The sequence below is a fragment of the Variovorax paradoxus EPS genome (assembly GCF_000184745.1).
GTDB lineage: Bacteria > Pseudomonadota > Gammaproteobacteria > Burkholderiales > Burkholderiaceae_C > Variovorax > Variovorax paradoxus_C.
The window spans coordinates 4,336,448-4,449,659 of sequence record NC_014931.1; the positions used below are offsets into that span (position 1 = coordinate 4,336,448).

At 67.0% G+C, this 113,212-nt stretch carries 103 protein-coding genes, 1 tRNA gene and 1 pseudogene (2 of these 105 cut by a window edge); 49 read left to right on the forward strand and 56 right to left on the reverse strand.

All coding sequences use genetic code 11. The features are described from left to right. The 16 genes from nuoG to VARPA_RS20125 form a co-directional block, all read right to left on the reverse strand. Nucleotides 1–1,763, reverse strand: the 5' portion of a protein-coding gene (gene nuoG, locus VARPA_RS20050) for an NADH-quinone oxidoreductase subunit NuoG (protein WP_013542407.1). It extends 418 nt beyond the left edge of the window; the window shows 1,763 of its 2,181 coding nt (coding positions 1–1,763); the start codon lies at nt 1,761–1,763; its stop codon lies off the left edge, out of view. Between the two features lie 18 nt (nt 1,764–1,781). After that, a complete protein-coding gene (nuoF, locus tag VARPA_RS20055) occupies nt 1,782–3,122 on the reverse strand; it encodes an NADH-quinone oxidoreductase subunit NuoF (protein ID WP_013542408.1) in 1,341 nt (446 codons plus the stop codon). Beyond that, on the reverse strand, nt 3,122–3,664 hold the full coding sequence (nuoE, locus tag VARPA_RS20060) for an NADH-quinone oxidoreductase subunit NuoE (RefSeq protein WP_013542409.1): 543 nt from the start codon (nt 3,662–3,664) through the stop codon (nt 3,122–3,124). Before nuoE ends, nuoF begins: the two co-directional genes overlap by 1 nt. A 10-nt stretch (nt 3,665–3,674) precedes the next feature. Beyond that, nucleotides 3,675–4,928 (reverse strand): NADH-quinone oxidoreductase subunit D, encoded by a 1,254-nt coding sequence (locus VARPA_RS20065; protein WP_013542410.1) that lies wholly within the window; start codon nt 4,926–4,928, stop codon nt 3,675–3,677. Nucleotide 4,929: 1 nt separating this feature from the next. Further along, nucleotides 4,930–5,541: an NADH-quinone oxidoreductase subunit C gene (locus tag VARPA_RS20070; protein ID WP_013542411.1), complete on the reverse strand. Its 612-nt coding sequence runs from the start codon at nt 5,539–5,541 to the stop codon at nt 4,930–4,932. 13 nt (nt 5,542–5,554) lie between these two features. Further along, a complete protein-coding gene (locus VARPA_RS20075) occupies nt 5,555–6,034 on the reverse strand; it encodes a NuoB/complex I 20 kDa subunit family protein (RefSeq protein WP_007837763.1) in 480 nt (159 codons plus the stop codon). 15 nt (nt 6,035–6,049) lie between these two features. After that, the gene (locus VARPA_RS20080; RefSeq protein ID WP_041943881.1) at nt 6,050–6,409 is read right to left on the reverse strand and encodes an NADH-quinone oxidoreductase subunit A; all 360 of its coding nucleotides are present in this window, start codon (nt 6,407–6,409) and stop codon (nt 6,050–6,052) included. A 67-nt stretch (nt 6,410–6,476) separates the two neighbouring features. Then, nucleotides 6,477–6,561 (reverse strand) — tRNA-Leu (locus VARPA_RS20085). Nucleotides 6,562–6,679: 118 nt separating this feature from the next. Continuing rightward, nucleotides 6,680–7,090 carry a preprotein translocase subunit SecG gene (gene secG / locus VARPA_RS20090; protein WP_013542413.1) on the reverse strand — a complete coding sequence of 137 codons (411 nt, stop codon included), beginning with the start codon at nt 7,088–7,090 and terminating at the stop codon, nt 6,680–6,682. 37 nt (nt 7,091–7,127) lie between these two features. Beyond that, nucleotides 7,128–7,892, reverse strand: a complete 765-nt coding sequence (gene tpiA / locus VARPA_RS20095; protein WP_200861438.1) for a triose-phosphate isomerase — start codon at nt 7,890–7,892, stop codon at nt 7,128–7,130. Nucleotides 7,893–7,909: 17 nt separating this feature from the next. Further along, nucleotides 7,910–8,908, reverse strand: coding sequence for an NAD(P)H-quinone oxidoreductase (locus VARPA_RS20100; RefSeq protein ID WP_013542415.1), 999 nt, complete (start codon nt 8,906–8,908; stop codon nt 7,910–7,912). 88 nt (nt 8,909–8,996) lie between these two features. Further along, nucleotides 8,997–11,324, reverse strand: coding sequence for a polyribonucleotide nucleotidyltransferase (pnp, locus tag VARPA_RS20105; protein WP_013542416.1), 2,328 nt, complete (start codon nt 11,322–11,324; stop codon nt 8,997–8,999). Between the two features lie 205 nt (nt 11,325–11,529). After that, entirely contained in the window at nt 11,530–11,796 is a 267-nt protein-coding gene (gene rpsO / locus VARPA_RS20110) for a 30S ribosomal protein S15 (protein ID WP_007837783.1), read from the reverse strand. Between the two features lie 89 nt (nt 11,797–11,885). Continuing rightward, nucleotides 11,886–12,815, reverse strand: coding sequence for a DMT family transporter (locus VARPA_RS20115; RefSeq protein ID WP_013542417.1), 930 nt, complete (start codon nt 12,813–12,815; stop codon nt 11,886–11,888). An 82-nt stretch (nt 12,816–12,897) separates the two neighbouring features. After that, nucleotides 12,898–14,070 (reverse strand): pyridoxal phosphate-dependent aminotransferase, encoded by a 1,173-nt coding sequence (locus VARPA_RS20120; protein WP_013542418.1) that lies wholly within the window; start codon nt 14,068–14,070, stop codon nt 12,898–12,900. 15 nt (nt 14,071–14,085) lie between these two features. Next, on the reverse strand, nt 14,086–15,378 hold the full coding sequence (locus VARPA_RS20125) for a branched-chain amino acid ABC transporter substrate-binding protein (RefSeq protein ID WP_013542419.1): 1,293 nt from the start codon (nt 15,376–15,378) through the stop codon (nt 14,086–14,088). 124 nt (nt 15,379–15,502) lie between these two features. On the opposite strand from VARPA_RS20125, the gene VARPA_RS20130 reads away from it, so the two are divergent. Next, a complete protein-coding gene (locus tag VARPA_RS20130) occupies nt 15,503–15,874 on the forward strand; it encodes an Hsp20/alpha crystallin family protein (protein WP_013542420.1) in 372 nt (123 codons plus the stop codon). An 84-nt stretch (nt 15,875–15,958) separates the two neighbouring features. Here the strand turns inward: VARPA_RS20130 and tsaD are convergent, their stop codons facing one another. Next, on the reverse strand, nt 15,959–17,020 hold the full coding sequence (gene tsaD, locus VARPA_RS20135; RefSeq protein ID WP_013542421.1) for a tRNA (adenosine(37)-N6)-threonylcarbamoyltransferase complex transferase subunit TsaD: 1,062 nt from the start codon (nt 17,018–17,020) through the stop codon (nt 15,959–15,961). Nucleotides 17,021–17,113: 93 nt separating this feature from the next. Between tsaD and VARPA_RS20140 the strand changes: the two genes are divergently transcribed. The 4 genes from VARPA_RS20140 (at nt 17,114) to VARPA_RS20155 (ending at nt 21,734) form a co-directional block, all read left to right on the forward strand. Next, nucleotides 17,114–18,391, forward strand: coding sequence for a nitrate regulatory protein (locus tag VARPA_RS20140; RefSeq protein ID WP_013542422.1), 1,278 nt, complete (start codon nt 17,114–17,116; stop codon nt 18,389–18,391). A gap of 340 nt (nt 18,392–18,731) precedes the next feature. After that, on the forward strand, nt 18,732–19,976 hold the full coding sequence (locus tag VARPA_RS20145) for a CmpA/NrtA family ABC transporter substrate-binding protein (RefSeq protein ID WP_013542423.1): 1,245 nt from the start codon (nt 18,732–18,734) through the stop codon (nt 19,974–19,976). Nucleotides 19,977–19,989: 13 nt separating this feature from the next. Next, nucleotides 19,990–20,928, forward strand: coding sequence for a nitrate ABC transporter permease (ntrB, locus tag VARPA_RS20150; RefSeq protein WP_013542424.1), 939 nt, complete (start codon nt 19,990–19,992; stop codon nt 20,926–20,928). Then, entirely contained in the window at nt 20,925–21,734 is an 810-nt protein-coding gene (locus VARPA_RS20155; protein ID WP_013542425.1) for an ABC transporter ATP-binding protein, read from the forward strand. Before ntrB ends, VARPA_RS20155 begins: the two co-directional genes overlap by 4 nt. A 25-nt stretch (nt 21,735–21,759) precedes the next feature. Here the strand turns inward: VARPA_RS20155 and VARPA_RS31850 are convergent, their stop codons facing one another. Next, entirely contained in the window at nt 21,760–23,040 is a 1,281-nt protein-coding gene (locus tag VARPA_RS31850; protein WP_013542426.1) for an ANTAR domain-containing protein, read from the reverse strand. Nucleotides 23,041–23,309: 269 nt separating this feature from the next. On the opposite strand from VARPA_RS31850, the gene VARPA_RS20165 reads away from it, so the two are divergent. Further along, nucleotides 23,310–24,563 (forward strand): MFS transporter, encoded by a 1,254-nt coding sequence (locus tag VARPA_RS20165; RefSeq protein WP_013542427.1) that lies wholly within the window; start codon nt 23,310–23,312, stop codon nt 24,561–24,563. A 200-nt stretch (nt 24,564–24,763) separates the two neighbouring features. On the opposite strand, the gene VARPA_RS20170 is transcribed toward VARPA_RS20165, so the two are convergent. Beyond that, nucleotides 24,764–26,470 carry a bifunctional protein-serine/threonine kinase/phosphatase gene (locus tag VARPA_RS20170; protein WP_013542428.1) on the reverse strand — a complete coding sequence of 569 codons (1,707 nt, stop codon included), beginning with the start codon at nt 26,468–26,470 and terminating at the stop codon, nt 24,764–24,766. Nucleotides 26,471–26,534: 64 nt separating this feature from the next. Here VARPA_RS20170 and nirB point away from each other — a divergent pair, with 64 nt between their 5' ends. The 3 genes from nirB to VARPA_RS20185 are packed head-to-tail and all read left to right on the forward strand — an operon-like array spanning nt 26,535 to nt 32,228. Further along, a complete protein-coding gene (gene nirB, locus VARPA_RS20175) occupies nt 26,535–28,994 on the forward strand; it encodes a nitrite reductase large subunit NirB (protein ID WP_013542429.1) in 2,460 nt (819 codons plus the stop codon). Between the two features lie 13 nt (nt 28,995–29,007). Further along, on the forward strand, nt 29,008–29,412 hold the full coding sequence (gene nirD / locus VARPA_RS20180; protein WP_013542430.1) for a nitrite reductase small subunit NirD: 405 nt from the start codon (nt 29,008–29,010) through the stop codon (nt 29,410–29,412). Nucleotides 29,413–29,423: 11 nt separating this feature from the next. Continuing rightward, nucleotides 29,424–32,228 (forward strand): nitrate reductase, encoded by a 2,805-nt coding sequence (locus VARPA_RS20185; protein ID WP_041943884.1) that lies wholly within the window; start codon nt 29,424–29,426, stop codon nt 32,226–32,228. Between the two features lie 47 nt (nt 32,229–32,275). On the opposite strand, the gene VARPA_RS20190 is transcribed toward VARPA_RS20185, so the two are convergent. Then, the gene (locus VARPA_RS20190; protein WP_013541048.1) at nt 32,276–33,241 is read right to left on the reverse strand and encodes an IS110 family transposase; all 966 of its coding nucleotides are present in this window, start codon (nt 33,239–33,241) and stop codon (nt 32,276–32,278) included. Nucleotides 33,242–33,563: 322 nt separating this feature from the next. Here VARPA_RS20190 and ybiB point away from each other — a divergent pair, with 322 nt between their 5' ends. The 13 genes from ybiB (at nt 33,564) to VARPA_RS20255 (ending at nt 44,667) form a co-directional block, all read left to right on the forward strand. Continuing rightward, on the forward strand, nt 33,564–34,469 hold the full coding sequence (gene ybiB / locus VARPA_RS20195) for a DNA-binding protein YbiB (RefSeq protein WP_013542432.1): 906 nt from the start codon (nt 33,564–33,566) through the stop codon (nt 34,467–34,469). Next, nucleotides 34,466–35,266: a uroporphyrinogen-III C-methyltransferase gene (gene cobA / locus VARPA_RS20200; RefSeq protein ID WP_013542433.1), complete on the forward strand. Its 801-nt coding sequence runs from the start codon at nt 34,466–34,468 to the stop codon at nt 35,264–35,266. Before ybiB ends, cobA begins: the two co-directional genes overlap by 4 nt. A 4-nt stretch (nt 35,267–35,270) precedes the next feature. Next, nucleotides 35,271–35,723, forward strand: coding sequence for a gamma-glutamylcyclotransferase family protein (locus tag VARPA_RS20205; RefSeq protein ID WP_013542434.1), 453 nt, complete (start codon nt 35,271–35,273; stop codon nt 35,721–35,723). A 177-nt stretch (nt 35,724–35,900) separates the two neighbouring features. After that, nucleotides 35,901–36,926: an ABC transporter ATP-binding protein gene (locus tag VARPA_RS20210; RefSeq protein WP_013542435.1), complete on the forward strand. Its 1,026-nt coding sequence runs from the start codon at nt 35,901–35,903 to the stop codon at nt 36,924–36,926. A gap of 64 nt (nt 36,927–36,990) precedes the next feature. Then, nucleotides 36,991–38,259, forward strand: a complete 1,269-nt coding sequence (locus tag VARPA_RS20215; protein ID WP_013542436.1) for an ABC transporter substrate-binding protein — start codon at nt 36,991–36,993, stop codon at nt 38,257–38,259. Nucleotides 38,260–38,275: 16 nt separating this feature from the next. Further along, complete coding sequence (locus tag VARPA_RS20220; RefSeq protein WP_013542437.1) at nt 38,276–39,193, forward strand: ABC transporter permease; 918 nt, start codon at nt 38,276–38,278, stop codon at nt 39,191–39,193. Nucleotide 39,194: 1 nt separating this feature from the next. Further along, nucleotides 39,195–40,085, forward strand: coding sequence for an ABC transporter permease (locus VARPA_RS20225; protein ID WP_013542438.1), 891 nt, complete (start codon nt 39,195–39,197; stop codon nt 40,083–40,085). Between the two features lie 67 nt (nt 40,086–40,152). After that, entirely contained in the window at nt 40,153–41,277 is a 1,125-nt protein-coding gene (locus tag VARPA_RS20230; RefSeq protein WP_013542439.1) for a sterol desaturase family protein, read from the forward strand. Next, on the forward strand, nt 41,277–42,068 hold the full coding sequence (locus VARPA_RS20235) for a YaeF family permuted papain-like enzyme (RefSeq protein ID WP_013542440.1): 792 nt from the start codon (nt 41,277–41,279) through the stop codon (nt 42,066–42,068). The genes VARPA_RS20230 and VARPA_RS20235 overlap by 1 nt, the downstream gene beginning before the upstream one ends. Nucleotides 42,069–42,073: 5 nt before the next feature. Then, nucleotides 42,074–43,309, forward strand: a complete 1,236-nt coding sequence (locus VARPA_RS20240; protein WP_041942970.1) for an NAD(P)/FAD-dependent oxidoreductase — start codon at nt 42,074–42,076, stop codon at nt 43,307–43,309. Between the two features lie 110 nt (nt 43,310–43,419). Further along, the gene (gene rpsU, locus VARPA_RS20245; protein WP_007833691.1) at nt 43,420–43,632 is read left to right on the forward strand and encodes a 30S ribosomal protein S21; all 213 of its coding nucleotides are present in this window, start codon (nt 43,420–43,422) and stop codon (nt 43,630–43,632) included. A gap of 109 nt (nt 43,633–43,741) precedes the next feature. After that, on the forward strand, nt 43,742–44,191 hold the full coding sequence (locus tag VARPA_RS20250; protein ID WP_013542442.1) for a GatB/YqeY domain-containing protein: 450 nt from the start codon (nt 43,742–43,744) through the stop codon (nt 44,189–44,191). Then, on the forward strand, nt 44,191–44,667 hold the full coding sequence (locus VARPA_RS20255) for an NUDIX domain-containing protein (protein ID WP_013542443.1): 477 nt from the start codon (nt 44,191–44,193) through the stop codon (nt 44,665–44,667). The genes VARPA_RS20250 and VARPA_RS20255 overlap by 1 nt, the downstream gene beginning before the upstream one ends. A 19-nt stretch (nt 44,668–44,686) precedes the next feature. Here the strand turns inward: VARPA_RS20255 and VARPA_RS20260 are convergent, their stop codons facing one another. Next, nucleotides 44,687–45,448 (reverse strand): sulfite exporter TauE/SafE family protein, encoded by a 762-nt coding sequence (locus VARPA_RS20260; protein WP_013542444.1) that lies wholly within the window; start codon nt 45,446–45,448, stop codon nt 44,687–44,689. A 101-nt stretch (nt 45,449–45,549) separates the two neighbouring features. On the opposite strand from VARPA_RS20260, the gene VARPA_RS20265 reads away from it, so the two are divergent. After that, nucleotides 45,550–46,455, forward strand: a complete 906-nt coding sequence (locus tag VARPA_RS20265) for a LysR family transcriptional regulator (protein WP_013542445.1) — start codon at nt 45,550–45,552, stop codon at nt 46,453–46,455. Here the strand turns inward: VARPA_RS20265 and VARPA_RS20270 are convergent. The 9 genes from VARPA_RS20270 to VARPA_RS20310 all read right to left on the reverse strand — a co-directional run bounded on the left by VARPA_RS20270 (nt 46,442) and on the right by VARPA_RS20310 (nt 55,833). Further along, nucleotides 46,442–47,419: an SDR family oxidoreductase gene (locus VARPA_RS20270; RefSeq protein ID WP_013542446.1), complete on the reverse strand. Its 978-nt coding sequence runs from the start codon at nt 47,417–47,419 to the stop codon at nt 46,442–46,444. The genes VARPA_RS20265 and VARPA_RS20270 overlap by 14 nt on opposite strands. Beyond that, complete coding sequence (locus VARPA_RS20275) at nt 47,416–48,318, reverse strand: bile acid:sodium symporter family protein (RefSeq protein WP_013542447.1); 903 nt, start codon at nt 48,316–48,318, stop codon at nt 47,416–47,418. Before VARPA_RS20275 ends, VARPA_RS20270 begins: the two co-directional genes overlap by 4 nt. A 17-nt stretch (nt 48,319–48,335) precedes the next feature. Beyond that, a complete protein-coding gene (locus VARPA_RS20280; protein ID WP_013542448.1) occupies nt 48,336–49,664 on the reverse strand; it encodes a flavin-containing monooxygenase in 1,329 nt (442 codons plus the stop codon). Beyond that, on the reverse strand, nt 49,664–50,485 hold the full coding sequence (locus tag VARPA_RS20285; protein WP_013542449.1) for an SDR family oxidoreductase: 822 nt from the start codon (nt 50,483–50,485) through the stop codon (nt 49,664–49,666). Before VARPA_RS20285 ends, VARPA_RS20280 begins: the two co-directional genes overlap by 1 nt. 127 nt (nt 50,486–50,612) lie before the next feature. After that, entirely contained in the window at nt 50,613–51,662 is a 1,050-nt protein-coding gene (locus VARPA_RS20290; RefSeq protein WP_041942972.1) for an NAD(P)-dependent alcohol dehydrogenase, read from the reverse strand. Between the two features lie 40 nt (nt 51,663–51,702). Continuing rightward, entirely contained in the window at nt 51,703–52,806 is a 1,104-nt protein-coding gene (locus VARPA_RS20295) for an ABC transporter ATP-binding protein (RefSeq protein WP_041942973.1), read from the reverse strand. A gap of 32 nt (nt 52,807–52,838) precedes the next feature. Next, a complete protein-coding gene (locus tag VARPA_RS20300; protein WP_416367511.1) occupies nt 52,839–53,651 on the reverse strand; it encodes a carbohydrate ABC transporter permease in 813 nt (270 codons plus the stop codon). Between the two features lie 20 nt (nt 53,652–53,671). Beyond that, nucleotides 53,672–54,556, reverse strand: coding sequence for a carbohydrate ABC transporter permease (locus VARPA_RS20305; RefSeq protein WP_013542453.1), 885 nt, complete (start codon nt 54,554–54,556; stop codon nt 53,672–53,674). After that, complete coding sequence (locus tag VARPA_RS20310) at nt 54,553–55,833, reverse strand: ABC transporter substrate-binding protein (RefSeq protein WP_013542454.1); 1,281 nt, start codon at nt 55,831–55,833, stop codon at nt 54,553–54,555. The genes VARPA_RS20305 and VARPA_RS20310 overlap by 4 nt, the downstream gene beginning before the upstream one ends. Nucleotides 55,834–56,164: 331 nt before the next feature. Here VARPA_RS20310 and VARPA_RS20315 point away from each other — a divergent pair, with 331 nt between their 5' ends. Next, nucleotides 56,165–57,421 (forward strand): MFS transporter, encoded by a 1,257-nt coding sequence (locus VARPA_RS20315; RefSeq protein WP_013542455.1) that lies wholly within the window; start codon nt 56,165–56,167, stop codon nt 57,419–57,421. Nucleotides 57,422–57,425: 4 nt separating this feature from the next. Here VARPA_RS20315 and VARPA_RS20320 read toward each other — a convergent pair whose 3' ends face one another. Continuing rightward, nucleotides 57,426–58,397 (reverse strand): helix-turn-helix domain-containing protein, encoded by a 972-nt coding sequence (locus tag VARPA_RS20320; RefSeq protein ID WP_013542456.1) that lies wholly within the window; start codon nt 58,395–58,397, stop codon nt 57,426–57,428. A gap of 72 nt (nt 58,398–58,469) precedes the next feature. Beyond that, nucleotides 58,470–59,840, reverse strand: coding sequence for a metalloprotease PmbA (pmbA, locus tag VARPA_RS20325; protein WP_013542457.1), 1,371 nt, complete (start codon nt 59,838–59,840; stop codon nt 58,470–58,472). 117 nt (nt 59,841–59,957) lie between these two features. On the opposite strand from pmbA, the gene yjgA reads away from it, so the two are divergent. Both yjgA and mog read left to right on the forward strand, forming a co-directional pair. Further along, nucleotides 59,958–60,614: a ribosome biogenesis factor YjgA gene (gene yjgA / locus VARPA_RS20330; protein ID WP_013542458.1), complete on the forward strand. Its 657-nt coding sequence runs from the start codon at nt 59,958–59,960 to the stop codon at nt 60,612–60,614. Beyond that, entirely contained in the window at nt 60,611–61,207 is a 597-nt protein-coding gene (gene mog, locus VARPA_RS20335; protein WP_013542459.1) for a molybdopterin adenylyltransferase, read from the forward strand. The genes yjgA and mog overlap by 4 nt, the downstream gene beginning before the upstream one ends. A 15-nt stretch (nt 61,208–61,222) precedes the next feature. On the opposite strand, the gene VARPA_RS20340 is transcribed toward mog, so the two are convergent. From VARPA_RS20340 to VARPA_RS20365, 6 genes are all read right to left on the reverse strand, one after another. Then, on the reverse strand, nt 61,223–61,630 hold the full coding sequence (locus VARPA_RS20340; protein ID WP_013542460.1) for a cupin domain-containing protein: 408 nt from the start codon (nt 61,628–61,630) through the stop codon (nt 61,223–61,225). Nucleotides 61,631–61,700: 70 nt separating this feature from the next. Further along, nucleotides 61,701–62,453, reverse strand: a complete 753-nt coding sequence (locus VARPA_RS20345; RefSeq protein WP_013542461.1) for an SDR family oxidoreductase — start codon at nt 62,451–62,453, stop codon at nt 61,701–61,703. Between the two features lie 123 nt (nt 62,454–62,576). After that, nucleotides 62,577–65,768 (reverse strand): CusA/CzcA family heavy metal efflux RND transporter, encoded by a 3,192-nt coding sequence (locus VARPA_RS20350; RefSeq protein WP_013542462.1) that lies wholly within the window; start codon nt 65,766–65,768, stop codon nt 62,577–62,579. Nucleotides 65,769–65,777: 9 nt separating this feature from the next. Then, nucleotides 65,778–67,142: an efflux RND transporter periplasmic adaptor subunit gene (locus VARPA_RS20355; protein ID WP_013542463.1), complete on the reverse strand. Its 1,365-nt coding sequence runs from the start codon at nt 67,140–67,142 to the stop codon at nt 65,778–65,780. Between the two features lie 17 nt (nt 67,143–67,159). Continuing rightward, the gene (locus tag VARPA_RS20360; RefSeq protein ID WP_013542464.1) at nt 67,160–68,503 is read right to left on the reverse strand and encodes a TolC family protein; all 1,344 of its coding nucleotides are present in this window, start codon (nt 68,501–68,503) and stop codon (nt 67,160–67,162) included. 95 nt (nt 68,504–68,598) lie between these two features. Next, entirely contained in the window at nt 68,599–68,976 is a 378-nt protein-coding gene (locus VARPA_RS20365) for a hypothetical protein (RefSeq protein WP_013542465.1), read from the reverse strand. A 160-nt stretch (nt 68,977–69,136) separates the two neighbouring features. Between VARPA_RS20365 and VARPA_RS20370 the strand changes: the two genes are divergently transcribed. Both VARPA_RS20370 and VARPA_RS20375 read left to right on the forward strand, forming a co-directional pair. Beyond that, nucleotides 69,137–69,814: a heavy metal response regulator transcription factor gene (locus VARPA_RS20370; protein ID WP_013542466.1), complete on the forward strand. Its 678-nt coding sequence runs from the start codon at nt 69,137–69,139 to the stop codon at nt 69,812–69,814. Next, nucleotides 69,811–71,133 (forward strand): heavy metal sensor histidine kinase, encoded by a 1,323-nt coding sequence (locus VARPA_RS20375; RefSeq protein ID WP_013542467.1) that lies wholly within the window; start codon nt 69,811–69,813, stop codon nt 71,131–71,133. The genes VARPA_RS20370 and VARPA_RS20375 overlap by 4 nt, the downstream gene beginning before the upstream one ends. 160 nt (nt 71,134–71,293) lie before the next feature. On the opposite strand, the gene VARPA_RS20380 is transcribed toward VARPA_RS20375, so the two are convergent. The 3 genes from VARPA_RS20380 to VARPA_RS31405 all read right to left on the reverse strand — a co-directional run bounded on the left by VARPA_RS20380 (nt 71,294) and on the right by VARPA_RS31405 (nt 75,502). Then, nucleotides 71,294–72,568, reverse strand: a complete 1,275-nt coding sequence (locus VARPA_RS20380; RefSeq protein WP_013542468.1) for a cation:proton antiporter — start codon at nt 72,566–72,568, stop codon at nt 71,294–71,296. A 70-nt stretch (nt 72,569–72,638) separates the two neighbouring features. Then, complete coding sequence (locus VARPA_RS30285; protein WP_013542469.1) at nt 72,639–75,167, reverse strand: ATP-binding protein; 2,529 nt, start codon at nt 75,165–75,167, stop codon at nt 72,639–72,641. Between the two features lie 8 nt (nt 75,168–75,175). Continuing rightward, the gene (locus VARPA_RS31405) at nt 75,176–75,502 is read right to left on the reverse strand and encodes a response regulator (protein WP_167330552.1); all 327 of its coding nucleotides are present in this window, start codon (nt 75,500–75,502) and stop codon (nt 75,176–75,178) included. Nucleotides 75,503–75,694: 192 nt separating this feature from the next. Here VARPA_RS31405 and VARPA_RS20395 point away from each other — a divergent pair, with 192 nt between their 5' ends. Beyond that, complete coding sequence (locus tag VARPA_RS20395) at nt 75,695–76,435, forward strand: response regulator (RefSeq protein ID WP_013542471.1); 741 nt, start codon at nt 75,695–75,697, stop codon at nt 76,433–76,435. A gap of 3 nt (nt 76,436–76,438) precedes the next feature. Here VARPA_RS20395 and VARPA_RS20400 read toward each other — a convergent pair whose 3' ends face one another. The 4 genes from VARPA_RS20400 to VARPA_RS20415 form a co-directional block, all read right to left on the reverse strand. Continuing rightward, nucleotides 76,439–77,896, reverse strand: coding sequence for a YncE family protein (locus tag VARPA_RS20400; protein ID WP_013542472.1), 1,458 nt, complete (start codon nt 77,894–77,896; stop codon nt 76,439–76,441). Then, on the reverse strand, nt 77,893–78,366 hold the full coding sequence (locus VARPA_RS20405) for a DUF305 domain-containing protein (RefSeq protein WP_013542473.1): 474 nt from the start codon (nt 78,364–78,366) through the stop codon (nt 77,893–77,895). Before VARPA_RS20405 ends, VARPA_RS20400 begins: the two co-directional genes overlap by 4 nt. Continuing rightward, nucleotides 78,363–78,845, reverse strand: coding sequence for a DUF4148 domain-containing protein (locus tag VARPA_RS20410; protein ID WP_013542474.1), 483 nt, complete (start codon nt 78,843–78,845; stop codon nt 78,363–78,365). The genes VARPA_RS20405 and VARPA_RS20410 overlap by 4 nt, the downstream gene beginning before the upstream one ends. 247 nt (nt 78,846–79,092) lie before the next feature. Beyond that, on the reverse strand, nt 79,093–79,428 hold the full coding sequence (locus VARPA_RS20415) for a winged helix-turn-helix transcriptional regulator (protein ID WP_013542475.1): 336 nt from the start codon (nt 79,426–79,428) through the stop codon (nt 79,093–79,095). A 118-nt stretch (nt 79,429–79,546) separates the two neighbouring features. Between VARPA_RS20415 and VARPA_RS20420 the strand changes: the two genes are divergently transcribed. Further along, a complete protein-coding gene (locus tag VARPA_RS20420) occupies nt 79,547–80,125 on the forward strand; it encodes a carboxymuconolactone decarboxylase family protein (protein ID WP_013542476.1) in 579 nt (192 codons plus the stop codon). Nucleotides 80,126–80,364: 239 nt separating this feature from the next. Next, nucleotides 80,365–81,742: pseudogene (cysS, locus tag VARPA_RS20425) on the forward strand (cysteine--tRNA ligase). A gap of 12 nt (nt 81,743–81,754) precedes the next feature. Here cysS and VARPA_RS20430 read toward each other — a convergent pair. Continuing rightward, nucleotides 81,755–84,049 (reverse strand): heavy metal translocating P-type ATPase, encoded by a 2,295-nt coding sequence (locus VARPA_RS20430; RefSeq protein WP_013542477.1) that lies wholly within the window; start codon nt 84,047–84,049, stop codon nt 81,755–81,757. Nucleotides 84,050–84,119: 70 nt separating this feature from the next. On the opposite strand from VARPA_RS20430, the gene cadR reads away from it, so the two are divergent. Continuing rightward, the gene (gene cadR / locus VARPA_RS20435) at nt 84,120–84,593 is read left to right on the forward strand and encodes a Cd(II)/Pb(II)-responsive transcriptional regulator (protein ID WP_013542478.1); all 474 of its coding nucleotides are present in this window, start codon (nt 84,120–84,122) and stop codon (nt 84,591–84,593) included. 75 nt (nt 84,594–84,668) lie between these two features. Here the strand turns inward: cadR and VARPA_RS20440 are convergent, their stop codons facing one another. Continuing rightward, a complete protein-coding gene (locus tag VARPA_RS20440; RefSeq protein WP_013542479.1) occupies nt 84,669–85,538 on the reverse strand; it encodes an NmrA/HSCARG family protein in 870 nt (289 codons plus the stop codon). Between the two features lie 70 nt (nt 85,539–85,608). Beyond that, nucleotides 85,609–86,559, reverse strand: a complete 951-nt coding sequence (locus tag VARPA_RS20445; RefSeq protein ID WP_013542480.1) for an NADP-dependent oxidoreductase — start codon at nt 86,557–86,559, stop codon at nt 85,609–85,611. A 102-nt stretch (nt 86,560–86,661) separates the two neighbouring features. On the opposite strand from VARPA_RS20445, the gene VARPA_RS20450 reads away from it, so the two are divergent. Continuing rightward, nucleotides 86,662–87,537: a LysR family transcriptional regulator gene (locus VARPA_RS20450; protein ID WP_013542481.1), complete on the forward strand. Its 876-nt coding sequence runs from the start codon at nt 86,662–86,664 to the stop codon at nt 87,535–87,537. Nucleotides 87,538–87,592: 55 nt separating this feature from the next. Here the strand turns inward: VARPA_RS20450 and VARPA_RS20455 are convergent, their stop codons facing one another. From VARPA_RS20455 to VARPA_RS20465, 3 genes are all read right to left on the reverse strand, one after another. Continuing rightward, entirely contained in the window at nt 87,593–88,843 is a 1,251-nt protein-coding gene (locus VARPA_RS20455; RefSeq protein ID WP_013542482.1) for an MFS transporter, read from the reverse strand. Nucleotides 88,844–88,965: 122 nt separating this feature from the next. After that, nucleotides 88,966–89,757, reverse strand: a complete 792-nt coding sequence (gene cysE, locus VARPA_RS20460) for a serine O-acetyltransferase (protein ID WP_268741654.1) — start codon at nt 89,755–89,757, stop codon at nt 88,966–88,968. 57 nt (nt 89,758–89,814) lie between these two features. Then, nucleotides 89,815–90,558, reverse strand: coding sequence for an RNA methyltransferase (locus VARPA_RS20465; RefSeq protein WP_013542484.1), 744 nt, complete (start codon nt 90,556–90,558; stop codon nt 89,815–89,817). Between the two features lie 132 nt (nt 90,559–90,690). Here VARPA_RS20465 and VARPA_RS20470 point away from each other — a divergent pair, with 132 nt between their 5' ends. From VARPA_RS20470 to VARPA_RS20495, 6 genes are all read left to right on the forward strand, one after another. Continuing rightward, nucleotides 90,691–91,740 (forward strand): inositol monophosphatase family protein, encoded by a 1,050-nt coding sequence (locus VARPA_RS20470; protein WP_013542485.1) that lies wholly within the window; start codon nt 90,691–90,693, stop codon nt 91,738–91,740. Beyond that, nucleotides 91,740–93,989 carry an FUSC family protein gene (locus VARPA_RS20475; RefSeq protein ID WP_013542486.1) on the forward strand — a complete coding sequence of 750 codons (2,250 nt, stop codon included), beginning with the start codon at nt 91,740–91,742 and terminating at the stop codon, nt 93,987–93,989. The genes VARPA_RS20470 and VARPA_RS20475 overlap by 1 nt, the downstream gene beginning before the upstream one ends. Further along, nucleotides 93,989–95,074 carry a mechanosensitive ion channel family protein gene (locus tag VARPA_RS20480; protein ID WP_013542487.1) on the forward strand — a complete coding sequence of 362 codons (1,086 nt, stop codon included), beginning with the start codon at nt 93,989–93,991 and terminating at the stop codon, nt 95,072–95,074. The genes VARPA_RS20475 and VARPA_RS20480 overlap by 1 nt, the downstream gene beginning before the upstream one ends. Nucleotides 95,075–95,150: 76 nt before the next feature. Continuing rightward, nucleotides 95,151–95,618, forward strand: coding sequence for a helix-turn-helix transcriptional regulator (locus VARPA_RS20485; protein ID WP_013542488.1), 468 nt, complete (start codon nt 95,151–95,153; stop codon nt 95,616–95,618). A gap of 10 nt (nt 95,619–95,628) precedes the next feature. Then, nucleotides 95,629–96,039: a VOC family protein gene (locus VARPA_RS20490; RefSeq protein ID WP_013542489.1), complete on the forward strand. Its 411-nt coding sequence runs from the start codon at nt 95,629–95,631 to the stop codon at nt 96,037–96,039. Nucleotides 96,040–96,072: 33 nt separating this feature from the next. Beyond that, nucleotides 96,073–98,478, forward strand: coding sequence for an ATP-binding cassette domain-containing protein (locus tag VARPA_RS20495; RefSeq protein WP_013542490.1), 2,406 nt, complete (start codon nt 96,073–96,075; stop codon nt 98,476–98,478). Nucleotides 98,479–98,511: 33 nt separating this feature from the next. Here the strand turns inward: VARPA_RS20495 and VARPA_RS20500 are convergent, their stop codons facing one another. Then, nucleotides 98,512–99,390 (reverse strand): AraC family transcriptional regulator, encoded by an 879-nt coding sequence (locus VARPA_RS20500; protein ID WP_013542491.1) that lies wholly within the window; start codon nt 99,388–99,390, stop codon nt 98,512–98,514. Nucleotides 99,391–99,485: 95 nt separating this feature from the next. Between VARPA_RS20500 and VARPA_RS20505 the strand changes: the two genes are divergently transcribed. From VARPA_RS20505 to VARPA_RS20515, 3 genes are all read left to right on the forward strand, one after another. Beyond that, entirely contained in the window at nt 99,486–100,031 is a 546-nt protein-coding gene (locus tag VARPA_RS20505) for a carboxymuconolactone decarboxylase family protein (protein WP_013542492.1), read from the forward strand. 64 nt (nt 100,032–100,095) lie between these two features. Further along, entirely contained in the window at nt 100,096–100,665 is a 570-nt protein-coding gene (locus VARPA_RS20510; protein ID WP_013542493.1) for a redoxin family protein, read from the forward strand. Nucleotides 100,666–100,679: 14 nt separating this feature from the next. Continuing rightward, complete coding sequence (locus VARPA_RS20515) at nt 100,680–101,387, forward strand: MOSC domain-containing protein (protein ID WP_013542494.1); 708 nt, start codon at nt 100,680–100,682, stop codon at nt 101,385–101,387. A 51-nt stretch (nt 101,388–101,438) separates the two neighbouring features. On the opposite strand, the gene VARPA_RS20520 is transcribed toward VARPA_RS20515, so the two are convergent. Then, the gene (locus tag VARPA_RS20520) at nt 101,439–102,101 is read right to left on the reverse strand and encodes a suppressor of fused domain protein (RefSeq protein ID WP_013542495.1); all 663 of its coding nucleotides are present in this window, start codon (nt 102,099–102,101) and stop codon (nt 101,439–101,441) included. A 121-nt stretch (nt 102,102–102,222) separates the two neighbouring features. Between VARPA_RS20520 and VARPA_RS20525 the strand changes: the two genes are divergently transcribed. Next, a complete protein-coding gene (locus VARPA_RS20525) occupies nt 102,223–102,999 on the forward strand; it encodes a YoaK family protein (protein ID WP_013542496.1) in 777 nt (258 codons plus the stop codon). A gap of 32 nt (nt 103,000–103,031) precedes the next feature. On the opposite strand, the gene VARPA_RS20530 is transcribed toward VARPA_RS20525, so the two are convergent. Then, nucleotides 103,032–103,580 carry a MarR family winged helix-turn-helix transcriptional regulator gene (locus VARPA_RS20530; protein ID WP_013542497.1) on the reverse strand — a complete coding sequence of 183 codons (549 nt, stop codon included), beginning with the start codon at nt 103,578–103,580 and terminating at the stop codon, nt 103,032–103,034. 92 nt (nt 103,581–103,672) lie between these two features. On the opposite strand from VARPA_RS20530, the gene VARPA_RS20535 reads away from it, so the two are divergent. Genes VARPA_RS20535 through VARPA_RS20545 form a run of 3 tightly spaced genes read left to right on the forward strand, consistent with a single transcriptional unit; the run spans nt 103,673 to nt 107,068 of the window. Then, nucleotides 103,673–104,674, forward strand: coding sequence for a Bug family tripartite tricarboxylate transporter substrate binding protein (locus VARPA_RS20535; RefSeq protein WP_013542498.1), 1,002 nt, complete (start codon nt 103,673–103,675; stop codon nt 104,672–104,674). A 47-nt stretch (nt 104,675–104,721) separates the two neighbouring features. After that, on the forward strand, nt 104,722–105,732 hold the full coding sequence (locus tag VARPA_RS20540; RefSeq protein WP_013542499.1) for a Bug family tripartite tricarboxylate transporter substrate binding protein: 1,011 nt from the start codon (nt 104,722–104,724) through the stop codon (nt 105,730–105,732). A gap of 16 nt (nt 105,733–105,748) precedes the next feature. Then, a complete protein-coding gene (locus VARPA_RS20545) occupies nt 105,749–107,068 on the forward strand; it encodes a sulfatase (protein ID WP_013542500.1) in 1,320 nt (439 codons plus the stop codon). 20 nt (nt 107,069–107,088) lie between these two features. Here the strand turns inward: VARPA_RS20545 and VARPA_RS20550 are convergent, their stop codons facing one another. Further along, a complete protein-coding gene (locus tag VARPA_RS20550; RefSeq protein ID WP_041942974.1) occupies nt 107,089–108,021 on the reverse strand; it encodes a nucleotidyl transferase AbiEii/AbiGii toxin family protein in 933 nt (310 codons plus the stop codon). Then, nucleotides 108,018–108,755, reverse strand: a complete 738-nt coding sequence (locus tag VARPA_RS20555; RefSeq protein WP_013542502.1) for a type IV toxin-antitoxin system AbiEi family antitoxin domain-containing protein — start codon at nt 108,753–108,755, stop codon at nt 108,018–108,020. The genes VARPA_RS20550 and VARPA_RS20555 overlap by 4 nt, the downstream gene beginning before the upstream one ends. A 204-nt stretch (nt 108,756–108,959) precedes the next feature. Here VARPA_RS20555 and VARPA_RS20560 point away from each other — a divergent pair, with 204 nt between their 5' ends. The 3 genes from VARPA_RS20560 to VARPA_RS20570 all read left to right on the forward strand — a co-directional run. Continuing rightward, nucleotides 108,960–109,349: a DUF2946 family protein gene (locus VARPA_RS20560; RefSeq protein WP_013542503.1), complete on the forward strand. Its 390-nt coding sequence runs from the start codon at nt 108,960–108,962 to the stop codon at nt 109,347–109,349. A 101-nt stretch (nt 109,350–109,450) separates the two neighbouring features. Further along, entirely contained in the window at nt 109,451–111,655 is a 2,205-nt protein-coding gene (locus VARPA_RS20565) for a TonB-dependent siderophore receptor (RefSeq protein WP_013542504.1), read from the forward strand. Nucleotides 111,656–111,819: 164 nt separating this feature from the next. After that, nucleotides 111,820–113,212, forward strand: the 5' portion of a protein-coding gene (locus VARPA_RS20570; protein ID WP_013542505.1) for an ABC transporter substrate-binding protein. It continues 170 nt past the right edge of the window; the window shows 1,393 of its 1,563 coding nt (coding positions 1–1,393); it begins with the start codon at nt 111,820–111,822; its stop codon lies beyond the right edge, outside the window.

A 113,212-nucleotide genomic window follows, 5' to 3' on the forward strand; every position in this document is an offset into this window, starting at 1 on the left:
AGCACATCGCTGAATTCGAGGTTGGCCTTGAAGGGGCTCAGCGTGACGACCATCTGCGCGTTGCCGATGACATCGGCGGCGGCAGCGCCGGCAGCCGAATCGAACACCGGCTCGGTGTTCAGCAGCAGCACGGCCTTGAGGCCGGAGCCGGCGGCGAGCATGCGGCCGGCATCGAGGCCGCCGTTCTTCGGGAAGGCGCCGACGAGCTGCGCGCCCACCGTGTTGGCGGCTTCGGTCAGGTAGCCGACGGTCGCGCCGGTCTGCGCGCCGATCCAGTTCGCGAGGGCCAGCAGGCTGCTGGCTTGCGCGTGGTGGGCGGCGGCGTTGCCGAGCAGGATGGCCTTGCGTTCGCCGCCCAGCAGCGAGGCTGCGATGGCTTGTGCGGCAGCATCAGGCTCGTTCTTCGGTGCGAGCGGTGCGGCAACGCCGTTGGTCTTGCCAATGGCGGCGGCAACCGCGGCCAGTGCTTCGATCCATTGGTCCGCTTCGACGATGGTTGACTGCGCCACATTGATGGCCCAGGCATCGCGATCGGCCATGAGGCCGGACGATGTGATCACCGACAGCGCAGCGCCCTTGCGCACGGCCTGGCGGATGCGCTGCGCGAACAGCGGGTGTTCCTTGCGCAAGTTCGAACCGACGACCAGCGCGCGCTGCACTTGCGTGAGCGAGGCAATCGAGGTGCCGAGCCAACGCACGCCTTCGAACGCCGTGAATTCGGCGTTGCGGAGGCGATAGTCGATGTTGTCGCTGCCCATTTCACGCGTGAGCATGGCGGCGAGCTGCAGTTCTTCGAGCGTGCTGTGCGGGCTGACCAGCGTGCCGATGCTTTGCGCACCGTGGTCGGTCTTGATCTGCTTCAGGCCATTGGCCACGTATTCGAGCGCGGTCTGCCAGTCGACCTGCTGCCATTGGCCGCCCTGCTTGAGCATGGGTTGCGTCAGGCGTTCCGGGCCGTTGAGGGCTTCGTACGAGAAGCGGTCGCGGTCGGCGATCCAGCATTCGTTGACGTCTTCGTTCTCGAGCGGCACCACGCGCATCACGCGGTTGTTCTTGACCTGGACGATCAGGTTCGAGCCGGTCGAATCGTGCGGGCTCACCGACTTGCGGCGCGACAGTTCCCAGGTACGGGCGCTGTAGCGGAACGGCTTGCTCGTGAGCGCGCCGACCGGGCAGATGTCGATCATGTTGCCCGACAGTTCCGAGTCGACCGAGTCGCCGAGGAAGGTCTCGATTTCGGAGTGTTCGCCGCGCTGGGTCATGCCGAGTTCCATCACGCCGGCCACTTCCTGGCCGAAGCGGACGCAGCGCGTGCAATGGATGCAGCGGCTCATCTCTTCCATGCTGATCAGCGGGCCGACGTCCTTGTGGAAGACGACGCGCTTTTCTTCTTCGTAGCGCGAGGAAGAACCGCCATAGCCGACGGCCAAGTCTTGCAGTTGGCACTCGCCGCCCTGGTCGCAGATCGGGCAATCCAGCGGGTGGTTGATCAGGAGGAACTCCATGACGGACTGCTGCGCCTTGATGGCCTTCTCGCTCTTGGTGCGAACGATCATGCCCTGCGTGACGGGCGTGGCGCAGGCCGGCATCGGCTTGGGCGCCTTTTCCACGTCGACCAGGCACATGCGGCAGTTGGCCGCGATGCTGAGTTTCTTGTGATAGCAGAAGTGCGGGATGTACGTGCCTGCCTTGTCGGCCGCATGCATGATCATGCTGCCTTCGGTCACGTCGACCTTCTTGCCGTCGAGTTCGATTTCAACCATATATGTATTTCTCGGGGCTCAGGCCTGAACGGGCGCTTTCGGGACGTAGCCCGGAATCAAGGCCTCGAACTCGTGACGGAAGTGCTTGATCATGGCGCGCACCGGCATTGCCGCTGCATCGCCGAGGGCGCAGATGGTGCGGCCCTGGATGTTGTCTGCGACGGAATTGAGCAGGTCCATGTCGGTCGCCCTGCCCTGCCCGTTATGGATGCGGTCCACCACGCGGTAGAGCCAGCCCGTGCCTTCGCGGCACGGCGTGCACTGGCCGCAGGATTCGTGCATGTAGAAGTACGAAAGGCGCTTGAGCGATTCGACCATCGAGCGGCTGTCGTCCATGACGATCACCGCGCCCGAGCCCAGCATGGAGCCGGCCTTGGCTATGGAGTCGTAGTCCATGGTGCAGGCCATCATGATGTCGGCCGGCAGCACCGGGGACGACGATCCACCGGGAATCACGGCCTTGAGCGTGCGGCCCTTGCGAACACCGCCGCACAGCTCCAGCAGCTTGGAGAACGGCGTACCCATCGGCACTTCGTAGTTGCCGGGCAGTTCGACGTCACCGCTCACCGAATAGATCTTGGTGCCGCCGTTGTTCGGCTTGCCGCATTCGAGATACGCCGGACCACCGTTGTTGATGATCCAGGGCACCGCCGCGAAGGTCTCGGTGTTGTTGATGGTGGTCGGCTTGCCGTAGAGGCCGAAGCTCGCCGGGAATGGCGGCTTGAAGCGCGGCTGGCCCTTCTTGCCTTCGAGCGATTCGAGCAGCGCGGTTTCTTCGCCGCAGATGTAGGCGCCAAAGCCGTGGGCGGCATGCAACTGGAAGTTGTACGTGCTGCCCATGATCTTGTCGCCGAGGTAGCCGGCGGCGCGCGCTTCTTCGAGGGCTTCCTCGAAGCGGTCGTAGCTCTGGAAGATCTCGCCGTGGATGTAGTTGTAGCCCACGCTGATGCCCATCGCGTACGCCGCGATGGCCATGCCTTCGATCACGATGTGCGGGTTGAACTGCAGGATGTCGCGGTCCTTGCACGTGCCCGGCTCGCCTTCGTCGGAGTTGCAGACGAGGTACTTCTGGCCCGGGAACTGGCGGGGCATGAAGCTCCACTTCAGGCCCGTCGGGAAACCGGCGCCGCCACGGCCGCGCAAGCCCGAGGCCTTCACTTCGGCGATCACCTGGTCAGGCGTGAGACCCTCGGTGAGGATCTTGCGCAGCGCCTTGTAGCCACCGCGCGCTTCGTAGTCGGCGAGGCGCCAGTTGGTGCCGTTCAGGCCGGCATAGATCTGCGGCTCGATGTGGCGGTCATGGAAACAGGTCTGGACGCCCGTTGCCTGGAACTGCTGGAGTACTTGTTCGGGCGACATCAGGCAGTCTCCCCTTTGGTCGAAGCGCGCAGGCCTTCGATGAGTTGGTCGAGCTTCTCGTTGCTCATGAAGCTGCACATGGTGCGGTCGTTGACCAGCATCACGGGCGAATCGGCGCAGGCGCCCAGGCACTCGCTCTGCTGCAGCGTGAACAGGCCATCGCCGGTGGTCTCGCCCATCTTGATGCCGAGCTTCTTTTCGAGGTGCACGAGCGCGGTGACGCCGTCACGCAGTTGGCATGGCAGGTTGGTGCACACGTTGAGCTTGAACTTGCCCACCGGGTGCTGGTTGTACATGTTGTAGAAGGTCGTCACCTCGTGCACGGCGATGGGCGCCATGCCGAGGTAGTCGGCGATCTCGCGCTCGCGCTGCATGCTGATGTAGCCCTCGTCCTGCTGGACGATGGCTAGGCACGCCATCACGGCGGATTGCTTGCCGGCTTCGGGGTACTTGGCGACCTCGCGCGCAAAGCGCTCGAGGATTTCAGCCTTCAACGGGGCCGCAGGGGCCGCATCGTGGTGATGGGTTGAGGAAGTCGTCATTCGCTCTTTCTCACCTGTCGATTTCGCCGAACACGATGTCCATCGTGCCGATCACCGCGACAGCGTCGGCGATCATGTGACCGCGCGACATTTCGTCGAGGGCGGCGAGGTGCGGGAAACCAGGGGCGCGGATCTTCAGGCGATAGGGCTTGTTGGCGCCGTCGCTCACGAGATAGATGCCGAACTCGCCCTTCGGATGCTCGACGGCGGCATAGGCCTCGCCTTCGGGTACGTGGAAGCCTTCGGTGAAGAGCTTGAAATGGTGGATCAGCTCCTCCATGTTCGCCTTCATCGATTCGCGCGCGGGCGCGGCGACCTTGTGGTTGTCGGTGATCACCGGGCCGGGATTCACGCGCAGCCATGCCGAGCACTGCTGGATGATCTTGTTGGCCTGGCGCATCTCTTCGACGCGCACGAGGTAGCGGTCGTAGCAGTCGCCGGTCTTGCCCACGGGCACGTCGAACTGCATCTGGTCGTAGACGTCGTAGGGCTGCTTCTTGCGCAGGTCCCATTCGATGCCCGAGCCGCGCAGCATGGGGCCGGTGAAGCCCAGGTTCAGCGCGCGCTCCGGCGTCACGACGCCGATGCCCACGGTGCGCTGCTTCCAGATGCGGTTGTCGGTGAGCAGCGTCTCGTACTCGTCGACCATCTTCGGGAAGCGCTTGCAGAAGTCGTCGATGAAGTCGAGCAGCGAACCCTGGCGGTTTTCGTTCAGGCGCTCGATGGCCTTCGCGTTCTTGATCTTGCTGACCTTGTACTGCGGCATCGCGTCCGGCAGGTCGCGGTAGACGCCACCCGGACGGAAGTAAGCCGCGTGCATGCGCGCGCCGGAAACGGCCTCGTACATGTCGAACAGGTCTTCACGCTCGCGGAAGCAGTAGATGAGCATGTTCATCGCGCCGCAATCCAGACCGTGCGCGCCGAGCCACAAGAGGTGGTTCAAGAGGCGGGTGATCTCGGCGAACATCACGCGGATGTATTGCGCACGGATCGGCACGTCCAAGCCCATCATCCGCTCGATGGCGAGGCAGTAGGCGTGCTCGTTGGACATCATCGACACGTAATCGAGGCGGTCCATGTAGGGCAGCGACTGGATGAAGGTGCGCGATTCGGCAAGCTTCTCTGTCGCGCGGTGCAGCAGGCCGATGTGCGGGTCGGCGCGCTGGATCACTTCGCCGTCGAGCTCGAGCACCAGGCGCAGCACGCCGTGCGCGGCCGGATGCTGGGGGCCGAAGTTGAGGGTGTAGTTCTTGATTTCGGCCATATCAGTGCAAACCGCCGCCGTAGTTGTCTTCGCGGATCACGCGCGGCGTGATTTCTCGCGGCTCGATCGATACCGGCTGGTACACGACGCGCTTCTGTTCTTCGTCGTAACGCATCTCGACGTGACCCGACACCGGGAAGTCCTTGCGGAACGGGTGGCCGATGAAGCCGTAGTCGGTCAGGATGCGGCGCAGGTCGTCATGGCCGTCGAACACAATGCCGTAGAGGTCGAATGCTTCGCGCTCGAACCAGGTGGCGGCGTTCCAAACGGGCTGGAGCGAATCGACCACGGGCAGGTCTTCGTTCGGAGCGAACACCTTCAGGCGCACGCGCTGATTGAGCGTGACCGACAGCAGGTGCGAAACCACGCCGTAGCGCTCGCCTTGCCACTCGCCTTCGCGGTAGTCGGAATAATCCATGCCGCAGAGATCGATCAGCTGCTCGAAGCGGCAGCCGGGCGCATCGCGCAACAGCGTGGCGGCTTCGATGTAATCGGCGGCGCTCACCACGACAGTCACCTCGCCCAATGCGAGCGTGACACTCTTGGCCTTGGCGCCAAGCGTCTCGGTGATGGTGGCGCGCAGCACCTCCGGCGAAATTGCAAAGTCAGTCATCGTCGGCAATCTCTCAGGCGCGGGCAATGGTGTTGGTGCGGCGAATCTTCTGCTGCAACTGGATCACGCCGTAGAGCAATGCCTCGGCGGTGGGCGGACAACCCGGAACATAGACGTCGACCGGCACGATGCGGTCGCAGCCGCGCACGACCGAATAGCTGTAATGGTAGTAACCACCGCCATTGGCGCACGAGCCCATCGAGAGCACCCAGCGCGGCTCGGGCATCTGGTCATAGACCTTGCGCAGTGCCGGCGCCATCTTGTTGCACAGCGTGCCGGCCACGATCATCAGATCGGACTGGCGCGGGCTGGGACGGAACAGCATGCCGAAACGGTCGATGTCGTAGCGGGCAGCGCCGGCGTGCATCATTTCGACCGCACAGCATGCGAGGCCGAAGGTCATCGGCCAGAGAGATCCGGTCTTCGCCCAATTCACCACCGAATCGTAGGTGGTGGTGACGAAACCTTCTTTGAGAACGCCTTCAATGGCCATCGTGTGCTTTCCTTGTCATTCCCAGTCGAGCGCGCCTTTTTTCCACTCGTAGATGAAACCTACGACGAGGATGGCGAGAAAGATCATCATGGCCCAGAAGCCGACAGCACCAATCTCCTTGAGCGCAATGGCCCACGGGAAGAGAAAGGCAATTTCGAGATCGAACAGGATGAAGAGAATGGCGACGAGGTAATAGCGCACGTCGAACTTCATGCGCGCATCCTCGAAGGCTTCGAAGCCGCACTCGTAGGGCGCGTTCTTCGCAGCGTCCGGCCGATTGGGGCCGAGGATGTATCCGATGACCTGGGGGGCGACGCCTACGCCGACTCCGACCAAAATAAACAAAAGGACGGGGAGGTAGGAATCGAGGTTCATCGAGAAATTTTCACCGCTTGCCACCGGCAAGAAGAACCTCTGGATGAGGTTTTCTGCCGATGAGATTTGGTGCGGTCGGCGAGACTCGAACTCGCACAGCTTTCGCCACTACCCCCTCAAGATAGCGTGTCTACCAATTTCACCACGACCGCGGTTTTTGCTGTTCAGATGGCATGAGGTACCGGTTAAGGCATTTGGCTTTCTGAACAGCTTTAGAGTTTACCCTGAAATACAGCCGTTTCTCGGGACGACTGCATGAAAACGACTGGATTACTTGTTCGGAATCTGACCGGCGCCCGAAACGGGTGCGGCAGGTGCCGATGCAGGTGCGCTCGGAGCGCCCGCACCAGGGATTTCGCCTGCAGCGCCAGATGCCGGCTTGGCAGGTGCAGCGGGCGTGCCCACGGCCGCGCGCTCGAGGAGACTGCCGCCGCCCGCAGGACGCGCATGGCTGAAGTACGCAAGCAGCAACGTGCATGCGAAGAACACCGCAGCCAGCACAGCCGTGGTGCGCGAGAGAAAGTTCGCGCTGCCGCTGGCACCGAACAGGCTGCCGGCGCTGCCGCTGCCGAAGGCGGCGCCCATGTCGGCACCCTTGCCGTGCTGGACCAGGATCAGGCCGATCATCGCCAGGGCCGCCAGCATTTGCACGCCGACCAGAAGGTTGAGGACCACGTTCATTCGTTCTTACTCCTAATTGATAACAGCCGTTGCGCGTTCAGCGCGCAGTGGCAGAAATGATCTGCAGAAAGTCGGGGGCCTTGAGCGATGCACCACCGATGAGGCCGCCATCGATGTCGGCCTGCGCCAGCAGTTCGGCGGCATTGGCCGCGTTCATGCTGCCGCCGTAAAGAATGCTGATGCCGGCAGCGTGCTCGCTCGCTGCGTGATGCAACTGCGCACGCAGCACGGCATGCACTGCCTGCGCTTGCTCTGGCGAAGCCGTCTTGCCGGTGCCGATGGCCCAGACCGGCTCGTAAGCCACAACGATTTCGCTGATGCAGTGGCCATTCACATGGATCACCGCTGCCAGCTGGCGCTTGACGACTTCTTCGGTCTGCCCTGCTTCGCGCTCGGCCAGCGTCTCGCCGACGCAAACGATCGGCGTGATGCCATTGGCCAATGCGGCAGCCGCCTTCGCAGCCACCGTCTCGTCGGTTTCGCCGTGGTACTGCCGACGTTCGGAATGGCCGACGATGGCATAGCGCACCCCGAAATCCTTCAGCATTGCCGCCGATTGCTCGCCAGTAAACGCGCCTTGCGGATGCGCCGAAACGTCCTGCGCACCGAGCGCCAGCGACGGCGTGCCCGCCAACAGCGATTGCAGCTGGGCGAAATACGGCGCCGGCGCGCACAGCGCGACATCGCAAGCAGCCGGGCTTGCGGCCAGCCCTTGCTGCAGAGCCTTCACCAGCGCCTCGTTTACAGCCAGGCCGCCATTCATCTTCCAGTTGCCGGCGATCAGTTTCTTCTTGGTTGTCATCGCGTTGTTCGTCGTTGTCACCATGTCAGCACGATCTTGCCGATGTGCTGGTTCGATTCCATCAGCGTGTGAGCCTGGGCTGCGCCACTGGGTTCACCCGCCGCCGCAAAAGTGCTGTGGATCACGGGCTTGATCGCGCCGCTTTCGAGCAGCGGCCACACCTTCTCGCGCAATGCCTTGGCAATAGCGCCCTTGAACGCCACCGGCCGGGGCCGGAGCGTCGAGCCGGTGATCGTCAGACGCCTGCGCAGCACGAGGCCCGCATTGATCTGCGCCTTCACGCCGCCCTGCACCGCGATGATCACGAGCCGGCCGTCTTCGGCCAGGCACTCGATCTCGCGCGCCACGTAGTCGCCAGCGACCATGTCGAGGATCACGTCCACACCCTTGCCGCCCGTGAGTTCCTTCGCCTTTTCGACGAAGTCGCTCGTGCGGTAGTTGATGGCATGGTCGGCGCCCAGCTTCTTGCAGGCTTCGCACTTGTCGTCGCTGCCAGCAGTAACGATCACCGTCGCGCCCAGCGCCTTGGCGATCTGGATCGCCGTGACGCCGATGCCGCTCGAGCCGCCCTGGATCAGCAGCGTCTCGCCCTTTTGCAGGCGGCCGCGCTCGAACACATTGCTCCAGACGGTGAAGAAGGTCTCGGGCAGCGAAGCTGCGTCGACATCGCTCCAGCCCTTGGGCACCGGCAGGCATTGCGCCACGGGCGCCACACACAGCTCGGCATAACCACCACCGGCAATCAGCGCGCAAACGCGGTCACCGACCTTGAAGCCCGCTTCGGCCAACGCCGCGGCGTCGCCCGACACGATCTCGCCGGCCACTTCAAGGCCCGGCAGGTCGGACGCGCCTGGCGGCACCGGATAGTGACCCATCCGCTGCAGCACGTCGGGCCGGTTGACGCCACTGGCCGCGACGCGAATCAGCAGTTCGCCCGCACCCGCCACAGGATCGGGACGATCGGCCACGCGCAACACCTCAGGGGCGCCGTACGAAGTGATTTCAATGGCTTTCATGGTCTTTCGGCCTCCAACGCCCGCAAATGGGGCGCAGCTGGTTGTTCAAAAGATAGCAACGGCAGGAAAACCTGCCGTTGCGCCCTTCTTACTCCTGAGGCTCGCGCGGGGCTTGCGACTGTTGCTCGCCGGCCGGAGCCTGCTGCTGGTCGTTGCGCGGTTGCTGTTGCTGGTCGTTGAAGCGCGGGGCGCGCTCGCCACGATCACCACCACGGTCGCCGCCGCGATCGCCACGGTCCGAACGTTCGCGGCGGTCACCGCCACGGTCGCCGCGATCGCCACGGTCTTCACGCGGCGGACGCTCGCTGTATTCCATGCCGGCCGGACGCTCGGTCAGGGCCTTCATGGACAGCTTGACGCGACCCTTTTCGTCCGTTTCCAGAACCTTGACCTTCACGATCTGGCCTTCGCTCAGATAGTCGGTCACCTTCTCGACGCGTTCGTGCGCGATCTGGCTGATGTGCAGCAGGCCATCCTTGCCGGGCAGCAGGTTGATGAGCGCGCCGAAGTCCAGGATCTTGGTGACCGGGCCTTCGTAGACCTTGCCGATTTCGACTTCGGCGGTGATCTGTTCGATGCGCTTCTTGGCGAGTTCGGCCTTTTCCGGATCGGTCGAGGCGATGGTGATGGTGCCGTCTTCGTCGATGTTGATCGTCGTGCCGGTTTCTTCCTGCAGGCCACGAATGACCGAGCCGCCCTTGCCGATCACGTCGCGGATCTTCTCGGGGTTGATCTTCAGCGTGGTCAGGCGCGGTGCGAAGCTGGAGACTTCGGCCTTGGCTTCGCCCATGGCTTCCTGCATCTTGCCCAGGATGTGCATGCGCGCTTCCTTGGCTTGCGCCAGTGCGACCTGCATGATTTCCTTGGTGATGCCCTGGATCTTGATGTCCATCTGCAGCGCAGTGATGCCGTTGGTCGTGCCGGCCACCTTGAAGTCCATGTCGCCCAGGTGATCTTCGTCGCCCAGGATGTCGGTCAGCACCGCGAAGCGGTTGTCTTCCTTGATGAGGCCCATGGCGATGCCGGCCACGTGCGCCTTCATCGGCACGCCGGCGTCCATCATCGAGAGGCAGCCGCCGCAGACCGAAGCCATCGACGAGGAGCCGTTCGACTCGGTGATTTCCGAGACCACGCGCACGGTGTACGGGAATTCTTCCTTGGTCGGCAACACGGCGACGAGCGCGCGCTTGGCCAGGCGGCCGTGGCCGATTTCGCGGCGCTTGGTCGAACCCATGCGGCCCACTTCGCCAGTGGCAAAGGGAGGCATGTTGTAGTGGAACAGGAAGCGGTCTTCGTACTCGCCGGCCAGCGCGTCGATGCGCTGTGCATCGCGTTCGGTGCCGAGCGTGGTGATGACCAGCGCTTGCGTTTCACCGCGCGTGAACAGAGCCGAACCGTGGGTGCGGGGCAGCACCGAGTTGCGGATTTCGATGGGGCGCACGGTGCGCGTGTCGCGGCCGTCGATGCGAGGTTCGCCCGATAGGATCTGGCTGCGAACGATCTTCGATTCGATCGAGAACAGCAGGTCGTTGACCTTGCCGGCGTCGAAAGGCTCGCCGCTTTCCTTCAGCGATGCCATCACGGTGGCATTGGCTTCGCGCAGGGCTTGCGTGCGGGCTTGCTTGCTGCGAATTTGATAGACAGCGCGCAGCTTTTCTTCGGCCAGGCCCTTGACCTTGGCGACGAAGGCTTCGTCTTCGGCCGGCGCTTGCCAGTCCCACACCGGCTTGCCGGCGTCGCGCACGAGGTCATGGATCGCGTTGATCGCGATGCCGGCCTGTTCATGGCCGAACACCACGCCGCCGAGCATGATTTCTTCGCTCAGTTGCTGGGCTTCGGACTCGACCATCAGCACGGCGGCTTGCGTACCGGCGACGACGAGGTCCATCTGCGAATCCTTGCGGGCCGTCTGGCCCGGATTCAGCACGTACTGGCCGTTGATGTAGCCCACGCGGGCGGCGCCGATCGGGCCGCTGAAGGGGATGCCGGAGATCGACAGAGCGGCGCTCACGCCGATCATGGCGGCGATGTCGGCGTCGACTTCGGGGTTGAGCGACACGGTGTGGATGACCACGTGCACTTCGTTCAGGAAGCCTTCAGGGAACAGCGGGCGGATCGGACGGTCGATCAGGCGGCTGGTCAGCGTTTCGTGTTCGCTGGGCTTGGCTTCGCGCTTGAAGAAGCTGCCGGGGATCTTGCCCGCGGCGTAGGTCTTCTCGATGTAGTCGACGGTCAGCGGGAAGAAGTCCTGGCCCGGCTTGGCGGACTTGGAGGCGACCACGGTCGCCAGGATCACGGTGCCGTCGATGTCGACCAGCACGGCGCCATTGGCCTGGCGGGCGACTTCGCCCGTTTCCATGACGACGGTCTTGTCGCCCCACTGGAAGGACTTGGTGACTTTGTTGAAGAGGCTCATTTTTGCTCCTGTTTTAGTAGCGAACCGCGCAGGGCTCGCAAGGGGCGGAGGCTTCTCAGAACACGATGCCATTCCAGCGAAGCTCGGGGAGAACTTCATTGGAATGACACAGCTTCGCTCTGTTTTGGCACTCCGAAAGTGGATCGCGAAGTAAAAAACGCCTGAGCTAGCGGACTAACCCAGGCGTTTTTTCATGCGATTCGATTTACTTGCGCAGACCCAGCTTGGCGATCAGCGCGGTGTAACGGTCGGCGTCCTTGGACTTGAGGTAGTCCAGGAGCTTGCGGCGGCGGCTCACCATGCGCAGCAGACCGCGACGGCCGTGGTGGTCCTTGGCGTGGGTCTTGAAGTGGGGGGTGAGCTCGTTGATACGGGCGGTCAGCAGTGCGACTTGCACTTCTGGGCTGCCGGTGTCGTTGGCGGCGCGGGCGTTGTCTTTGACGACTTCGGCCTTGATGGAGGCTGCGATCATGTTGAATTTCCTTGTTCCGGGATGTTTGACTTGCGGTGAGCGCTGGAACTGCCCTCACCGTGCGCCTTGCGGCATGCAAAGCCTCGGGATTATAGCTCGGCGGGCCGGAGGGGGCTTTCGGGGCGTTTCCCACCCCGTCCATCGAGCGAAGCCAGCCCCACGGCACCCAGCACGCAAGCCGCTCCGCCGATCTGCGCGAGACTGATACTTTCACCCAGCCAGAGCGCCGCCAGTATCAGTGCAGAAACCGGCAGCAGCGCCGTGAAGAGCGCTGCCTCCGCCCCTTTCAGCCTGGCCGATCCGGCGAACCAGAGGACGAAGCCCAGCACCGTCGGCACCAGCGCGTAGTAGGCGACGCCAACCAGCGCGTCGTTCGGCAGCGGACGCTCCCAGGCCCGTTCGAACAGCGCCGGCACCAGCGACAGCAGGAGCCCGAAGGCCGTCATCAGCGCCGACAGCGCCAACGGCCGCACCGGCACCCGCAGGCGTTTGTTGAGCAGGATGAACATCGCCTCGCAGACGACCGCGCCCAGCACCAGCAGGTTGCCCAGCAGCGCGGCGGGGGATTTTGAGTCCCCTGCTGCGCCCTCCCCTGGCCAACTGATCGCCAGCACCCCCGCCGTCGCCAGCACGATGCTGCCCACCAGATAGCGCCCAGGCCGCTCGCGCAACGCCAGCACCGCCACCAGCGCAGCGACAGCCGGCAGCGTCCCCGCCACCACGCCGGCACTGGCAGCCGGCGCCCACCGCACGCCCAAAATCAACAGCACCGTGTAGCCGACGCTTCCCAGCCCGGCCTGGCACAAGAGCAGCACCAGATCACGCCGATCAGGCCGCGGCCACGGCGTGCGCGTCACCCGCAACAGCAAAAGAAACACAGGCAGCGCCATCGCAAACCGCAGCGCCGTCGCGGTAAACGGCGGCAGGCCGCCCGCAATCACCTTGCTGGCGACCACCGTGCTGCCCACGGTCACCATCGCCAGCGCGCACAACACCATTCCCTTGATTCGTTCCGACATGCATGACCTTTCGCTTTCGAGAAAGGCCAAGCTTCGCGGGCCGCATGCCCCGCGTATTGAACGAAATTGCAGCCGGGCCGGATCAGCCCTTGCGTTGCGGTTGCGCCGCCAGCCAGTGGCGCAGGCGCTCCACGCCCTGCACCAGCCGCTGCGGGTCTTTCGACGCAAAACACCAGCGCAGCCAGCCCTGCGCCTCGGGCGCGAAGGCATTGCCGGGCGCGAGCCCGAGGCCCGCCTCGACTACGAGCCGCTTGGCCACATCGAGCGAATCGCCGAAGCCCTCGAGCCGGAAGAAGGCGTACATGCCGCCCTTGGCTGGAGCGACCTGCACGCCGGGCACTGCGGCCAGCAGCGGCACCAGCGTGTCGCGGCACAGCTTCAGGTGCGCCACCACGCGCGGCGTGATGTCCGCCGTGTGCGCAATCGCCGCGATGGCGGCACGCTGCGTGAACACGCTCGCGCAGGAGGTGTTGAACTCGATCAGCTTGCCGATGCCATCGACCATCGCGGGCGGCAGCACCAGCCAGCCGAGGCGCCATCCGGTCATGAGGAAACTCTTCGAGAAACTGTGCGTCACGACGAGCCGGTCGTCGGGTTTCGAGATGTCGAGAAAGCTCGGCGCGCAGCTGTTCGGCGTCGACTCGAAGTAGAGCCGCTCGTACACCTCGTCGGCGAGGATCCAGGTGCCGGTCTGGCGGCAGTGATCGAGCACGGCCTGCTGCTCGTCGCGCGTCATCGTCCAGCCGGTGGGGTTGTTGGGCGCGTTGACGATCAGGAGCTTCGTCTTCGGCGTGACCGCCGCGCGCAGCGCAGGCAAGTCGAGCGTCCACTGCCCTTGCACCGGCACCAGCGGCACCGTGCGTACGTGCGCCCCCATGATCGCCGGCTGCGCCGTGAGGTTCGGCCACACCGGCGTCACCGCGACCACGTCGTCGCCGGCCTCGACCAGCGCCTGCACCGCCAGCATCAGCGCGCTCACGCCGCCCGAAGTGACCGCGATGCGCGACGCATCGACCGCCGGATGCAGCGCGCTGGTGTAGCGCGCAATTGCCTCGCGCAACTCGGGCAAGCCGAGGTTGTGGGCATAGAAAGTTTCGCCGCGCTGCAGCGATTCGATGGCAGCCTGGCGGATCAGCTCCGGCGTGACCTCGTCGCTCTCGCCGAACCAGAAGGCCAGTACGTCGTCGCGGCCCAGACCAGCATTGGCGACCTCGCGGATCTTGGAGGCTTCGAGGTTGTGGATGGCTTCACGCATCTGCTGTTGTCCTGTTCATGAGGGTCGTTTCATCTTGCACGAAGTCGGCAGTTCGGCGCGCTCCGGGGCGATCGTCTTGATCACGCGGAAGCCATAGCCCGAGCCCTCGACATCGAACTGCACGCCGGGCTTGCCCTGCCGGTCCATCACGCCGACCACGAGCTGCTGCTGGAACTGGTGGTCCGCCGCGCGCATGCGGCCGCGCTGGCCGTACAGGCTCACGTCGGCCTGCTCCAGCGCGCGCGCCACCGCCACGGCATCGACGCTTCCGGCGCGCTCGACGGCCTGCGCGAGCGATTCGACCAGCAGTTGCATCCGCATGTGCACATAGTCGTCCGCGGGCTTCGGAAAGCGCGCACGGAACGCGCGGTAGAACGCCTCCGACTGCGCGGTCTGCACGTTCGGCAGCCAGTCGGCCACGGCCACCACACGGCCGATGCCTGCATCGCCGATGGCCGCCGGCGCGCCCAGCGCGTTGCCGTAGAAGGTATAGAAGCTGCCATTGAACCCGGCCTCGCGTGCCGCCTTCACGAGCAGCGTGAGGTCGTTGCCCCAGTTGCCGGTGAACACCGCCTGCGCGCCGCTCGCGAGGATCTTGGTGGCGTAGGGCGCGAAGTCCTTCACCTTGCCCATCGGGTGCAGTTCGTCGCCGACGATTTCCACATCGGGCCGCTGCACGCCGAGCTGCCGGCGCACCTCGCGCAGCACCGATTGGCCGAAGCTGTAGTCCTGCCCGATCAGGTAGGCGCGCTTGAGCGCGGCGTCGTCCTTCACCACGTCCATCAGCGCGGCCACGCGCATGTCGGCGTGCGCGTCGAAGCGAAAGTGCCAGAAGCTGCAGCGCTCGTTGGTGAGTACCGGATCGACCGCCGCGTAGTTCAGGAAGATCACGCGCCTTGCCGGGTCGCGCTCGTTGTTCTTGTCGATGGCATCGACCAGCGCCGCGGCGGTGGCCGACGAGTTGCCCTGCAGGACGATGCGCGCACCGTCGTCCATGGCCGCGCGCAATGCGGAGAGCGCTTCCTCGTTCTGGCCCTTGCTGTCGTAGCGGTCCAGCTGCAGCGGACGCGCACCGCCGGGCAGCTTCACGCCGCCGCGCGCGTTGACCCGCTCCACAGCCCACAGCAGGTTGCGGAACACCGCTTCGCCCGTGTTCGCGAAGGGCCCGCTCATGCTCTCGATCAACGCAAGGCGGATGGGCGCGGGCGGTACGGACGAGGTTTGCGCAAGCGCGGCGAAGGGGCTCGCGCATAGCGCCAGCGCCGCGAATTTCAAGGCCTGGCGGCGCCAAATAAAGGGGGGAGTCATCGTCTTGAAACGCGTGCGGCTGCGCCTAGATGAGGTGTCAAGCGGCACTCAGGATTGAATGGCCGCGCAGTGTAAGGGACACACATTCCTTGTCCCCATTGTGTTCATTCAGGAGCTTTTCATCATGTTTTTCGCACCCACCGTCCGCACCACCCGCTTCGTTCCCCGCTCGTACGACCGTGCCTTCGAGCGCTTCGTGAACGACGCCTTCGCCGCGCCCCGCCGCTCGCCGCTGGTGGAGCAGGACGACACGAGCTGGACGCTCTCGCTCGACGTGCCGGGCCTCTCGCGTGAAGACCTCGCGATCAGCCTCGAAGGCGCCGTGGTCCGCATCGACAGCAAGGCCGAAGCCAAGCGCCAGTTCAAGGCCGCCTACGAGCTGCCGCTGGACATCGATGCCGCAGCGAGCGAAGCCAAGCTGGAAAACGGCGTGCTCACGCTGAAGCTGGGCAAGCTGGTTCCGGTGAGCCAGGCGTCGCAACTGCAGATCAACTAAGGCGGCCAGGACCGGCCGTACGTACGGCCAGGCTTTGATGCGACGTGCCGCCCTGCCTTTGCAGGGCGGCACGCGTTGCTTTCTTTACACCGCCTCGGGCAGCGGCTGAGCCTCGGCGGTCAGCGAGGCCATCGGCCATCGCGGCTTGACGTCGAAGGCGTAGCGCTCGCTGGCCTGCGACAGGCCAGATTGAAGGCGCATCGCGGCGGCCATGGCGATCATGGCGCCGTTGTCGGTGCACAGGTGCAGCTCGGGGTAGTGCGCGCGCACCTTGCGCTTGGCGCACGCCGCATTCAGTTGCTCACGCAAATTCTTGTTCGCGCCCACCCCACCGGCCACCACCAGGCGCTTGAGCCCGGTCTGGTCGAGCGCGGTAAGCGACTTCTTCAGCAGCACCTCGACGATGGCCGCCTGCGTGGATGCAGCGAGATCGGCCTTGTTCGCCTCCAGCTGGTCGCCGAGCTTCTTGGCCTGCGTCAGCACCGCGGTCTTCAGGCCCGCAAATGAAAAATCGAGATCGCCGCTGTGCAGCAGCGGCCGCGGCAGCTTGAACGCCGTCGCGCTACCGCCTTCGGCCAGCTTCGCGAGCCACGGGCCGCCGGGATACGGCAGGCCCATGAGCTTGGCGCTCTTGTCGAAGGCCTCGCCCGCGGCATCGTCGATGGTTTCGCCGAGCAGCTCGTAGCGGCCCACGCCGTCGACCCGCATCAGCTGGGTGTGGCCACCCGACACCAGCAACGCGACGAACGGAAATTCCGGCGGATCGGCACTCAAAAACGGCGACAGCAGATGCCCTTCGAGGTGATGCACGCCCAGCACCGGCTTGCCGAGCGCCACGCCCAGCGCGCAAGCCACGCCTGCGCCCACGAGCAGCGCGCCTGCAAGGCCCGGCCCGCGCGTATAGGCCACCACGTCGATTTCTTTCAGCGAGCGCCCGGCCTCGGCCATCACGGCTTCAGTGAGCGGCAGCACGCGGCGGATGTGATCGCGACTGGCCAGTTCGGGCACCACGCCGCCGTAGGCCTGGTGCATTGCGATCTGGCTGTGCAGCGCGTGCGAAAGCAGCACCGGCAGCGCGTCGCCGTGCGACTCGACCAGCGCCACGCCGGTCTCGTCGCAGGATGATTCGATTCCCAACAAGAGCATGCGGCGAGTGTAGGTGGCGCCTGCAAGCGACGCCCGCAAAGGGGCAAGGCACGGATGTTGCAGCGACGGTGTGCGCCCCCTTCCCCACCCACCATGAAATCCGGCCTGCATTTCCTCATCGCCGCCCGCCAGTGCGAAATCGACGAGCTCGACCAGCTCGCGCGCACCAGCGAGCTGGTCGGCCTGATCGGCCGGCTGGTGCATGCGCTGCAGCGCGAGCGCGGCATGTCGAACGTGTTCCTCGCCTCGCACGGCCAGCGCTTTGCCGACCAGCGCGTTCCGCAGATCGCCGAATGCCAGGCGCTCGAGGAGGCGGTGCGCAACGGATTCGACCAGCTGGAAACCGAGGCCCGCCAACGTGCAAGCGCCGGCAACAGCGCGCGCCTGTTCAGCCGCATCGCCTGGGTGCTGCCGGGGCTGGACGCCCTGCCCGCGCTGCGCGCGCGCGTCGGCGCGCTGGAACTCGCACCGGCGCAATCGACCGCGGCCTTCGCCAAGCTCGTCGCCGGCCTGCTGGCCGTGGTGTTCGAGGCGGCCGACGGCGCCACCGACCCCGAGATCTCGCGCCTCCTGGTCGCGATGTTCAACTTCATGCAGGGCAAGGAGTTCGCGGGCCAGGAGCGCGCCTTCGGCGCCGCCACGCTGGCGCTGGGCCGCAGCAACGAGGCGCAGCGCGTGCAGTGGCTGCACCTCATCGAATCGCAGGAGCGCTGCTTTCACGTCTTCACCGATTTCTCGAGCGACGAGGTGCAGGTGCTGTGGCGCGAAAGCGAGGCCGACGCCACCATGGCCGAGCTCGAGCGCCTGCGCCGCATCGGCACCACGCTGGCCGCGGCGCCGGACGCGCAATACAGCCAGCTGAGCCAGGACTGGTTCGACTGCTGTACCCGCCGCATCGACGCGATGCGCAGGGTCGAAGACCGCCTCGCCGCCGACCTGCGCGCCCTCTGCAACCGCAAGACCGCGCAGGCGCGCACCGACCTGGAGGCCTACCAGCAACTGCTCGGCACGCTGGCACCGCAGTCCGGCGGCGCCCTGTTCTTCGACGATGCCGGCACCCAGGCCGTGGCGCCCGCCCCCTACGGCCGCGGGCTGGAGCGCTCGGTGCTCGACATGGTCCAGGAGCAGTCGCAGCGCCTGCAGGCCATGAGCGACGAGTTGCAGACCGTGCGCGCCTCGCTCAACGAGCGCAAGGTGGTCGAACGCGCCAAGGGCCTGCTGATGGCGCATCGGCGCCTGAGCGAGGACGAGGCCCACAAGATGCTGCGCCAGACCGCCATGAACCAGAAGCGCCGGCTGGTCGACGTGGCGGAGTCGATGCTCGCCATGGCCGACTACCTGCCGATGCCCGATGCCCGCGGGCCGCGCTGAAAGCGTTTCAACTTGGTGCAACGCACAAAAACGTGCTTTCGATGGCCGGTGAGACCCGGCGGCACTTCTCCCTGCACACACCGTGCGCTCGAGCTACTTTTTCGATAGCACCGCACATCCCACGATTACTGGCACGCAGTTTGCGTAGGTGAGTACATAAGACCTTCGTGGTCTTCAGGCAGGCGGCACCCAACGGCGGGTGTCTCCCACCGAACCGGACAAAGGCGTCCCCATCCCGCAAGGGCTCGTTCGCGAGCAGCCCCTGCGTGGTCGGGACGCCTTTTTTTGTTTTCGACTTTGCTTTTTTTGTTTGTTCGTTCTTCAACCGGAGCCCGCCCTCATGACCGACCTGCTGACAATCCGCCTCAGCCGCCGCCGCGTACTGCAAGCCGCCGCCATCGGCGCCGTGGGCATCGACCCCGCGCTGCGCGCCGCCGTCTGGGCCCAGGGCTCCGACAAGCCCGAAAAAGAAGAAGTGAAGATCGGCTTCATCCCGCTGACCGATTGCGCGAGCGTGGTGATGGCCTCGGTGCTGGGCATCGACAAGAAGTACGGCGTGAAGATCGTCCCCAGCAAGGAAGCCAGCTGGGCCGGCGTGCGCGACAAGCTCTCCAACGGCGACATCGACATGGCGCACGTGCTCTACGGGCTGGTCTACGGCATGCACCTGGGGCTGAGCGGCCCGAAGAAGGACATGGCCGTGCTCATGACCCTCAACAACAACGGCCAGGCGATCACGCTCTCGAAGAAGCTGGCCGACAAGGGCGCGGTCGATGCTCCCTCGCTCGCCAAGCTCATCGCCACCGAGAAGCGCGAATACACCTTCGCGCAGACCTTCCCCACCGGCACGCATGCGATGTGGCTCTACTGCTGGCTCGCCTCGGCCGGCATCGACCCGTTCAAGGACGTGAAGAACATCACCGTGCCGCCCCCGCAGATGGTGGCCAACATGCGCGTAGGCAACATGGACGGGTACTGCGTGGGCGAGCCCTGGGGGCAGCGCGCGATCATGGACGGCATCGGCATCACCGCCATCACCACGCAGGACATCTGGAAGGACCACCCCGAGAAGGTGCTCGGCTGCACCGCCGAGTTCACGAAGAAGTACCCCAACACCGCACGCGCCGTGACCGCCGCGATTCTCGAAGCCAGCAAGTGGATCGACACCGGCCTGCAGAACAAGAACAAGATGGCCGAGACCATCGCCGACAAGAGCTACGTCAACACCAGCGTGGACGCGATCAACCAGCGCATCCTGGGCCGCTACACCAATGGCCTCGGCAAGAGCTGGGACGACCCGAACCACATGAAGTTCTACAACGGCGGCGCGGTGAATTTCCCCTACCTCTCGGACGGCATGTGGTTCCTCACGCAGCACAAGCGCTGGGGCCTCTTGAAGGAGCATCCGGACTACCTGAAGGTGGCCACCGAGATCAACCGCATCGACATCTACAAGCAGGCCGCCGCCGCCACGCAGACGCCCGTGCCCAAGGACGTGATGCGCACCAGCAAGCTCTTCGACGGCTCCGTGTGGGACGGCAAGGACCCGAAGAAGTACGCCGAGTCTTTCAAGCTGCATGTCTGAGGAGAAACGCACCATGGTCAGCGCTGTATTTCATTCGCCGATGGACGCATCTCTCCCTCTCCCGCGTGCGGGAGAGGGCCGGGGTGAGGGCGTGCCCCGTATTGAGGCTGCCCCTCACCCCAACCCTTTCCCCAAAGGGGAGAGGGAGCAAAAACAACGCACGCCCATCGACCTGCGCGCCTTCTGGATGCGCGTGCTGCCGCCGCTCGCAGGCTTCGGCCTGCTGCTCTTGATCTGGGAGCTGGTCGCCATGAAGAGCACCACCGGCTTTCCCACACCGCTCGCCACCTGGCAGCAGGCGCTGACGGTGTTCAGCGATCCGTTCTACAGCAAGGGCCCGAACGACCAGGGCGTGGGCTGGAACGTGCTCTCGTCGCTGCAGCGCGTGGCGCTGGGCTTCGGCCTCGCGGCGCTGGTCGGCATTCCGGCGGGCTTCGCTATCGGACGCTTCGAGTTCCTCGCGCGCATGTTCAATCCGCTCATCAGCCTGATGCGCCCGGTGTCGCCGCTCGCGTGGCTGCCCATTGGCCTCCTGGTGTTCAAGGGCGCGAACCCGGCGGCTATCTGGACCATCTTCATCTGCTCGATCTGGCCGATGGTCATCAACACCGCCGTGGGCGTGCAGCGCGTGCCGAGCGACTACATGAACGTGGCGAAGGTGCTCAATCTTTCCGAATGGAAGATCCTCACCAAGATCCTCTTCCCCGCCGTGTTGCCCTACATGCTCACCGGCGTGCGCCTCGCGGTCGGCACCGCATGGCTCGTGATCGTCGCGGCCGAGATGCTGACCGGCGGCGTCGGCATCGGCTTCTGGGTGTGGGACGAGTGGAACAACCTCAACGTCGCCAACATCATCATCGCGATCTTCGTGATCGGCATCGTCGGGCTGGTGCTGGAGTTCGCGCTCATCAAGCTGGCCACTGCGTTCACGTTCGAAGAGGTGAAGTCATGAACGACGACAGCAAGTACATCGAGATCCGCGACGTCGAGCAGCGCTTCAAGACGGCCAAGGGGAGCTTTCTCGCACTGCGCGATATCAACCTGAACGTTGCGAAGGGCGAGTTCATCACGCTCATCGGGCACTCAGGCTGCGGCAAGTCGACGCTCTTGAACCTGATCGCCGGGCTGACGACGCCGACGCAAGGCGTGCTGCTGTGCGCGAACCGCGAAATCAAAGGGCCTGGCCCTGAACGCGCCGTCGTGTTCCAGAACCACTCGCTGCTGCCCTGGCTCACCTGCTTCGAGAACGTGTACCTCGCGGTCGAGCGCGTGTTCGCCGCCACCGAGAGCAAGGCGCAACTGCGCCAGCGCACCGACGCGGCGCTCGCGCTGGTCGGCCTCACGCCCGCCGCGCAGAAGCGGCCCGGTGAAATCTCCGGCGGCATGAAGCAGCGGGTGGGCATCGCGCGCGCGCTGTCGATGGAACCCAAGGTGCTGCTGATGGACGAGCCCTTCGGCGCGCTCGACGCCCTCACCCGCGCCAAGCTGCAGGACGAACTGCTCGCCATCGTGCAGAAGACACACAGCACCGTCGTCATGGTCACGCACGACGTCGACGAGGCCGTGCTGCTGAGCGACCGCATCGTGATGCTCACCAACGGTCCGGCCGCCACCATCGGCGACGTGCTGGCGGTGGACATCGCGCGCCCGCGCAACCGTGTCGAGCTGGCCGAAGACCCGGCCTATGTGCATGCGCGCAAGGCGGTGATCGATTTCCTCTACACGCGCCAGGCGCATGTGGAGAAGGTCGCGGCCTGACCCAGCAGGTGCCGCACAACCGGCGTCAGGACATGATGACCTGCAGGCTGTGCTCGTACCAGGCGGTGAGGCGCTCGAAGGTGTCGACGAGCGCTTCGCTGGAGCGAACCAGCGTGGCGCGACCTTCGGGGCTGTCGAGCGCCTGCACGCCGCCGACCAGGCGCAGCCATTCGTCGCGCGCAGTCGCCAAGCCGGCGCGGATCTCGGGTGAACTGAGGGGCGCGCGCTCCAGTTCCACGAGCGCGGCTTCGAACTCGTTCATGGTCGGCAGCAGCCGGTCGCGCGAAGCGGTTGCGGCAAGCGTCGAAGCCAGCAACGCATCTTTCGCCAGCCGCTGCGCCCGCATGCGCTGCCGCCCGCAGATGTTGACGATGCGCAGCGCGCGCCGTGCACCCGATGCCTCCAGCGCCTCGGTCATCGCTTCGGCCGCGAGCAGCAGCGCCTCGCCGCGCGCATCGATCTCCGCGAGCGCCTGCGACGTGGGCTTCACGGGCAGCGCCGTGCTCAACCCATTCCATGCCGCCTGCACCTCGGCAAGCGCACGCACGCCGGCAGTGCCCAGGTCGAGGGCCGACAGGTGATCCAGGTTCTGCTGCACCCGCTCGGTGGATTGCGTGCGCAGGACCCGCGCGCGCTGCACGTCGATGCCGGCGAGCAGCTGCGCCGCCACCCGCACCAGCCGCTGCGACAGCATGCGCAACTGCCCCGCGCGGTTGATCGCCTCGGCCCACTGCGCGGCCTCGATGACCGAGCGAGACACTTCGCCCAGCCGCAGGTTCGCGTGCATCGCCGCGCCGCGCAGCAGGCCGAAGGCCTCGTCCTCGCCGATGCCGCGCGCGGACATCAGGAGACCCTTGGCGCGATCGACCCACTTGCGCTCGTCCATGCGGGTGCGCAGGTTGTCGAGTTCGGTGCGCAGCGCGGCTTCGCGCGTCCAACGGGCCTGCGCGCGGGCCAGCAATGCGGGAATCGACAACGCATCGAGCGGCGCCCATGCATGCACGCCGAGCGCAACCAGCGCCTCGTGCTGCGCGCCCTCCAGCGGCGCACTGGCCACGCTCACCGCGCAGGGCGGCACGCCGTTCCAGCGCTGCAGCGCATCGCGCAACGCCTGCAGCTGCACCGCATCGGGCAGGCAGGCCAGCACCTGTTGCGGTGCAAGCGCACCGGCCTGCTGCACCAGCGTGCGGCAGGTGGCGCGCCCGATCACCGTGGCGCCGGCATCCGCGAGCCCCTGGCGCAGCGGCTCCGGCAAGGGCGCGGAGGCATCGAATTCATTGGGCAGGACGAGAAGAAGGGAAGTCATGGCGGGGTGTCGGAAGGCACGGCAAGCATAGGCCACGCCCGCGCGCGTACCCGTGGAATCTCGCGGGCACGCCTCTTGCAACGAAGGGGATGCGGTGTAACGAAGCACCGCTTTGGTGAGGCTGCAGGCTCCTGCAACCCGTCCGGCCACGCACAGGCCGGACACACCCCCACGTCGACAGCGTCCGCTGCCGGCACCCCGACCCCAACCCTGTCCGTCGACACGACCTCCCCCAGGTCGCGCCGCGGCCTTTTGCACCTTTGAACACCATGTCCGGTTTCAGGAATTTCTTGCAGTCAGGCCACAGTCCCACGCTGTTCGCGGCGTTCCTGTACTTCTCGTTCTCCTGCTGCATCTGGGTGCTCAACGGCGCCGTGGCGCCCTTCATCGGCGAGACCTTCGATCTCTCGCCCGCGCAGAAGGGCCTGATGCTGTCGGTGCCGATCATCGCGGGCGCGCTCATGCGCTTTCCGCTGGGCATCCTCTCGCAGTACATCGGCCGCAAGAGGGCCACGCTGGTCGAGATGGGCCTCATCGCGGTGGCGATGCTGTTCGGCTTCTTCTTCGTCAAGAGCTTCAACGACCTGCTCGCCATGGGCGTGCTGCTGGGCATTGCGGGCGCGAGCTTCGGCGTGGCGCTATCGCTGGGCTCGGGCTGGTTCCCGCCGCAGCACAAGGGCCTGGCGATGGGCCTTGTGGGCGCGGGCAACGTGGGCACGGCGGTGTCGGTGCTGGTGGCGCCGCCGCTCGCGCTGTGGCTGGGCTGGCAGGCGGTGTACGGCGTGGCCGCGGTCGCGATCCTGATCCCGATGGTCGTCATGGTGATCTTTGCCAAGGAGCCGCCCGACGTCGACAGCCACGCGAGCTTCCGCGAACACATCGCCTGCCTCTTCGAGAAAGACGGCTGGGTCTTCAGCCTGATCTACGGCGTGACCTTCGGCGGCTTCATCGGCCTCACCACCTTCCTGCCCTCGTACTACTACGACCAGTTCGGCGTGAGCAAGGTGCAGGCGGGCCAGCTCACGATGCTCGCGGCCTTCATGGGCGCGGCGGTGCGCATCGTGGGCGGGTGGCTGTCCGACCGCTGGGGCGGCGTGAACACGCTCACCGTGGTGCTGCTGGTGGTGGCCGTGGGCCTCGTGCTCGTCGGCTTTTCCGCAGGCTCGCTGGCGCTCACCACGCTGCTGCTGATCGTGTGCTTCGCCGCGCTGGGCGCGGGCAACGGCGCGCTGTTCCAGCTGGTGCCGCTGCGCTGGCCGCTGAGCACCGCGGTGGCCGGCTCGATGATCGGCGAGATTGGCGCGCTCGGCGGCGGCCTCGTGCCTAACGCGATGGGCCTGTCGAAGCAGTACCTGGGCAGCTACACCTGGGGCTTCGTCTTCTTCGGCGCGCTCTCGCTGGCGATGCTGGGCGTGATGCGCGTCATGCAGATCCGCTGGACGCGCACCTGGGCCGAGAAGGGTGGCCGTGCGCGCACTTCACCGGCTTCCGCTTCCACGAGCTCCGCACGAAGAACCGCATGACCTGCCCATCCGTTCGCCCTGAGCTTGTCGAAGGGCTGTTCCCATCGCGAGCAGGGCTTCGACAAGCTCAGCCCGAACGGGTTCGGATCTCGGCGTCGATATATCGCACCATTCGCCCTGAGCTTGTCGAAGGGCTGTCCCCGTCGCGAGCAGGGCTTCGACAAGCTCAGCCCGAACGGGGGTGGTGGCTGTCGTTGTCTTCAGCGTGGCAGGAAGAGCAGCCACACCACGAGCAGTGCGTTGAACAGCAACGACACGCCGAGGGCGACCTTGTAGAGCATGACCGGGTCGCGGCGCGCGAGCGGCGTGGCCATGGGCGCGCCGACGGGGCGCGAGGCACCGCGCTCCAGCGCGAGCAGCATCTCCTCGGCGGTTTCGAAGCGTTCGCGTGGATCGCGGGCCACCGCCTTGCGCACGAGATGGTCGAGCCACACCGGCACATCGGGCCGCAACCGCGAGAGCGCGACCGGATCGCGCCGGTAGCGCGCCACCTGGTAGGGCTCGATCTCGCCGTAGGGCAGGTGCCCGCCGAGCCACTGGTACAGCGTGGCGCCGAGCGCAAACAGGTCACTGCCCGCATCCGCAACACCGCCCTCCTCCCACTGCTCGGGATTGATGTAGCTCGGCGTGCCCGCATGCAGCTCGCGCTGGGCCGCGCCTTCGCGTCCGGACAGCGCCACGCCCAGGTCGAGGATGCGCCAGCGCCCATCGTCGCCCAGGTGCAGGTTGCCGGGCTTGATGTCCCGGTGCACCACGCCGTGGCGGTGCAGCCGGCCGAGCGCCTTGGTCACCTCGATGGCCGCGGCGACCACCTCGGCCACCGTGCCGCGCGCGCCGGCCTTGCGCATCTGCTCCAGCGTGCGGCCGCCGTGCCAGTCGAACACGATATAGAGCGCGCTCGCGTTCTCCGCGCGTTCGTGCACGCGAACGAAACCGCCGCCCTCGCCCACGCGCTGGCCCAGCCAGGCTTCGTGCGCGAGCATCGCGCGCTCCTGCGGGTCGCTGGCGCGCGAGGGGTGCAGCGTCTTGAGCGCGACCAACTCGCGCGTGGCCGGATGGCGTGCCTGGTAGAGCAGGTGCACGCCGGTGTCGGCCACCAGTCCGGTGACCACATAGCCGTCGAGCACGTCGCCCACCTTCAGCAGCGGCGGCGCTGCGAGCCGGCGGCCGTCGCCCAGTTCGTCGTCCAGTTGTCGCGCATCAAGGCCGACGACGCGAATCACCAGCGCGGTCGCGTTGTCGCGCGTGCCGGCGTCGAGCGCCGCATTCACCAGCGCCTCGCTCGCCGCTTCGGCATCGCCTTGCAGCGCGAGCGCAGCCACCTGCTGCGGCTTGAGCGCGCCGTGCACGCCGTCGGAGGTCAGCACGAAGCAGTCGCCCACGCGAACGTCGCCCTGCGCGTAATCGACGCGCACCTGGTCGTCCAGGCCGATGGCGCGCGTGAGCCGGCTGCGCATGTCGGGATGCTCGAAGGCGTGGTCCGCCGTGAGTGGCACGGCCACCTCGCCATCGGCGCGCACGCGCCAGGCGCGCGTGTCGCCCACGTGGGCCAGCGTGTAGCTCTGGCCGTGCAGCACCAGGGCGGTGAGCGTGGTGAGCGCGGTCGCGCTGCCCGCGCGGCGGCGGTTGTGGTCGGCCAGCCAGGCGTTCTGCGCGCCGATCAGGCGGTCGAGCGCGGCGGTCGGCTCCCAGGTGTCGGGCGTGGCGAAGTAGTCGGCCAGAAGGCCCATCACCGTGGTCTGCGCCGCCTCCAGGCCGCGACCGCCGGTGGACACGCCATCGGCAATCGCCGCGATGAGCCCGCGCGCCTCGTCGCCGCGCGGCGCATGCACGGCACCGGCGAAGTCCTCGTTCACCTCGCGGGGTCCGCGCAGGCTGCTGTAGCCGATGTCCACTTCAAAGCTCATGGCGCGATTCTCCACGCGCGCCGTGGGCCTTCATTCGCTTGATTTCGAGGAAAGGTCCAGCCCCATGAAGAAAAAAATGAAACTCGTGATGGTCGGCAACGGCATGGCCGGCGTGCGCACGCTCGAAGAGCTGCTGAAGATCGCGCCCGACCTCTACGACATCACCGTCTTCGGCGCCGAGCCGCACCCCAACTACAACCGCATCCTGCTGTCGCCGGTGCTCGCGGGCGAGCAGACGGTCGACGAGATCGTCCTCAACAGCTGGGAGTGGTACAGCGACAACCACATCACGCTGCACGCCGGCAAGAAGGTGGTCGAGGTCGACCGCGTCAAGCGCATCGTGCGAGCCGAGGATGGCACCGAGGCGCCTTACGACCGCCTGCTGATGTGCACCGGCTCCAACCCCTTCATGCTGCCCGTGCCCGGCAAGGACCTGAAGGGCGTGATCGCCTACCGCGACATCGCCGACACCGACTACATGATCGAGACCGCCCGCACGCACAAGAACGCGGTGGTCATCGGCGGCGGCCTGCTGGGCCTCGAAGCGGCCAACGGCCTGATGCTGCGGGGCATGAACGTGACGGTGGTGCACGTCATGCCCTGGCTCATGGAGCGCCAGTTGGACGACGTGGCGGGCAAGCTGCTGCAGAAATCGCTGGAAGACCGTGGCCTGAAATTCCTGATGGGTGTGCAGACGCAGGACATGGTCGGTGGCGAGGATGGCCGCGTGAAAAGCATCCGCTTCAAGGACGGCACCGCGGTCGCGGCCGACCTTGTGGTCATGGCCGTGGGCATTCGCCCCAACGTGGAGCTGGCCGAGAAGATGCGCCTGCACTGCAACCGCGGCATCGTGGTCACCGACACCATGCAGACCGTGACCGATGCGCGCATCTACTCGGTCGGTGAATGCGCGGCGCACCGCGGCATCGCCTACGGGCTGGTGGCGCCGCTGTTCGAGCAGGCCAAGGTGGCTGCCAACCACTTGGCGCAGTTCGGCATCGGCCGCTACCTGGGCTCGCTCACCTCCACCAAGCTGAAGGTGACCGGCATCGACCTCTTCAGCGCCGGCGAGTTCATGGGCGGCGAAGGCACCGAGGAGATCGTGATGAGCGACCCCTTCGGCGGCGTCTACAAGAAGCTGGTGCTCAAGGACGACAAGCTGGTCGGCGCCTGCCTGTACGGCGACACGGTCGATGGCAGTTGGTATTTCAAACTGCTTCGAGACGGCCGCAGCGTGCACGACATCCGCGACAAGCTGATGTTCGGGGAATCGAACATCGGCGATACCGGCCACGAGGGCCACAGCAAGGCCGCGAGCATGCCCGACGACGCCGAGGTGTGCGGCTGCAACGGCGTGACCAAGGGCACCATCTGCAAGGCGATCAAGGACAAGGGCCTGTTCACGCTCGACGAGGTGAAGAAGCACACCAAGGCCAGCGCCAGCTGCGGCTCGTGCACCGGGCTGGTCGAGCAGATATTGATGTTCACCGCGGGCGGCGACTACTCGGCCACACCGAAGAAGAAGGCGATCTGCGGCTGCACCGACGTGAGCCACCAGGACGCGCGCGACGCGATCCGCAAGGAACACTGGCTCACGCACGACGACGTGTACCGCGGCATGGGCTGGCGCACCCCCAACGGCTGCGCCACCTGCCGCCCGGCCATCAACTACTACCTGATCAGCACTTGGCCGAAAGAGGCGAAGGACGATCCGCAGAGTCGCTTCATCAACGAGCGCAGCCACGCGAACATCCAGAAGGACGGCACCTACTCCGTCATTCCGCGCATGTGGGGCGGCCACACGACGCCCGACGAGTTGCGCCGCATTGCGGACGCGGCCGACAAATACAAGATCCCGACCGTCAAGGTCACGGGCGGCCAGCGCATCGACCTGCTGGGGGTGAAGAAGGAAGACCTGGAAGGCGTGTGGAAGGACATCGGCATGCCCTCGGGCTTTGCCTACGCCAAGTCGCTGCGCACGGTGAAGACCTGCGTGGGCAGCGAGTGGTGCCGCTTCGGCACGCAAGACTCGACGCAGATGGGCAAGGACCTGGAGCGCGCGCTCTGGGCCATGTACTCGCCGCACAAGGTGAAGCTCGCCGTTTCAGGCTGCCCGCGCAACTGCGCCGAGGCCGGCATCAAGGACGTGGGCGTGATCGGCGTCGACTCGGGCTGGGAGCTCTACGTGGGCGGCAACGGCGGCATCAAGACCGAGGTGGCGCAGTTCCTCGTGAAGGTGAAGACGGCCGCCGAGGTGATGGAGTATTCGGGCGCCTTCCTGCAGCTGTACCGCGAGGAAGGCTGGTACCTGGAGCGCACGGTGCACTACATCGGACGCGTGGGCCTGGACTACGTGAAGAAGAAGATCCTCGAAGACGCCGAAGGCCGCAAGACGCTCTGGGAGCGACTGCAGTTCGCGCTCGACGGCGAACCCGATCCGTGGTTCGAATCGGCCGAGGCGTCGGTGGACGTGCGGCAGTTCGCGCCGCTGACGGTGCCGGCCCATGCCATCCACCCCGCCTGAAAGGAAGCGTGCCATGAGCGAATGGAAAGCCATCTGCCGCATCGACGACATCCCCGTTCTCGGCGCCCGCCGCGTGGCGCGGCCCGCGGGCGTGGACGTCGCCGTGTTCCGCAACGCGGAGGACCAGGTCTTCGCGCTGCTCGACCGCTGCCCGCACAAGGGCGGCCCGCTGAGCCAGGGCATCGTGTTCGGCACCAGCGTGGCCTGCCCGCTGCACAACTGGACCCTCGGGCTGGACGACGGCTGCGCCAAGTCGCCCGACGAAGGCTGCACGCCGAAGTTCGCTGTGAAAGTGGAAGGCGGCATCGTGCACCTGGACGCCGGTGAACTGGCGACGCACGCCATCGACCTGGAGCGCCCGGTCGCCGGGCCGAAGCCCTTCGCCACGATGGCGATCCTGTCTACCGAAGAAAGCTGAGTTCCTTCATGGTGCAAGAGACCCGCTCCACCTGCCCGTACTGTGGCGTCGGCTGCGGCGTGATCATCGAATCCGACGGCGCGCAGATCACCGGCGTGCGCGGCGATCCCGACCACCCTGCCAATTTCGGGCGCCTCTGCACCAAGGGCTCGACGCTGCACCTGACAGCCGCAGCGCCGGTCACGCGGCAGGCGCGGCTGCTGCAGCCGCTGCAACGCCTCGTGCGCGGCGAAGCACCCACGGCCGTGTCGTGGGACACGGCGCTCGACAACGCGGCAGGCAAGTTCGCACAGGTCATCCAGGACCACGGCCCCGATGCGGTCGGCTTCTACATCTCGGGCCAGTTGCTGACCGAGGACTACTACGTCTTCAACAAGCTCGCCAAGGGCCTCGTCGGCACCAACAACGTCGATACGAATTCGCGCCTGTGCATGAGCAGCGCGGTCGCCGGCTACAAGCAGACGCTGGGGGCCGATGCGCCGCCGGCCTGTTACGACGACCTGAAGCATGCCGACTGCCTCTTCATCGTGGGCAGCAACACGGCGTGGGCGCACCCGATTCTTTTCCGCCGCATCGAGGACGCGAAGGCGGCCAACCCGGCGCTGAAGATCGTGGTGGCCGATCCGCGCCGCACCGACACGGTCGAGATCGCCGACCTGTTCCTGCCGATCCAGCCCGGCACCGACGTGATGCTGTTCCACGGCATGCTGCACCTGATGCTGTGGGAAGGCTGGACCGATGCGAAGTACATCGCGGCCCACACCAACGGCTTCGATGCGCTCAAGGCCACGGTGCGCGAATGCACGCCGGACAAAGTGGCGCAGGTCTGCGGCATTTCGAAGGACGATCTGCTCCAGGCCGCGCGGCTCTTCGCCACCTCGCCTGCGACGCTGAGCCTCTATTGCCAGGGCCTGAACCAGTCTTCCAGCGGCACGGCGAAGAACGCAGCGCTCATCAACCTGCACCTGGCCACCGGCCAGATCGGCAAGCCGGGCGCCGGCCCGTTCTCGCTCACCGGCCAGCCCAATGCGATGGGCGGGCGCGAGGTGGGCGGCCTCGCCAACCTGCTGAGCGCGCACCGCGACCTCGCCAACCCTGCGCACCGCGCCGAGGTGGCCGCGCTCTGGGGCGTGCCCTCGGTGCCGGAGAAGCCGGGCAAGACCGCGGTCGAGATGTTCCAGGCCGCCGCCGACGGCGAGATCCGAGCCCTGTGGATCGCCTGCACCAACCCCGCCCAGTCGATGCCCGATCAGGCGACGGTGCGCCGCGCGCTGGAGCGCGCCGAGTTCGTCGTGGTGCAGGAGGCCTTTTCCACCACCGCGACCTGCGCCTTCGGCGACCTGCTGCTGCCCGCCACCACCTGGGGCGAGAAGGACGGCAGCGTGACCAACAGCGAGCGCCGCATCTCGCGCGTGCGCCCCGCCATCGCCGCGCCGGGCGAGACGCGGCACGACTGGTCGATTGCCACCGACTTCGCACGCCGGCTCGAACGGCGGCTCGGCCGCGCGGGCACGCTCTTTCCGTACGACACCGCCGAATCGGTCTGGAACGAACACCGCGAGACCACACGCGGGCGCGACCTGGACATCACCGGCCTGAGCTACGCGATGCTCGACGACCTCGGCCCGCAGCAATGGCCGCTGAAGGAAGGCGAGACCACCGGCCGCGCGCGCCTGTACGAAGACGGCGTGTTCCCCACGCCCGACGGCCGCGCCCGTTTCGTCGACACGCCCTACAAGCCCGTGGCCGAGGCCCGCGAGGCGCGCTACCCCTTCTCGCTGAACACCGGGCGCTTGCGCGACCAGTGGCACGGCATGAGCCGCACCGGCACCGTTGGTCGCCTGTTCGGCCATGTGGCCGAGCCCGTGGTGCAGATGAACCCGCAGGACATGGCGCGGCGCCAGATCGGCGAAGGCGACCTGGTGCACCTGACATCCAAGCGCGGCTCGATCCTGCTGCCCGCGCGCGCCAGCACCGAGATCGGCCTGAGCCAGGCCTTCGTCGCGATGCACTGGGGCGAGGAGTACCTGAGCGGCTGCTCGTCGACCGGCACGCGGCTGGCCGGCATCAACGCGCTCACCACGCCGGCCTACTGCCCCACCTCGAAACAGCCCGAGCTCAAGCACACGGCGGTGAAGATCCTCAAGGCCGAGCTGCCGTGGTCGCTGCTCACGATGGCGTGGCTCCCGACCGACGAGGTACTGGCGGTGCACCGCGCGCTGCAGCCGCTGATGGCGATGTTTCCGTTCGCCACCTGCGTGCCGTTCTCGGGCAGCACCCAGGACGCGGCGGGTGCCGAACGCAGCGGCCTCCTGTTCCGCGCGGCCGCGCACGATGCGCCGGCCGATGCGCTGCTGGAACAGATCGAAGCCCTGCTCGGCCTGCAAAGCGCCGACACCCTGCGCTACGCCGATCGCCGCCGCGGCCAGCGCCGTTCGGTGCGGCTGGTGCGCCGCGCCGACCAGAGCGCGGGCCTCGAGGCCTTCTTGCTCGCAGGCGACACCAGCGCCGAAGCCTGGATCGCCACGCTGCTGCGGGAAGAACTGCCGGCGCAGAGCTATGGCCGCCTGCTGCTCTCCCCCGGCGCCCGCGCGCCGCTCGCGGTGCAGTCGCGTGGAAAACCGGTGTGCACCTGCTTCAACGTGACCGACCTGGCCATTCAAGGCGAGTTGGGTCGCTGCAGCGGCACGCCCGACGAGCGGCTGGCCGCCCTGCAGGGCACGCTGAAATGCGGCACGAACTGCGGCTCGTGCATTCCGGAGCTCAAACGCATGGTGCGGATAGTGCCGTCCGAAGCCGTGGCGGAGACCCCATGAGCTGCGTGTCTTGCTCCCTCCCCCCGGGGGAGCAACCGTGTCAATACCTACCGAGCAATCGGGTCAGTGCGCCAGGGCTGCTCGGACTTGAGCATGGCGTTGAGAATGACGAGCAGCTTGCGCATGCAGGCGGTGATGGCAACCTTGAAGGGCTTGCCGGCAGCGCGCAGGCGCTCGTACATCGCCTTGATCACGGGGTTGCATCGCGCTGCGCTGAGCGCGGCCATGTACAGCACGCAGCGCACGTCTGCGCGCCCGCCCTGGATGTACCTCTGGCCACGGCGCTTGCCGCTGTCGTCGGCAAACGGGGCGACGCCCGCCAGCGCAGCGATGCGCTTTCTCTCCAGCGTGCCCAGCTCGGGCATGCGGCTGAGCAAGGTGGTGATCGTCACCCGTCCCACGCCCGGCACGCTGTCCAGAAGGTCGTATTTGGGCCGATACAGAGGCGAGTCCTTCAAGCGCCCGTCCAGGTCACGCTCGATCTGCCTGATGCGTGCATCGAGCCACGCGATGTGCTCGCGCACGCTCTTGCGCGCAACCGGCTTGACCGTGGTCAGGCGCGCCTTCTCCTGCGCTCGCATCGCCACCAGTTGCGCGCGCCGGTCCACCAGCTCGGTAAGTTCCTGCTGCGCCTCGTCAGGCAGTGCATGCACCTGCGGGCGCATGCGTTGGGCAAATACCGCGAGCACCTGCGCGTCCAGCTTGTCGGTCTTGGCCAGGATGCCCGCGGCGCGGGCAAAGTCGCGCACCCGCTTCGGATTGACCACCGCCACGGGAACGCCGGCCAGGCACAACTGGCTTGCCAGCGCAGTTTCAAAGCCACCCGTGGCTTCCAGCACCACCAGCGTGGGTCGCAGCCGTTTGAGTTGCTCCACGAGAACGGCACGGGCACCATCCTCGTTGTCCACGCGCAAAGCAAATGCACTGGCTTCACCTGCAGCCAAGGCGGGCACCTGTGCCACGTCCAGCCAGGCCTTGCATACGTCGATACCGATAAAGATTTCGTCGTTCATGACACAGCGCCCTTCCTTGTGTTCGATGCGGTCTCTCAGACCTCACAACCGTTCGGGCTGTCTGTTCACTACGAACCGAGGTCGGCCGGCACGACCCTCGCTCCCCCTCGGTATGACCATGAAGGCCTACCCTGGGTCGATCGGCCTGTGCCGGCCAAGCGCTACTTTGCTACATACAAGGGTCGGGGCGGGGGCAAGCGGCGTACCTATGGAGCGCTCTGCCCGCCCCATCCCAACCTTCCCCCAGAGGGGGAAGGGGCAAAACCAGTGCATAAGCCGACTCGCATTCCGGCATAAGCGTTGCAGGACAATCCGCCTACCCATGGGAATCAGCCAATACATCAAGGAAATCGGCCGCGGCGCGCGAGGCGCCAAGCCGCTCACGCGCGAACAGGCCACCGACCTGTTCGGCCAGGTGCTTGACGGCACCGTCACCGACCTCGAAATCGGCGGCTTCTGCCTCGCGATGCGCATCAAGGGCGAGACGCCCGAAGAGATGGCCGGTTTTCTCGATGCCACGCATGCGCGGCTGCAGCACATTCCCGCCGGCGACCGCCCGCTCATCGTGCTGCCCAGCTACAACGGCGCGCGCAAGCTCCCGGTGCTCACCCCTTTGCTGGCGCTGCTGCTGGCCCGCGAAGGCCTTCCGGTGCTGGTGCATGGCAGCGCCACCGAAACGGCACGCGTGCTCGCCTCGAACGTGCTCGCCGCGCTAGACGTGCCGCCCATGACCGACATCGGGCCCATCGCGAGCGGCACCGTGGGCTTCGCCGCAACCGAACTGCTGAACCCCGCGCTCAAGCGCCTGCTCGACGTGCGCCGCGTCGTCGGCCTGCGCAACCCCGGCCACAGCGTGGTCAAGCTGATGCAGCCCACGGCCGGCCCGGCCGTGGTGGTTGCCAGCTACACGCACCCCGAATACGCCCGCGTCATGGCCGAGACCTTCGAGCTCATGGGCACCACCGCCCTGCTCTCGCGCGGCCTCGAAGGCGAAGTGGTCTCCGACCCGCGCCGCACCGCGCAGATCGACGGCTTCCTCTGCGGCGTGCGCACCGAACTGCAGGCACAGGCCAGCGGCACCGCGACCGAGGTGCCTGGGCTTCCGAAGGAAATCGACGTCGCCACCACGGCCGATTACACGCGGCGCGTATTGAATGGCGAGCTTCCCGTGCCCGAAGCCATCGCCACACAGGTCGGGCACATCAAGCAACTGGCATCCCACGCATGAACAACGCATCCACCCTCATCACCGGCCGCTGCACGCTGGTGGGCGCCGGCCCCGGCGACCCGGAATTGCTGACCATCAAGGCCGTGAAGGCGATCCAGGCCGCCACGGTGCTGCTGGTCGACGACCTCGTGAGCGACGAAATCCTGGCCTATGCCCGCCCCGGCGCGCGCATCGTGCACGTGGGCAAGCGCGGCGGTTGCAAGAGCACGCCTCAGGCCTTCATCGAGCGGCTGATGATCACCGCGGTGCGCGAGGGCGAAACCGTGGTGCGCCTGAAGGGCGGCGACCCGTTCATCTTCGGACGCGGCGGCGAAGAGGTGGAGCACCTGCGCGAAGCCGGCATCGCATGCGCGGTGGTCAACGGCATCACCGCCGGCCTCGCAGCCGTGACCTCGCTGGGCGTGCCGCTCACCCACCGCGACCACGCGCAGGGCGTGGTGTTCGTCACCGGCCACGCCAAGACCGGCGCGGGTGCGCAGGATGACCCGACCGACTGGCGCGCACTCGCCGCGATGGCGCACAACGCGCGCCTCACGCTGGTGATCTACATGGGTGTGGCGGGCGCGGCGCGCATCGAGCGTGAGCTGCTGCAGGGCCTGCCGGGGGACACGCCCGTTGCCGTTGTCCAGCACGCAAGCCTGCCGCACCAGCGCCACATCGCGACCACGCTCGACGGGCTGCAGGCACGCATCGCCGAAGCCGGGCTCGCGAGCCCTGCGGTGATCGTGGTGGGCGACGTGCTGCGCGGACTGGCCGCGGCGGCGCTGCCGGTGAGCGCGGACCGGTTCGGCACCTAGGCGAATGGCGAGCACGACCAACAGCCTGGTGTTCGTGTTCGGCACGCTGAAGGAAGGGTTTCCCAACTTCTCCCGCAACTCGGGCGTTCGCGTGCCGGGGACATATGCCACGGCGCTGGCATTTCCGTTCCATCTGGTCGGTGAACGCTTCTCCCCGTGGATGATGGATTCGCCCGGCCTTGGCCATCACGTTCGGGGGCAGCTCTTCGACATCGACGCGGCCGGGCTGGGGGAAATGGATCTGCTCGAAAGGGTCGGCGAGCCTGATGGCTACGTGCGGCGAAGAATCTCGATCCAGCGGGTCGACGACCTCGCCGCGTGCGAAGTCGAGGCGTTTGTCTATTTGAAACCGCCGCAATTGCTCGAGCCCAGCGAGGTTCGCCTCGGGCCTCTGCAGGAGTACACCGAAGCGCACTCGACGCTGTACAGAAGCCGGAGCGGCGCGCAAAAAAGCTGACTCGCCGGGCAACGGGTCGCATACCAGCCACCGCCTCCCCATCGAGATTTGGTCGGCAGGCTGACCCACGCGGTGCCCTGAGGCGGTGCCTTGGTGGCCGCCCCGTTCCGGGGCCTACGTGGCATGGAGCGTGCTTAGACCGTGCATGCCTGTCTCCAGCCCGTTTTCCGCCCGGCAATGAACGCCGTCGCCCCGCTCCCGCCCGCCGCGGTCGAGATCGTCGCGCTCAGCAAGCGCTACGCCCCCGGCACGCCGGCCGCCGTCGACGCCATCGATCTGCGCATCGCCAGCGGCAGTTATTGCTGCCTGCTGGGGCCCTCAGGCTGCGGCAAGAGCACCACGCTGCGCATGATCGCGGGGCATGAATCGGTCACCAGCGGCGACATCCTCCTGGACAACCGCAACATCACCAACCTGCCCGCCGCCGCGCGCGGCACGGCGATGATGTTCCAGAGCTTCGCGCTGTTCCCGCACCTCTCGGCCACCGACAACGTGGCTTTCAGCCTCAAGATGAAAGGCGTCGGCAAGGCCGAGCGCCAGAAGCGTGCGCGCGACCTGCTGGCGCGCGTCGCGATGGGCCACTTGGCCGAGCGCAAGCCGGGCGAGCTCTCCGGCGGCCAGCAGCAGCGCGTGGCGCTGGCGCGCGCGCTCATCACCGAGCCGCGCGTGCTGCTGCTCGATGAACCGCTGTCGGCGCTGGACCCGTTCCTGCGCATCCAGATGCGCGCCGAACTGCGGCGCTGGCAGAAGGAACTGGGCCTGACCTTCGTGCACGTGACGCACTCGCAGGAAGAAGCCATGGCGCTGGCCGACACGATGGTGGTGATGAACCACGGCGTGATCGAGCAGGTCGGCTCGCCGCACGAGATCTACAACCACCCCGCCAACGAATTCGTGGCGCGCTTCATGGGCGGCCACAACGTGATCGACACGCTCGCCGGGCCGATTGCGGTGCGCAACGACCACATGCGGATCGCCGCGAACTCGCAGGCCGATGGCCTGGCCGCCGCGATCACCGACGTCGAATACCAGGGCACCTACGTGCTGCTCGGCCTGGTGTTGGAAGCCGCCGCGCCGGAGCGCCGCAACGTGTCGGTGCTGCTGGGCGAAGCCGCCTTTCTCGCGAGCCCCTACGCGCAAGGCGAGACGGTTCGCCTGTCGTGGGCCGAAGCCGACGCGCGCGCGCTCGCCGTGGCGCCGTAGTCCTCTTTTTCCTTCTTTTCCCCCTCCCTCGTTTGCCTCTTTTTCTTCCACGGAGACTTTGCCAATGACCGAACCCATCGACTCGTCCGCCGGCGTCAAGCGCCGCGCCCTGCTGCAAGGCACCGCCGGCATCCTGGCCACGGGCATCGCGCCCTTCGTGCATGCACAGGAAAAGATCGTGCTGCGCTACTTGGGCACCGCGGTGAACCAGGACAAGGCGATCGCCGAGAAGTTCAAGGCCGACACCGGCATCGAGATCCAGTACGTGGCCGTGACCACCGACGACGTGACCAAACGCGCGGTGACCGCGCCCAACAGCTTCGACCTGATCGACACCGAGTTCTTCTCGCTCAAGAAGATCGTGCCGACCGGCAACCTGAAAGGCATCGACACCAATCGCGTGAAAAACGCCGCCAAGATCACCTCGCTCTTCACCAAGGGCGAAGTGGGCGGCAAGAAGGTCGGCGACCAGGGCACGGCGCCCATCAAGGTGATTTACCTCGAAGGCGAGAAGAGCAAGGCGTTCGCGAAGTCGCCGTCGCAGTTCATGTCGCTGATTCCGACCACCTACAACGCCGACACGCTGGGCATTCGCCCCGACCTCATCAAGCGCCCGATCGGCTCGTGGGCCGAGTTGCTGAACCCCGAGTTCAAGGGCAAGGCCGCCATCCTGAACATTCCCTCGATCGGCATCATGGACGCCGCGATGGTGGTGGAGGCCAAGGGCATACACAAGTACGCCGACAAGGGCAACATGACCAAGGCCGAGATCGACCTCACGATCAAGACCTTGATCGAGGCCAAAAAGGCCGGCCAGTTCCGCGCGCTGTGGAAGGACTTCAACGAGTCGGTCAACCTCATGGCTTCGGGCGAAGTGGTGATCCAGTCGATGTGGTCGCCGGCCGTCACCGCGGTGCGCGGCAAGGGCATCGACTGCACCTTCCAGCCCCTGAAGGAAGGCTATCGCGCCTGGGCCTCGGGCTTCGGCCTGCCGGCCACGCTCTCGGGCAAGAAGCTCGACGGCGCGTACGAGTTCATCAACTGGTTCCTCGACGGCTGGGCCGGCGCGTACCTCAATCGCCAGGGCTACTACAGCGCCGTGCTGGACACCGCCAAGACCAAGATGGAAGCCTACGAGTGGGCCTACTGGATGGAAGGCAAGCCCGCCGCGCAGGACATCAAGAGCCCGCAAGGCGACGTGATCGCCAAGGCCGGCGCGGTGCGCGACGGCGGCAGCTACGAGCAGCGCATGGGCGGCATCGCCTGCTGGAACGCGGTGATGGACGAGAACGAGTACATGGTGCGCAAGTGGAACGAGTTCGTCGCGGCCTGACTTCCCTTTCGATTCCGTGAGCGCTCCCGCCACCCGCGCCTCCGCTGCCGCCAACCCGCTTCACACCGTGAAGGCGTGGTGGCAGGCGGCGCCGTTCGCGCTGGTGTTTCTTCTGTTCTTCTTGATTCCGCTGGCGCTGGTCGCGATGGTCAGCCTGTGGAATTTCAACGAGTACGAGCTGATCCCCGCGATCACGCTGCGCAACTACCTGAGCCTCTTCGAGGGGTGCTCGCACCTCACCGACAACGGCGACCTGTGCGTCACGCTCAACACGTACCTGAGCACCTTCAAGTTCTGCCTGCTGGTGTGGGGCATCACGCTGCTCATCGGGTTTTCGGTCGCGTACTTTCTCGCGTTCCATGTGCGCTCCTCGACCATGCAGACAGTGCTGTTCGTGCTGTGCACCGTGCCCTTCTGGACATCGAACGTGATCCGCATGATCTCGTGGGTGCCGCTCTTGGGGCGCAACGGCCTGGTCAATCAGGGGCTGATGGGCACGGGCCTGGTGAGCCAGCCGGTCGAGTGGCTGCTGTTCTCCGATTTCTCGGTGGTGCTGGCCTTCGTGCACCTCTACACGATGTTCATGATCGTGCCGATCTTCAACAGCATGATGCGCATCGACCGGTCGCTGCTCGAAGCGGCGAACGATGCGGGCGCCACGGGCTGGCAGACGCTCTGGAACGTGGTGGTGCCGCTGTCGCGCACCGGCATCCTGATCGGCTCGATCTTCGTCATCACCATCGTGATGGGCGACTTCGTGACCATCGGCGTGATGGGCGGCCAGCAGATCGCCTCCATCGGCAAGATCATCCAGGTGCAGACCTCGTACCTGCAGTTTCCGCTGGCCGCGGCCAACGCGATGATTTTGCTGGCGGTGGTGCTGATGATCATCTGGGGCCTGACCCGGCTGGTCGATATTCGCAAGGAGCTCTGACATGCAGACACCGATCGGCGCTCAGCGTGCCCCCGGCTTCTGGCCCCTTGCGATCGTGTTCGCCTTGTTCGTGCTGTTTCTCTACGGCCCGATGATCACGATCGTCGTGCTGAGCTTCCAGGGCCCTGAAGGCGGCCTGACCTTTCCGCTGCGCGGGTTGTCGCTGCACTGGTTCTACAAGCTGGCCGAGGGCCTGGGCACCGTCGACATCGGCGCGGCCTTCAGGCGTTCGCTGGCGCTGGGCGCTGTGGTGATGGCTTTCACGGTGGTGCTGTCGGTGCTGGCCGGGCTCGCGTTCCGCAAGAAGCTCAAGGGCGGCAACGCGCTGTTCTTCGTCACGGTCGCGAGCCTGATCATGCCGTCGATCATCATTTCGCTCGGCATCGGGCTGCAGTTCCGGCTGCTTGATACCGGCATCAAGGGCGTGCTCACGGCGATGGACGCCACCACGCTGCTCGAAGGCTATGGCACCGCGCTCGGGCTCTTCAGCTCCGCCCTAGGCGCGCACCTGACTTGGACCCTGCCCTTCGGCCTGCTCATCATGTTCGCCGTGTTCAACCGCTTCAACCCGGCGTACGAAGAGGCCGCGCGCGACCTCGGGGCCACGCCGTGGCAGACCTTCCGCTTCGTGGTGCTGCCGCTGATCGGCCCCTCGATCGTCGGCATCGGCATGTTCGGCTTCACGCTCTCGTGGGACGAGATCGCCCGCACCTCGCAGGCCATCGGCGACGTCAACACGCTGCCGCTCGAATTGCAGGGGCTGACCTCGACGGTCACGACGCCGTCGATCTACGCGCTGGGAACGGTGACCACCGTCGTTTCGCTGCTGGTCATGGCCATGGCGCTGGGTGCCGCGGCGTTGTTGAGACGGCGGGCCGTTCGGCCTATGTGAGATTCATCCTACGCCGCCTAAAATCGCGCTCCAACAAAGCACAAGCGATAGAGAGAGAGAGGCGGACATGCTCGACAAACTGAACGACTTCACGGCGAGCCACGGCGAGCTGCAGCGCGGCCGTGGCCTCGTCACCGGAACCATTGCCCTGAGCCTGGCCATCCTGTGCTTCCTCGGCGTGCTGGCCTTCCACTTCCCGCAGTACCTCACCACGCCCGAGCTGCGCAAGAGCTACAACGTCGACGTGATGCGCTACATCCTGCTCGTGGCCCTGGTGGTCTCGGGCGGGCTCTCGCTGGTCAACATCATCTTCAACCGCTCGCGCTGGCTGTCGTCGGCCGCGTTCCTGCTGGTGGTGGCCTCGGCGCTGCTCGGCGGGCACAAGGTGCCGGTGCACGACTTTGCGGACAACACGCCGTACATCGGCCTCGATTGGTTCATCCTTGACCTGCTGGGCTCATCGCTCATCTTCATCTTCATCGAGAAGCTGTTTGCGCTGCGGAAAGACCAGCCGGTGTTCCGCGAAGAGTGGCAGACCGACTTCCACCACTTCGTGGTGAACCACATGATCGTGGGCTTCGTGCTGCTGGCCACCAACCTCATGGTGCACAAGCTCTTCGGCTGGGCGGCCAACGACGGCATCCGCGGCTGGGTGGGCAACCTGCCGTTCTGGGCGGGCATCCTGCTGATCATCCTGGTGGCCGATCTCGTGCAGTACTGGACGCACCGCGCGTACCACGAGGTGCCGGTGCTCTGGCGCCTGCACGCGGTGCACCACAGCGTGAAAAGCATGGACTGGATGGCCGGCTCGCGCCAGCACATCCTCGAACTGCTGATCACGCGCACGCTGGTGCTCGCGCCGATCTACGTGCTGGGCTTCAGCAAGGAAGTGATCGATGCCTACATCGTGGTGGTCGGCTTCCAGGCGGTGTTCAACCACTGCAATGTGAGCGTGCGGCTCGGCCCGCTGCGCTACATCATCGTGACGCCCAACTTCCATCACTGGCACCACAGCCAGGACATCGAGGCGCTCGACAAGAACTATTCGGCGCACTACGCCTTCCTCGACTACATCTTCGGCACCGCGGTGAAAAGCACCAAGCTCTGGCCCGAGAAGTACGGCGTGCTGGGCGACTACGTGCCCAACGGCTTCTTCAAGCAGTTGAAGTTTCCGTTCGTCTGGAAGGGATGATGCGGGCCGCTCTTGTTCGCGCCGCCGCGCTCGTGGCGGTGGCGGGTGCCGCCCTGCTGCTTTCGGCTTGCGCTACCCGGGTCGACTTGCCCACCAAGGATTCGGGCCTGCGCCTGCGGGTGCAGAGCTCGGTCATCGCACCGGGCAATGGCGGCGAGCTCATCACGGCCAGCGCGCTGGAGCCCGGCGACATCCTGCTGAGCTCGATTGCGACGGTCAATTCGTTCGGCATCCGGCTGGGCACTTTTTCGCCGGTGAGCCATGCGCTGCTGTACCTGGGCGACGGGCTGATCGCCGAAGCTGTAGGCACCGGCGTGCGCGCACGGCCGCTGGCCGACGTGGTGGCCGAAGAGCAGATGGTGGTGGCCTTCCGCGTGCCCGGCCTCGACGACGCGGGCGTTGCGAAGCTGCGCACCTGGGCCAATTCGCAGGTCGGCACGCGCTACAACACCACCGGCGTGCTGCTGAACGCGCCTTTCGTGCTGAACCGGCGCCTCTGCGAGCTGCCGTTGATTCCGTCTTCGGTGAGCAATTTCTGTATCAGCGGCATGGCCATGGTGCAGCTGGGCGCGAGCCGCGACGACCAGTTCTTCTGCTCGCAGTTCGTGCTGGAGGCCTATCGCAAGGCGGGCCTGCCGATCACCGCTGCCGATCCGCGCTGGGTGAGCCCGGCCGACCTGCTGCACATGCGCGAGGGCGACGTGCCCTCCATCGCCGCGACGCAGCCGCTGCGCTACATCGGGCACCTGAAATACAACGCGCCGCCGATCCTGGCGGCGGATGGGCCCTGACCGTCTTGAGCACTGCTACTTTCCAGTTCGATGTCGTCGTGGTCGGCGCCGGTGCGGCCGGGCTGTTCTGCGCCGGGGTCGCGGGCCAGCGCGGGCTCAAGATGCTGCTGGTCGATCACAGCGAGAAGGTCGGCGAGAAGATCCGCATCTCGGGCGGCGGGCGGGCCAATTTCACCAACCGCGACCTCGACGTGCGCGCCCCGCAGCGCCACTTCATCGGCGACAACCCGAATTTCTGCCGCTCGGCGCTGTCGCGCTATGCGCCGCAGCAGTTCATCGAGCTGGTGCAGAAACACGGCATCGCCTTTCACGAGAAGCACAAGGGGCAGCTTTTTTGCGACGGCTCCTCGCAGCAGATCGTGGACATGCTGCTGGCCGAATGCGAAGCCGGCGGGGTGACGCGATGGCAGCCGTGCAAGCTGGGGAATATTGTTTTTTCTCCCGGCGCCTCCGATGCAGCGGGCGCCGGAAGCTATCGAATTGATAGCGATCGTGGCGTGATCGAGACACCGAAGCTGGTGATTGCGACCGGCGGCCTGTCGATCCCCCAGATCGGCGCCAGCGACTTCGGCTACCGCATCGCCGAGCAGTTCGGCCTGCGCGTGGTCACGCCCCGCCCCGCCCTTGTGCCGCTGACTTTCGGCGGCGAAGGCTGGGCGCCGTATGCAGAACTGGCAGGGCTGGCGCTGCCGGTGCGGATCGAAACCGGGGCCAAGAAGGAAAAGATGGCTTTTCTCGAAGACCTGCTGTTCACCCACCGCGGCCTGTCCGGCCCTGCGGTGCTGCAGATTTCGAGCTATTGGAAGCCCGGCGCCCCGCTCACCATCGATTTCGCACCCGGCACGGACGTGGCCGAGGCGCTGGGCGAGGCCAAGCTGCGGTCGAAGAAGCGCATCGCCAACGAGCTGGCGACGCTGGTGCCCTCGCGGCTGGCGGACGCCTGGGTCGGGCAGGACCCGGCCCTGCAGCGGCCCGTCAACGAGGCGGCCGACAAGGCGCTGGCGGCGCTTTCCGAGCGCATCGCCCGATGGCAGATCACCCCGAGCGGGACCGAGGGCTACAAGAAGGCCGAAGTCACCGCCGGGGGCGTCGATACCCGCGATTTGTCGTCCCAGACGATGGAATCGAAGCAGCCAGGGCTTTATTTCATCGGCGAAGTGGTCGATGTGACGGGTTGGTTGGGCGGATACAACTTCCAATGGGCCTGGGCGAGCGCTCATGCGTGCGCAACCGCGCTATAATCGCGGGCTAACTTTTGGCCTTCCCTCAACGGCCACCAAAGATTTCAGTTGAGGAACCCCGGCTTTGGGCCTCGATCTCCCCGAGCCAACTTCAGTTCAACGATTCATCAATGACCACCATCCGCGTTAAAGAAAACGAGCCCTTCGACGTCGCTCTGCGTCGCTTCAAGCGCACCATCGAAAAGCTCGGCCTGCTGACCGACCTGCGCGCCCGCGAGTTCTACGAAAAGCCGACCGCCGAGCGCAAGCGCAAGAAGGCAGCCGCCGTCAAGCGCCACTACAAGCGCGTGCGCAGCATGCAGCTGCCCAAGAAGCTGTACTAAGCAACACCTGCGGGCAGCCGGCCCTCGACGAAAGTCACCGCCCGCGCCCCGTTGCCTCAGCCGCGCCAGGGAAACCTGCCGCGGCTTTTGTTTTTTCCGAAAGGCTGACATGACACTCAAAGAACAAATCACCGAAGACATGAAGACGGCGATGCGCGCCAAGGATTCCGAGCGCCTAGCCACCATCCGCCTGCTGCTCGCCGCCATGAAGCAAAAGGAAGTCGACGAGCGCGTGGAGCTGGACGACGCCATGGTCGTGGCCATCGTCGACAAGATGGTCAAGCAGCGCAAGGATTCGATCGCCGCGTTCACCACCGGTGGTCGCCCCGACCTCGCCGACAAGGAAGCTGCCGAGATCAAGGTGATCGAGGGCTACCTGCCCCAGCGCATGAGCGCCGAGGAAACCACCGCCGCAGTCAAAGCCATCGTGGCCGAACTGGGCGCCAGCGGCCCCGGCGACATGGGCAAGGTGATGGGCGTGGTCAAGACCCGCCTGGCCGGCAAGGCCGACATGGGCCAGGTCAGCGCAGCGGTCAAGGCCGCACTGACGGGCGCCTGATGAGCGACAGCGGCGCGAGCCCCTCCGATCCGATCCTCAAGGCCTGCGCCTGCCTGGTCGACGCACGGGGCCGGCTGCTGGTGTTCCGCCATCCCGGAGATGGCAACACGCAACTGCCCAAGGGCACGATCGAGCCCGGCGAATCGCCCGAAGTGGCGGTGCGGCGCGAATTGCTCGAGGAGTCGGGCATCGACTTCACGGGCGCGCTGCAGCCGCTCGGCACGCTGGACCGCGAATGCGAAGCCGGCGTCGAGGGCAACACGCACCGCCATCCGCAGCTGTGGCATCTGTTCCTGATGCGCGCCGAGGCGCCGCTGCCCGAGACCTTCGAGCACATGGCCACGGGCAGCCCCGAAGAAGAGGGCCTGGTGTTTTCCTTCCGCTGGCTCGACGCCGACGACGCGCTCGACGACTTCGCCCTGCCCTACCGCCAGACCATCGAGCGCGTGCGCGCCGCCCTGCTGCCCGTCGTCTGATTGATTGATCGGTCGCCGGTCAGGCGATAGCCCGAACCGTCATGTACCCGCCCAGCAGCGCCAGCCCGATCAGGAAGCAGCGCTTGAACACCGCCACTGGCAGCTTCTGCCGCAACCACGTTCCGATGACCATGCCGCCGATCGCGGGCACCAGCATCGCGACCGAACTGCCCACCGCCGCCATCGGATAGCCCCCGTTCCCCGCCAGCCCGATGCCCAGCACGATGGTCGAGGTGGTGAACGAGATTCCCATCGCCTGGATCAGCGAATCGCGCTGGAAGCCCAGCGCCTGCAGATAGGGCACGGCCGGTATCGCGAACACGCCGGTCACCGCCGTCACCAACCCCGTCGCAACACCCACCAGCGGCCCCAGCCACCATTCATGCGCAGGGGGCGCGTGCAGTTGCCGCCCGGTAAGCCCCCAGAGCGCATAGGCCACCAGCGCCACGCCTAGCGCCACCGAAGCCCATGCGCCCCCCGGCGCACCGAGCCACAGCGCCCCGCCCAGCGTGCCCACCACGATCCCCGCCTGCATGCCGCCGATGCGCCGCAGCACCGCGCCGAAGCTCGCGCGCGGCCCGGTCTGCCAGATGTTGGTGACGAGCGAGGGCACGATCAGCAGGGCCGCGGCCCGCACCGGCGGCATCCACAGCGCGAGCAGCGCCATCGACACCGTCGGCAGGCCGAGCCCGATCACGCCCTTGATCACCCCGGCCAGAAGAAATACGGCAGCCGCCGCGGCCCAGTGGCCCGCCGTCAGTTCGTTGGAAAAGATCGTCATTGCCGCCGAGTCTGCAGACCCGACACGCCACTGAAAATGCGGCATTCGCGCACCCAGCCTCAGGCACAGACTGAGGCTGGCGTGCTACCTTGCGGCCCACCATGCGATTCGATCTCACCGACTTGCGGCTCTTCATCCACGTCGTCGAGGCCGGCAGCCTCACGGCCGGCGCCGAGCGCTCGCACATGACGCTCGCCTCGGCCAGCCAGCGCGTGCGCGGCATGGAAGACGCGCTCGGCAGCCCCTTGCTCACCCGGCACGCGCAAGGCGTGCGCCCCACCGAGGCCGGCCGTACGCTGCTGCACCATGCGCGCGTCGTGCTGCAGCAGATGGAGCGGCTGCGCGGCGAGCTCGGCGAATACGGCCAGGGTTTGAAGGGCCACGTGCGCTTCATGTGCGGCACCTCGGCGCTCACCGAGCACCTGCCCGAGGTGCTCAGCCGCTTTCTCGCGCAGCATCCGCGCATCTCGGTCGACCTCGAGGAGCGCCCGAGCCCCGACACAGTCGATGCGCTGCGCGCGGGCCTCTGCGACATTGGCATCGTCTCGGATGCGATCGACAGCGAAGGCCTCGAATGCCATCCCTTCCGCCGTGACGACCTCGTGCTCGTGATGCCGCGCGGCCATGCGCTGGCCGGGCGCCGGCGTGTGAAGCTGGCAGAGGTGGTCGACAACGAGTTCGTCGGCCTGCCCGCGGACACCGCGCTGCAGCAACTGCTGACCGGCCACGTCCGCGCCTTGGGCAAGCACCTGGCCTACCGCGTGCGCGTGCGCAATTTCGAGGCGGTGTGCCGCATGGTCGAGTACGGCATCGGCGTGGGCATCGTGCCGCAGACCGCGGCCGAGCGCTGCGCCCGTTCGATGAAGATCGCGCGCGCCTCGCTCGCCGATGCCTGGGCCGAGCGCACGCTGATGGCCTGCGTGCGCTCGTCGGAAGACCTGCCGATCAACGCCCGGCGCATGCTCGAGCACCTGATCGCACCGGTGGAAGAAATCAGGAAGAAGTGACCGGCCGCCCCTGCCGCGCACGCGCCGCCACGAAGGCGTCGAAGGCTTCGCTGCTGGTCTTGCTCGGCACGTAGCCGAAGCGCTCTTTCAGCGCGGTGTTGAGCAGCACCGGCCGGTAGCGCAGGAAGTCCAGTTGCTCCGGGCCGTAGCGGCTCACACCCAATGCAGACCCCACAGCGAGCGCCGCCTTGAGCACACCGACCGGCCAATCGGTCGCCTGCTTGCCGAGGCGCGATGCGATCTCGTGGATGGTGAGCGCGCCGTCGCCCGCGAGGTTGTAGCAACCGGGCGGTGCCTCGCCGAGCGCATGCGCGATGGCGCCCGTCACGTCCTCGTCCCACACGAACACGAACGGGCTCGCGCTGCCGCGGATGGCGATCAGCCGCTTCTTCTCGAACAGCGCGGTGATCTGGTTGTCGACCCGCTCGCCGAGGATGGTGCCGATGCGCAGCACCGTCTGCGCGAGCGCGGGATGTGCGGCGCGATAGTCCGCGAGCATCTCTTCCACCTGCCGCTTGTGGTCGGCGTATGCGAACACCGGGTTGCCCCGCAGCGGCTGCGATTCGGTGATCCACGCCGGGTTGTCCGCGTGATAGCCATAGGCCGCGCCGCTGGACGACACCACGATGTGCCGCACGCCCCGCGCCACGCAGGCCTCGAGCACATTGCGCGTGCCGCCCACATCGACCGAATGCTCGAAGGCGCGGTTCGAGTCCTTGCCAGGCGTGACGATCGAAGCCAGGTGCACGACCGTGTCGATGGCGTGCGCTGCAAGCGTGTCGCCGATGCCCGCATCGCGCACGTCCTGCTGGCGATAGACCACGCCCTGCAACTGCCGCTCCGCAGGCACCTCGCGCACATCGAGCGCCACCAGAACGTCTAGCGATTTCCCCGCCAGCGCAGCCAGCACGCCGCGCCCCAGGAACCCATCGCCGCCCGTCACGAGCACACGGCGCGCGCTCACGGCGTCGCGGGCTTGCGCCCCCACCAGCTCGCCAGCGCGAGGCCCGCGATGATGTCCCAGAAGCCCCAGACGCCCGCCACCACCGCCATGCCGCCGAGCCCGCCGAAGAAGCTGAAGATCAGCACCAGCCCGAGCCCTGCGTTGCGGATGCCCACCTCGATCGACACCGCCCGCCGGTCGTAGTCGCCCAGCCCAGAAAGCCGTGCGCACAGGTAACCCGTGCCGAACGCCAGCGCATCGTGGATGACCACAGCCATCAGCACCAGCCCCACATAGTCCAGAAAATAGCGCCAGTTGCCCGCGATGGCACCGACGATGAAAGCGATCAGCGCGAGAAAACTCAGGATGCGCGCCGGCTTCTTGATGCGCGCCGTGAACCTCGGCAGCTGGTGCGCGCAGGCCACGCCCAACACGAACGGAATGCCGATGATCATCACGATGTGACCCAGCATGTCCAGCGGGTCGAGCTCAATCGTCTTGAGCAGCGCCGAGGCCGTGGGATGCAGCCCGCCCCAGAACGCGAAATTCAGCGGCATGACGACGATGGAAAGCGCATTCGAGATCGCCGTCATCGACACCGACAGCGCCACGTTGCCGCCCGCGCGGTGCGTGAGGATCTGCGAGATGTTCCCGGGCGGGCAGCACGCCACGAGGATCATGCCCAGCGCGATGCTCGGCCCCGGCTTCAGGATGAGCGTGAGCGCGAAGGTCACGGCCGGCAGCACGATGAACTGCGCACCGATGCCCACCGCCATCGCGCCCGGCATGCGCGCCACGCGCTTGAAGTCGTCGATGCGTGTGTCCAGCGCAATGCCGAACATCAAAAAGCCCAGCACCACGTTGAGCAGCACCAGCGAAGCCGGATTGAAGTGCAGGCGGATTTCGTCGACGGGCAGCATGGATGTGAAAGCCTCGTTCAGGGTGAGTCGGCCAGCGCCGCCGAGGCGCTGCGCACCGCCGCACGGTAGGTGTCCTTGTGCACGTAGTACGCCATGCGCTCGAGCTGCAGGTACTTGTAGCCGCCCGACAGGTCGGGTGGCGGCCCCTGCACCGCCGCGCGCAACGCCGCGGCCTTGGGCGATCCGGCCGCTTTCGCGCGGAAGTAGCGCGCCAGCAGCTCGGCCTGCTCGTAGCGCCCCTGCCATCCGATGCCGCTCGCCTCGATCATCCCGAGCACGCCGATGTTTTCGAAGCGCGGCGAAAAGATGTTGAGGTACAGGCGCGGCGCCATGCCCTGCCAGTTGAGCAACTCGCGGTCGATGAACGGGTAGTGCAGCGCATAGCCGGTCGCGGCAAGGATCAGGTCGTAGTCGCGCGCGCTGCCGTTCTTGAAATGCACCGTGTGCCCATCGAGCCGCGCGATGTCGCCGCGCACACCGATGTCGCCATGCCCCACGTGGTGCAGCACCAGCGAATTCACGATGGGGTGCGACTCGTACATCCGGTAGTCGGGCTTCGGAAACCCGAAGCGCACCGGGTCGCCGGTGAACCACTTGAGCACCGTCGCATCGATGCGCTGCTTGAGCCACGGCGGCAGCGGCCGCTTGCCGCCCAGCGTGTCGGCCGGCTTGCCGAACACGTATTTCGGCACGAAGTAATACCCGCGCCGCACCGAGATTTCGACGCTCTTCGCGTAGTGCACCGCGTCGACCGCGATGTCGCAGCCCGAGTTGCCCGCGCCGACGATCAGCACGCGCTTGTCCTTGAAGAGCTCGGCGTGCTTGTAGTCGCTGGTGTGCAGCAGCTCGCCATCGAATTGGCCTTCGAACTGCGGGCGCTTGGGCTCGGCGAGCGTGCCGTTGGCGATGACCACGCCCTTGTACTCCGCGGCCTCTGGCTCCCCTGCGCCGGTATCGATGGTCACCCGCCAGCGCGTGTCCGGCGCATCGCTCACCGGCTCCACGCGCAGCACGCGTGTGTTGAAGCGGAAGTGCTCCCGCAGCCCGAAGCGGTCGGCGAAGTCGCTGAAGTAGCGGCGCAACTCGCGGTGGCTCGGGTAGTCGGCCACCGTGTCTGCCATCGGAAACTCGGCGAACTCGGTCGTGCGCTTGCTGGAGATCAGGTGCGCCGAGTGGTAGACCGTGGAGCGCGGATTGTCGATATCCCAGAGGCCGCCCACATCGCTGTGCGCCTCGAAGCCCTGGAAGGGCACGCCGTGCTTCTGCAGGTTGCGTGCCCCGGCGAGGCCGGAAGGGCCGGCGCCGATGAGGGCGATCTTCTCGTGGGTGGGTGCGTCGTCTGCCATCAGGTCGGAGGATGTTTGTCGGAAAGACCGGGAATGGCCGTGGCGCCGGCCTCGCCCACGCGCGGCTTGCGCGGTTGCCCGCGCAGCACGCGGTCGTGCAGTTTCTCGGGCAGCAGGTTCAGCAACTTCGATAGCCAGCCGATGCGGCGCGGCAACACGATCTGCTCGCGTCCGGCACGCACGCCGGCGAGCAGTTGGCGCGCAGCCTCGTCGGCTTCGAGCAGGCCCGGCATCGCGAAGCGGTTGCCTGCAGTCAGAGCCGTGCGGATGTAACCAGGGCTGATGGTGTGCACCGTGATGCCCGTCTCACGCAGCTCGGCACGCAGGCTTTCGAGATAGCGGATGAGCCCCGCCTTGCTCGCGCAGTAGGCGCCGTTGCCCGGCATGCCGCGCCAGCCCGCGATGCTGGCCACGCCGACCAATGCGCCACGTTGTTGCGCACGCATCGGCTTCACGAATGGCTGGAAGGTGGTTGCCGCGCCAAGCAGGTTGATCTCCAGCATGCGGCGCAGCACCGCAAGGTCATCGGCCTCGGCGGTGTCGAAGCCACCCGCCACGCCCGCATTAACAATCACGAGGTCGGGCACGCCGGCCTTGGCCATCCAGTCGATGGCCATGGACTGCATCGCAGGGCTGTTCGACACGTCGGGCGTGTAGACCGCGCATCGCCCCGATGCCAGCGCAGCGAGCGACTCGAGCTTCGCCCTATCGAGCCCGACCAGCGCCACCTGCGCACCGCCGCCGATCAGCTCTCGCGCCAGTGCCTGGCCGAGACCACCACAGGCTCCGGTGAGGACGACATTGCGAAAGACCAAGGGCATGGGCGACGAATCGGCGAGTGGCAAGGCGCAGCCACTTTAGCCGCGCATCGCCTTCGCGCTCCCCGGCGTTTTCCCTTGCGAAGAAGCGCTCGGCCAGCCGGCCGGCTGGCCTTTGCGCCCCTCGAAATCAAGCCGGAAGGGTCGCCGGAAACTCGATCTGGATCTTCACGTCGCTCGCCCGGCCCGCAGCCGCTTCCTCGAAAGCCTTGATGCCGTCCTCGAATGCGAAGGTGCGCGAGATGAACGGCTTCACGTTCACCTGCCCCGAAGCGATCAGCGCGAGTGCGCGCGGGAAGATGTTGGCGTAGCGGAACACCGACTCGATGCGAATCTCCTTCGCCTGGATCGCAACGATGTCCAGGGGCACCTTGTTGCCGGGCATGCCCACCAGCACGAGGCAACCACCGGGACACAGCAGATCGAAGATGTTGTCGAAGGCGCGCGCGCTGCCACTGGCCTCGAACACCACGTTGGCGCCCCAGCCATCGGTCAGGGCCTTCACGGTCTCGGCGAGATCGGCGTCGCGCACGTTGACGGTGGTCACGGCCGGGTTGTCGGCGAACAGCGCCAGCTTCTCGGGCACGAGGTCCGCCAGGATCACGCGCGCCGCGCCGCCCGCGAGCGCGGCCAATGCGGTCATCGCGCCGATGGTGCCGGCGCCGATCACCACAGCCACATCGCCCGGCTTCAGCGCCGCCTTCTTCGCCGCCTGCAGGCCGATGGCCAGCGGCTCGACGATGGCGCCCTCGCCGAAGCTCACGTTGTCGGGCATGCGGAAGGTGAAGGCGGCCGGGTGCACCACGAAGGGCGTGAGGCAGCCGTGAATGGGCGGCGTGGCCCAGAAGCGCACGGCAGGGTCGAGGTTGTAGAGGCCTTCGAGCGTCGCGCGCGAATCCATCTCGGGAATGCCGGGCTCCATGCAGACGCGGTCGCCGGGTTTGAGGTGCTTGACTTCGGCGCCCACCTCGGCGACCACGCCGGAGGCTTCGTGGCCGAGGATCATCGGCTCGTTGACGATGTAGGGGCCGATGCCGCCATGCTGGTAGTAATGAACGTCGCTGCCGCAGACGCCCACGGTGTGCATGCGGATCTTCACGTCGCGAGGCCCCATCTCAAGGGAGACATCAACGTCGCGCAGCGTGAGTTCGTGCGCCTTTTCCAGGACCAGTGCTTTCATTTCCATCTTTCGATCGAGAGTGTGTTTCGGTTGTCTGCGTTCAGTGCAAGGGGGCGCGGTCGACGCGCAGCGATGCGCCGGTGTCGATGTCGAACAGATGCACCTGCTCGGGATCGGCCACGAAGCTCACGCGCTCGTGCAGGCGCGGGCTCTGGGCCGAGGGCATGAGCGCGGAGATTTCGTTGTCGTCTCCGCCAAAGCTCACCAGCACTTCGTTGCCGAGGTATTCGACGAGTTGCACCTCGCCAGAGAAGCCGCCGTCGCGGCCGCTGTTCGTGTCCACCTGCAGGTGCGCCGGCCGGATGCCCAGCGTCACGCGCTCGCGGCCCTCGAGCGCGAACCGGCGCGCATTCACGTGCACCACGCCGCCTCGTCCCCTCAGTTCGAAATGGCTGCCCTCGTCCTTCACCGACATCTCGACCAGGTTCATCGGCGGGGTGCCGATGAAGCCGGCCACGAAGGCCGAGCGCGGGCGCTCGAAGATTTCCTTGGGCGAGCCGACCTGCTCGATGCGCCCGTCGCGCAGCAGCACGATGCGGTCGGCCAGCGTCATCGCCTCGTGCTGGTCGTGCGTGACGTAGACCGTGGTGGTCTTCAGCGTCTGGTGCAGCTTCGCGATCTCGATGCGCATGTGGTTGCGCAGCTTGGCGTCGAGGTTCGACAGCGGCTCGTCGAACAAAAACACCTTGGGCGTCTTGATCATCGCGCGCGCAATCGCCACGCGCTGCTGCTGGCCGCCCGAGAGTTCGGCGGGCTTGCGCTGCAGGTAGCGCTCCAGGCCCAGCGTGTCCGACACCTCCTTGATGCGGCTGTCGATCTCGGCCTTGGGCACCTTCAGCCGCTTGAGACCGAAGGCGATGTTGTCGCGCACCGTCATGTGCGGGTAGAGCGCGTAGTTCTGGAACACCATGGCGATGCCGCGCTCCTGCGGCGGCAGATCGTTGACGCGACGGCCGCCGATGTGCAGGTCGCCGCCGCTGATGTCTTCCAGGCCCGCGAGCATGCGCAGGATGGTCGACTTGCCGCAGCCCGAGGGGCCGAGGAACACGACGAATTCGTTGTCGGCCACGTCGAGGTCGAACGCGTGGACGACCTGCGTTTCCCCGTAGCGCTTGATGATGTTGTGACAGCTGATTGCAGACATTTTTTGTTCTGGAGAAGAGGAATGGATGCGGCTCATGCAGCCTCCCGCTTGCGCTTGAACGCGGCATTGAGAAAGCCGCTGAGCACGCCGACCATCAGGAGCGGCGGCACCGACAGCAGGATGACCGAGGCATTCAAGATGCCCCAGGGCACGTCGCGCCCGAGCTGGCTGAGTTCGGAGGCGACGATGGGCAGCGTCTTGGCATCGGACGTGGTGAGCATCAGCGCGATGAGGAATTCGTTCCACACCAGCACGAAGCCGAAGGCGATGGCACCGACCAGCGAACGCGCGGCAATCGGCAGCGAGACGCGAAAGAAGATCGCGTAGGGCCCGTAGCCATCGACGCGCCCTGCTTCTTCCACCTCCTTGGGCACCGCCTTGAAGGCCGGAATCGCGAGCCAGATCACGGTGGAGAGCGTGAGCAGCGTGTAGGTGACGATGAGCGCGAAGCGCGTGTCGTACAGCTCCAGCTGCAGCCAGATGACCATGAGAGGAATGGCCACCGCCACCGGCGGCAGGAAGCGCATCGACAGCACGAAGAACTGGATGTCGTCCGCCCAGCGCAGCGGATAGCGGGCCAGCGCATACGCGGCCGGCAACCCGAGCACCGCGCCGATGACGACGGCCGCGCCGACCACGAGGATCGAGTTGATGAGCCCCTGCGCCACAGCCTCGCGGCCCAGCACGTAGGCGTAGTTCTCCAGCGTGGGCGTGAAGAAGAACTTCGGCACGGCCGAGACGATGTCGACCCGGTTCTTGAACGAGTTGAGGAAAGTCCAGAGCACCGGCACCAGCGCGGAGAGGCCGGCGACGACGAGCACCAGCCGCGCGAGCAGCGTGCCCACGGACAGCGACGATTGCTTTTTCATGACGAGGGCCTCGTCCATTTCCAGATATAGGTGAAGGCCACGGTCGAGGCGACCATCATCAGCACCGCCATGCTCGATGCGTACGAGATGCGCCCCGACTCGATGAAGCCCTGCGAGAAGGCGTACATGTCCAGCGTCTCGGTCGAGATGCCGGGGCCACCGCGCGTCATCACGTAGATGAGGTCGAAGGCCCGCAGCGACTCGACCATCTTCACGAAGGTGAGGCTGATGAGCGGCGCCTTGAGCATCGGCAGCGCGACGTAGGCGTAGACCTCCCAGGTCTTGGCGTGGTCCATGCGCGCGGCCTCGAAGGGCTGGGGCGGCAGGGTTTCGAGCAGCTTGAGCACGATGACGGCGAAGAACAGGCCCCACTGCCACACGTCCACGAAAGCGACGGTGAGCAGCGCCGTGAGCGGATTGGCCAGCAGGTCCAGCGGCTCGCCGGTGATGGCCTTGTACGGATACGTCAGCAGGCCGAACAGCGGATGGAACGCGAACTTCCAGACGAAAGCCGCCGACACGCGCGGCAGCAGCACCGGCACGATGAACAGCATGCACAGCGCGTTGCGCCAGCGCGGCGTGGTGTTCTGGAACAGCAGCACGCCCAGCAACACCGCGACGGCCATCGTGGAAGTGACCGTCAGTACTTCCCAGATGAGCGAGACGCTCACCGAGTTCAGGAAGCGCCGGTCGGAGAAGAGCTGCACATAGTTCGAGAACCAGACCCAGCCGATATCGGCCTGGCCCAGCTCCCGGTCCTGCAGCGAGATGACGATCGCGAAGATCGTCGGCACCAGGGCGAGGACCGCCAGCACCAAGAGGCCCGGTCCGATGAAGACGACCGGCAGCCGGGTCTTGTTGTTGCTTCGCGTCGTCTTCACTTCTTGCGCCGTGCGATCAGCTGCTTCGCATAGGCATCGAGTTCATCGAGCCCGCCCTGGATGTCGGTGCGCGAGCCAGTGACCAGCTCTTCGAGAATGATCCCCCAGCGATCGCCGAGATCAGGCCATGCCGGGTCCTGCCAGAAGTTCACCGCGGTCACCTTGCTCGTGTCGGCCAGGGCCTTGCCCAGATCGGCGCCGTAGCGCTTGGCGAACTCGGGGCTGCCCAGCACGCTGGTACGGTTGAGTTCGCTGAACTGGCCTTCGGCCAGGCGGCGCTGCTCCTGCTTCTTGGAGGTGGCCCAAGCTACGAAGAGGCCCGCGCACTTCTTCGCTTCTTCGGTCTTGTTGGCCTTGGTGCCAATGGCCAGGCCGTGGCCGTAGCCGCCGCCGGTGAGCGGAGAAGGCGGCGGCAGGTAGGCGACCTTGCCGATGACGGTGGACATCTTCGGATCGAGCGCATTGCCCGCGAGCGGCGTCGACTCGACCAGCAGCGCGACCTTGCCCGCAAGGAAGGCGCCGGTGGATTCGTCCCAGCTGCCGGTCTTGGTGCCGGGTGCCGAGTACTTGAAGAGTTCCAGGTAGGTCTGCGTGGCCTTCACCGCGGCGGGCGAATTGAAGACGGGCTTGTCGCCATCGAACCACTGGCCGCCGTTGCCGCGGAAGAACGGCATCCAGCGCCACACGTTGGCACCGGAGCCGCGCTGGCCGCGCAGGGCCACGCCGTAGATGCCGTTGGCCGGGTCGTTGAGCTTCTTTGCTGCAGCGACGAATTCGTCGAGCGTGGTGGGCGGCTTGACGCCGGCTTTTTCCAGCAGGTCCTTGCGGTAGACCAGCAGGTCGCCACCGCCGGTGAGCGGCGCGAACCAGGCCTCGCCCGCGAAGGTCGCGACCTTCTGGCGGCCAGGGTCGAAGTCGGCGTAGTCGTAGTCGGCCGGGTAGTACTTGGCGAGCGGCACGATCCATTTCGACTGCGCGAACAAGGGCACGTTGGCCTCGTCGACGTAGTACACGTTGTACTTGCCCACCGTCGATGCATCGGCGCGCGTCTTGGTGCGGCGGTCGTTTTCGTTGAGGTTGTCGATGGTGAACGAGGCGCCGCTCAGCGCCTTGAATTCGTCCTTGTACTTTTCGAGCAGGGTGAGCCCGTCGCGCGGCTGGGAGAGCACACGCACATCGTCCTTGCAGGCCTGCTGGGCCTGAACCTGGCCGGCTGCGGCCAGTGCCGCCAGCAGCAGTGCGCCAGCGGTGATGCGGCGGGTGTTTCGTTGGGTCATTTGTTTGTCTCCTTGGTTCCTTGTGAGGGTGACGAAGCGTATGCAGCCAAGGCCCGGCCCCGCGTACACGCGCGCCGGGGGACTGGTATTTCGATGACCAGCGGACTTGGGGTTTAGCCGGAGACAGGTGGTACCAAGTCCGGCGAGAAGTGAAAGAAGGCGGCTGCAACGCTGGGCGATTGGGCCTCCCTCGCTCCGATTCACAAGGCAGCGGCTTCCATTCGGCGCGCCCTGATCAGTTGCAAGTTAAAACTCGAATGCTAAAATTTTTTGGTATTTTTTTAAAACCAGATTTAACGTTCTACCCGACTGTCCTTTTTCCGGAAGCGCCATGACCCACTATCGAACCGCCACCACCGGGCGGCTGAAACCGAACATCGATTCGGCTGCAGCGCGGGGCGCTGCCGCGCCCGTCATCTCCGCCGCGATGGCGCTGCTGTTCGCGGTCGCCTGCGGGCTTGCGGTGGCCAACGTCTACTACGCCCAGCCGCTGCTGGACACGCTCGCTGCCACCTTCGGCATCCGCCCCGCGACGGTCGGCATCGTCATCACCATCACCCAGGTTGGCTACGGCCTCGGCCTGCTGCTGGTCGTTCCGCTGGGTGATCTCGTCGACCGGCGGCGGCTGATCGTGGGGCAGTCGCTACTGTCGGTGATCGCCCTGCTCTGCGTCGCGCTGGCGCCCAGTGCCTCGATGCTGCTGCCGGCGATGGCCGCGGTCGGCGTGCTGGCCGTCGTGACGCAGGTGCTGGTCGCCTACGCCGCGATCATGGCGCCGCCGGGCGAGCGCGGCCGGGTGGTGGGCATCGTGACGAGCGGGATCATCGTCGGCATCCTGCTCGCGCGGGCGGTGTCGGGCACGCTGTCGGATCTCTTCGGCTGGCGCTCGGTGTACCTGGTGTCGGCCGCGGCCACGCTGGTCGTCGCCGGCCTGCTGTGGAAGGCACTGCCGCGCAACGTGCGGCCGGCAGTGCGCATCCCGTATCCGCAGCTGATCCGCTCGGTGTTCACCCTCTTCGCCGAGGAGCCCGTGCTGCGCATCCGCGCGGTGCTCGCGATGCTGATCTTCATGGCCATCACGATGCTGCTCACGCCGATGGTGCTGCCGCTGACGGCGCCGCCGTTCTCGCTCTCGCACACACAGGTGGGGCTGTTCGGCCTGGCGGGCGCGGCCGGCGCACTGGGTGCTGCGCGGGCGGGTCGCCAAGCGGACCGCGGACGGGCGCAGCACACCACCGGCATCGGGCTCGTGGTCATGCTGCTGTCGTGGGGGCTCATCGCGCTGCTGCCGTGGTCGATCTGGGCGATGGTGATCGGCGTGGTCACGATCGACTTCGGCCTGCAGTCGGTGCACGTCTCGAACCAGAGCCTCATCTATCGCGTGCGTCCGGAAGCGCAGAGCCGGCTCACGGCCGGCTACATGATCTTCTATTCGATCGGTTCCGCGACCGGATCGATCGCCTCGACGATGGTGTACGCCCATGCCGGCTGGAACGGCGTCTGCATTGCGGGCGCAATTACCAGCGGCATTGCATTGGCGTTCTGGGCCCTGACCCGGCACCTGACGCCGGCGGATTCACCGCGCTGAAGACTCAGGTCGTGGTCGTGGTCGTGGTCGTGGTCGCCGCGAGCGGCGTGTTCTGCGCCGTCCGCAGGCCGAAGCGGTCCTGCGCCTGCTGACGGTAGGCCGAGGGCGTCATGCCCTTGAGATGCAGGAATCGCCGGTTGAAATTCGCGAGGTTCGCGAAACCCACCTCGTAGCAGATGTCGCTCACCAGCCGGTCGGAGGTCTGCAGCATCTCGCAGGCCTTCGTGATGCGCAGCCGCGTCACAAAGTCGGTGAAGGTGCTGCCCATGTGCCTGTGGAAGTAGCGCGAGAAGCTGCTCTCGGCCATGTTGGCCACCGCGCACACGGCCGGCAGCGAGAGCTCTTCGGTCAAATGCGCATCGAGGTAGTCGAGCACGCGGCGCATGCGGGTGTTGGCGCTCGGGTCATCGTCCAGCGGGCCGGCCGCGCTGGATATCTGGCGCCAGTCTTCCCAGTTCGCGAGCTCGTGCAGCACCCCGATGAATTCCGAGAGCCGGGCCATGCCCTCCTGGGCCTGCACCCGCGCGAAGCGCTCCCGCATGCGCGCACTGATGCCAAAGAACTCGATGCCCAGCCGTGCGCGGTCGAGCATCGGCAACACGGCCTCCAGCTCGGGGAACAGGCCCGAGGCCTTGCGCAGCGGCTCGTCGCGGAAATGAATGACCATGCTGCGGTCGGCAATGCCCTCGGGCGGCACGTCGTGCGAGATCCAGGTGTGCGGCAACCGTCCGCCGACCAGGGCGACATACCCCGGCTCGAAGCGTCCGATGTGATTGCCGACGTAGGCATCCCCGCTGCTGCGGTTGATGATCTGCAGCTCGTATTCGTCGTGGTAGTGCCAGCAATCGAACGGCCATGGAACGCCGTGCTGCAGGCAGCGCACCGAACTGCCGCCCGCCGGCTCGAAACCGAGCCGGGGGTCGCGCATCAGCTCATGCTCGAGTTCCGGCTTTCTCGCATTGTTGTATTTGCTCATGGCGTCTCCCTGGGTGTGACCACGGGTTGCTTTCGAGCATGCGACGTTGCCGGTGCGGGCAGAAGGCGCCCGTCAGGCGCCAGCCACCTTCATGCGGTTGACCAGAATCGACCCCGTGGTCTTGGCGCCGAAAGTGTAGGCATCCGCGCCGATGGCTTCAATGCCCATCAGCATGTCCTTCAAGTTGCCGGCGATGGTGATCTCCTGCACGGGGAAGGCGATGCGGCCCTTCTCGACCCAGAAACCGCTCGCGCCGCGCGAATAGTCGCCGGTCACGTAGTTCACGCCCTGCCCCATCAGCTCGATCACGAAGAGGCCGGTGCCCAGCTTGGCGAGCATGGCGTCGAGGTCGTCGCCGTGCTTCGTCAGGCGCGAACTCAGCGTCAGGTTGTGCGAGCCGCCGGCGTTGCCAGTGGTCTTCATGCCGAGCTTGCGGGCCGAATAGGTCGAGAGAAAATAGCCCTCGAGCCGGCCGGCATCGACCACCTTGCGGGCGCGCGTGGTCACGCCTTCGTCATCGAAGGGCGAACTGCCCTTGCCGCGCATCACATGCGGGTCTTCGGCAATGTCGATGTGCTTGGGCAGCACCGGCTTGCCGAGCGAATCGAGCAAGAAGGTGCTCTTGCGGTACAGCGCCCCGCCGCTCACCGCCTGCACCAGCCCGCCCAGGAGACCCACGGCCAGCGGCGACTCGAACAGCACCGGGCATTCGGTGGTCTTGATCTTGCGCGACTTCAGGCGGCTCAAGGCCCGTTCGGCGGCGTAGCGGCCCACGGCCTGCGGGCTCGCGAGTTCGTCGGCCGAACGCATGGAGCTGTACCAGGCGTCGCGCTGCATGTTGTCGCCCTTGCCGGCGATGGGCGCCACCGAGATCGAATGCCGCGAGCTGGCGTAGCCGCCGCGGAAGCCATGCGTATGGGCGCTGAAGAAGTGGCTCTGCTGGGCCGAGACGCCAGCGCCTTCGCTGTTGGTGATGCGCTTGTCGGTCGAGAGGGCTGCCGCTTCGCATTCCAGCGCCAGCTTGGCGGCCTGCTCGCTGGTCGCGTCCCAGGGATGGAACAGGTCCAGTTCGGGGTGTTCCTTGGCGATGTCTTCCTCGTCGGGAAGGCCGCTGACCGGGTCTTCGGCGGTGAAGCGGGCGATGTCGTAGGCGGCCTGCACGGTCTGCTTGATGGCGCCCTCGGAGAAATCGGAGGTGCTCGCGTTGCCGCGGCGGTGGCCCACGTAGACCGTGATGCCGAGCGACTTGTCCCGGTTTCGCTCGACGTTCTCGAGTTCGCCCTTGCGAACCGAGACGCTGAGGCCGCAGCCCTCGGAGGCCTCGGCGCCGGCATCGGTGGCACCGAGCTTTTTGGCGTGGGCCAGGGCCGTGTCGACCAGGTTTTCGAAGAAGGAGCGGCTGTAGGCGAAGCCGGAATCGGCGCGCGAGGAGGATGTCGTCATGTGGTGGCTATGATACTTGCGCCCCCCATTTCCCGGTTTTCCCCCAGCTTCCCGCTGTCTTCGCTGTCCTGTTGCACGCATTGCAACGCCGCACGTCGCGGCCCAGAATCCACCCACATGTCCCGCAAACCCAAAAAAGGCTATTTCGTCCGTGGCCAGTTCGTTGCCGAAGGCAGCGAACTCGACCTGGAGCTCAAGCGCGAGCTCAAGGGCACCGACGATGCCAGCCGCACCGATCTCAAGCGCGAAAGCGACGAACTGCAGAAGCTCGGCACCGAGCTGCTCACGCTGCGCGCCGCCCTGTTCGACGCCCTCCAACTGGACGAAAAACTGGTCGACGCCATCGCCGAGGCCAAGCGCATCACCAACTTCGAGGGCAAGCGCCGCCAGATGCAGTTCATCGGCAAGCTGATGCGCAAGCTCGACGAGCCCACGCTGGAAGCCGTGAAGCTCGCGTTGACCGAGCAGAACAGCACGCCGGCCGCCGAAACCGCCGCCCTGCACGAGGCCGAACGCTGGCGCGACCGCCTGATCGCCGACGACGACGCACTCGGCGGATGGATCGAAACCCACCCCGCCACCGACTCCCAGCAACTGCGCGCCCTGGTGCGCCAGGCCCGCAAGGACATGAAGACCGGCCCGGCCGGCGAAGCGCCGCGCCAGGGCAAGGCCTACCGGGAAATCTTCCAACTGGTGCGGGAACAACTGGCAGTGCACGGCGGTGACGACCACGCCGCGGCCGCCGCCGCGCAAGACCGGGAAGAAGACGCATGAGTTCGTCGCAGTTCGATCCGGTCCGCATCGGCATCGTCTCCGTCAGCGACCGCGCCTCCAGCGGCACCTACGAAGACAAGGGCCTGCCCGCGCTGAAGGAATGGCTTGGCCGGGCGTTGAAGAACCCCATCGAATTCGAGGCCCGGCTGATCCCTGACGAAGCCGCCCTGATCAGCGCCACGCTGATCGAACTGGTCGACGCCGGCTGCTCGCTGGTGTTGACCACCGGCGGCACCGGCCCTGCCCTCCGGGACGTGACCCCCGAAGCCACCCTGGCCGTCGCGCACAAGGAAATGCCCGGCTTCGGCGAGCAGATGCGCCAGATCAGCCTGCGCTTCGTGCCGACCGCGATCCTGTCGCGCCAAGTGGCGGTGATCCGCGACAAGAGCCTCGTCATCAACCTGCCCGGGCAGCCCAAGTCGATCGCCGAAACGCTCGAAGGGCTGAAGGATGCCGACGGCACGCAGCTCGTGCCCGGCATCTTCGCGGCGGTGCCCTACTGCATCGACCTGATCGGCGGGCCGTACCTCGAGACCGACGACGCGGTCTGCAAGGCCTTCAGGCCGAAATCGGCGATCCGGCCGGCGCGCTGAACGCTTTCCCGCTGGCTACTTGACCAGCGTCAGCAAAGGCGCGCCCTTGTCCTTGACCATCGTCACCAAGAACTTCGCGGGCTTGGTCTTGCTGGCGTTGCGGCCGACGGTGTGGATGTCGCCCGGGCCTTCGTAGAACGTCTGGCCGGGGGTCAACGTGACCTCCTTGCCGCCCTTCACGCCCATCACGATCGATCCTTCGAGCACGTAGATGAAGGCGTGGGCATCGTGACGGTGGACCGGATCGACGGAGCCCGGCGGAAAGTCGACGATGAACGAGATCACCTCCTTGCCTGGCATGTCCGCCAGGTCCTTCGTCATGAGGACGGTCGCGGCGGCTTCGGGTGCGGCCAGGGCGGGCACCGCGGCGAACATGCCGAGTGCGAGACCGAGGGAGATGCAGGTTTTCTGCAAGCGGGTCATGGGTTGTCTTTCCGGCCCGTGTGGTGGGCCTTGAATCAATGAATGAATAGTTCAGCAGGTCGCCGGCGGCTCAGGCACGCGCACGCTGCGCGAGCCAGTCCGCGAAGCGGGTCGTCCCGAGGCGCGGGCCGGTGCCGGGCGTCAGCGAGCGGTCGTCGAGCTGCACGCCGAAGTAGCTGGCCTCGGCGTCGGTGACGACCGGCCGCTTGTCGCCGGTCGCCGCGAACAGGCGGCGCACCAGCGCGTCGAGCGGAACAACCTCCGGTCCCGCGATCTCGATCCGACGCCGCGCGGGCGATTCGCCCACCACCACGGCGAGTGCGGCGGCGACGTCGTCCGCCGACATCGGCTGGATCAGCGCGTTCGACAGCCGCACCTCGCCGTCCCGCACGCTCCCGTCGGCGATGCCGGCCACGAACTCGAAGAACTGCGTGGCCTGCACGATGGTCCAGGGCACGGGCGAGGCCTCGATCAGTTCTTCCTGCCGCTGCTTGGCGCGGAAATAGCCGCTGGCCAGCAGGCGGTCGGTGCCGACCACCGACAGCGCGATGTGGTGCGCGACGCCCGCCTCTGCTTCGGCGGCGAGCAGGTTGCGGCCTGCGGTGTCGAAGAAATGCAGCGCGGGCTCATCCGCGAACGACGGCGAATTCGCCACGTCGACGACGATGCGCGCACCCGCGAGCGCTTCCCTCAGGCCCTCTCCGGTAAGCGTGTTGACGCCGGTGGATGGCGAGGCCGCAACGACCTCGTGGCCCGCCTGGCGCAGCAGCACGGCAAGCTTCGAGCCGATGAGGCCGGAGCCTCCGATGATGACGATTTTCATGATCGATTCCTGGTGAATGGCGAAAGAAGCACCTCTGTCCGGAGGCGCCTGTTCCTTAGACGTCCGGCGTCACGGGTTTGTGACAGGCCAGGCGAAAAACCAGGAAATCGACCCGCTGCGCTCCTAGGGCAGCTCCATCGACATGGGTCGGGCCTCGCGCCTGCGGGCCTCCTCTAACGCTTTGTCCTCATCGCGCCGGTGGGCAATGCGATAGAGCAGCGGAAGCACCAGCAGCGTCAGCGCGGTCGAAGAAAGGATACCGCCGATCACCACCGTCGCCAGCGGCCGCTGCACCTCGGCGCCGGTGCCGGTGGCAATGGCCATCGGCACGAAGCCCAGCGACGCGACCAGCGCCGTCATCAGCACCGGCCGCAGCCGGGTGAGCGCGCCTTCGCGGATGGCCTCGTCCAGCGGCAGCCCGCCCTCGCGCAGGTTGCGGATGAACGAGATCATCACCAGCCCGTTGAGCACCGCCACGCCCGAGAGCGCGATGAAACCCACCGCCGCCGAGATCGACAGCGGAATGTCGCGCAGCCACAGCGCCACGATGCCGCCGGTGAGCGCGAACGGGATGCCGGTGAACACCAAGAGGCCGTCCTTCAGGTTGCCGAACATCGCGAACAGCAGCGTGAACACCAGCAGCAGCGACACCGGCACCACCACCTGCAGCCGCTGCGTGGCCGAGGCGAGGTTCTCGTACTGGCCGCCCCACACGGTCCAGTAGCCGGTGGGAATGGTCACCTGGCGCATCGCCGCTTCGGCCTCGGCCACGAAGGAGCCGAGGTCGCGGCCGCGCACGTTGGCGCTCACCACGATGCGGCGCTTGCCGTTCTCGCGGCTCACCTGGTTGGGGCCCGGCGCGAGTTCCAGCGTGGCGACTTCGCCGAGCGGGATGAAGCTGGTGCGCAATCCCTCGGCGCCCGCGCCCTTGGGCAGCGCGACCGGCAGCCGCTTGATCGCCTCCAGGTCGGTGCGCAGGTTCTCTGGCAGGCGCACCAGGATGTCGAAGCGCCGGTCGCCGTCGAACAGCGTGCCCGCCTCTCGGCCGCCGACCGCGATGGAAATCGCGTCCTGCACGTCGCCCACGTTGAGGCCGTAGCGCGCGGTCTTCTGGCGGTCGATGTTCACCGTGAGCATCGGCAGGCCCGTGGTCTGCTCGACCTTCACCTCTGCCGCGCCGGAGATGCCGGTGAGCACCTTCGACACTTCAGCGGCCGTCTTGTCGAGCACCGCCACGTCGTCGCCGAAGATCTTCACCGCCACGTCGCTGCGCACGCCGGAAATCAATTCGTTGAAGCGCAACTGGATCGGCTGCGAGAACTCGTAGTTGTTGCCCGGCAGCTTCTCGACCTCTTCCTGCACCGCCGTCAGCAGTTCCGAGCGCGTGCGCTTCGGTGCAGGCCACTCGCTCTCGGGCTTCAACATGATGTAGCCGTCGGAGATGTTCGGCGGCATCGGGTCCGATGCAATCTCGGCCGTGCCGGTGCGCGCGAACACGCGCTCGATCTCCGGGAATTTCGCCTTCAGCGTGCGTTCGAGCTGCTTCTGCATCTCGACCGACTGCGTGAGGCTGGTGCCCGGAATGCGCAGCGCCTGGATCGCGAAGTCGCCTTCGCTGAGGCTCGGCACGAACTCGGTGCCCAGCCGCGTCGCCAGCAGACCCGAGAGCACCACCGCCACCGCAGCCACCGTGATCACCAGCGGCTTGGCCGTCATCACGCGCGCGAGCAGCGGCTCGTAGCCGCGCTTGGCCCACGTCATCAGCCGGTTCTCCTTCTCGCTGACCTTGTTGCCGATGAAGAGCGCCACGGCCGCGGGAATGAAAGTGATCGACAAGATCATCGCGCCCACCAGCGCGATCACCACGGTGAAGGCCATCGGATGGAAGAGCTTTCCCTCCACGCCCGTGAGCGCAAAGATCGGCAGGTACACGATCATGATGATGAGCTGTCCGAACAGCAGCGGGCGCCGCGCCTCCTGCGAGGCGGCGAACACTTCATGAAAGCGCTCGCTGCGCGTCAACGGCCGCCCATGCTTGGCCTGCGCATGCGCGAGCCTTCGCACGCAGTTCTCCACGATCACCACCGCCCCGTCGATGATGATCCCGAAGTCCAGCGCGCCCAGGCTCATGAGGTTGGCGCTGACCTTCTGGTTCACCATGCCGGTGAAGGTGAAGAGCATCGACAGCGGAATCACCAGCGCGGTGATGAGCGCCGCGCGGATGTTGCCGAGAAAGAGGAACAGGATCGCGATCACCAGCACCGCGCCCTCGAAGAGGTTCTTCTTCACCGTCGCGATGGCCTTGTCGACCAGCACCGTGCGGTCGTACACCGTCACCGCCTTCACGCCCGCGGGCAGCGTGCGGTTGACCTCCTGCATCTTCTTGTCGACGGCCTGCGACACGGTACGGCTGTTCTCGCCGATCAGCATGAAGACGGTGCCCAGCACCACCTCGCGGCCGTTGTCGGTGGCGGCGCCCGTGCGCAGTTCCTGGCCGATGCCGACCTCGGCCACGTCCTGCACCCGCAGCGGAATGCCGCCTGCATTACCCAGGATCACGTTGCCGATGTCTTCCACCGACTTCACCTGGCCCGGCGCGCGAATGAGGTACTGCTCGCCGCGCTTCTCGATGTAGCCCGCGCCCACGTTGGCGTTGTTGCGCTCCAGCGCGGTGACCAGGTCGGTCATCGTGAGGCCGTGCGCCAGGAGCTTCGCGGGGTCGGGCGCGATCTGGTACTCCTTGTCGTAGCCGCCGATGGAATTGATCTCGGTCACGCCCTTCACGTTGCGCAGTTGCGGCTTGATGATCCAGTCCTGAATCTCGCGCAGGTCCGTGGGCGTATAGGGCTTGCCGTCGGGCTTCTTCGCGCCCTCTTCTGCTTCCACCGTCCAGAGATAGATTTCGCCCAGGCCCGTGGAGATCGGTCCGATCACCGGCGAGATGCCGCTGGGCATGCTCTCGCGCGCCGACTGGATGCGCTCGTTCACCAGCTGCCGCGCGAAGTAGATGTCGGTGCCGTCCTCGAAGATCACCGTCACCTGCGAGAGGCCGTAGCGCGAGAGCGAGCGGGTCTGCTGCAGGCCCGGCAGGCCCGCCATCACCGTCTCGATGGGATAGGTCACGCGCTGCTCGGCTTCGAGCGGCGAGTAGCCGGGCGCGGAGGTGTTGATCTGCACCTGCACGTTGGTGATGTCGGGCACCGCGTCGATGGGCAGCTTCTGGTAGCTGAAGACGCCGAGCGCGGCCATGCCGAGCACGGCGAGCAGCACGAGCCAGCGCTGCGCAATGGAGAAGCCGATGATGCGTTCGAACATGCGGCGTCCTCAGTGGGTGTGCGTGGCGGAGCTCTTGCCCTGCTGCGACTTGATGACGAAGCTGCCGCTTGCGGCATACGCTGCTCCGGGCTTCAGGCCGCCGACGATCTCGATGCGCTTGCCGTCGCTGCGGCCGGTCTGCACGTGCTGCGGCATGAAGCCGCCGGGCACCTTGAGGAAGACGGTGGGTTTTTCTTCCACCGTCTGCACCGCCTCCGCCGCCACGGTGACGGGCGCGTCCGCCTCGGACGACACCAGCTCCACGTTCACGAACAGGCCCGGGCGCCACACGCGCTGCGGATTGGTCAACGTGACGCGCGCCGTGGCCGTGCGCGTCTGCGCACCGATGAGCGAGCCCACGTACGACACGGTGCCGCTGGCCGTCTGGTCGAAGGCGCTGGAACGAATGGTCACCGGCTCGCCGATGCGCACCAGGTTCAGGTTGTTGGCCGCCACGCTGATCTCGGCCCACACGGTCGAGAGGTCGGAGATGGTGAAGACGTTGACCGCCTCGCCCACCGATTCGCCGAGCGAGATGTGCTTCTCGACCACCATGCCGTCGAAAGGCGCGCGCAGCTCGTAACGGCCGAGCGCGGCCGAGCCCGGCGTGGCGCCGAGCGCCAGCAGCTTCTGGTTGGCATTGGCCACGGCGATCTGCGCTTCCTGCATCGCTTGCTGCGCCTGCAAGTAATCCTGTTGCGGCGAGATCTTTTCTTCCCAGAGTTTCTTCTCGCGCTCGTAGGTGGTGCGCGCCAGTTCCAGCCGGCGCTGCGCCGATTGCAACGCACTGCGCTGCTCCGAGAGCCCCGGGCTCGACAGCACCGCGAGCACCTGCCCGCGCTTCACCTCTTGCCCCAGGTTGGCCGACACGCTGTCGACCACGCCCGCCACGCGCGGCACCACGTGGGCCGTGCGGTCTTCGTTGAACTTGATCTCGCCGGGCAGTTGCAGCGAGGTCTTGATGCGCGCGGGGCCGGCGCTTTCGATGGCCATGCCGGCCGCCTTCACCTGCTCGTCGGTGAAGGGGATCTTTTCTTCGTCCTCCTTGTGCTCCTTCGATTCAGCTTTCGCTTCAGCGGGAGCGCCCTTCTCCTTGGATTCCTCGCCGTGGTGCTCCTTGTCGCCATGACCCTTGGCTTCTTCATGGCCGTGGTCGTGGCCATGGTCCTTGCCCTCGGCTTTCCCTTCCTCGTGGTGCTCGCCGTCGGCATGGCCGCCGGCCTCCGAATGGCCGGCCGCCTGGGGCTTGGCCGGGTCGGTGCGCAGGATCAGCGCCCCCGCCGCGAAGCCCAGGACCAGGATGGCCACGACGGCCATCCACTGCTTCTTGCTGGTGCGCTCGGTGAGAGTCTTGCGTTCTTCTTGCGTGTTCATGATCTTGGGTGTCCGTGTCAGCGTGCGACGGGCGTCGCGTGCAGGGTTTCTTCTCCGTCGGTGCCGAGCAGGCGGTCGAGTTCTCCGGCCGCGCGGTGCGCATCGGCCAGTGCGACGAGGTATTGGTTCCGCACCTGGAACAGCGTGCGCTGCGCATCGAGCGCTTCGAGAAAGCTGAACTTGCCCAGCTCGAAGCCCTTGGTCGCGGCCTTGTAGGCGGTCTCGGCGCCAGGAAGCGCATCGCGCTGCAGCGTCTCGGCGGTGGCGCGCGCCGAGCGCAGGCGCTCGGTGGCCTGCGCTACGTCAGCGCCCAGTTGCAGCTCGGCGGCGGCGAGGTCGTCTCGCGCTTTCTCCTCGCGGCTCAGGGCCTCGGCGAGGTTGCCTCGGTTGGTGTCGAAGATCGGCAGCGGCACCGAGAGCCCGACGACGACCTGGTTGCGGCGGTTGCTCGCACCTTCGGTGTCGGTGGACGCGGGCACGCGCTTGGCGCCGAGCGACACGGTGACGTCGGGAATGCGCTTGGCCCGCTCGAGGCTGGAGAGCGCCTCGCGCCTTTCGACTTCGAGCCGTGCCTGCCGCAGCACGGGCGCGGCGAAGAGCCGGCCTTCTACGTCTTGAGGCGAAGCGAGCGTCGGCAACTGATCGACTGCGCCGTCCACCTGCGTGAAGCGCGGCACGGGGTTGCCCCACAGCGCGGCCAACTGCTGGCGCGCGGAGCGCAGCGTGCCCTCGGCCTGCAGCAACTCGACGCGCACACCGGCCTCGGCCACGCGCGCGCGGGTTTCCTCCAGCGGCGAGACCTTGCCGGCCGTGACACGGTTGGCGGCCGCCTTCGTCGCGATCTGCGCGAGGCCGACCGAGTCCTGCGCGAGCCGCAGGCGCTCCTGCGCCGTCAGCACTTCGAAGAACAGCGTGACGGTCGAGGCCCGCAAATCCGAGCGGCGCGCCACCAGCGCCGAGGCAGCCTGGTCACGCGCGCGTTCGGCGGCCGTCACGCGGGCCGCGCGCTTGCCGCCCAGCTCGATGGGCTGGCTCAGTTGCAGCGTGGTGGTGCGGTTGTCGCGCCGCAGGTCTTCCAGCTGCGCACCGAACTCGGGGTTGGGCCAGGCGCCGGCCTGGACGATGGCGCCCTCGGTGGCTTCCTGCTCACGCGAGGCGGCGGACAGGCTGGGGTTGGACTGCAGCACCATCGCGATGGCGCTGCGAAGGGTCAGCGGACCCGCGGGCTCCAGCGTTCTGGCGGCCGGGCGGGATGATGAAGTCGGAAGGCCCGCAGCGGTCTGCGACTGCTGCAATTGCTGTGAATAGGCCGGGGGCACCGCCAAGGCCAAGACGGCCAGCGGCACGAAGAGCGTGCGCATCGAATTCTCCTGGGTTGCGAAACAACGGACGGACGAATTCGGCGAGAGCTCAGCTGATGAAAGGGATCAGTGGTGGGTGGTGTTCTCTCGCCGAATCAGAGGGCGAGAGTCCGTGCGGGGCGCACGGGGACTTCGGAGACATGCGAGATGAAACGGTCTTCCGTTTTCGCATGCAGCACCTGGGGCAACTGCAGCGCGCCGACGGCATTGCCGGCCGCCATGTCCACATGCTGCGCAGCGCCGAAGTGGCTGACGATGCAGTGCCCGACTGCGCCGTTCGGCTGCGTGCTGGTGTCCTGCTTCGCGCCGCCGGCGTTGTGCGTGCGATCGGTGTTGTTGTTGGGCTCGTCCTGGTGGTGGCCCCAGTGCTCGGGCTGCGTGTCGCGCTCGTGCTGGCAATACGCCGCCGACGCCGCCCAGCTGAGCTGGAACGGAAAGAGGAGCAGCAGAAAGATGAGGAGCCAGCGACGCATGAGCCAAAAAGTATATCGACGGGGTGCAAAGCCCCGTCCGCAAAAAGCCCTGCGAACAGAGGGCCCGGCGCAATGTACGACCTGCAGACGGCGCTTCGTCCGTCAATAGGATTACTAAATCGTAACCAGTGTTTTGAGAGCTATTGGGTACGATCCGACAATGAGAATCCTTGTCATAGAAGACGAACCCAAACTGGGCGATTACCTCAAAAAAGGGCTGGAGGAAAACGGATATGTCGTCGACATTGCCCGCGACGGCATCGAGGGCCGATACCTCGCCACCGAGGGAGAGTACGCACTGGTCCTGCTCGACGTCATGCTGCCCGGCATCGACGGCTTCACAGTGCTCCAGGCGATACGCCGCACGAAGAACGTGCCCGTGCTGGTGCTCACCGCACGCGACAAAGTCGAAGACCGCGTGCAGGGCCTGCAGCAAGGCGCCGACGATTACCTCGTCAAGCCCTTCTCCTTCTCCGAGTTGCTGGCGCGCGTGCAGGCGCTGCTTCGGCGCGGCAAGGCACAAGATTCCACCGTGCTGCGCCTTGCCGACCTCGAACTCGACATGGCGAGCCGCAAGGTGTTTCGCAACCGCGTGCGGCTCGACCTCACGGCCAAGGAGTTCACCCTGCTGGTGGTGCTGCTGCGCCGGCGCGGCCAGATCCTCTCGCGCACCACGCTCGCCGAGCAGGTGTGGGACATGAACTTCGACAGCGACACCAACGTGGTGGAAGTAGCCATCCGGCGCCTGCGCAGCAAGATCGACGATCCGTTCGAGGTGAAGCTGCTGCACACGGTGCGCGGCATGGGCTACGTGCTGGAAGACCGCTCCTGGGCATGAGCCCGCGCCCGCAATCGATACAGAGCCGGCTCTCGCTCTGGATCGCCGCGCAGACGCTCTTCGGGCTCAGCGTCATCTGCCTGGCCATCTACCTCGTGACGGCCTGGAACTTCGGCGAGAAGCAGGATGACGAACTCGACCAGAAGGCGGTGCTCGTGCAGCACCTGCTGAAGGAGGCCGAGAAAGGCGGCGACCTCGTCTTTCTCAAGCACAAGCTCGACGACTTCTTCTCGCTGCAGGACGACGTGAGCCTGTCGATCTCGCATGCGGGCAAACGCCTCTTCGAATCGCGGCCGACCACCGGTGGCCGCTGGCTGCGCCGGGACCTGACGGTGCCCTGGCAGCAAGGCGGGCTGACAACCAACCTGCAGGTGCAGCTCGGCGTGAACGTGGCGCAGGAAGCACGCCTGCTCGAACGGCTCGCATGGACGCTGCTCGGCGCCGTGGTGATGGGCACCGCGCTGGTATCGCTCACCGGCATGTGGCTGGTGCGGCGCGGACTGCGTCCGTTGAAAGCGCTTGCCGACCGCACCGCGGCCATGGCGCCGGACAAGGCCAACCAGCCGATCGATGCACTGGCCTTCGCCAAAGAGCTTCGTCCGTGGATCACCCAGTTCAACGCACTGCTGCTGCGCGTGCAGCGGGCCTATGTGCAGCTCGAATCCTTCAATGCCGACGTGGCGCACGAGCTGCGCACGCCGCTCGCCAACCTCATCGGCTCGACCGAACTCGCGCTCACGCGGCAACGCTCCAACGAGGAACTGCAGGGCGTGCTGACCTCCAACCTGGAGGAGATCGGCCGGCTCTCGGGCATCGTCACCGACATGCTGTTTCTCTCCAAGGCCGACCGCGGCACCTCGACGCGCTCGCGCGCCGTCGTGAACCTCGCGGCGCAGGCGCGCGACGTGATCGACTTCTACGACGCGATGCTCGACGAGGCCGGCTTGAAGGCCGAAGTGGCCGGCGATGCGATGGCCGATGTGGACGCCTCGCTCGTGCGTCGTGCGCTCTCCAACCTCCTGGGCAATGCGATCCGCTTCGCCGCGCCGACATCGGCCATTCGCATCGAGCTGAAAGAGGAGCGCGACGAATTCGTGCTCTCGGTCGTGAACCGCGGGGAGCCGATCGATCCGGCCGCCCTTCCCCGCCTGTTCGAGCGCTTCTACCGCGCCGCGCAGGCCCGCGACGGATCGACAAGGCATCACGGACTGGGCCTGTCCATCGTCGAGGCCATCGCGCGCATGCACGGCGGACGCGTGTTCGCGTCGAGCGAGGGTGGAGAAACGCGCATCGGCTTCACGGTGCGCCGCAGCGGCTGAGGCAAGGCCACCACAACAGTTCGGGCCAAGGCCATCACAACCGTTCGGGTGGAGGCCATCCCAACCGTTCGGGTGGAGGCCATCACCACCGTTCGGGCTGAGCTTGTCGAAGCCTTGCGCGGCGCTTCGACAAGCTCAGCGTGAACGGTTTTTTTTCTCTTCAGGGCTTGGCGTGCGCCTCGGCTTCGGCAGGAGGCGCCGCGTCCGCAACAGGTTTTGCCTTGCGGCCGAGGCACAGCGTCATGAGCGGCCCGGTCATCGCAGTGGTGGCGAGCGCCATCACCAGCAGCATCGTGAAGAGCTCGGCACCGATCAGGCCCACGTCGAAACCGATCTTGATGACGATCAGCTCCATCAACCCGCGCGCATTCATCAACGAGCCTGTGGCCATGCTGTCGCGCCAGCTGTAGCCCGCCAGACGCGCACCGGCCGCGCCGCCGGCGATCTTGCCGATGGTGGCGACGCCGATGATCAGCAGCATCGCGCCGAGGCTCGCGCCGTTGAACGCGCTGGCGGTGGTGCCCAGCCCGGCGAGCGCGAAGAACAGCGGCATCAGCACGACGATGGAAATGGGCTCGATGCGCTCGCTCAGCGAGCGCAGGAGGCGGTCGTCGCGCGGCAGGCAGGCGCCGAAGAGGAAGGCGCCGAACACCGCGTGCAAGTGCAGCCATTCGGTGAGCAGCGCGGTGACCAGCAGGCCGATCATCAGCGAGGCCATCACCGTGGTCGAAGGCTCCCCATCGGGCGCCTTCACGCGCAGCAGCCAGGCAAAGGCCGGCTTCAGCCCGAAGAACAGGAAGGCCAGCATCACCACCACGCCGACCGTGATCTTGATGAGCCCCGCATAGCCCTCGCCCGCGCCCACCATCGCCACCACGAAGGCGAGCAGGACCCAGGCGAACACGTCGACCACCGCCGCGGCGCTCAGCGACAGCTGGCCGAAGGAGGTGCGCGTCATGCCGCGGTCCTTCAGGATGCGCGCCATGACCGGAAAGGCCGTGATGGAAAGCGCTGCCGCCATGAAGAGCGCAAAGGGCCAGAACGCGACGCCGGCCGGCGCGAGCGTGGGGTACAGCGCCGGCGAGATCGCAAGGCCCAGCGCCAGCGGCACGATCACGCTGAGCACACCCACGGCGCCGGCCGCCTTGATCTGTGAGCGCATGTTCTGCGAGGACCGCAGTTCCAGCCCGACGACGAACATGAACAGCACCAGCCCCACTGTCGACAGCGACGACAGGCCCTGCAGCAGGTCCTTGGCGAAGAGCTGCGCATGCAGCGAAGGAAAGAGCGCGCCCATCACGGCCGGGCCGAGCATCAGGCCCGCGGCCATCTCGCCCACCACGCTGGGCTGCCCCAGGTAGCGCAGCACCCAGCCGCAGAGGCGCGCCGTGGTGAGGATGACGACGAGTTGCAGCAGCAGGGTGGTGACGGACATGGGAGATTCGTTCGGAACGCGAAAGCCGGCGGGGCGTGGCCGCCGATGTTAGTGCCGCACGGAGCCCGGTTCAATCCGGCGGCCGGGCCGCCAGGATGCGCGCGAGGCACTCGGCCAGTTCCTGCAGCCCCAGCGGCTTGTGCAGTACCTCTGCCACGCCCGCATCGCGCGCCCGCTGTTCCAGCGCCACGTTGACGTTGCCACTCACCAGCGCCACCGGCAGCTCCGGGCGCTTCGACCGCAGCAGCCGGGCCAGTTCGCTGCCGGGCATGCCGGGCAGCATCTCGTCGGTGAGCACCGCATCGAAGCGCCGCGGATCGGCCTCGAACGCGGCCAGCGCGCGCTCGCTGGTGCCGAAGCCCACCGGCTCGTAGCCCAGGCTTGCGAGCAGTTCCTCGGCCAGCTCCAGCAGCGGTTGCTCGTCGTCCACGATCATCACGACCTCGCCGTTGCCGCGCGGGCAGCCGGGCACGGTGTCCAGCGGCGCCTGTTCCGGCCCGCCGTCCGCCGCCTGCCCTTGCAGCACCGGCAGCCACACCGACACGACCGTCGGCCGGCCGTTGCCGGTCGCCACGTCGATCGCGCCGCCGATGTCCGCCACGATGCCGTGCACCACCGAGAGGCCGAGGCCCGTGCCCTCGCCCACCTTCTTGGTGGTGAAGAACGGATCGAACATGCGCTGCAGCACCTCGGGCGAAATGCCCGGGCCGGTGTCGCCCACATCCAGGCGCACGTACGAACCGGCCGCGATGTCGCCGTGCAGCAGCGCGCGCTTTTCGGCGATGTCCACGCGGTCGAGCCTGAGGCTCACCACGCCCTCATCGCTCACCTTGCCCATGGCCTGCACGGCGTTCGTGCAGAGGTTCATCACCACCTGGTAGAGCTGCGTGCCGTCGCCCACCACGGCCGCGCTACCGGACTGCAGCCGCGCGTCCACGCGCAGGCCCGGCGGCAGCGTGGGCACGAGCATCGAGATCACCTCTTCGACCAGCGCCTGCATATTGACCGGCACACGCTCGGCGATGCCGCTTCGGCTGAAATCGAGAATCCGCCGCACCAGGAGGCGCGCGCGGGCACCGGCCTGCATCACGCGGTCGATGTGGCGGCGCATGGCGCTGCCGGGCTCGGCCTGCTGCTGCGCCATTTCGCCGAAACCGAGGATGGCGCCCAGGATGTTGTTGAAGTCGTGCGCAATGCCGCCCGACAAGGTGCCCAGCGCCTCGAGCCGCTGCGTCTGCTGCAGGCGCGCTTCGAGCCGGGTCTTGTCGGCCTCGGCGAGCTTGCGGTCGCTCACGTCGGTGGCGGCGCCGAAGAGGCGCAGCGCCGCGCCGGCGTCGTCGCGCACGCAGCGGCCGCGCGCATGAATCCAGCGCCAGTCGCCGCCGGCGTGGCGCACGCGGTATTCGAGCTCGACCGCGTGCGTGCGGCCGGCCAGGTGGTCGTCGATGGCGACCTTGGCGTGCGGCGCGTCGTCGGGGTGCAGGTGCACATGGCGCAGCACGTCGGCCGAGGTGCCCAGCGGCACCGACGTGTCGACGCCGTGCAGTGCGCGCCACTTGTCGGAGACGAACACCGAGTCTTGTGCGACGTTCCATTCGGCATGGCCTTCGTTCGCGGCCTCCATGGCCATGGCGTAGCGCTCCTCGCTCTGGCGCAGCGCCAGCTCGCCGCGCTCCTGCCGGCGCAACTGGCGCAGGAGGCCGACGATGGTGAGCACCACCAGCAGGATCAAGAGCACCGTGCGGATGCCCGAGCTCCACATCTCGTCGTACCAGGGCCGCAGGGCCTCTTCCTCGTCGCGCATGACGGCCAGGATCAGCGGCCGCTTGCCCACGCCCACCGCGGCGATCAGCTTGGCCCGGCCGTCCATCGGGTTGACGGCGCGCGCCACCTTGCCGCCTTCCTTCAGCGCCGCGAGCTCGGGAAAGCTCAGCTTCTTCGCCGGATCGGTGGGCCCCGGCTGGCGCACCACCAGCGTGCCGTCGCTCAGCGTGAGCAGCAGCGAACTGCGGTCGCCCAGCTGGATGGCCGAGTACATGCCTTCCAGGTGCTGCAGCGTGACGATGGCGGTGACCACGCCTGCGAACGCGCCGTTCGGCCCGTCGATGCGGCGCGACACCACCAGCCCCGGCATGCCTTCCGTGCGCGTGGTCATGGGCTCGCTGATGAAAAGCCCGGTGTCGCGCGAATCGCGCTGCGCGGTGAAGTACGGCCGGTCGGACACGTCGGACAGCGGCCCGCTGGTGTCACGCGAGCGGTGGCGCTGCATGCCGTGGGCATCGACGACGGTCAGCACGCTCACCTGCGGCACGCCGACCGTGCGCGAGGCCAGGCCCGGCGACACCTCACCAGGGCCGAAGTCGCCGCTGGCCGCCCCGTACCAGCTCGCGGTGTCGCGCAGCACCACGTCCACCGCCTGCATGCTGCGCAGCGACTGCTCGGCCAGCGCCTTGGCAAGGTTGCCGAGCTCGCGCTCGTTGGCCAGCATGATCTGCTGGTGCAGCCGCCAGCCGTCGTAGCCCGCCGAGCCGATGCACGCGGCGATCAGCAGCACGCCGGCGGCAACGATGCGGCGGCGGAGGCGGTCGGCGGATTTCATGGGGAAAGTCAGTGGGCAGTGCCGAGGGTGTCGGCCACGGCCTGCAGCAATTCGCCGCGCGCGCAGGGCTTGGCGACGAGGCGGCGCAGGCCGAGCGCGCGGGCCGGGTTCGAATCGCTGTGCAGGCTGCGACCGAGGCGGGTCGAGAGCCCGATGAGCGCCGCACGCGGGTAGCCGGCCCGCACGGCACGCACCGTGTCGGCGCCGCCGCCCCGGAGGTCGGGCATGTCGACGATCACGAGGTCCGCATCGGCACCGCTGGACGCGCCCTGCGCGGGCAGCGCCTGCACCGCGTAGCCCTCGCCCAGCAGCCATTCGCAAATCAGTGTTCGCATGGCGCTATCTTCCTCGATCACTACGACGGTCGGCATGGCCTCTCTCTGTTCGGTGCGGGCGGCGCAAGTTGCCCGCCATGACGCTATTGGCGCTGCTGCACATGCCGCCCTCATGTCGGCCGCGGCGCGGGCATTTCATCTGTAATCGGGCGGTACGCCGCGCGCAGCGAAGTTGCATTACCCTTCGGCTCCATGAGCGCCAGCCACCACATCCTTGTCGTCGACGACGACCCGGCCATCCGCGAACTGATGGCCGAGTACCTCACCGAGAACGAGCTGCGCGTGACCACCGCCGTCTCGGGCGCCGAGATGAAAAAGGCGCTCGCCGAATCGGTCATCGACCTGGTGGTGCTCGACCTGCGCCTGGGCGGCGAAGACGGCATGCACCTGGCGCGCCACCTGCGCGAGAGCAGCGCCATTCCCGTCATCATCGTGACCGGCAAGCGCGACGAGGCCGACCGCGTCATGGGCCTGGAAATCGCGGCCGACGACTACATCACCAAGCCCTTCAGCAACCGCGAGTTGCTCGCGCGCATCCGCGCGGTGCTGCGGCGCTACCAGGTGCAGCGCGACGCCACCGCGGCCGCGCCCGCCAAGGGCGGCACCGAACGGCGGGCCTACCGCTTCGCGGGCTGGGAACTGAACGTGCTGGTGCGCCGCCTCACCGCGCCGGACGGCCGGCGGGTGGAGCTGAGCAACGGCGAATTCAACCTGCTGCTGGCGCTGTGCGAGGCGCCGCAGCGCGTGCTCTCGCGCGACCAGCTGCTCGAGCTCTCGCGCCTGCACGGCGCGGAGGTGTACGACCGGTCGATCGACGTGCAGATCCTGCGTCTGCGGCGAAAGATCGAGGTCGATGCCTCGACGCCGCAGTTCATCCGCACCGAGCGCGGTGCGGGTTATGTCTTCGACACGCAGGTCGATGCGTTGAACTAGGGCTCAGAGGCCCTGCACCTGCACCGGCTTGCCGGGCTGGCCCGCCACCTGCGGCGCAATCACCAGATAGCGGCGCGAAGCCTCCGCATTCGACTGCACGATCTGGCGGATCGGCCCAATGGCATTCACGATCGCCGAGCCCGCCGGGTTGGTCATGAAGTTGGCGAGCGGCTGCAGTGCGCCGCTGCCGTCAGCCTGCTCCGCGAGCGCCAGCACATAGGGCGACTTCGGCTCGAGCCCCGTCGCAGACGCTTGCAGCACCTGCGTCAAGCCTTGGTCGAACAACGTCACGCTGGTGGGCGCACCCGCCTTGTCGCCCTGCACGGCCGCGAGCGTCAGGTGCGCGGCCTGCCCCGCCACGCCGAGCGGCTGCAGGCCCTGCATGCCATCACCTTCCGGCACCGCATTCGGCACATAGGCAATCGCCTGCGGCGCCTGGCCGATGGGCACTTCGCCCACGACCTTGTTCGTCCCGGTGTCGATGACGGCGAGCGCGTCGGCGTTCTCCAGCCCCACGTAGATGCGCGAGCCGTCGCCCGAAGGCCAGATGCCGTGCGGCAGCTTGCCGACCGGGATGGTCGCGACCTGCGAGAAATCGTCGGTGCGGAACACCTTCACCTGGTTGAGCCCGCCGACGGTCACATAGGCGAAGGTGCCCTTCTTCGTGGCGGCGAAGTTGACGTGGTTGGTGATCGCCCCGGTGTCGAACGACTTGAGGACCGCGAACGGCGGCTTCGCATCGAACACCATCGTGCGGCCCACGTCCTTGAGGGTGAACCACACCTGCCTGCCATCGGGCGTGGCGGCGATGTTGGGGCAGAACGGGCTGTCCTGCTTCACGCGGCCGACGATCTGTTTCGTCGCGGTGTCGATCACCACGGTCTCGGGGTTGAACGACGAGCACACGTAGCCGTACTTGCCGTCGGGCGAGAAGATCTGCATGCCGGGCCCGGCGGGCGTGACGATGCGGGTCTTTTCCTCGAAGGTGGCCGCATCGATCACCGAGACGTAGTTCTCGCCACGCACCGTGACCCACACCTCCTTGCCGTCAGGCGTGAAGAAGGCCTCGTGCGGCGAGCGGCCGACGTAGGTCGTGTGCTTGACGGCGTTGGTCGCGGTGTCGATGAAGGTCACCGAGTTCGAGCCGATCGACACGACGGCGAGCGTGCGGTGGTCGGGCGAGAAGCCCATGCCGTGCACCAGCACCTGGCCCTTGTAGAGCGGGCTGAAGTTGCCGGGCGCCGGATCGCCCAGGCGAATCACGCCCAGCAGCTTGTTGTCGACCGGATCGGTCACCGAGACGGTGTTGGAGAACTGCTCGGCGGCGTAGAGGCGGTCGCGGTGGCTCACCGGAATGTCGGCTGACGCGGCGGCACCGGGGGCCTGGCCTGCATGGGCGAACGAGGTGGCAATAGCGAGCGATGCGCACAGCAGCGCGGCGGCGTGACGAACGGGGGTCATGGGGTGTCTCGGTGCTCCATGTGCATGCCGGGCATCGTGTGTGGATGCGGCAAGGAATTTGTTGTGTGGGTGGCGGAAAGGCCCTGCGTGGGCGCAGGTGCCGAGGGCGGCAGCGGCTGGCCGAGCGCGAGATGCATCGCGGCGATCTCCTGCTGCTGCTCGACGATGATTTCCTGCGCGATGCGGCGCAGCTGCTCGTTGCGGCCGTAGCGCAACTCGGCCTGTGCCATCTCGATCGCGCCCTGGTGGTGCGGAATCATCATCGCGGCGAAATCGCGATCGACGTCGCCGGAGGGCTTGATCTCCATCGCAGCCATCATCCGGTTCATGGCAGCGTCGTTCTCGGCGGCGAAGGCGGCGGCGATCGAGTCGGCCGCCGCGGGCAGCACGCCCACGGCAGCGACCAGCGCTGCGCCCACGACGGCCGCCAGCGCGATGCCGCGCTTCCGGCGCGGTGTCGTCGCGCTCACTGGCCTGCGCTTTGTGGCGTGGCCATCGCGACGGCGCTGTTCGTCGCCACGGCGTTGCCGCCATGCGCGAGGAAGAACGAGCCGCTGTCTTCGCCGTAGAGCGCGTCGAAGTGACCGCTCTTCTCGGCCGTGGCCAGCTCGGCCTTCACCTCGGCGCGCGGCTCGGTCGACTTGAAGTTGCGCGAGAGGTAAGCCGAGCCGCTGTCGGTGGCGGCCAGCACGCCGAGCGTGCCGTCGGCCTTGGCCTGTGCCAGTTCGGCCTTCACCTCGGCGCGCGGTTCGCTGGCCTGGAAGTGGCGCGACAGGTAGGCCGAGCCGCTGTCCTCGCCCGTCAGTGCAGCCAGTTGGCCGCTGGCCTGGGCCGCCTTCAGTTGCGCGACGACTTCGGCGCGGGTCAGGCTCTGGGCCGAGGCGGCGCCGGCGGCGGTGAGCATCACGGTGGCGGCAAGGGCAGCCATGGCGGCATTGAGTTTCTTCATGATCGTTTCCTTCTAGATGCGCATCTGAAAAAGTAGAAGGGGTCGCCGACAGACACGCGTCCGGCAGGCCCCGAGCCAACACTGGGTGATCCAGGCACCAGGGGGCGGTGCCTGGATCGGTGTCGATTCGGGCTCTACTTTGCAAAGCGCGCGTTGCGCACGAATTGCGCGCGCACCGCGGCCGATTCAGATGAAGCGGGAACGATTGCAGATGAAATACGCGGCCGTTTTGCTTTGGCCTTTCGGGCTATTCGAACCAGCGATTGGCCCACTGGTTGAGCGGCGTCAGCCGCTTGACCAGCTCGCCGCCCGCCTCGGTGAGCACATAGCCCGCGCCCGAGAGCTCGACGATGCCGGCCGCGCGCAACTCCTTGAGCCGGTCGTTCAGCACCGAGGGCGACATGTCCTCCGTGCTCGTGCGCAGCGCCCTGAAGCTCTGCGGCACGCCATCGCGCAGCTCCCACAGGATGCGCAGCGTGCCCTTGCGGCCCAGTTGCTCCAGCAGCCGCATGATGGGCCGCCGCGCCGCAGCAGCAGTTGGCGCGGGCTGCGAGGCCGATGCTTCTTCTTCGTTGTTGTCCATGTCGTGCTTTCGGTGATCGGATGGCCGCTGTTGCGCTACGGATTGCGTAGCGATAGACTGCGCCGGATCGCTACGATTTTCGTAGCGATTTCAACGCATTCTACGAAGGATCCCGACCATGACGACTGCCACCATGCCAAGCGCTCGCACGCCTCGCATTCCACCGCTCGAAGCGCCCTTTCCCGAACCGATTGCCGACCTGCTGGCGCGCATGAATCCGCCCGGCAGGCCCGAGATCCTCGCGCTCTTCCGCGTGCTGGCCATCAACCCCGAGCTCGCGGAGCGAACACTGGGGCTGGGCCGCTACCTCCTGGGTCGCAAGGCAGCCGTGAGCCTGCGCGACCGCGAGGTGGTGATCACCCGCGCCTGCGCCCGCTGCGGCGCCGAGTACGAATGGGGCGTGCACGTGGCGGCCTTCGCCGATGCGGCCGGCTTCAGCGAGGTCGACCGGCGCGTGATGGCATCGGTGATCGAAGACGTGGAGCTCCTCGCGCCGCGCGACCGCCTGCTGGTGCAGCTGGTCGACCAGCTGCACGACCGCAGCGACATCGACGACGCGCTCTGGCAATCGCTCGGCGAACACTGGAGCCACGCGCAACTGATCGAGCTGATGATGATCGCGGGTTGGTACCACGCGGTGAGCTACGTGTGCAATGCGGCGCGCGTGCCGCTGGAGAAGTGGGCGGCGCGCTGGTAGGCCCGAAGGCGTGAACGCTTCCCTGCAATTGACCGACCGCAAGGCGAACGCTAGGATCGTTCGCATGTTTGCCCGCGCTTCTTCGTCTTCCCGACTTGTCTTCGCATGCTGTCCCGGCCTGCCAAGGGGCGCTTGCGGCTAGCACCTGATCTTCGTCCGCATCCCTGAGGCCACCCGTTGAAAAACCGGTGGCCTTTTTGTTTTTTACAACCGGCATCCCTCTCCACGAAAAGGCTCGAATGTCCCTTGCCCTGTACGACACCTGGTCGCGCACCGTGCGCCCCTTCGCTCCCTTGCAGCCCGGCCACGTGGGCCTGTACTGCTGCGGGCCGACGGTGTACGACTACGCGCACATCGGCAACCTTCGCACCTATGTGTTCGAGGATGTGCTGCGGCGCGTTCTGGTGCTGAACGGGTACGAGGTCCGGCACATCGTCAACATCACCGACGTCGGGCACCTGGTTTCGGATGCGGACGAGGGCGAGGACAAGATGGAGAAAGGAAGCCGTCGGACGGGCAAGTCCGCCTGGGAAATCGCACAGCACTACACCGAAGCCTTCCTGTCGGACTGGCGGGCGCTGAACCTGCTGGAGCCTACCGCGTGGCCCCGTGCGACCGACCATATCCCCGAGCAACTGGAGTTCATCGCGGCCTTGCAGCGCAAGGGCTATACGTACCAGACAGCCGACGGCCTGTACTTCGACACGACCAGGCAGGACGACTATGGCCATCTGGCTCGCCTCGACCGCGCAGGGCTTCGCGCCGGCACACGTTGCCATGGGCGAGAAGCGCGATGTTTCCGATTTCGCCCTCTGGAAGTTCAGTCCGGTGAACTCGAGGCGGCAGATGGAATGGGACAGCCCCTGGGGACGCGGCTTCCCCGGCTGGCACATCGAATGCTCGGCCATGTCCGCCAAGCACCTGGGGCCGTGGTTCGACATCCATTGCGGTGGAGAGGACCACATCGGCGTGCATCACAGCAATGAAGTCGCGCAGACGCAGGCATGCCACGGCACCCGGCTCGCGAACTTCTGGATGCATGGCCACTTCCTCACGCTCGACGACAGGAAGATGGCCAAGACGGACGGCGATTTCGTGCGCCTCCAGACACTGGTCGACCGGGGCATCGACCCCCTGGCCTACCGTTATCTCTGCCTCACGGCGCACTATCGAAGCACCTTGCGATTCACCGAGGAAGCGATCAACGCGGCGCAGTGCGCGCTCGACCGTTTGCGCAAGGCCTATGGGGTTTGGCCCGTCGGCGGCACGGCCCACGAAGACTTCGTGCAGCGCTTCAATGCCGAGGTCAATCAGGATCTCAACCTGCCGCGCGCGCTGGCGGTTCTCTGGGAGCTGGTCAGAAGCGATTTGCCTGCGGCAACCCGGCGCGCCACAGTCGACCATTTCGACACCGTGCTGGGACTTCGACTGGCCGAATGGCAGGAGCTCGCGCCGGACATTCCCGCGAACGTTGCAGCCCTGCTCGCGGCCCGCGAAAAAGCGCGCGCCGGCAGGAACTGGTCGGAGGCCGATCGCCTGCGCAATGCGTTGCAGGCCTTGGGCTGGCAGGTCGAGGACAGCGCGACCGGGCAGCGGTTGAGCCCAGTCTGGAAGTAAGCGGCATGCAACCTACTTGGGCGCCCGCATCAGCCGCAGCCCGTTCGCCACCACCAGAAGGCTCGCGCCCATGTCCGCGAACACCGCCATCCACATCGTCGCGCTGCCGAACACCGCGAGCACGAAGAAGATGCCCTTGATGCCGAGTGCCAGCGTGATGTTCTGCCACAGCACCGCGTGCGCGCGGCGCGAGAGGCGGATGGTCTCGGGAATGCGGCGCAGGTCGTCGTTCATGATGACCACGTCGGCCGCTTCCATCGCGGTGTCGGTGCCCGCGCCGCCCATGGCGAAACCGATGTCGGCCTGCGCGAGCGCCGGCGCGTCGTTGATGCCGTCGCCGGTCATCGCCACCGCGCCGTAGCGTTCCTGCATCGCCTTGATGGCGCCGAGCTTCTCTTCGGGCAGCAGGTTGCCGCGCACGTCCTCGATGCCGGCGTGGCCACCGATGGTCCTGGCCGTGGCGGCGTTGTCGCCGGTGAGCATCACGGGCACGACGCCGAGGGCGCGCAGTTCGGCCACCGCGGCTTGCGACGATTCCTTGATCGTGTCGGCGACAGCGAACAGCGCGAGCACGGCCCGACTCGATGCAAGCAGGGTCACGGTGCGGCCCGCCTCCTCATGGCGCTTGAGTTCGGCTTCGAGTGCCGGAGTGCACAAGCCCTTCTCTTCGATCAGCCGATGGTTGCCGAGCATGTAGCTCTGGCCCGAAAGCACGGCCTGCACGCCGCGACCCGGCAACGCGGTGAAGTCGCCGACTTCTTCGCGCTCGCCCTTCAGGCCCTCGGCGATGGCCTTCGACACGGGATGGTCCGAGCGGCCCGCGATGCTCGCGGCGATCGCGAACACCGCCGCTTCATTGCTGCCCGATGCATCGAGCAGGCTGGACTCGACCAGCTTCGGCTTGCCTTCGGTGATGGTGCCCGTCTTGTCGAGCGCCACGGCCTTCAGCTTGCGTGCCTCTTCGAGGTACGTGCCGCCCTTGATGAGGATGCCGCGCCGCGCGGCCGATGCGAGCGCGCTCACGACCGTGACGGGCGTCGAGATCACCAGCGCACACGGGCAGGCGATGACAAGCAGCACCAGCGCCTTGTAGATGGCCTGCAGCCAGGTCCAGTCCATGAAGAGCGGCGTGAACAGCGCGATCGCCAACGCCAGCACGAAGACCGCGGGCGTGTAGATGGCAGCGAAACGGTCGACGAAACGCTGCGTGGGCGCGCGCGTGCCCTGCGCCTCTTCGACCGCGTGGATGATGCGCGCGAGCGTGGTGTTGGCCGCCACCGCCGTGACACGGAATTCCAGCGCGGCGGTCTGGTTGATGGTGCCCGCGAAGACCGGGTCGCCCACGGTCTTGTCGACCGGGATGCTCTCGCCCGTGACCGGCGCCTGGTCGATGGCGCTCAGGCCCGCGGTCACCACGCCATCGAGCGGCACGCGCTCGCCGGGGCGAATGCGTGCGACGGCATCGAGCGCCACGGCGTCGGCCCTCATGGTCTGCCAACTGCCATCGGGTTGCTTGACTTCAGCCTGCTCAGGCGCGAGCGCGAGCAGGCTCTGGATCGCGTTGCGGGCGCGGTCGACGGCGCGGGCTTCGATCAGCTCGGCAATCGCATAGAGCGCCATCACCATCGCCGCCTCGGGCCACTGGCCGATGACGAAGGCGCCAGTCACGGCAACGGCCATCAGCGCGTTGATGTTGAGACGCCCGCGCACCAGCGCGCCGAAGCCCTTCTTGTAGGTGTCGAGGCCGGCCAGGCCAATGGCCGCGAGCGCGAGCACCATCTCGGCGGCCATGAAGCCCTTGCCGTCGAGGGCCAGGAAGGAGATCGATTCGGCCGCGATGGCCAGCACCAGTGCGGCGACGAGGCGCGCGAGGCCGGCGCTCATTCCCGCGATGCGTGCAGGGGCGGCCGGGGCAGCCGTGTCGCCGACAGGCTCGGGCTTGAAGCCGGCCTTGCGGATCGCATCGAGCGCCTGGGGCAGCGCGCCATCGTCGGCCGTGATGGCCATCGTGCGCTCGCCGAGGCGAAAGCGCAGGCCCTGGATGCCGGCCACCGGTTCGAGGGCGCGGCGGATTTCGGATTCCTCGACCGCGCAGTCCATCGTGGGAATGCGAAAGAGCAAGGCGCCCTTGGGAATGTCGGTGGTGTCCACCGCGGGTGACGAACCGCAGACCGGGTTGCCGCAGCAGGCCGTTTCGGCATGGGCATGAGCGTGGGTGTGCGCAGGTCCGTGCGAGTGATCGTCACCATGGTCGTGGTCGTGAGGCAGAGCCGGCGTCACGGGCTTCAGGGCGTTCTGGTTCGGCATGAAAGCAATTGGAAACCCTGAAGCAGGTGTAGAGTCAAACGCTGAATTCCACTTCTGGATTTGCCGCATCATGAAAATCGGTGAACTCGCCAAGGCCGCGAACACGCCGGTCGAAACCATCCGGTATTACGAGCGCGAGCAGTTGCTGCCCGAGCCCGCGCGCACCGACGGCAACTACCGCATCTACGACGACGAACACGCCCAGCGCCTGGGCTTCATCCGGCGCTGCCGCTCGCTGGACATGACGCTCGACGAGATCCGCAGCCTGCTGAAATTCCGCGATGCGCCGCAGGACGACTGCGGCGAGGTCAACCAGCTGCTGGACGACCACATCGGCCACGTCGCCGCTCGCATCGCGGAACTGAAGACCCTCGAAAAGCAATTGAAGGCGCTGCGCCTGCAATGCTGCGGGCCAGAGTCCGCGAATGCCTGCGGCATCCTGCAGGAACTGGACACCGCCGCGCTCGCGCCGGAGACCTTCGGGCAGCACGCGGGGCATGTGCATGGGTCGCTGCACAACACGTCGGGGAAGCGGTCGGGTTGAGGGAGGAGTAAGTCCAGGGCGCTGCTTCGGACATTGCCCCGGTGCTCAAGAGCGGCAGGTCACAAGGCGCTCCGCCTACGCCGCAGCAACGGCCTCCTTGATGAAGTCGGCGTAGTTGCGCAGGGGACGCCCGAGCATGGCCTGCAGGCGATCCACCGCGCCGTCCGCGCCGTGCATGCCGAACTTCTGGATCCCGGCCATCATCAGGCGCATGTCGTAGGCAAGACAGGACGGTCCCGACGAGGCCATCTGCGCTTCGAAGGCCGCCACGTCGTCGCCGCCGTAAGTCACGTCGCGACCGAGCGCCGCGCTCCACAGCTTGGCCACCGATTCGCCGGTCAACCGCTCGGGCCCGACCAGTTCCAGCGTCACGCGTGGCAACGGTGCGGGCGCGCGATCGCGGCGCAGCAGTTCGGCGACGGCAACGTCCGCGATGTCTCGCGCATCGATCATCGCGACGCCCGACGAGCCGATCGGCATCGGGTAGACGCCGTAGCCCTGGATCACCTGCTGGACCATGCGATCGTTCTGCATGAAGTAGGCCGGCCGAAGGATGGTCGCGGGGATGTCGAGGCTCTCGATCATTCGCTCGACCGTGTGCTTGCCGGTGAAGTGCGGCACGTCGGTGAACTTGTCCGCATGGATGACCGACAGGTAGACGATGCGCTCGATGCCGGCCTCGCGCGCCAGGCTCAGCGCAACGAGGGCCTGGGTCACTTCATCGGGCGTGACGGCGTTCAGCAGGAACAGCGTGCGCACCGACGACAGTGCCGCGCGCATCGAAGGCACGTCGGTCAGGTCGCCGACGACCTCCTTGACGCCGGCCGGGAAGCTCTGCTTTCCGGATGTGCGAACGAAGGCGCTGACTTCGGCGCCGGCAGCAGCCAAGCCTTGGACGACCAGGGAACCGATGGTGCCGGTGGCACCGGTGACAAGAATGCTCATAGAAAAATCTCCAGGTGGTTGAAGGAAAACGGGTTGAGGGGAAAACAGGGAATGGAGGTCACTCGGTCGATCAGCGCGAGAAGTCCGCAACGACCTTGCCGATGCGCGGGTCGGTGCGATTGCGTTCGATGGCCGCGGGGATGTGGTCGAAGCCCACGACTTCGTCGAGCTTCGAGATCAGGGCGCCTTGGGCGATCTCCGCCGCCAGCCGCTCCAGGAGCGCGGTGTCCGGCTTGTTCATGAACCACAGCCCGCGGCGGCCGGCGGGCGTGCGGGCCAGGATGTCTGGCGATGACGTGCCGACGATCGCGCCGTCCTTCTTCAGCACCTGCCACGAGCGGTCGAGCACTTCGCCGCCGACGTAGTCGAGCACCAGGTCGATGTCTTGCGCAATCGATTCGAAGCGTTCGGTGCGGTAGTCGATGACGTGGTCCGCGCCCAGGCTGCGAACGTATTCGACGTGCGCGGTCGAGGCCGTTGCAAACACTTCGGCGCCCGCCTGCTTGGCGTACTGCACGGCATAGCCGCCCAACCCGCCCGCCGCGCCGTGGATCAGGATTCGCTGGCCTGCGGCAATCGGACCTGCGTGGTGCAGGCTTTGCCAGGCTGCCACCGCCGCAACAGGGATGGCGGCCGCGTGCACATCGTCCAGGCCCTGCGGCGTGCGCACGAGCTTCGCTTCGTCGACCACCACAAACTCGGCATAGGCGCCCAGGCCGCCGAGCGGCCCCATGACGCGATCGCCGATGCGAAAACGCGAGGCGCCGGGGCCGAGCGCTTCGATGACACCCGCCAGCTCGATGCCCAGCACGGCGGGCAGTTGCAGCGGGAACGCGTCCCGGACGAAGCCTTCGCGAATCTTCCAGTCGATGCCGTTCACGCCGGCAGCCCGGACGCGGACCAGGACCTGGCCCTGCCCGGCCGTGGGCCTTGCGATGTCGGCGATCTCGGCGGCGGCAGCGCCGCCGTAGGCCCGGATCAGCACAGCGCGTTGCGTGTCGTTGTTGAGGGTGGTGGTCATTTCAGTTTCTCCAGTTGAGTTGCGATGGGGAGAAGATAGGCCGTTGCATTGCTAAAACGAAGACACGAAAATGAAGACACATCGTTTCAAATCCGGAACACCATGGACCTGAATGCATTGAGCGACTTCGCGCTTGTCGCCATGAACGGCGGGCTCGGCAAAGCAAGCCGCGCAAGCGGCAGATCGAAGGCGACGCTGTCCCGGCGCATCGCCGACCTGGAAGAGCAACTCGGCGTGCGGCTCATCGAGCGCAGCGCCCGCGGGCTCAAGCTCACGGAGGCCGGGCAGATGCTGATGGACCGCACCGAAGGGCCGATGCACGAAGTGGCCGACGCCATGACGTCCGCGCGCGAGGGCTTGTCGGTGCCGCGCGGGCGCTTGCGTGTCGCTTCGCCGGTGCTGTTTTCGCAGCTCACGATGGGCCGCATCTCCGCTGAGTTCTGCACGGCCTACCCCGAGGTCAGCTGCGAGGTGGTGGCGGACGATCGGCTGGTCGATCTCGTCGAGGAGCAGTTCGATGCCGCGATCCGGATCAATCCAGCGCCGGACAGCAGCCTCGTGGGCCGGTGCTTCGCAAAGGACCGGCTGGTGGTCGTGGCCGCGCCCTCGGTACCCATGCCGAAGCCGGGCAAGGTCAGCCCGGTCCCCGGCATCGTTTCAACGAACTTTCAAGACGGGAACTGGACGCTCGACGACGGACGCCTGGTCCTGGAGCCAATCCCGCGGCTGAGACTTTCCTCGTTCCTGATGATTCGCGACGCTGCCATCGCCGGTGCCGGCGCTGCCCTGATACCGCAGTCCATCGCGTGGAACCAGTTGACGCGCGGAGAACTGGTTCAGTGGGGCATGGTTTCAGGCGTGGAGGTCGCGCTCTGGGTCCTGCATACATCGAGGCGACTGCCCGCGCCGAAGGTACGGGCGTTCGTCGACTTCATGTGCGCGCAGTATCCGCAGGGGTCGCTCGTGCTGAACGGCTAGAAGACGGCAGGTTGCACTGGCTCGTCCTTCGCCCGTGTGCGTTGTCGAACGGGGACTACCTCGCCACTCCCCGCCCCTTGCCACCCGCATTCGCATGCCGCGGAATCCAATATCCCAGCATCCCCGCCGCAGCAAAGGCGATCAGCCCGGTCACCGCGATCCCCGCCGCAAGCGACAAGCCACCCGCCAACAGAGACAGCAGTGCCGGCCCGCACGAAGACCCGATGTCGGACATCAAACGCCAGATGCCCAGGAAGTGCGCGCGCCCGTGGCGCGGCGAGTGGTCGGCGCCCAAGGTCATGATCATTCCGGAGCCGATGCCGTTGCCGAACCCGATCGCGAGCGAAGCGATCAACAGCGTCGCGACGCCTGACGTGAGAGGCATCAGCAGCATCGCCAGTCCCATGATCAGCATCGACGGCACCGCGACCCAGCGCCTGCCTTTCCGATCCATCACCTTGCCGGCCGGATAGAACACCAGCATGTCGATGCCGCCCGCCAGGCCGTAGATCAGCGACGCCACCGAGGGCGCGAGCATCAGGTGGTCGGCCCACAGCGGAATCACGGCCTGGCGCGAAGCGCGCACCGCGCTCACCAGCACCACGCCGATACCGAGCGTGAGGAACACACGGCGGTGATCGCGCAGCGTCGAGACGATGGAGGTCGAGGCCGGCGTGGCCTGACCGGCCGGGACCGGTGGCGCTTCCAGGTCAGGGATGCGCGCGCCGATGGCGGCCGCCGCCATCACCGCCACGATGCCGACGACATAGGCCGCCCACAGCCCGAACGCGTGCACGGCCGCAGCCGCGAGAAAAGGTCCCGCGAACATGCCGATGCGCATGACGCCGCCCAGCGTCGACAACGCCCGTGCGCGGTATTCGATGGGCACCGCCTCGGTCATGTAGCTCTGGCGCGCGAGGTTGTAGACCGCCTGCGACATGCCCACCATGAAGCAGCCCGTGGCGAACAGGCCCAGGTGCGAGGTCAGCACGCACAGGAGCATGCCAAGGCCGCTCCACACGCCCGCCGCGACGATGGCCCAGCGCTCGCCCCATCGCATGGTGATCATCGAGGCGGGGATGTTGTTGAAGAGCGAGCCGATGCCGATCATCGCGATCACCAGCGCGGCCATGGGCACGGAAGCACCCAGGTCGCGCGCCGTCAGCGGCACGATCGGCAGGATGGCGCCCTCGCCCAAGCCGAACAAAAGCGAGGGGGCAAAAGCCGGTATGGCGATGCGCCACAGGGAGAACGGGGGCGTGGAGGGAGAAGACGTGGAAGTCGAAGCGGCGGGCGGGGATGACATGGGAGAGGGCTCGGTTTCTTGCCACCGCGCGCCGGGTGGTCAAAGCAAAAGCGCCGCGATTGTCTCGCCGATGCCTGATGTCTGCAGGCGCTCGGGAACTCGGCGATCGTCCGAGAGGCGCGCTACTTCCCCACCAACTGCGTCAGCTTCTCCGCCTCGAAGCACTCACCCCGCGCCGCATCGCCGGGCACGCAGTCCTTGCTGCCCGGCTGCGCCGAGAGCTTCTCGATCGCCTGCCACAGCAGCGCGATCTGGTGCTCCTGGCCCGAGGCGTTGTCGATCAGCCCGCGCATGGCCTGGCTCAGCGGATCGTCTTCCTGCGTGATGCCGTAGGCGGAAAACTTCTGCGACTCGGACACGTCGGCGCTCTCGCCCGCCTTCGACGGAATGATGCGTGCGGGAATGCCCACCGCCGTCGCCCCGGCCGGCACCGGCTTGATGACCACCGCGTTGCTGCCGATCTTGGCGCCATCGCCGACGACGAAGCCGCCCAGCACCTTGGCGCCCGCGCTCACGACCACGTTCTTTCCCAGCGTCGGATGGCGCTTGGTGCCCTTGTAGAGCGAGGTGCCGCCCAGCGTCACGCCCTGGTAGATGGTGCAGCCGTCGCCGATCTCGGCGGTCTCGCCGACCACCACGCCCATGGCATGGTCGAAGAACACGCGCTCGCCGATCTTGGCTGCGGGATGGATCTCGATGCCGGTCATCCAGCGCGCCCAGTGCGCGATGAAGCGGGCGGGCCACTTGAATCCGTGCGTCCAACAGGCATGCGCCCAGCGATGCAGCACCACGGCATGGAAGCCCGGGTAGACCGTCATCACTTCCCAGGCGCTGCGGGCCGCCGGGTCGCGTTCGAGGATGCACCGGATGTCGGCGCGCAGTCGAGAGAACATCGCTGCCCTTGTTGTCGTTATATCGATAGTGGGCGGGCAGTCTAAAGCCCGGTGTCTTCGCGTACTTTCGATGGGGTTTTAACTCGAAGAGCCGCCCTTTGGGCCTTTGGCGGTGTCAGTCATGGCCTTGGCGATGCCGCGAAGGATGTGGATTTCCTCGGGTGTCGGCTGGGCCCGGTTGAACAGCTGCTGCAGCCGCGGCATCAGCTTCTTCGGTGCGGCCGGGTCGAGAAAACCGATGTCCACCAGCGAGCGCTCCCAGTGATCGAGCATGCCCGCCACCGATTGCGCATCGGCCGCCTGCACGGGCGCCGTGGCATCGCGTACCTCGTAGCCGCCGAGCGCCAGCCGCCATTCATAGGCCACCACTTGGATGGCCGCGCCCAGGTTGAGCGAGCCGAATTTCGGGTCGGTGGGAATGCTCAGGGCGACGTTGCAGCGGTAGACGTCTTCATTGCGCATGCCGAAACGCTCGGAGCCGAACAGGAAGGCGACGTGCTGCGCATCGCCCTCTTTCGCCAGCGGCTCCAGGTGCTCCCGGGGCGTGCGCGTCGGCGGACCGAAGTCGCGCGGGATCATGGCCGTGGCGCACAGATGGGTCACGCCGTCGAGCGCTTCGTCGAGCGTCTCGACGATGCGGGCGTTGGTCAGCACGTCGAGCGCGCCGCTCGCGCGCTGGATGGTTTCTTCCCGCCGCAGCACGTTGGCCCAGCGCGGCGCCACCAGCACGAGGTCGTCGAAACCCATGGTTTTCATGGCGCGGGCGGCGGCGCCCACGTTGCCGGCGTGGCTGGTTTGGATCAGGATGAAACGGGTGCGCATGGGGGGTTTGGAGACACTAACGGGGCAGAGCCGGTAAAATGCCCGATTCTCGCCGCCCGCATCGCCGGGTCGCAGGGTCACCAAGAGCTCGCATTTTGGGGACCATTCCCACCGTTCTTCTCACAATCCAGAATGTCGTCCCCCAACCTGCATCCCATGCTCAATGTGGCCGTCAAGGCCGCACGCGCCGCCGGCGCCATCATCAACCGCGCCGCCCTCGACGTCGAATCGGTCCGCGTCTCGCAAAAGCACGTCAACGACTTCGTCACCGAAGTCGATCACGCCAGCGAGAAGGTCATCATCGAAACGCTGCTTGGCGCATACCCGGGGCACGGCATCCTGGCCGAAGAATCGGGCACCGAACACGGTGCAAAAGACTCCGATTACGTCTGGATCATCGATCCGCTCGACGGCACCACCAATTTCATTCACGGCTTCCCGGTCTACTGCGTGTCGATCGCGCTGTCGGTGCGCGGCAAGATCGAGCAGGCGGTCATCTATGACCCGAGCCGCAACGACCTCTTCACCGCCACCAAGGGCCGCGGCGCCTACATGAACGACCGGCGCATCCGCGTCTCCAAGCGCACCAAGTTGAGCGAGTGCCTGGTGTCCACCGGCTTCCCATTCCGCTCGGGCGACAACTTCAAGCAGTACCTGGCCATCATGGCGGACATGATGCCCCGCATGGCCGGCCTGCGCCGCCCCGGCGCCGCCGCGCTGGACCTGGCCTACGTGGCCGCCGGCTTCACCGACGCCTTCTTCGAAACCGGTCTCAACCCCTGGGACGTGGCCGCGGGTTCGCTGCTGGTCACCGAGGCCGGCGGCCTGATCGGCAACTTCACGGGCGAGCCCGAATTCCTCGAGCAGCGCGAGTGCCTGGCCGGCGCGCCGCGCATCTACGGCCAGATCGTGCCGCTGCTCGCCAAGTACTCGAAGTTCGCCAACGTGGACGACAAGCTGCGCGCCAGCGACCGCGTGCGCGCCGTCTCGGCCTCGACCAAGTCGAATGCCGACGACGCCTCAGTCGATCTCTACGCTCGCAGCACGGTGGCCGATTTCGCCGACGAATCCGCCGAGGGCGAAGCACCTGCCGTGGCCCCCAAGCCCGTGCAGCGCAAGCTCACGCGCATCCGCCGCGACGCCCCCACCAGCCCCTCCGAGGGCGACGCTCCCGCCAAGTGATGACGGGGCCCAGCGCAGCCGTCCGGGTCCGAGCCGCGTTGTGCATCGCGCTCAGCCACTACGTGGCGAGCGGGCTCACCGTCGCGCTCGGCCTGCTGTTCATCTCGGGCGGCATTCACTTCTGGCTCGGCACCATCGCCGCGTCGGCCGCCGCCACCGGCGTGATCGTCACCGCGCCGCCCGACCTGCCCGGCCCGCGCCGCGGCAAGTTCTTCCAGATGCTGCCGGCGCCGCTCATCGGGCTGCCGCTTTTCTTCGCGGTGCAGATGCTGCACACCGCGCCCATCCGCCTTGGCCTGCTGCTGGTGCCCGCCACCTTCATGGCTTTCCTCGCCATGGCCTGGGGCAAGCGCGGCATTCCCATCGCCATCGCGGTGATGTTCTCGATGATCTTCTCGATGGCCACGCCCGCGCCGGTCGACATGGCCGAGGCCATCCTGCGCACCTGGCACTTCGGGCTGGGCGCAGGGCTGTACGTGATCTGGGCGACGCTCGCCAACCTCGCTCTCAACGGGCGCTTTCGCACCCAGTCGGTGGCCGACGTGCTGTATTCGCTGGCCGCGCTCATGCGCACCGAGGCCGGCCAGTTCACCCCGCAGGACGAAACCCGCGACATCCGCGACACGCCCGCCCCGGTGCTCGGCCAACTGCTGCGAGAACAGGCCGCATTGGCCGACCAGTTGCAGGCCACGCGCGACATAGTCCTTGAATCCCCCCGCACGCCGCGCCGCCAGCGCCTGGCCGCCATGCTGGTGATCGTGCTGGAAATGCGCGACCAGCTGCTCGCGAGCGAGCTCGACCTCGACGCGCTGCTGGCCCACCCGGCCCATGCCGACGCGCTGATCGAAATGCGCCGCGTGCTCGAAGAACTCTCCGACGAAACCATCGCCCTCGCGGACGCGCTCATGCTGGGCCGCCACCCCGACCCGGTGACCGACCGCCGCCCGCGCCTCGCGGCCATCCACGTGACTGCGGACGACGAGCACCACCACGGCCATCCGAATCTGTCGGGCCCGACCGCCGCGATGCTCGCGCGCGGCCTCGCGAGCCGCATCGGCCACATCAACGACGAGGTGCTGCGCCTGTCGGCCATGGCGCGCGGCGATGCCGAGCCCAACCTCGCCGTGGTGCGCGCCAACTGGCAGCTCTTCGTGAGCCCGACCGACTGGACCTGGCGCCCGTTCTTCACGCTGTGGCGCTGGGACCAGCCGCCGCTGCGCCACGCGATCCGCGCCGCGCTGGCCATTGCCGCGGGCTATGCCATCGCGGTGTCGATGCCCTGGGGCTCGCACGACTACTGGATCTTGCTGACCATCGTCGTGGTGCTGCGCGGCAGCCTCTCGCAAACGCTGGAGCGGCGCAACGCCCGCGTGGCCGGCACGCTGCTCGGTTGCGTGCTCGCGGTGGGGCTGCTGTCGGCACATCCGTCGGCGCTGTGGCTGCTGGTCATCGTGACGGTGGCGCAGGCCATTGCCCACAGCTTCGCGGTGCGGCGCTACCTCATCACCGCGGTGGCCGCAACGGTGCTCGGCCTCGTGCAGGCGCACATGCTGAACACCGGCACCGCGCCCATCTTCGCGCTGTTCGAGCGCATCGCAGACACGCTCATCGGTGCCGCGCTCGCCTGGGGCTTCTGCTACGTGCTGCCCTCGTGGGAGCGCACGCAGATCCCCGCGCTGGTGGCGCGCGTGCTCACCGCGCAGGCGCGTCATGCGCGCCTTGCGCTCGGCCTCGGCCAACTGCAGGCCATCGACAGCAGCCCCGAGCTCGAATGGCGGCTCGCGCGCCGCGAGGCCTTCGACAGCCTCTCGGCCCTGGTTCAGGCCACGCAGCGCGCCCTCTCCGAGCCGCGCGCGGTGCAGCCGCCGCTGGAGCCGCTCGAGCACCTGCAGGCCCACAGCTACCAGATGCTCGCGCAGCTGAGCGCCGTCAAATCGATGCTCGTGCTGCGGCGCGACCGCCTCACGCCGGGCGAGGTCGAGGGCCCGCTCGCGCGCACTGCGCAACGAATCGAGGCCGCCATCGGAACTATGCCGACCACCGGCCCCTCTCAACCCGAGAGTCCGGGCTCCACCACGGTGGGCGGCCCGATTCCCCTGCCCGATCCGTTCGACAACGACATCAGCCCCTGGCTGCTGCGCCGACTCGACCTGGCGACGGCACTTGCCACGCAGCTGCGCGACGACGCGGCGCGGATTCTTCAACCTCTGAACGAGACAACAGAAGCAACAGCTACCACCACCGCCTGATGACCCACGAGATCCTTGCCCACCCCTGGTTCGGCACCTGGCTTGCCGTCCTCGTCGCCGTTCCGCTCGCCCTTCTTGTCCACCGCATCGGCGGCCTTGTGCTGCGCCGCATCACCCGGCCCGTGCCCGCGGTGCATGCGATGGTCGTCAACATCCAGCCGGCGGCAAGGCTGGCGCTGCCGCTCCTGGCGCTGCTGCTGGTGTTCCAGGCCGCCCCCGACGACCTGCGCTTCATTGCGAACGTGCGGCACCTCACCGGCCTGCTGCTCATCGCGGCCACCACATGGCTGCTGGTGCGCGCCATCAGCGGCTTTGCCGACGGCGTGCTCGCGCAGCACCCCTCGGACGTGGCCGACAACCTGCAGGCGCGCCGCGTGCTCACGCAAACGCGCGTGCTCGCGCGCACCGCGATGACGGTGGTCATGGTGGCCGGCGGCGCGATGATGCTCATGACCTTTCCGGGCGCACGCCAGGTCGGCGCGAGCCTTTTGGCCTCGGCCGGCGTGATCGGCATCGTGGCCGGTCTCGCGGCCAAGCCAGTCTTCAGCAACCTCATCGCGGGCCTGCAGATCGCGCTCGCGCAGCCGATCCGCATCGACGACGTGCTGGTGGTCGAAGGCGAATGGGGCCGTGTGGAAGAGATCACCGGCACCTTCGTCGTGCTCAAGATCTGGGACGAGCGGCGCCTCATCCTGCCGCTCAGCTATTTCATCGAGAAACCGTTCCAGAACTGGACGCGCCATTCGGCGCAGCTGCTCGGCTCGGTGTTCATCTACCTCGACTACGGCATGCCGCTCGCACCGCTGCGCGCCGAGGTCGAGCGCATCGTGAAGGCCGCGCCCGAATGGGATGGCCGCTTCTTCAACCTGCGCGTGACCGACACCACCGAGCGCACGATGCAGGTCCGCGTGCTCTGCACCGCCGCCACCTCGGGCCTGGCCTTCGACCTGCGCTGCAGCGTGCGCGAAGGCCTGATCGAATTCATGCAGCGCGAGTACCCGCAGTTTCTGCCGAAGATGCGCATCGAGGCCGATCCGGCCGTGGCTGGCAGCTCGGCCACTTCGCCCGCGCTGGCCGGCGCCTGACCGGCCGACTCCGAAGGTTCGTAGCCGCGCTGCGGGCGACTTGAGCGCGCCGGCGCACCGTGGCACGATCCCGCGGATGACCGGCAGACCCACCGAAGCGCAGCAACTGCGCGACCTCGCCACGCTGCGCCGCGTGCGCGACCGCATCGATCGCGAATACACGCAGCCGCTGGACGTCGAGACGCTCGCGCGCGATGCGGGCATGTCCGCCGGCCACCTGAGCCGCCAGTTCCGCATCGCCTACGGCGAACCGCCCTACGCCTACCTCATGACCCGGCGCATCGAGCGCGCGATGGCCCTGCTGCGCCGCGGCGACATGAGCGTGACCGAGGTGTGCTTCGCGGTCGGCTGCGGGTCGCTGGGCACCTTCACCACCCGCTTCACCGAACTGGTCGGCGTGCCGCCCGGCGTCTACCGCCGGCAGGACGCGAACACGACCGAGGGCATGCCGTCGTGCGTGGCGAGGCAGGTGACGCGACCGATCAGGAATCGAGAAGCGCCGGCGCCACAGCCGGAATTAGCATCGCGGCCCGAACCCAACTAGCACCATTGCCATGGACATCACCATCCACTCGACCTTTCTTCCCCACAGCGACGCGGAGACTTCGCTGGCCTTCTACCGCGACACACTCGGCTTCGAGATCCGCAAGGACGTCGGCTACGGCGGCATGCGCTGGATCACCGTCGGCCCCGTCGGCCAACCCGGCGTTTCCATCGTGCTGTACCCGCCGGCCGCCACGCCCGGCATCACCGACGAAGAGCGCCGCACCATCGCCCAGATGATGGCCAAGGGCACCTACGCCACGATGCTTCTGGCCACCCAGGACCTGGACGCCGCCTTCGCGAAACTGCAGGCCGCCGACGCAGAGATCGTCGAGGAACCGACCGAGCAACCGTATGGCGTGCGCGATTGCGCGGTGCGCGATCCGGCGGGCAACATGATCCGCATCCAGCAACTGCGCTGAACCGCCCGACAAAAAGAAAACGATGGAGACCCGATGAGCAGCAGCAAAGCCCCGAAGAAGGACACGCCGAAGCAAACGCCGAAGACCACGCCCCACGCCGCCGACCACCACGACATGATCCGCGTGCAGGGCGCGCGCGTGAACAACCTCAAGGACATCAGCGTCGAGCTGCCCAAGCGCCGGCTCACCGTGTTCACCGGGGTCTCCGGCTCGGGCAAGAGCTCGCTCGTTTTCGGCACCATCGCCGCGGAGTCGCAGCGGCTCATCAACGAAACCTACAGCGCCTTCGTGCAGGGCTTCATGCCGACGCTCGCGCGGCCCGAGGTCGATGTGCTCGACGGCCTCACGACCGCGATCATCGTGGACCAGGAGCGCATGGGCGGCGACCCGCGCTCCACCGTCGGCACCGCGACCGATGCCAACGCGATGCTGCGCATTCTCTTCAGCCGCCTCGGCAAGCCGCACATCGGCCCGCAGAGCGCCTTTGCCTTCAACGTGCCCTCGGTAAAAGCGACCGGCGCCATCACCGTGGAGCGCGGCGCCAGCAAGACGGTGAAGCAGACCTTCAACCGCACCGGCGGCATGTGCCCGCGCTGCGAGGGCCGGGGCGCCGTGACGGACTTCGACCTGACGGCATTCTACGACGACAGCAAATCGCTCAACGAAGGCGCGCTCACCATTCCGGGCTTCAGCATGGAGGGCTGGTACGGCCGCATCTTCAACGGCTGCGGCTTCTTCGACCCCGACAAGCCGATCCGCAAGTTCACCAAGAAAGAGCTCGATGCGCTGCTTCGCATGGAGCCGACCAAGATCAAGGTCGATGGCATCAACCTCACCTACCAGGGGCTGATTCCGCAGGTGCAGAAATCATTCCTCGCGAAGGACGTCGATGCGATGCAGCCGCATATCCGCGCCTTCGTGGAGCGCGCCGTCACCTTCAGCACCTGCCCCGAATGCAACGGCACGCGGCTGAGCGAAGGCGCGCGGTCTTCCAAGATCAAGAAGATCAACATCGCCGACGCCTGCGCGATGCAGATCAGCGACCTCGCCGAATGGGTGCGCGGCCTCGACGAACCCTCGGTCGCGCCGCTGCTCGAGAAGCTCGCGCACACGCTCGACTCGTTCGTGGAAATCGGTCTCGGCTACCTGAGTCTCGACCGCCCCTCGGGCACGCTCTCGGGCGGCGAGGCGCAGCGCACGAAGATGATCCGCCACCTCGGCTCCTCGCTCACCGACGTGACCTACGTTTTCGACGAGCCGACCATCGGCCTGCATCCGCACGACATCCAGCGCATGAACAATTTGCTGCTGCGGCTGCGCGACAAGGGCAACACCGTGCTCGTGGTGGAGCACAAGCCCGAGGCCATCGCGATCGCGGACCATGTGGTGGACCTCGGCCCTGGCGCGGGCTCAGCGGGCGGCACCATCTGCTTCGAGGGCACGGTCGATGAACTCCGCGCGAGCACCACCCTCACCGGCCGGCATCTCGATGACCGCGCCACGCTCAAGAAGAAGGTGCGCACGCCCAGCGGCAAGCTGCCGATCCGTGGCGCAAAGGCGCACAACCTGCGCAACGTCAGCGTCGACGTGCCGCTCGGCGTGCTCGTCGTCGTGACCGGCGTGGCGGGCTCGGGCAAGAGCTCGCTCGTGCATGGGTCCATTCCCGCAGGCGCGGGCGTGGTGTCGGTCGACCAGGGTTCGATCCGCGGCTCGCGGCGCAGCAACCCCGCGACCTACACCGGGCTGCTCGATCCGATCCGCAACGCCTTCGCCAAGGCCAACGGCGTGAAGCCCGCGCTCTTCAGCGCCAACTCCGAAGGCGCCTGCCCTGCGTGCAACGGCGCGGGCGTCATCTACACCGACCTCGCGATGATGGCCGGCGTGGCCACGGTCTGCGAGGAGTGCGAAGGCAAGCGCTTCCACGCCTCGGTGCTGGAACACAAGCTCGGCAAGCGCGACATCAGCGAGGTGCTTGCGATGTCCGTCACCGAGGCCACCGAGTTCTTCGGCGCGGGCGATGCGCGCACCCCGGCCGCGCACGCCATCCTCGAACGGCTCGCCGACGTCGGCCTCGGTTACCTCAGCCTCGGCCAGCCGCTCACCACGCTCTCGGGCGGCGAGCGGCAGCGGCTCAAGCTCGCCACGCACATGGCCGAGAAAGGCGGTATCTACGTACTCGACGAACCGACCGCCGGCCTGCACCTCGCCGATGTCGAGCAACTGCTCGGCCTGCTCGACCGGCTGGTGGATGCGGGCAAGTCGGTGATCGTGGTGGAGCACCACCAGGCGGTGATGGCGCATGCGGACTGGATCATCGACCTCGGGCCCGGCGCGGGGCATGACGGCGGGAAGGTCGTGTTCGAAGGCACGCCGGCCGAGTTGGTCAAGGCGCGCGCCACGCTCACGGGCAAGCACCTCGCGGCGTACGTGGGCGGCTGACTCCGCAGCAACGGCACGGGCGCGCTGGCCTGGCTAGGACTGCCGCGCCAGCCACTCGCGCGGCGATGCGCCCAGCTTCTGCGCAAAGAGCCGGGACAGCGCCGATGCGTTGGCATAGCCGAGTTCGTCGGCCACCGTCTTCACCGATGCGCCGCCGCGCAGTGCGGCCTGCGCAATGGTCAGGCGCCAGTTGGCGAGGTAGTCCGCCGGCGTGGCGCCCACCACCGCCTTGAAGCGGGCGGCGAAGGCGCTGCGCGACATGCCCGCCTTCGCGGCCATCTGCTCGAGCATCCAGGGCTCGCCGGGTTGCTCGTGCAGCGCGACGAGCACGCGCGCGAGTTGGGCATCGCCGAGCCCCGTGAGCAGCCCTGCCGGCAGCCCGGCCTCCTGCGGATGATCGAGCAGCCAGCGCAGCAACTGGATCAGCACCACCTCGAAGAGCCGGTCCGCCAGCAGCCGGTGCCCGCACTGCACCCGGGTGGTCTCCGCGAAAAGCAGTGCGAGCGACTGTTCGAGGCCATCGACTGCGTGCAGCGGAAGCCGGATCAGCGCGGGCAGCGCACGCACCAGCGGATGCGCGCCGCCGCCCTCGAAGTCGAGCGTGGCGCAGACGAAATCCGATCCTTCGGATGGGGCGTTGTGGAAATCGTGCGCGAGCGGCCGCGGGTAGAAAAGCAGGGTCGGCTCCTTCACGACCACCTTGCGCGGCACGCCCGCGCGCGCCCGATGCGTGACGACCATCTCGCCGCGGCGCAGCACATGCAGGAAGCCGCGCCCTTCCTTGGCGGCGAAGGTCGTCACGCCGCACAACGGACCGGCATGGAACAGGTGCGCGCGCACATGAAAGCGCTCCAGCAAGGCTGACAGACGATCGAGAGGCGGTGCGGCGGCGGCGGCAGCGACGTTTGGCATTGGACGAAAAGGTATCTTATATGGACAAAATCATCCAAATCATACGCCGCCCGCGCAGACACTCGTTCCATCACATCACTTCAAAGGACCGCACCATGTCTCGCATCGAACTCGTCTCCGACACCGCAGCCACCGGCGAAGCCAAGGCCCTGCTCTCGCAGATCCACGGCGCCTTCGGCGCAACGCCCAACATGTTCCGCGCCGTTGCCAATTCACCGGCGGCGCTCAAGAGCATGTGGGGCGCGTTCGGCGCACTCGGCGGCGGCGTGATCCCCGCGCAACTGGGCGAGCAGATCGCCGTGGCCGTGGCCGACCGCAACGCCTGCCACTACTGCCTGGCGGCGCACACCGCGCTGGGCCGCAAGGCCGGCGCGTCGGCGGCGGACATGGCGGCCGCGCAGGCCGGTGAATCGGCCGACCCGCGCACGGCCGCGGCGCTGCGCTTTGCGCTGAAGCTCGTCGACGCGCGCGGCCAGGTCGATGCGGCCGACGTGCAGGCACTGCGCGCAGCGGGCTTCGACGACGCGCACATCGTGGAGATCGTGGCGCACGTGGCCTTGAATCTCTTCACCAACTATGTGAACGTGGCGCTCGAGGTGCCGGTCGATTTTCCGGGCGTGAAGCTGCGCACGGCCGCCTGACATCCACTGATCCACTGATCCACTGATCCACTGCGCCCCCGGCCTCGAAGAAAGGAGCCCCGACATGTTCACAACTCTCGCCGAAGCACCGGCCCTGCAGGTCAGCCGCTGGCTCAACACCGAGGTGCCCCTCACGCTTGAATCGCTGCGCGGCCGGGTGGTGGTGCTGCATGCCTTCCAGATGCTGTGCCCGGCCTGCGTGTCGCACGCGCTGCCGCAAGCGAAGAAGACGCGCCAGCTCTTCGCGGCCAGCGACGTGGCCGTGATCGGGCTGCACACGGTCTTCGAGCACCACGACGTCATGACGGCCGCGGCGCTGGACGCGTTCGTGCACGAATACCGCTACACCTTTCCGATCGGCATCGACACCCCTTCGCAAGGCAGCATTCCGGCCACCATGCGCGAATACCAGCTGCAGGGCACGCCGAGCACCGTGCTCATCGACAGGCGCGGCCGCATCCGGCTGAGCCACTTCGGGCTGCTGGATGACATGGCGCTCGGCGGCGCCATCGGACAGTTGGCGGCGGAGGATGCACCCACGGCGCTGGCGGCAGACCCGTCGAACCAGGCGCCGTCCGCCTTGCAGGCCGCCGGACGTTGCGACGACGATGGGTGCCCCACCGGCGCCACCTGAAGGAGCCCGAACGCATGAGGCTGTCCGCTTGCCCCATCGACGCGCTGCTCGTTGGCGCCGTGGCCCCGCTGCCCGATGGCCGCTCGCCAAGCGGCATCCGCAAGTCCGCCACCGACCGTGCGCTGTGGCTCTCGCCGACCGGCCTGCAAGGCGATGCGCAGGCCGACCTGCGCGTTCACGGCGGCCCCGAGAAAGCCGTGCACCACTACCCGCGGGAGCACTACGCGCATTGGGCTTCGCGCAGCGGCCGCGCCGACCTGCTCGCCAACGCCGGTGCATTCGGCGAGAACGTCTCCACGCGCGGCTGGGACGAATCGAATGTCTGCATCGGCGATGTGGTGCGCCTGGGCGAGGCACTGGTGCAGGTGTCGCAAGGCCGCCAGCCTTGCTGGAAACTCGATGTGCATTTCAGCGAGCCCGGAACGGCGCGCGAAATGCAGGCGAGCGGCCGCACGGGCTGGTACTACCGCACCCTGGAGCCCGGCTGGGTGCGCAGCGGCGCAGAGGCGACGTTGGTCGAGAGGCCCCATCCGCAGTGGCCCTTGTCCCGCCTCATCGCGCTGCTGTTCTCGCGCGATGCGCGCTTTGCGCCCGAATGGGCACTGGCCGCCGAATTGCCGGCGCTCGCCGAGCGCTGGCGGCGAACGTTCGGCAAGCGCGTGGCGTCCAGCAGCGTGGAAGACTGGGAGCCCCGGCTGCGCACGCCACCGCCGGAGGCGTGATCCCCGCTCGGCGGCAAGCAACTCGCGGCGTACGCCGGCAACCGGTTGGCTTCAGGCGACGGCCTTGCGCCCCGGGTCCGTCACCGGAAAGCCGCCGTGCACTTCGAGCAGCCGCACCAGCGCTTCCGAGCTGTGCGCCTTGGCCCAGTCTTTTTCTGAATCGGTGATGCCGACCACATGCAGGAAGTCGAACTTGCCCGAGGCCAACTGCGCCGTGGCGGGGTAGTGCTTCGGCTCGGCCAGCACGATGTTGCGCAGGCCCACTGACCCCTTCGCGCGGATCACATCGCCCATCGGAATGCGGTCGCCGTAGTCGAGCAGCGGCTTGTCTTCGCCGAAGCGCCCGTGTGCGAGCAGCACGTTGAAGGCCAGCACCCGGCGCAGGAGCTTGATCGTCCACTGGTCCTCGGGCTGCGAATGCACCTCGATGACCAGCTCGGAGCCGAGCCATGAATAGTCCTCGGGGTCGTATTCGTCGGGCTCCGTTTCCCAAGGTGTCGACCCACCGGAGGTGACGTAGAGCCACGAGTTGCGCGCGGGCGTCGGCTCGAACTCGAACACGCCCAGGTGCAGCCAGGCCGGGTCGATGTCCTCGGCGCCGAGCGACGAGAAAACATCGAAGTCCAGCACGTAGATGCCGCTGCGCTTGTCCCCGAACAGCTGCGGGTAGAGCGTTTCCTCGCGGTACGCCCAGACTTCTTCCATGGAACTCATCGGCTTCTCCTTCTTGTCAGTGCCCTGTCCGGGCAGTGCCCTGTCCGGGCCGGCCAGAGCATAGGCTGAGAACCGGACCGAAGGCCGACAATGGAAGCCTCCACCCCAGCGCCCCATCCCCATGCGAAGACTGCGCTTTCTCACCAGCCGGCACCGCACGCCCTCGACCAACCGGGCGCTGGGCCTGCTGCTGGCCTTCAATGCCGGCGCGGTGAACGCGGGCGGGTTCCTGGTGCTGCACATGTACACCTCGCACATGACCGGCTTCGCCTCTCAACTGGCCGATGGGCTCGTGCTGGGCAACACCCGGCTGCTGCTCAATGCGCTGGGAGCCGTGCTGGCGTTTCTCTCGGGCGCGGCCGTGTGCGCGGTGCTGGTGAACTGGGGGCGGCAGCAGCGCCTGCACAGCGTGTATGCGCTGCCGCTGCTGCTGGAGGCCGCGTTGATGCTTCCCTTCGGCCTCATGGGCGCCGTGACCCTCACCTGGGCCACGCCCTTCGCTGTGCCGCTCACCGTGCTGCTGCTTTCCTTCATCATGGGCCTGCAGAACGCTGTCGCCTCCAAGACCTCCGGAGGCAGCATCCGCACCACGCACATGACCGGCAACATCACCGACCTGGGGATGGAAATCGGCAAGCTGCTCTACTGGAACCGCAAGCCCGACAGCACTTCCACGACCACACACGCCGTGCGACACGACCGCAGCCGCATGCGCAGGGCCGCGGGGCTCATCGCCATGTTCGTGCTCGGCGGCGTGGTCGGCGCGCTCGGCTTCACGCACGTGGGGTTCGTGTGCGTGGTGCCGTTGGCGGCGCTGCTGCTCGCGCTGTCGGTGCCGCCGTTCATGCGGGATCTGCCGCGCAGCGGGTTGCGGGTTCGGTTCGGCAAGACGCCTTAGCCGAGTGGATCGCGACCGGTTCACGCGTCACGTCACGGCGACCGGGACGAAGATGGACTGCTGCTGCTCGCCCCTCGCCGCCCCCGATCCGCCTTCGGCAAAACGGCCTCCTGCACCATCCGCTCGGCCTTGGCCTGCAGCAGATTCAGCGACGCATCGAAGCGCGCCGCATCGTCCGCATCCAGCGCCTTCATCAGGTCGCCATTGATCTTCGTCACCAGCGGGAAGAGCGCGTCGTACAGCGACTGCCCCGCTTCGGTCAGGCCCAGCTGCACCTGCCGCCGATCACCGGCCTTGGCCACCCGCGAGATCAGTTGCTTTGCGACCAGCGAGCCCACCGCCTTCGAGGTGCGCGCCCGGTCCAGTTGCGCATGCTCGGCCAGTTGCGACGAGCTCAGTTCGCCTCGGCTGGCCAGCACCGCGATCAACCGCCACTCGCGCCGCGTGATGCCGAAGCGCCCTTCGCACAGCCGGATCACCATGCTCCCCGCCACCGAAAGCAGCCGCGACATCCGATAGAGCAGCAGGTCGTCGAGCGGGCGGCGTGGCGCGGCAGCATCGACTGTGGCGGCGGCGGGCATCTGGGGTTAGTCCGGGGTATGGTTGATTAGATCAATCGACTGTAGCGTCTCTAAAGTCGTTCGCCATCGACCGAGAACCCGGAGAACCGCCCATGCCCAGCAGCAGCCTTGCCTTCGACCGCCGCCATGCACTCGCCGCATTGGGCGGCCTGGCGCTTGCACCGCTGGCCGACCTTGCGCATGCGCAGCCAGCCTTCGTGCCCGGCCAGCCCATCAAGGTGCTGATCGGCGTGCCGGCCGGCGGTACGCAGGACGTGCTGACCCGCGCCATCGCGCAGCAGGTGCGCGACTCGCTCGGCCCGCTCATCATCGACAACCGCTCGGGCGCGGCGGGCCGCATCGCCGTGGAAGCGGTGAAGACCGCGCCGCCCGACGGCCACACGCTGCTGCTGGGCACGGCCAGCATGATGACGATGTTCCCGAGCGCGTACCGCAACCTCTCGTACGACCCGGTGAAGGACTTCATTCCGCTCCTGAACGCGGCCCGCTTCGAACTCGCGCTCACCGTGCACAAGGACGTGCCCGCCAACACGCTTCCCGAATTCATCACCTGGGCCAAGGCACAGGGCGACAAGCTGAGCTTCGGCTCCTACGGCGCGGGCACGCCCTCGCACTTTCTCGGCGAAATGCTCAACCGCGCGGCCGGCTTGAAGATGGTGCACGTGCCCTATCGCGGCTCCACGCCCGCGCGGCAGGACCTGATGGGCGGCACCGTGCCCGTGTACTTCGACACCGTCGGCGGCGCGCAGCAGATGCTGCCTTCGGGCCGCGTGAAGGTGCTGGCCACCAGCGGCGAGAAGCGCTCGCCGCTCATGCCCAACCTGCCGTGCTTCGTGGAGGCCGGCTACAAGGACGTGGTCGCGACCGCATGGTTCGCGTACTACGCACCGCTGAAGACGCCACCGGCCATCGTCGACAAGCTGCGCGCCGAACTCACCCGCGCCGTGAACACGCGCGAGGTGCGGCAGCTCCTGCTGCAGAACGGCATGTACCCCATCGCCGACGGCAGCGACGCACTTTTGAAGACCATGCGCGAAGACACGACACGCTGGGCCGGCATCATGAAGGCCGTGAATTTCCAGGCGAACGATTGAAGACGACCGAAGACGACCGAACAACTGAACGAGGAGGAACCTAGACCATGCTGAACCCCAACCAACCCATCACCCGCGGCCTTACCCGCGGTGTCACCCGCCGCGCTGTCGGCCTGCTGGCCGCAGCCGGCCTCATGGCGACCATTGCGATCGGCGCGAACGCGCAGACGCTCGACAGCCCCCTGCACATCGTCGTCGGCTACGCCCCCGGCGGCGCCACCGACCGCGTGGCGCGCATCGTCGGCGAGAAGCTGGGCGCCAAGCTCGGCGTGCCCGTCATCGTCGACAACAAGCCCGGCGCGGGCGGGCGCCTTGCGGCGCAGCAGGTCAAGCTCACGCCCGCCCACCAGAACGTGCTGATGCTCGCCAACCCCGCCGTGATGGTGGTTGCGCCCCTGGTCTTCAAGGACAACAACTACGACGCCGAGCGCGACTTCGTGCCCGTGTCGTACGTCAACGCCTACGACTTCGCGCTGGCCGTCTCGCCCACCCTGCCCGTGCGCGAACTCCCCCACCTGCTCGCGTGGATGCGCGCCAATCCGCAGCAGGCCAACGTGGGCGTGCCCGCCACCGGCAGCCTGCCGCACTTCTTCGGCCTGATGGTCGGCGAGAAGGCCAGGGTGCAGACGCAGGTGATCGGCTACCGCGGCTCCGCGCCGCTGTTGAACGACCTCATCGGCGGCCAGGTGCCCATCGCCGTCGATACCGAGGACGTGGTGATCCCGCAGCACAACGCGGGCAAGCTGCGCATCCTCGCGCTCTCGGGCGAAAAGCGCTCGCCGTTCGCGCCGAACATCCCGACCTTCAAGGAAGCGGGCCTGGACCTCGCCGCCACCGGCTGGAACACCTTCTTCGCGCCCGCCACCATGCCCAAGGACAAGGTCGAGCGCCTCGCCGCGACCATCCGCGACGTGATGCAGGACCCCGACACGCAGCGCAAGTTCAAGGACTCGGGCATGACGCCCGTGGTGAGCTCGCAGGCGCAGACCATCGCGATGCTCAAGGCCTACAAAACGCAGTGGGCGCCCGTCGTCCAGAAGTCGGGCTACCAGCCCTGAACCTCATTCGTTATCCATGACCAGCAGACCCAACATCATCTTCATCGTCGCCGACGACCTCGGCTATGCCGACCTCGGCTGCTACGGCGGCCGCGACGCCGCGTTCGGCCCCGTCTCGCCCGTGCTCGACGGCCTGGCCGCGAACGGCCTGAAGCTCACGCAGGGCTATGCGAACTCGCCCGTGTGCTCGCCCACGCGCTTCGCGATGATCACCGCGCGGTATCAATACCGACTGCGCGGCGCGGCCGAAGAGCCCATCCGCAGCAGCAGCCGCGGCAGTACCACGCTGGGCCTGCCGACCGACCACCCCACGCTGCCCTCGCTGCTCAAGGCCAGCGGCTACCAGACCGCGCTCATCGGCAAATGGCACCTGGGCTATCCGCCGCACTTCGGTCCGCTGCGCTCGGGGTATGACGAATTCTTCGGGCCCATGTCGGGCGGCGTCGACTACTTCACCCACTGCGACTCCGCCGGCCAGCACGACCTGTGGTTCGGCGAAGAGGACAAGAAGGAAGACGGCTACCTCACCGACATGCTTTCGAAGCGCGCCGTGGACTACGTGGAGCGCATGGCGAAGCAGGAGCAACCGTTCTTCCTCAGCCTGCACTACACCGCCCCGCACTGGCCCTGGGAAACGCGCGACGACGCCGAGAAGGCGCCCGCCATCAAGGACAACCTCTTCGACCTGGCCGGCGGCAACATCCACGTGTACCGCCGCATGATCCATCACATGGACGAAGGCATCGGCTGGATCATGGCCGCGCTGCAGAAGCACGGCATGTCCGACAACACGCTCGTGGTGTTCACCAGCGACAACGGCGGCGAGCGCTTCTCGGACAACTGGCCGCTCGTGGGCGGCAAGATGGACCTCACCGAAGGCGGCATTCGCGTGCCATGGATCGCGCACTGGCCCGCCGTGATCGCCAAGGGCGGCGAAAGCGCGCAGCTTTGCATGACGATGGACTGGTCCGCGACCATGCTCGAAGCCGCCGGCGTGAAAGCCGATGCGAACTACCCGCTCGACGGCGTGTCGCTGATGCCCGTGCTGAAAGACGCGAAGCAGAGCTTCCGCCGCCCGCTGCACTGGCGCATGAACCACCGCGGCCAGCAGGCGATGCGCGACGGCGACTGGAAGTACCTGAAGGTCGACGGCAACGAGTACCTGTTCAACATTCCGGCCGACGAACGCGAACGCGCGAACCTCGGCAAGAAGGAGCCCGAACGGCTGGCCGCGATGCGTGAAGACTGGCTCGCGTGGAATGCGACGATGCCGGCGATTCCGGAGGATGCGACGGTGAGTTTGGGGTATTCGGTGAAGGACATGCCGCAGCGTTGAACTTCACACCCAACCGGGAGCTACCTGGCCTCTCCGAGGCCTGAAATCTTCTCGGCCAGTTCGCGCGATTGCTCCTCGAACTTGGCCGGGTTCAACTCTTTCAGCTTCGCCAGGTTCTGCAGCTTCCATTGAATCGCGGGCATCGCGCCAAGGTGCGCGATGCCCATGCGGTGCCATTCCGGCGCAGCGTTGGCAAGGGTCACGAGAAATGCGCGCTCCTCGGCATCAAGTTCCTTGTGGAGCGTGGCAATCATCTGGTCTCGCGCTGCGAGCAGTGCATCCAGTTCGACAGGCTCGGTGGTCATGCCCTGGAAGTTGGCCTGAAATTCGGTGCTCACATCGCGCAGCCGTGGAAACAAGACCTCATGAATCGGCCTCTTGTGGCTTGCGAGGTAGACCACGAATGCGCGCCGGATGCCGCTCGTGATGCCTTCGTTCTCCAGCAACTGCATCACATCGAACAGATCCCGTGGGTGCTGCCGGTCCATGGCTGCGACGAGCTTGCCGCCATAAACATCGTCAAGCGACACCACCGGGATATCCAACTCCGCCTGGAGTACTTCCTGGGCTCTGGGTGCGAGCCCCATCACCGAGACGGGCTTCACGGTCCCTCGCATCACGTAGTTGACTTCCACTTTGACCTCAGCGTCGTCGCGTTTCACGAAGAGCTTGGTTTCGTCAGCAGCCGGCACGCCGGAGAGATGCGTCCGGAATCCCTTGGCCTTGAGTGCATCGGCAGCCTTGCCAAGCGAATCCTTGATCTTCCTGAGCGCCGCATCGCGCGACAGCGTGTGATCCGGCAACACAAGATCCAGATCGACCGACAGCCGCGGCATGTCTCGCACGAAGAGGTTGATGGCGGTGCCGCCCTTGAGCGCAAAGGTTTCGTCGGCGAAGACGAACGGCGCAACCTGGGTCAGCAGGCGCGCTGTCTTGAGATAGAGGTCGTTCACGATTTGAGGATCAGCAGTCCGTCGTTGGTTCTGGAGACCCATGGCCGACTGCCGCCGGTGGGCAGGCTCGCCGGGTCCAGCTTCTTCGCCCATGGCAAGGACAATTCGCGGCCGAGGCGAAGGCATAGGCGAACCGTTTTCACGTTGGTGCAATCGCGCAGAAGTTCGCCGAGCACGGAGGATCGCAAGCTGTACGTGCCCTCTGCCAATTCGCGCGCCTCCGACAACGGCTGGCGCGTGCCGACCTCACTCAGCATCTCCAGAAATGCGCGCTCCGGGGCCGAGACATTCGGCCCGTTGGCACGGCCTTCGAACGGGCGTGCGTACTGCATGCCCGACGTGTCGCTGCGAAAGAGTTGCTTGCGGTGGTACTCCGCGGGAAAGACCTCGGTGAACCACTCCGGCAGCCTGGCCGATTTGAGGCCATAGAGGTGCAGCCTTGGCGCCTGCGAGACGTAGTGGCGTATGCCATGCCAGTCCAGCGCGGACTTGCCGCCCACGTGGAGCCCCGGTATCTGGCGTTGGAGCAGCAGCAAGCTGGGGTCTCGCTGCAAGGGAGCGTCAGGACGGCAATACACGCCGCGCGCCAGACGCCGGAGCCACCCCGCCCGCACGTAGTGAACGGCCAGGTCGGCGGAGATGCCCTCCAGCGCCAGGTCTTCGCTGGTGACAGGTGTTCCGCCCGGCACTTGAGCCATCAGCGAATTTATTTTTGATCGACTTGTCGTAGTCACACTACGATTATTCAGATAATTTCAAATCGCCGCAAGATTTTGATTTGATCGACTTGTCGTAGTCTCACTACGACAAGTCGAATAAAACGAAATCACACAACGCCCCCGCGCTACCCGGCATTGATGCCGCGCCATCTGTGCGCGCCTTACGTTGCTGCGAGTTTCAGCGGTTTTTCGCGCCGGTATGATCCAACGCCTCCCGTCATGCCGCTTCGCCCCCTCCCGCTTCAACGCCTCCTCCGTCTCCTGCTGCTGGCCGTGTTCTTCAACGCGGCCATCGGCATGCCTTTGCACGAGGCCGGCCATATGCGGGAGGCCGTCGAGAGCATGGCGCAGGCAGCCGGCCTCGACACCATCGCAGACGACGCAGCATCGGAAGCGGACGCCCCGGCGCATGGCGACCAGGAAAACCACAGGGTCTGCGAATGCTGCCTGGCCCATGTGCACTTTGCGGCGGCGCCCGCGCGGTTGCCAGCCGCGCTCGAGGTGGTGCAGACCACCGCACTGCCGCGCGCCCCGCCCGGCATGGCCTTCGAGCCCTTTGCGGGCCGCTGGCCCTTCGCTTCGCGCGCGCCTCCGAACGCATCGACCTGACATTCCGCCGCCCTTGACCTGAAGGGCAGCGGCTCGTTTGTTTTTTGCGCGGCGCCCGGCTCTTCGAATGCACGGCGGCGGCGTGCAGTCGATTGCCATTCATGACTTCCTTTGATCTCGCACGCGCGAACAGCCGCGTCTTTCTGTTTCGCCGTCTCCCGCTCGCGCTGGCGGCCTCGGCGCTTTTTTCCGGACAGGCCATGGCCCAGTCAGCAGATGCACCTCCTGCACCCGCTGCATTACCTGCACCTTCCGCAGCCGCACAAGGGCAACTCACCACCGTCGAAGTCGTCGGCCGCACCGAATCGGGCGCTTATCACGCGGACGAAGCGGCCGGCGCCAAGAGCGACCTGCCGCTGCGCGAGCTGCCGCAGTCCGTGCGCATCGTCACGCGGCAGGCCATCGACGACCTGGGCGCCACCAAGCTGGACGACGTGCTCGACTACGTGGGCGGCGTCTCGCGCCAGAACAACTTCGGCGGGCTCTGGGACAACATCGCCATCCGCGGGCTTCCGGGCAACGAGAACACCGGCATGGCGACGCTGTTCAACGGCTTCTCCTCGAACCGCGGCTTCAATGCGCCGCGCGATCTGGCCGGCGTGGAGCGCATCGAATTCCTCAAGGGCACGGCTGCCGCGCTCTACGGCAGCAGCGAACCCGGCGGCACGCTCAACATCGTGTCCAAGCGGCCCTTGTGGACATCGGCCAACGCCGTCGAGGTGTATGCCGGTAGCCAGGGCCTCAAGCGCGGTGCGCTCGACCTCACCGGGCCGATCGGCGGGAACTTCGCCTATCGCCTGAACGTGGCGGCCGAAGACCGCGACAGCTTTCGCGACCACGTGGGCGCCCGGCGCGAAGTGGTCGCGCCCGCCTTCACCTGGAAGCTGGGCCGCGACACGGTGCTGGAGTATTCGGGCGAGTACCTGCGCCATGCCACGCCGTTGGACCGGGGCGTGGTGGCAGTCAACAACCGGCTGGGCGCCGTGCCGCGCAGCCGGTTCTTCGGCGAGCCGGCGGACGGCGACGTGACGGTGAAGAACCAGACGCACCAGTTCATCCTGTCGCACGAATGGAATTCGACGTGGCGCAGCCGGGTGGGCCTGTCGTACCGTGAGACTTCGCTCGACGGTTTTTCCACCGAGCCGACGGCACTGCTGGCCAACGGCAACCTCACGCGGCAGCGGCGCTACCGCGACTACAGCTCCAAAGACATCGCACTGCAGGCCGAACTGCAGGGCAACGTGAAGACCGGCGGCATCGAACACGAACTGCTGTTCGGCGTGGAGAGCTTCCGCTTCGACATGGACACGCTGATGCTGCGCGCGAACCCCACCGCCGCACGGCCCTACGCCATCAACATATACAACCCGGTGTATGGCCAGCGCCAGCCGATACCCACCGCCAACACCGACACGCTGGAGCACCAGAAGAACACCGCGCTCTATGTGCAGGACGCGATCAGGCTGTCACCCGAATGGCGGCTGGTGGCGGGCGTGCGCGCGGACAACTACAGCCAGTCGCTCCTGAACCGCAGAAACGCCACCACCGCTCGCCAGGAGCCCTCGTCGACCTCGCCGCGCATCGGCTTGAGCTGGCTGCCGACGCCGCAATGGACCGTGTATGCCAACGCAGGCCGCTCGTTCAGGCCGAACACCGGCTCGGACGTTTCTGCCAACGGCTTCGCGCCCGAGACCGGCCGCTCGCTGGAGCTGGGCACCAAGTGGGAGAGCGCCGACCAGCGCATGGGCGCCACCGCCGCGCTGTTCGACATCCGCAAGCGCAACGTGCTCACCTCCGACCCCGCCAACGCGGGCTACTCGGTGGCGGCTGGAGAAATACGCAGCCGCGGCCTGGAGTTCGACTTCTCGGGCCAGATCTCGAAGCACTGGCGCCTCACCGCCAGCCTGGTGCTCAACGACGTGGAGATCACGCAGGACAACACCCTGGAGGCGGGCGGGCGCCTTCTCAACGTGCCGCGCGTCAACGGCAGCGTGCTCGCGGTGTACGAAGACGGCCTGGCCAACGGCCAGCGCTACGGCATCGGCGGCGGGGTCACGCACGTGGGCAGGCGGCTGGGCGAAGCGCGCACGCAGGCCGAGGCCAAGGCGGGCAAGCCCGCGTTCGACCTGCCGGCCTACACCACCGCCAAGCTGGTCGCGTACTGGCGAATCAACCCCACGCTGCGCCTGACGCTGGACGTCGACAACCTGTTCGACAAGACCTACTACGCGAGCTCGTACAGCCGCGTGTGGGTCACGCCCGGCACACCGCGCACCGTCACCCTCGGCCTGCAGGCCAAGTTCTGAGATGAAACTTACCCCCAGTCTTCGCGCACTTCGTGTCGCTTCGCCAACCCCCTTTCAGGGGGCGACACCAGCGGCCCGGCAAAGCCGGTTCCGCGGTGTCTCCCGACTGGATCGCGGCAGTTTCATGCATCGCGAGTCACGCGATAGCGTGGTGGAAAACTGAGATGACAATGCCGCCCGACTTCACGCGCCGCCGCGCGCTCCAGTTCCTTGCCGTCGGCCCCGCCGCCGCCGCAACGACTCCCCTACTGGCGCAGCCGTCCGCGACGCGCGCGCCGCTGCAGATCGTCGGACCCTGGGAGATTGCGGGCTTGTCCCCCGCCAGCAGCGGCCACGTGTTCACGCGCATGCAGATCACCGAAACGCTGATGAACGCGAGCGACGACGGCTTGCCGCTGCCGGGCCTGGCCGAGCGCTGGCGCGTGTCGGGCGACGGCCTGGCGTGGCACTTCACGCTGCGCGCGGCCGCGCGTTTTCATGACGGTGCGGCCGTCACGGCCGCCGCCGTCGTGCGCTGCCTGCAGGCCGCGCGCGTGGCGCCTGCGCTGCTGAGCCAGGCGCCGATCCGCTCGGTGGAAACGGAGGGTGTGGGCATGGTCGTGATCCGGCTGACGCAGCCCTACGGCGCACTGCCGGCACTGCTCGCGCACAGCAGCACGATGCTGCTCGCGCCCGCGAGCTACGCGGCCGACGGCGCCGTGCGAAGCATCGTCGGCAGCGGACCCTATCGCGTGGTGTCGATGGCACCACCGCAGCATGTGGAGGCCGCGGTCTTCGACGGCTACGACGGCCCCCGTCCCGCCATCGAGCGCGTGCGGTATCTGGCGGCCGGCCGCTCCGAAACCCGCGCGCTCATGGCCGAAGGCGGGCAGGCTGACCTGGCCTACGGCCTCGATCCGGCGAGCCTGGTGCGGCTGCGCAAGCGCGGCCAGGTGCGCGTGGACACCGTCACGCTGCCGCGCACCGTGATCCTCAAGGTCAACGCCGGGTTGCCCGCCTTGAACGATGTGCGAGTGCGGCAGGCGCTGAGCCTCGCGATCGACCGGGCCGGCATCGCCAAGGCGCTGCTGCGCGACCCCGAACTTGCGGCCACGCAGCTCTTTCCGCCCACGATGGCGGCTTGGCACAACAACGCACTGCCGGCGTTGAAGCAAGACCCCGACGCCGCTGCGAGGCTGCTGGCCGAAGCCGGCTGGCGACGTGCGCCCGACGGTCTGCGCGACGCATCCGGCCAGCCGCTTCGCCTGTCGCTGCGCACCTTTCCCGACCGGCCCGAGCTGCCGCTCATCGCCTCGGCGCTGCAGGAGCAATGGCGGCAGGCGGGCATCGCGGTGCAGGTGAGCATCGGCAACTCGGGCGACATTCCGCTGGGCCACCGTGACGGCAGCCTGCAGCTCGGCTTGGCCGCGCGCAACTACGCCACCGTGCCCGACCCCACCGGCACGCTGATGCAGGACTTCGGCACCTCGGGCGGCGACTGGGGCGCCATGGGCTGGCGCAGCGATGCGGTCGCTCGCGCACTGGCCGAACTGTCGCGCGGCACTTCGTCGGCAGAAC

Coding starts and splice junctions, on each gene's coding strand:
- VARPA_RS20295 (WP_041942973.1), bottom strand. CDS start 52,806: ATGTCTGCAATCAGCTGTCACAACATCATCAAGCGCTACGGGGAAACG.
- VARPA_RS20445 (WP_013542480.1), bottom strand. CDS start 86,559: ATGACCACCACCCTCAACAACGACACGCAACGCGCTGTGCTGATCCGG.
- VARPA_RS20120 (WP_013542418.1), bottom strand. CDS start 14,070: ATGCGTGAAGCCATCCACAACCTCGAAGCCTCCAAGATCCGCGAGGTC.
- ybiB (WP_013542432.1), top strand. CDS start 33,564: ATGGGAATCAGCCAATACATCAAGGAAATCGGCCGCGGCGCGCGAGGC.
- VARPA_RS20070 (WP_013542411.1), bottom strand. CDS start 5,541: ATGACTGACTTTGCAATTTCGCCGGAGGTGCTGCGCGCCACCATCACC.
- VARPA_RS20535 (WP_013542498.1), top strand. CDS start 103,673: ATGCCCAGCAGCAGCCTTGCCTTCGACCGCCGCCATGCACTCGCCGCA.
- pmbA (WP_013542457.1), bottom strand. CDS start 59,840: ATGACGACATCCTCCTCGCGCGCCGATTCCGGCTTCGCCTACAGCCGC.
- VARPA_RS31850 (WP_013542426.1), bottom strand. CDS start 23,040: ATGACTTCCCTTCTTCTCGTCCTGCCCAATGAATTCGATGCCTCCGCG.
- VARPA_RS20545 (WP_013542500.1), top strand. CDS start 105,749: ATGACCAGCAGACCCAACATCATCTTCATCGTCGCCGACGACCTCGGC.
- tpiA (WP_200861438.1), bottom strand. CDS start 7,892: ATGACAACCAAGAAGAAACTGATCGCCGGCAACTGGAAGATGAATGGC.
- VARPA_RS20125 (WP_013542419.1), bottom strand. CDS start 15,378: ATGACTCCCCCCTTTATTTGGCGCCGCCAGGCCTTGAAATTCGCGGCG.
- VARPA_RS20365 (WP_013542465.1), bottom strand. CDS start 68,976: ATGCGTCGCTGGCTCCTCATCTTTCTGCTGCTCCTCTTTCCGTTCCAG.
- VARPA_RS20480 (WP_013542487.1), top strand. CDS start 93,989: ATGACCCACGAGATCCTTGCCCACCCCTGGTTCGGCACCTGGCTTGCC.
- VARPA_RS20525 (WP_013542496.1), top strand. CDS start 102,223: ATGCGAAGACTGCGCTTTCTCACCAGCCGGCACCGCACGCCCTCGACC.
- VARPA_RS20475 (WP_013542486.1), top strand. CDS start 91,740: ATGACGGGGCCCAGCGCAGCCGTCCGGGTCCGAGCCGCGTTGTGCATC.
- VARPA_RS20540 (WP_013542499.1), top strand. CDS start 104,722: ATGCTGAACCCCAACCAACCCATCACCCGCGGCCTTACCCGCGGTGTC.
- VARPA_RS20505 (WP_013542492.1), top strand. CDS start 99,486: ATGTCTCGCATCGAACTCGTCTCCGACACCGCAGCCACCGGCGAAGCC.
- VARPA_RS20420 (WP_013542476.1), top strand. CDS start 79,547: ATGACGACTGCCACCATGCCAAGCGCTCGCACGCCTCGCATTCCACCG.
- VARPA_RS20340 (WP_013542460.1), bottom strand. CDS start 61,630: ATGACCCGCTTGCAGAAAACCTGCATCTCCCTCGGTCTCGCACTCGGC.
- tsaD (WP_013542421.1), bottom strand. CDS start 17,020: ATGCTCTTGTTGGGAATCGAATCATCCTGCGACGAGACCGGCGTGGCG.
- VARPA_RS20260 (WP_013542444.1), bottom strand. CDS start 45,448: ATGACGATCTTTTCCAACGAACTGACGGCGGGCCACTGGGCCGCGGCG.
- VARPA_RS20565 (WP_013542504.1), top strand. CDS start 109,451: ATGACTTCCTTTGATCTCGCACGCGCGAACAGCCGCGTCTTTCTGTTT.
- VARPA_RS20320 (WP_013542456.1), bottom strand. CDS start 58,397: ATGAGCAAATACAACAATGCGAGAAAGCCGGAACTCGAGCATGAGCTG.
- secG (WP_013542413.1), bottom strand. CDS start 7,090: ATGAACGTGGTCCTCAACCTTCTGGTCGGCGTGCAAATGCTGGCGGCC.
- VARPA_RS20145 (WP_013542423.1), top strand. CDS start 18,732: ATGACCGACCTGCTGACAATCCGCCTCAGCCGCCGCCGCGTACTGCAA.
- VARPA_RS20495 (WP_013542490.1), top strand. CDS start 96,073: ATGAGCAGCAGCAAAGCCCCGAAGAAGGACACGCCGAAGCAAACGCCG.
- VARPA_RS20350 (WP_013542462.1), bottom strand. CDS start 65,768: ATGTTCGAACGCATCATCGGCTTCTCCATTGCGCAGCGCTGGCTCGTG.
- VARPA_RS20485 (WP_013542488.1), top strand. CDS start 95,151: ATGACCGGCAGACCCACCGAAGCGCAGCAACTGCGCGACCTCGCCACG.
- VARPA_RS20415 (WP_013542475.1), bottom strand. CDS start 79,428: ATGGACAACAACGAAGAAGAAGCATCGGCCTCGCAGCCCGCGCCAACT.
- VARPA_RS20225 (WP_013542438.1), top strand. CDS start 39,195: ATGCAGACACCGATCGGCGCTCAGCGTGCCCCCGGCTTCTGGCCCCTT.
- VARPA_RS20465 (WP_013542484.1), bottom strand. CDS start 90,558: ATGCGCACCCGTTTCATCCTGATCCAAACCAGCCACGCCGGCAACGTG.
- VARPA_RS20255 (WP_013542443.1), top strand. CDS start 44,191: ATGAGCGACAGCGGCGCGAGCCCCTCCGATCCGATCCTCAAGGCCTGC.
- VARPA_RS20490 (WP_013542489.1), top strand. CDS start 95,629: ATGGACATCACCATCCACTCGACCTTTCTTCCCCACAGCGACGCGGAG.
- cadR (WP_013542478.1), top strand. CDS start 84,120: ATGAAAATCGGTGAACTCGCCAAGGCCGCGAACACGCCGGTCGAAACC.
- ntrB (WP_013542424.1), top strand. CDS start 19,990: ATGGTCAGCGCTGTATTTCATTCGCCGATGGACGCATCTCTCCCTCTC.
- VARPA_RS20275 (WP_013542447.1), bottom strand. CDS start 48,318: ATGCTGCCCGTCGACGAAATCCGCCTGCACTTCAATCCGGCTTCGCTG.
- VARPA_RS20250 (WP_013542442.1), top strand. CDS start 43,742: ATGACACTCAAAGAACAAATCACCGAAGACATGAAGACGGCGATGCGC.
- yjgA (WP_013542458.1), top strand. CDS start 59,958: ATGTCCCGCAAACCCAAAAAAGGCTATTTCGTCCGTGGCCAGTTCGTT.
- VARPA_RS20380 (WP_013542468.1), bottom strand. CDS start 72,568: ATGTCCGTCACCACCCTGCTGCTGCAACTCGTCGTCATCCTCACCACG.
- VARPA_RS20345 (WP_013542461.1), bottom strand. CDS start 62,453: ATGAAAATCGTCATCATCGGAGGCTCCGGCCTCATCGGCTCGAAGCTT.
- VARPA_RS31405 (WP_167330552.1), bottom strand. CDS start 75,502: ATGCGAACACTGATTTGCGAATGGCTGCTGGGCGAGGGCTACGCGGTG.
- VARPA_RS20265 (WP_013542445.1), top strand. CDS start 45,550: ATGCGATTCGATCTCACCGACTTGCGGCTCTTCATCCACGTCGTCGAG.
- VARPA_RS20075 (WP_007837763.1), bottom strand. CDS start 6,034: ATGGCCATTGAAGGCGTTCTCAAAGAAGGTTTCGTCACCACCACCTAC.
- VARPA_RS20165 (WP_013542427.1), top strand. CDS start 23,310: ATGTCCGGTTTCAGGAATTTCTTGCAGTCAGGCCACAGTCCCACGCTG.
- VARPA_RS20450 (WP_013542481.1), top strand. CDS start 86,662: ATGGACCTGAATGCATTGAGCGACTTCGCGCTTGTCGCCATGAACGGC.
- rpsO (WP_007837783.1), bottom strand. CDS start 11,796: ATGATCGCAGCCTCCATCAAGGCCGAAGTCGTCAAAGACAACGCCCGC.
- VARPA_RS20360 (WP_013542464.1), bottom strand. CDS start 68,503: ATGCGCACGCTCTTCGTGCCGCTGGCCGTCTTGGCCTTGGCGGTGCCC.
- VARPA_RS20315 (WP_013542455.1), top strand. CDS start 56,165: ATGACCCACTATCGAACCGCCACCACCGGGCGGCTGAAACCGAACATC.
- VARPA_RS20215 (WP_013542436.1), top strand. CDS start 36,991: ATGACCGAACCCATCGACTCGTCCGCCGGCGTCAAGCGCCGCGCCCTG.
- VARPA_RS20080 (WP_041943881.1), bottom strand. CDS start 6,409: ATGAACCTCGATTCCTACCTCCCCGTCCTTTTGTTTATTTTGGTCGGA.
- VARPA_RS20310 (WP_013542454.1), bottom strand. CDS start 55,833: ATGACCCAACGAAACACCCGCCGCATCACCGCTGGCGCACTGCTGCTG.
- cobA (WP_013542433.1), top strand. CDS start 34,466: ATGAACAACGCATCCACCCTCATCACCGGCCGCTGCACGCTGGTGGGC.
- mog (WP_013542459.1), top strand. CDS start 60,611: ATGAGTTCGTCGCAGTTCGATCCGGTCCGCATCGGCATCGTCTCCGTC.
- VARPA_RS20410 (WP_013542474.1), bottom strand. CDS start 78,845: ATGAAGAAACTCAATGCCGCCATGGCTGCCCTTGCCGCCACCGTGATG.
- VARPA_RS20370 (WP_013542466.1), top strand. CDS start 69,137: ATGAGAATCCTTGTCATAGAAGACGAACCCAAACTGGGCGATTACCTC.
- VARPA_RS20560 (WP_013542503.1), top strand. CDS start 108,960: ATGCCGCTTCGCCCCCTCCCGCTTCAACGCCTCCTCCGTCTCCTGCTG.
- VARPA_RS20515 (WP_013542494.1), top strand. CDS start 100,680: ATGAGGCTGTCCGCTTGCCCCATCGACGCGCTGCTCGTTGGCGCCGTG.
- VARPA_RS20280 (WP_013542448.1), bottom strand. CDS start 49,664: ATGGCAGACGACGCACCCACCCACGAGAAGATCGCCCTCATCGGCGCC.
- VARPA_RS20155 (WP_013542425.1), top strand. CDS start 20,925: ATGAACGACGACAGCAAGTACATCGAGATCCGCGACGTCGAGCAGCGC.
- VARPA_RS20290 (WP_041942972.1), bottom strand. CDS start 51,662: ATGAAAGCACTGGTCCTGGAAAAGGCGCACGAACTCACGCTGCGCGAC.
- nuoF (WP_013542408.1), bottom strand. CDS start 3,122: ATGTCGCCCGAACAAGTACTCCAGCAGTTCCAGGCAACGGGCGTCCAG.
- nuoE (WP_013542409.1), bottom strand. CDS start 3,664: ATGACGACTTCCTCAACCCATCACCACGATGCGGCCCCTGCGGCCCCG.
- VARPA_RS20285 (WP_013542449.1), bottom strand. CDS start 50,485: ATGCCCTTGGTCTTTCGCAATGTCGTCCTCACCGGAGCCTGTGGTGGT.
- VARPA_RS20065 (WP_013542410.1), bottom strand. CDS start 4,928: ATGGCCGAAATCAAGAACTACACCCTCAACTTCGGCCCCCAGCATCCG.
- VARPA_RS20510 (WP_013542493.1), top strand. CDS start 100,096: ATGTTCACAACTCTCGCCGAAGCACCGGCCCTGCAGGTCAGCCGCTGG.
- VARPA_RS20530 (WP_013542497.1), bottom strand. CDS start 103,580: ATGCCCGCCGCCGCCACAGTCGATGCTGCCGCGCCACGCCGCCCGCTC.
- pnp (WP_013542416.1), bottom strand. CDS start 11,324: ATGAGCCTCTTCAACAAAGTCACCAAGTCCTTCCAGTGGGGCGACAAG.
- VARPA_RS30285 (WP_013542469.1), bottom strand. CDS start 75,167: ATGAAATCCGCCGACCGCCTCCGCCGCCGCATCGTTGCCGCCGGCGTG.
- rpsU (WP_007833691.1), top strand. CDS start 43,420: ATGACCACCATCCGCGTTAAAGAAAACGAGCCCTTCGACGTCGCTCTG.
- VARPA_RS20235 (WP_013542440.1), top strand. CDS start 41,277: ATGCGGGCCGCTCTTGTTCGCGCCGCCGCGCTCGTGGCGGTGGCGGGT.
- VARPA_RS20205 (WP_013542434.1), top strand. CDS start 35,271: ATGGCGAGCACGACCAACAGCCTGGTGTTCGTGTTCGGCACGCTGAAG.
- VARPA_RS20230 (WP_013542439.1), top strand. CDS start 40,153: ATGCTCGACAAACTGAACGACTTCACGGCGAGCCACGGCGAGCTGCAG.
- VARPA_RS20500 (WP_013542491.1), bottom strand. CDS start 99,390: ATGCCAAACGTCGCTGCCGCCGCCGCCGCACCGCCTCTCGATCGTCTG.
- VARPA_RS20430 (WP_013542477.1), bottom strand. CDS start 84,049: ATGCCGAACCAGAACGCCCTGAAGCCCGTGACGCCGGCTCTGCCTCAC.
- VARPA_RS20520 (WP_013542495.1), bottom strand. CDS start 102,101: ATGAGTTCCATGGAAGAAGTCTGGGCGTACCGCGAGGAAACGCTCTAC.
- VARPA_RS20440 (WP_013542479.1), bottom strand. CDS start 85,538: ATGAGCATTCTTGTCACCGGTGCCACCGGCACCATCGGTTCCCTGGTC.
- VARPA_RS20455 (WP_013542482.1), bottom strand. CDS start 88,843: ATGTCATCCCCGCCCGCCGCTTCGACTTCCACGTCTTCTCCCTCCACG.
- VARPA_RS20170 (WP_013542428.1), bottom strand. CDS start 26,470: ATGAGCTTTGAAGTGGACATCGGCTACAGCAGCCTGCGCGGACCCCGC.
- nirB (WP_013542429.1), top strand. CDS start 26,535: ATGAAGAAAAAAATGAAACTCGTGATGGTCGGCAACGGCATGGCCGGC.
- VARPA_RS20210 (WP_013542435.1), top strand. CDS start 35,901: ATGAACGCCGTCGCCCCGCTCCCGCCCGCCGCGGTCGAGATCGTCGCG.
- nirD (WP_013542430.1), top strand. CDS start 29,008: ATGAGCGAATGGAAAGCCATCTGCCGCATCGACGACATCCCCGTTCTC.
- VARPA_RS20375 (WP_013542467.1), top strand. CDS start 69,811: ATGAGCCCGCGCCCGCAATCGATACAGAGCCGGCTCTCGCTCTGGATC.
- VARPA_RS20115 (WP_013542417.1), bottom strand. CDS start 12,815: ATGTCGGAACGAATCAAGGGAATGGTGTTGTGCGCGCTGGCGATGGTG.
- VARPA_RS20190 (WP_013541048.1), bottom strand. CDS start 33,241: ATGAACGACGAAATCTTTATCGGTATCGACGTATGCAAGGCCTGGCTG.
- VARPA_RS20140 (WP_013542422.1), top strand. CDS start 17,114: ATGAAATCCGGCCTGCATTTCCTCATCGCCGCCCGCCAGTGCGAAATC.
- VARPA_RS20130 (WP_013542420.1), top strand. CDS start 15,503: ATGTTTTTCGCACCCACCGTCCGCACCACCCGCTTCGTTCCCCGCTCG.
- VARPA_RS20100 (WP_013542415.1), bottom strand. CDS start 8,908: ATGAAAGCCATTGAAATCACTTCGTACGGCGCCCCTGAGGTGTTGCGC.
- VARPA_RS20470 (WP_013542485.1), top strand. CDS start 90,691: ATGTCGTCCCCCAACCTGCATCCCATGCTCAATGTGGCCGTCAAGGCC.
- VARPA_RS20400 (WP_013542472.1), bottom strand. CDS start 77,896: ATGACCCCCGTTCGTCACGCCGCCGCGCTGCTGTGCGCATCGCTCGCT.
- VARPA_RS20355 (WP_013542463.1), bottom strand. CDS start 67,142: ATGAACACGCAAGAAGAACGCAAGACTCTCACCGAGCGCACCAGCAAG.
- VARPA_RS20395 (WP_013542471.1), top strand. CDS start 75,695: ATGAGCGCCAGCCACCACATCCTTGTCGTCGACGACGACCCGGCCATC.